91 protein-coding genes, 1 tRNA gene and 1 pseudogene (1 of these 93 cut by a window edge) are annotated in these 111,537 nt (G+C 42.5%); 46 read left to right on the top strand and 47 right to left on the bottom strand.

The annotated features are described in order from the left end of the window. Positions 1-73: 73 nt before the first annotated feature. The 3 genes from V7K41_RS25355 (at position 74) to V7K41_RS25345 (ending at position 3,488) form a co-directional block, all read left to right on the top strand. Positions 74-451 carry a hypothetical protein gene (locus tag V7K41_RS25355; protein WP_334852672.1) on the top strand — a complete coding sequence of 126 codons (378 nt, stop codon included), beginning with the start codon at positions 74-76 and terminating at the stop codon, positions 449-451. A gap of 269 nt (positions 452-720) precedes the next feature. Next, a complete protein-coding gene (locus V7K41_RS25350) occupies positions 721-2,340 on the top strand; it encodes a glycosyltransferase family 39 protein (RefSeq protein WP_334852670.1) in 1,620 nt (539 codons plus the stop codon). A gap of 428 nt (positions 2,341-2,768) precedes the next feature. Beyond that, positions 2,769-3,488 carry a DUF4079 domain-containing protein gene (locus V7K41_RS25345; protein WP_334852668.1) on the top strand — a complete coding sequence of 240 codons (720 nt, stop codon included), beginning with the start codon at positions 2,769-2,771 and terminating at the stop codon, positions 3,486-3,488. 171 nt (positions 3,489-3,659) lie between these two features. On the opposite strand, the pseudogene V7K41_RS25340 reads toward V7K41_RS25345, so the two are convergent. Together V7K41_RS25340 and V7K41_RS25335 are read right to left on the bottom strand one after the other, a co-directional pair. Then, a pseudogene (locus tag V7K41_RS25340) lies at positions 3,660-3,785 on the bottom strand (ATP-binding protein); the annotation flags it as partial. Between the two features lie 418 nt (positions 3,786-4,203). Beyond that, the gene (locus V7K41_RS25335; RefSeq protein ID WP_334852667.1) at positions 4,204-4,404 is read right to left on the bottom strand and encodes a hypothetical protein; all 201 of its coding nucleotides are present in this window, start codon (positions 4,402-4,404) and stop codon (positions 4,204-4,206) included. A 331-nt stretch (positions 4,405-4,735) separates the two neighbouring features. Between V7K41_RS25335 and V7K41_RS25330 the strand changes: the two genes are divergently transcribed. Then, positions 4,736-5,233 carry a GNAT family N-acetyltransferase gene (locus V7K41_RS25330; RefSeq protein ID WP_334852665.1) on the top strand — a complete coding sequence of 166 codons (498 nt, stop codon included), beginning with the start codon at positions 4,736-4,738 and terminating at the stop codon, positions 5,231-5,233. A 75-nt stretch (positions 5,234-5,308) separates the two neighbouring features. On the opposite strand, the gene V7K41_RS25325 is transcribed toward V7K41_RS25330, so the two are convergent. The 6 genes from V7K41_RS25325 to V7K41_RS25300 all read right to left on the bottom strand — a co-directional run bounded on the left by V7K41_RS25325 (position 5,309) and on the right by V7K41_RS25300 (position 12,049). Further along, entirely contained in the window at positions 5,309-5,926 is a 618-nt protein-coding gene (locus V7K41_RS25325) for a class I SAM-dependent methyltransferase (protein ID WP_334852663.1), read from the bottom strand. 344 nt (positions 5,927-6,270) lie between these two features. Beyond that, positions 6,271-8,742 (bottom strand): GGDEF domain-containing response regulator, encoded by a 2,472-nt coding sequence (locus V7K41_RS25320; protein WP_334852661.1) that lies wholly within the window; start codon positions 8,740-8,742, stop codon positions 6,271-6,273. Between the two features lie 21 nt (positions 8,743-8,763). After that, positions 8,764-9,801 (bottom strand): sensor histidine kinase, encoded by a 1,038-nt coding sequence (locus tag V7K41_RS25315; protein WP_334852659.1) that lies wholly within the window; start codon positions 9,799-9,801, stop codon positions 8,764-8,766. A gap of 77 nt (positions 9,802-9,878) precedes the next feature. Continuing rightward, positions 9,879-10,307, bottom strand: a complete 429-nt coding sequence (locus V7K41_RS25310) for a response regulator (protein ID WP_334852657.1) — start codon at positions 10,305-10,307, stop codon at positions 9,879-9,881. Positions 10,308-10,322: 15 nt separating this feature from the next. Beyond that, the gene (locus V7K41_RS25305) at positions 10,323-11,816 is read right to left on the bottom strand and encodes a sensor histidine kinase (protein WP_334852656.1); all 1,494 of its coding nucleotides are present in this window, start codon (positions 11,814-11,816) and stop codon (positions 10,323-10,325) included. Between the two features lie 44 nt (positions 11,817-11,860). Further along, positions 11,861-12,049, bottom strand: coding sequence for a hypothetical protein (locus tag V7K41_RS25300; protein ID WP_334852654.1), 189 nt, complete (start codon positions 12,047-12,049; stop codon positions 11,861-11,863). 966 nt (positions 12,050-13,015) lie between these two features. Between V7K41_RS25300 and V7K41_RS25295 the strand changes: the two genes are divergently transcribed. The 10 genes from V7K41_RS25295 (at position 13,016) to V7K41_RS25250 (ending at position 19,940) form a co-directional block, all read left to right on the top strand. After that, complete coding sequence (locus V7K41_RS25295) at positions 13,016-13,303, top strand: Mo-dependent nitrogenase C-terminal domain-containing protein (RefSeq protein WP_334852652.1); 288 nt, start codon at positions 13,016-13,018, stop codon at positions 13,301-13,303. A gap of 195 nt (positions 13,304-13,498) precedes the next feature. Beyond that, entirely contained in the window at positions 13,499-14,173 is a 675-nt protein-coding gene (locus V7K41_RS25290) for a response regulator transcription factor (RefSeq protein WP_334852651.1), read from the top strand. A gap of 374 nt (positions 14,174-14,547) precedes the next feature. Next, positions 14,548-15,516, top strand: a complete 969-nt coding sequence (gene arsM / locus V7K41_RS25285; protein WP_334852649.1) for an arsenosugar biosynthesis arsenite methyltransferase ArsM — start codon at positions 14,548-14,550, stop codon at positions 15,514-15,516. Between the two features lie 146 nt (positions 15,517-15,662). Further along, a complete protein-coding gene (locus tag V7K41_RS25280) occupies positions 15,663-16,628 on the top strand; it encodes an inorganic phosphate transporter (RefSeq protein WP_334852647.1) in 966 nt (321 codons plus the stop codon). A gap of 43 nt (positions 16,629-16,671) precedes the next feature. After that, on the top strand, positions 16,672-17,679 hold the full coding sequence (gene arsS, locus V7K41_RS25275; RefSeq protein WP_334852645.1) for an arsenosugar biosynthesis radical SAM (seleno)protein ArsS: 1,008 nt from the start codon (positions 16,672-16,674) through the stop codon (positions 17,677-17,679). A gap of 59 nt (positions 17,680-17,738) precedes the next feature. Then, entirely contained in the window at positions 17,739-17,945 is a 207-nt protein-coding gene (locus V7K41_RS25270; protein ID WP_334852644.1) for a hypothetical protein, read from the top strand. A gap of 6 nt (positions 17,946-17,951) precedes the next feature. Continuing rightward, positions 17,952-18,722 carry an SDR family NAD(P)-dependent oxidoreductase gene (locus V7K41_RS25265; RefSeq protein ID WP_334852643.1) on the top strand — a complete coding sequence of 257 codons (771 nt, stop codon included), beginning with the start codon at positions 17,952-17,954 and terminating at the stop codon, positions 18,720-18,722. A gap of 50 nt (positions 18,723-18,772) precedes the next feature. Beyond that, complete coding sequence (locus V7K41_RS25260) at positions 18,773-19,102, top strand: hypothetical protein (protein ID WP_334852641.1); 330 nt, start codon at positions 18,773-18,775, stop codon at positions 19,100-19,102. Positions 19,103-19,198: 96 nt separating this feature from the next. Further along, on the top strand, positions 19,199-19,561 hold the full coding sequence (locus V7K41_RS25255) for a ribbon-helix-helix domain-containing protein (RefSeq protein WP_334852639.1): 363 nt from the start codon (positions 19,199-19,201) through the stop codon (positions 19,559-19,561). Next, a complete protein-coding gene (locus tag V7K41_RS25250; protein WP_334852637.1) occupies positions 19,554-19,940 on the top strand; it encodes a DUF2441 domain-containing protein in 387 nt (128 codons plus the stop codon). The genes V7K41_RS25255 and V7K41_RS25250 overlap by 8 nt, the downstream gene beginning before the upstream one ends. Positions 19,941-20,021: 81 nt before the next feature. On the opposite strand, the gene V7K41_RS25245 is transcribed toward V7K41_RS25250, so the two are convergent. The 3 genes from V7K41_RS25245 to V7K41_RS25235 form a co-directional block, all read right to left on the bottom strand. Further along, entirely contained in the window at positions 20,022-20,942 is a 921-nt protein-coding gene (locus V7K41_RS25245; RefSeq protein ID WP_334852635.1) for an alpha/beta hydrolase, read from the bottom strand. Between the two features lie 188 nt (positions 20,943-21,130). After that, positions 21,131-21,427: a hypothetical protein gene (locus tag V7K41_RS25240; RefSeq protein WP_334852633.1), complete on the bottom strand. Its 297-nt coding sequence runs from the start codon at positions 21,425-21,427 to the stop codon at positions 21,131-21,133. Positions 21,428-21,696: 269 nt separating this feature from the next. Continuing rightward, positions 21,697-23,337, bottom strand: coding sequence for a hypothetical protein (locus tag V7K41_RS25235; RefSeq protein WP_334852632.1), 1,641 nt, complete (start codon positions 23,335-23,337; stop codon positions 21,697-21,699). An 87-nt stretch (positions 23,338-23,424) separates the two neighbouring features. Here V7K41_RS25235 and V7K41_RS25230 point away from each other — a divergent pair, with 87 nt between their 5' ends. Further along, positions 23,425-26,733 (top strand): alpha-mannosidase, encoded by a 3,309-nt coding sequence (locus tag V7K41_RS25230; protein ID WP_334852630.1) that lies wholly within the window; start codon positions 23,425-23,427, stop codon positions 26,731-26,733. 676 nt (positions 26,734-27,409) lie between these two features. Here the strand turns inward: V7K41_RS25230 and V7K41_RS25225 are convergent. From V7K41_RS25225 to V7K41_RS25215, 3 genes are all read right to left on the bottom strand, one after another. Continuing rightward, positions 27,410-27,784 carry a hypothetical protein gene (locus tag V7K41_RS25225; protein ID WP_334852627.1) on the bottom strand — a complete coding sequence of 125 codons (375 nt, stop codon included), beginning with the start codon at positions 27,782-27,784 and terminating at the stop codon, positions 27,410-27,412. A 482-nt stretch (positions 27,785-28,266) separates the two neighbouring features. After that, positions 28,267-28,818: a DUF2231 domain-containing protein gene (locus V7K41_RS25220; RefSeq protein WP_334852626.1), complete on the bottom strand. Its 552-nt coding sequence runs from the start codon at positions 28,816-28,818 to the stop codon at positions 28,267-28,269. A 33-nt stretch (positions 28,819-28,851) separates the two neighbouring features. Next, on the bottom strand, positions 28,852-29,592 hold the full coding sequence (locus V7K41_RS25215; RefSeq protein ID WP_334852624.1) for an LmeA family phospholipid-binding protein: 741 nt from the start codon (positions 29,590-29,592) through the stop codon (positions 28,852-28,854). A 244-nt stretch (positions 29,593-29,836) separates the two neighbouring features. Between V7K41_RS25215 and V7K41_RS25210 the strand changes: the two genes are divergently transcribed. The 4 genes from V7K41_RS25210 (at position 29,837) to V7K41_RS25195 (ending at position 33,002) form a co-directional block, all read left to right on the top strand. Next, complete coding sequence (locus V7K41_RS25210; RefSeq protein WP_334852622.1) at positions 29,837-30,403, top strand: HD domain-containing protein; 567 nt, start codon at positions 29,837-29,839, stop codon at positions 30,401-30,403. Between the two features lie 185 nt (positions 30,404-30,588). Further along, positions 30,589-31,125 carry a hypothetical protein gene (locus V7K41_RS25205; RefSeq protein WP_334852621.1) on the top strand — a complete coding sequence of 179 codons (537 nt, stop codon included), beginning with the start codon at positions 30,589-30,591 and terminating at the stop codon, positions 31,123-31,125. 31 nt (positions 31,126-31,156) lie between these two features. Beyond that, on the top strand, positions 31,157-31,993 hold the full coding sequence (locus V7K41_RS25200; protein WP_334852680.1) for a CheR family methyltransferase: 837 nt from the start codon (positions 31,157-31,159) through the stop codon (positions 31,991-31,993). Between the two features lie 229 nt (positions 31,994-32,222). After that, positions 32,223-33,002: a hypothetical protein gene (locus tag V7K41_RS25195; RefSeq protein ID WP_334852619.1), complete on the top strand. Its 780-nt coding sequence runs from the start codon at positions 32,223-32,225 to the stop codon at positions 33,000-33,002. 56 nt (positions 33,003-33,058) lie between these two features. On the opposite strand, the gene truB is transcribed toward V7K41_RS25195, so the two are convergent. Further along, the gene (gene truB, locus V7K41_RS25190; RefSeq protein WP_334852617.1) at positions 33,059-33,943 is read right to left on the bottom strand and encodes a tRNA pseudouridine(55) synthase TruB; all 885 of its coding nucleotides are present in this window, start codon (positions 33,941-33,943) and stop codon (positions 33,059-33,061) included. A gap of 673 nt (positions 33,944-34,616) precedes the next feature. Here truB and V7K41_RS25185 point away from each other — a divergent pair. After that, positions 34,617-39,110: an ATP-binding protein gene (locus tag V7K41_RS25185; protein ID WP_334852615.1), complete on the top strand. Its 4,494-nt coding sequence runs from the start codon at positions 34,617-34,619 to the stop codon at positions 39,108-39,110. 2 nt (positions 39,111-39,112) lie between these two features. Then, entirely contained in the window at positions 39,113-41,908 is a 2,796-nt protein-coding gene (locus tag V7K41_RS25180) for a response regulator (RefSeq protein ID WP_334852613.1), read from the top strand. Between the two features lie 243 nt (positions 41,909-42,151). On the opposite strand, the gene V7K41_RS25175 is transcribed toward V7K41_RS25180, so the two are convergent. The 6 genes from V7K41_RS25175 to V7K41_RS25150 form a co-directional block, all read right to left on the bottom strand. After that, a complete protein-coding gene (locus tag V7K41_RS25175; RefSeq protein WP_334852611.1) occupies positions 42,152-43,837 on the bottom strand; it encodes an ATP-binding protein in 1,686 nt (561 codons plus the stop codon). Positions 43,838-44,108: 271 nt separating this feature from the next. Further along, positions 44,109-44,582, bottom strand: coding sequence for a response regulator (locus V7K41_RS25170; RefSeq protein ID WP_334852610.1), 474 nt, complete (start codon positions 44,580-44,582; stop codon positions 44,109-44,111). 52 nt (positions 44,583-44,634) lie between these two features. Next, positions 44,635-46,968, bottom strand: a complete 2,334-nt coding sequence (locus V7K41_RS25165; protein ID WP_334852608.1) for an ATP-binding protein — start codon at positions 46,966-46,968, stop codon at positions 44,635-44,637. A gap of 331 nt (positions 46,969-47,299) precedes the next feature. After that, complete coding sequence (locus tag V7K41_RS25160) at positions 47,300-47,833, bottom strand: hypothetical protein (protein WP_334852607.1); 534 nt, start codon at positions 47,831-47,833, stop codon at positions 47,300-47,302. A 369-nt stretch (positions 47,834-48,202) separates the two neighbouring features. Further along, positions 48,203-49,912 (bottom strand): alpha/beta hydrolase, encoded by a 1,710-nt coding sequence (locus V7K41_RS25155; RefSeq protein WP_334852606.1) that lies wholly within the window; start codon positions 49,910-49,912, stop codon positions 48,203-48,205. 497 nt (positions 49,913-50,409) lie between these two features. Next, a complete protein-coding gene (locus V7K41_RS25150; protein WP_334852604.1) occupies positions 50,410-51,333 on the bottom strand; it encodes a DMT family transporter in 924 nt (307 codons plus the stop codon). A 277-nt stretch (positions 51,334-51,610) separates the two neighbouring features. Here V7K41_RS25150 and V7K41_RS25145 point away from each other — a divergent pair, with 277 nt between their 5' ends. Beyond that, positions 51,611-53,773, top strand: coding sequence for a cytochrome-c peroxidase (locus V7K41_RS25145; RefSeq protein ID WP_334852602.1), 2,163 nt, complete (start codon positions 51,611-51,613; stop codon positions 53,771-53,773). Between the two features lie 228 nt (positions 53,774-54,001). Here V7K41_RS25145 and V7K41_RS25140 read toward each other — a convergent pair whose 3' ends face one another. Together V7K41_RS25140 and V7K41_RS25135 are read right to left on the bottom strand one after the other, a co-directional pair. Further along, positions 54,002-55,324, bottom strand: coding sequence for a serine hydrolase (locus V7K41_RS25140; protein WP_334852600.1), 1,323 nt, complete (start codon positions 55,322-55,324; stop codon positions 54,002-54,004). Between the two features lie 681 nt (positions 55,325-56,005). Continuing rightward, positions 56,006-57,184, bottom strand: coding sequence for a GNAT family N-acetyltransferase (locus V7K41_RS25135; RefSeq protein ID WP_334852598.1), 1,179 nt, complete (start codon positions 57,182-57,184; stop codon positions 56,006-56,008). Between the two features lie 548 nt (positions 57,185-57,732). Between V7K41_RS25135 and V7K41_RS25130 the strand changes: the two genes are divergently transcribed. Beyond that, positions 57,733-58,053, top strand: coding sequence for a DMT family transporter (locus V7K41_RS25130; protein WP_334852596.1), 321 nt, complete (start codon positions 57,733-57,735; stop codon positions 58,051-58,053). Between the two features lie 189 nt (positions 58,054-58,242). Here the strand turns inward: V7K41_RS25130 and V7K41_RS25125 are convergent, their stop codons facing one another. The 3 genes from V7K41_RS25125 to V7K41_RS25115 all read right to left on the bottom strand — a co-directional run bounded on the left by V7K41_RS25125 (position 58,243) and on the right by V7K41_RS25115 (position 60,495). Next, on the bottom strand, positions 58,243-59,907 hold the full coding sequence (locus V7K41_RS25125; protein WP_334852594.1) for an FAD-dependent oxidoreductase: 1,665 nt from the start codon (positions 59,905-59,907) through the stop codon (positions 58,243-58,245). Between the two features lie 61 nt (positions 59,908-59,968). Beyond that, complete coding sequence (locus V7K41_RS25120) at positions 59,969-60,178, bottom strand: hypothetical protein (RefSeq protein WP_334852592.1); 210 nt, start codon at positions 60,176-60,178, stop codon at positions 59,969-59,971. Positions 60,179-60,366: 188 nt separating this feature from the next. Further along, positions 60,367-60,495, bottom strand: a complete 129-nt coding sequence (locus tag V7K41_RS25115; RefSeq protein ID WP_334852591.1) for a hypothetical protein — start codon at positions 60,493-60,495, stop codon at positions 60,367-60,369. A gap of 72 nt (positions 60,496-60,567) precedes the next feature. Here V7K41_RS25115 and V7K41_RS25110 point away from each other — a divergent pair, with 72 nt between their 5' ends. Both V7K41_RS25110 and V7K41_RS25105 read left to right on the top strand, forming a co-directional pair. Continuing rightward, positions 60,568-61,386 carry a class I SAM-dependent methyltransferase gene (locus V7K41_RS25110; RefSeq protein WP_334852589.1) on the top strand — a complete coding sequence of 273 codons (819 nt, stop codon included), beginning with the start codon at positions 60,568-60,570 and terminating at the stop codon, positions 61,384-61,386. A 171-nt stretch (positions 61,387-61,557) separates the two neighbouring features. After that, entirely contained in the window at positions 61,558-63,822 is a 2,265-nt protein-coding gene (locus tag V7K41_RS25105) for a cation:proton antiporter domain-containing protein (protein WP_334852588.1), read from the top strand. Between the two features lie 482 nt (positions 63,823-64,304). On the opposite strand, the gene V7K41_RS25100 is transcribed toward V7K41_RS25105, so the two are convergent. The 8 genes from V7K41_RS25100 to V7K41_RS25065 form a co-directional block, all read right to left on the bottom strand. Then, entirely contained in the window at positions 64,305-65,891 is a 1,587-nt protein-coding gene (locus tag V7K41_RS25100) for a GMC family oxidoreductase (RefSeq protein WP_334852586.1), read from the bottom strand. Positions 65,892-65,958: 67 nt separating this feature from the next. Beyond that, positions 65,959-66,246 carry a hypothetical protein gene (locus tag V7K41_RS25095; RefSeq protein ID WP_334852584.1) on the bottom strand — a complete coding sequence of 96 codons (288 nt, stop codon included), beginning with the start codon at positions 66,244-66,246 and terminating at the stop codon, positions 65,959-65,961. Between the two features lie 46 nt (positions 66,247-66,292). Further along, positions 66,293-67,720, bottom strand: coding sequence for a TolC family protein (locus tag V7K41_RS25090; protein WP_334852582.1), 1,428 nt, complete (start codon positions 67,718-67,720; stop codon positions 66,293-66,295). A 116-nt stretch (positions 67,721-67,836) separates the two neighbouring features. Beyond that, positions 67,837-68,508 (bottom strand): ABC transporter ATP-binding protein, encoded by a 672-nt coding sequence (locus V7K41_RS25085; RefSeq protein ID WP_104904902.1) that lies wholly within the window; start codon positions 68,506-68,508, stop codon positions 67,837-67,839. Positions 68,509-68,684: 176 nt separating this feature from the next. Further along, positions 68,685-69,356, bottom strand: a complete 672-nt coding sequence (locus V7K41_RS25080) for a VOC family protein (protein ID WP_334852579.1) — start codon at positions 69,354-69,356, stop codon at positions 68,685-68,687. Between the two features lie 57 nt (positions 69,357-69,413). Further along, positions 69,414-70,694 (bottom strand): ABC transporter permease, encoded by a 1,281-nt coding sequence (locus V7K41_RS25075; RefSeq protein ID WP_442943269.1) that lies wholly within the window; start codon positions 70,692-70,694, stop codon positions 69,414-69,416. A gap of 22 nt (positions 70,695-70,716) precedes the next feature. Then, positions 70,717-72,333: an efflux RND transporter periplasmic adaptor subunit gene (locus V7K41_RS25070; protein WP_334852578.1), complete on the bottom strand. Its 1,617-nt coding sequence runs from the start codon at positions 72,331-72,333 to the stop codon at positions 70,717-70,719. 100 nt (positions 72,334-72,433) lie between these two features. Continuing rightward, positions 72,434-72,964, bottom strand: coding sequence for a hypothetical protein (locus V7K41_RS25065; RefSeq protein WP_334852576.1), 531 nt, complete (start codon positions 72,962-72,964; stop codon positions 72,434-72,436). 378 nt (positions 72,965-73,342) lie between these two features. Between V7K41_RS25065 and V7K41_RS25060 the strand changes: the two genes are divergently transcribed. Next, a complete protein-coding gene (locus V7K41_RS25060; protein WP_334852574.1) occupies positions 73,343-74,236 on the top strand; it encodes a tetratricopeptide repeat protein in 894 nt (297 codons plus the stop codon). Between the two features lie 219 nt (positions 74,237-74,455). Here V7K41_RS25060 and V7K41_RS25055 read toward each other — a convergent pair whose 3' ends face one another. After that, a complete protein-coding gene (locus V7K41_RS25055; protein ID WP_069073372.1) occupies positions 74,456-74,854 on the bottom strand; it encodes a response regulator in 399 nt (132 codons plus the stop codon). A 284-nt stretch (positions 74,855-75,138) separates the two neighbouring features. Here V7K41_RS25055 and gyrA point away from each other — a divergent pair, with 284 nt between their 5' ends. From gyrA to V7K41_RS25035, 4 genes are all read left to right on the top strand, one after another. Continuing rightward, complete coding sequence (gene gyrA / locus V7K41_RS25050; protein ID WP_334852572.1) at positions 75,139-77,646, top strand: DNA gyrase subunit A; 2,508 nt, start codon at positions 75,139-75,141, stop codon at positions 77,644-77,646. Positions 77,647-77,655: 9 nt separating this feature from the next. Beyond that, positions 77,656-77,910, top strand: a complete 255-nt coding sequence (locus V7K41_RS25045; protein WP_334852570.1) for a hypothetical protein — start codon at positions 77,656-77,658, stop codon at positions 77,908-77,910. Next, on the top strand, positions 77,874-78,113 hold the full coding sequence (locus V7K41_RS25040) for a GNAT family N-acetyltransferase (protein WP_334852677.1): 240 nt from the start codon (positions 77,874-77,876) through the stop codon (positions 78,111-78,113). The genes V7K41_RS25045 and V7K41_RS25040 overlap by 37 nt, the downstream gene beginning before the upstream one ends. Positions 78,114-78,421: 308 nt before the next feature. Next, a complete protein-coding gene (locus tag V7K41_RS25035; protein WP_109009401.1) occupies positions 78,422-78,607 on the top strand; it encodes a chlorophyll a/b-binding protein in 186 nt (61 codons plus the stop codon). Between the two features lie 140 nt (positions 78,608-78,747). Here the strand turns inward: V7K41_RS25035 and rpoD are convergent, their stop codons facing one another. Continuing rightward, complete coding sequence (gene rpoD / locus V7K41_RS25030; protein WP_104904896.1) at positions 78,748-79,917, bottom strand: RNA polymerase sigma factor RpoD; 1,170 nt, start codon at positions 79,915-79,917, stop codon at positions 78,748-78,750. 924 nt (positions 79,918-80,841) lie between these two features. Between rpoD and V7K41_RS25025 the strand changes: the two genes are divergently transcribed. Beyond that, positions 80,842-81,012, top strand: a complete 171-nt coding sequence (locus tag V7K41_RS25025; RefSeq protein ID WP_334852569.1) for a hypothetical protein — start codon at positions 80,842-80,844, stop codon at positions 81,010-81,012. A gap of 438 nt (positions 81,013-81,450) precedes the next feature. Here the strand turns inward: V7K41_RS25025 and V7K41_RS25020 are convergent, their stop codons facing one another. Continuing rightward, positions 81,451-82,080 (bottom strand): fasciclin domain-containing protein, encoded by a 630-nt coding sequence (locus tag V7K41_RS25020; protein WP_334852567.1) that lies wholly within the window; start codon positions 82,078-82,080, stop codon positions 81,451-81,453. Between the two features lie 295 nt (positions 82,081-82,375). Continuing rightward, the gene (gene gyrB / locus V7K41_RS25015; protein WP_334852565.1) at positions 82,376-84,313 is read right to left on the bottom strand and encodes a DNA topoisomerase (ATP-hydrolyzing) subunit B; all 1,938 of its coding nucleotides are present in this window, start codon (positions 84,311-84,313) and stop codon (positions 82,376-82,378) included. A gap of 304 nt (positions 84,314-84,617) precedes the next feature. On the opposite strand from gyrB, the gene miaA reads away from it, so the two are divergent. Next, complete coding sequence (gene miaA, locus V7K41_RS25010) at positions 84,618-85,520, top strand: tRNA (adenosine(37)-N6)-dimethylallyltransferase MiaA (protein ID WP_334852563.1); 903 nt, start codon at positions 84,618-84,620, stop codon at positions 85,518-85,520. A 61-nt stretch (positions 85,521-85,581) separates the two neighbouring features. Here the strand turns inward: miaA and V7K41_RS25005 are convergent, their stop codons facing one another. Further along, entirely contained in the window at positions 85,582-86,289 is a 708-nt protein-coding gene (locus V7K41_RS25005) for a Uma2 family endonuclease (RefSeq protein ID WP_334852561.1), read from the bottom strand. Between the two features lie 133 nt (positions 86,290-86,422). Here V7K41_RS25005 and V7K41_RS25000 point away from each other — a divergent pair, with 133 nt between their 5' ends. From V7K41_RS25000 to V7K41_RS24945, 12 genes are all read left to right on the top strand, one after another. Then, positions 86,423-86,824, top strand: coding sequence for a serine/threonine protein kinase (locus tag V7K41_RS25000; RefSeq protein WP_334852559.1), 402 nt, complete (start codon positions 86,423-86,425; stop codon positions 86,822-86,824). Between the two features lie 226 nt (positions 86,825-87,050). Next, positions 87,051-88,523 (top strand): glycolate oxidase subunit GlcD, encoded by a 1,473-nt coding sequence (gene glcD / locus V7K41_RS24995; RefSeq protein ID WP_334852557.1) that lies wholly within the window; start codon positions 87,051-87,053, stop codon positions 88,521-88,523. A gap of 243 nt (positions 88,524-88,766) precedes the next feature. After that, on the top strand, positions 88,767-90,005 hold the full coding sequence (locus V7K41_RS24990; RefSeq protein WP_334852556.1) for a glycoside hydrolase family 10 protein: 1,239 nt from the start codon (positions 88,767-88,769) through the stop codon (positions 90,003-90,005). Continuing rightward, positions 90,005-90,568: a hypothetical protein gene (locus V7K41_RS24985; RefSeq protein WP_334852554.1), complete on the top strand. Its 564-nt coding sequence runs from the start codon at positions 90,005-90,007 to the stop codon at positions 90,566-90,568. Before V7K41_RS24990 ends, V7K41_RS24985 begins: the two co-directional genes overlap by 1 nt. 347 nt (positions 90,569-90,915) lie before the next feature. After that, positions 90,916-93,165 (top strand): sensor histidine kinase, encoded by a 2,250-nt coding sequence (locus tag V7K41_RS24980; protein WP_334852552.1) that lies wholly within the window; start codon positions 90,916-90,918, stop codon positions 93,163-93,165. 63 nt (positions 93,166-93,228) lie between these two features. Continuing rightward, a tRNA-Lys gene (locus V7K41_RS24975) sits at positions 93,229-93,300 on the top strand. A 143-nt stretch (positions 93,301-93,443) separates the two neighbouring features. Further along, entirely contained in the window at positions 93,444-93,950 is a 507-nt protein-coding gene (locus V7K41_RS24970; RefSeq protein ID WP_442943273.1) for a MerR family transcriptional regulator, read from the top strand. A gap of 44 nt (positions 93,951-93,994) precedes the next feature. Next, positions 93,995-95,635: a type I restriction-modification system subunit M gene (locus V7K41_RS24965; RefSeq protein ID WP_334852551.1), complete on the top strand. Its 1,641-nt coding sequence runs from the start codon at positions 93,995-93,997 to the stop codon at positions 95,633-95,635. 581 nt (positions 95,636-96,216) lie between these two features. Then, positions 96,217-96,543, top strand: coding sequence for a hypothetical protein (locus tag V7K41_RS24960; RefSeq protein ID WP_334852549.1), 327 nt, complete (start codon positions 96,217-96,219; stop codon positions 96,541-96,543). Further along, on the top strand, positions 96,543-96,776 hold the full coding sequence (locus tag V7K41_RS24955; RefSeq protein ID WP_334852547.1) for a PIN domain nuclease: 234 nt from the start codon (positions 96,543-96,545) through the stop codon (positions 96,774-96,776). The genes V7K41_RS24960 and V7K41_RS24955 overlap by 1 nt, the downstream gene beginning before the upstream one ends. After that, positions 96,727-99,909: a type I restriction endonuclease subunit R gene (locus tag V7K41_RS24950; RefSeq protein ID WP_334852545.1), complete on the top strand. Its 3,183-nt coding sequence runs from the start codon at positions 96,727-96,729 to the stop codon at positions 99,907-99,909. The genes V7K41_RS24955 and V7K41_RS24950 overlap by 50 nt, the downstream gene beginning before the upstream one ends. Then, complete coding sequence (locus V7K41_RS24945) at positions 99,906-100,253, top strand: M48 metallopeptidase family protein (RefSeq protein WP_334852543.1); 348 nt, start codon at positions 99,906-99,908, stop codon at positions 100,251-100,253. Before V7K41_RS24950 ends, V7K41_RS24945 begins: the two co-directional genes overlap by 4 nt. A 46-nt stretch (positions 100,254-100,299) precedes the next feature. Here the strand turns inward: V7K41_RS24945 and V7K41_RS24940 are convergent, their stop codons facing one another. Further along, complete coding sequence (locus tag V7K41_RS24940) at positions 100,300-101,586, bottom strand: homoserine dehydrogenase (RefSeq protein ID WP_334852542.1); 1,287 nt, start codon at positions 101,584-101,586, stop codon at positions 100,300-100,302. A gap of 212 nt (positions 101,587-101,798) precedes the next feature. Beyond that, on the bottom strand, positions 101,799-103,145 hold the full coding sequence (petH, locus tag V7K41_RS24935) for a ferredoxin--NADP reductase (RefSeq protein WP_334852674.1): 1,347 nt from the start codon (positions 103,143-103,145) through the stop codon (positions 101,799-101,801). Between the two features lie 1,435 nt (positions 103,146-104,580). Here petH and V7K41_RS24930 point away from each other — a divergent pair. Beyond that, on the top strand, positions 104,581-105,585 hold the full coding sequence (locus tag V7K41_RS24930) for a phosphoribulokinase (protein ID WP_292862757.1): 1,005 nt from the start codon (positions 104,581-104,583) through the stop codon (positions 105,583-105,585). A gap of 263 nt (positions 105,586-105,848) precedes the next feature. After that, positions 105,849-107,123 (top strand): methionine adenosyltransferase, encoded by a 1,275-nt coding sequence (metK, locus tag V7K41_RS24925; protein WP_334852540.1) that lies wholly within the window; start codon positions 105,849-105,851, stop codon positions 107,121-107,123. Positions 107,124-107,328: 205 nt separating this feature from the next. Here metK and V7K41_RS24920 read toward each other — a convergent pair whose 3' ends face one another. The 6 genes from V7K41_RS24920 to uvsE all read right to left on the bottom strand — a co-directional run. Further along, on the bottom strand, positions 107,329-108,513 hold the full coding sequence (locus V7K41_RS24920) for an anion transporter (RefSeq protein ID WP_334852538.1): 1,185 nt from the start codon (positions 108,511-108,513) through the stop codon (positions 107,329-107,331). Continuing rightward, positions 108,510-108,704 carry a hypothetical protein gene (locus V7K41_RS24915; RefSeq protein WP_334852536.1) on the bottom strand — a complete coding sequence of 65 codons (195 nt, stop codon included), beginning with the start codon at positions 108,702-108,704 and terminating at the stop codon, positions 108,510-108,512. The genes V7K41_RS24920 and V7K41_RS24915 overlap by 4 nt, the downstream gene beginning before the upstream one ends. Before the next feature lie 188 nt (positions 108,705-108,892). Beyond that, the gene (locus V7K41_RS24910; RefSeq protein WP_334852534.1) at positions 108,893-109,090 is read right to left on the bottom strand and encodes a hypothetical protein; all 198 of its coding nucleotides are present in this window, start codon (positions 109,088-109,090) and stop codon (positions 108,893-108,895) included. Positions 109,091-109,414: 324 nt separating this feature from the next. After that, a complete protein-coding gene (locus tag V7K41_RS24905) occupies positions 109,415-109,870 on the bottom strand; it encodes a pentapeptide repeat-containing protein (protein WP_334852532.1) in 456 nt (151 codons plus the stop codon). A 283-nt stretch (positions 109,871-110,153) separates the two neighbouring features. After that, entirely contained in the window at positions 110,154-111,017 is an 864-nt protein-coding gene (locus V7K41_RS24900) for an alpha/beta fold hydrolase (RefSeq protein WP_334852531.1), read from the bottom strand. 19 nt (positions 111,018-111,036) lie between these two features. Then, on the bottom strand, positions 111,037-111,537 hold the 3' portion of the coding sequence (uvsE, locus tag V7K41_RS24895; protein WP_334852529.1) for a UV DNA damage repair endonuclease UvsE. Its footprint extends 447 nt past the window's final position; 501 of the gene's 948 nt are visible here — the last part of the coding sequence; its start codon lies off the right edge, out of view; the stop codon is at positions 111,037-111,039.

The following is a 111,537-nucleotide window of genomic DNA, read 5'->3' as shown; positions in this document are numbered from 1 at the left end:
AGTATATGGTTTCTGTTTTGGCGGCGGCTCTCCCTAACTCAACTCTCTCATAGAATCCATTTGTCAATAGGGTTTGAGACGCGCTAACCCTGGTATGAATTCTAGCAATCCACAAGTTGCCCAAATCATTAATCAGAGTAATCGTCCACTTTTGATTAGTGATGCTTTGGGCAATAATTATGGTGATGTCTTTTCTTTAAGCTATCTTTTGGAACCAAAAGTGCGATTTTTGTTGGTGAACAATCAAAAAATTATTAAGATTCCTGATGGATTTACTGATGTATTTTTACTTAATCCTTCAGAGACTTGGAGCAAAATAATAGAAAAAAAGTATAAATTTAAGACAGATATTGTTTATAATGATAACTATTATTCAATCTGTAAATTGGCTAAAATTCGTAATTTGCGCCGACGTAATATACAAATTAGTCATCTTTTAAGAAATAATTAACGGGTACATCCCAATTTTTATTTGTTAATGAGAAAATAATTGTCATTTCAACAGCATAATAAAAGTTTCCTACAAAAACATCCTACTAAACCCACTTTTCCCACTTCACTAAACAGTTAATTTTGTAGCTAAATATACAATCTTATCTAGCAAATTGCTACCTCCGCTACTTGACTAACTCACTATCTACAATTGCAATAGTTTTGAGAGTCATAAACTTATTTCGTTAAAGTAGATAATTATTGTACAAGTTATTGTGAAATTTAGTTATGCGACATCTCCAACTTGCTCCAAATAGGTTGCGGTTTCTTATTGTCATGTTGTTAATGGTGGGTATATTTTTTCGTTTTTTTAACATTGACCGCAAAGTTTATTGGCACGATGAGACTTTCACTTCATTGCGGATTTCTGGTTATACAACAAATCAAGTCAAGCAGCAAATATTTAATGGTCGCATAATTAATAAGGAAAGTTTTGCCAAATTCCAAAGTCCCAATATTGAGAAAGGCTTAAATGACACAATTATATCTTTGGAAGTAGACGATCCACAGCATCCACCACTCTATTATATACTCGCTCGGTTTTGGGTGGGAATATTTGGCAATTCTGTGACAGTAATCAGAAGTTTATCAGCATGCATCAGCTTGTTGATTTTTCCCAGTATTTATTGGCTGTGTCGAGAATTATTTAAAGCATCGGCATGGGTATCGGAAGTTGCGATCGCACTTATGGCAATCTCCCCTATTCAGTTAGTATACGCCCAAGAAGCACGAGAATATATTCTCTGGATAGTGACTGTATTACTATGCAGCGCTTCATTACTACGAGCATTACGGTTAGAATCAAAAGAGCGAGTGCTACGCATATTAAATTGGGGAATGTATGCAGTCACTTTGGTGCTTAGTTTATATACATTTTTGTTCAGTGGATTTGTCGTAGTTGCTCATGGAATTTATGTAATTGCCATTGCAAAGTTTAGATTTACTAAAACAGTAAAAGCTTATCTCTTAGCATCTTTAGCAGGGTTTTTAGCTTTTACACCTTGGATAATGGTTTTAATAGTTAACTTATTGCAAGTAAAGAGTTCAACAGCATGGACAAAGAGACATTTACCCCTAGACATTTTAATTAAATCTTGGCTTTTACAGTTAAATCGGATTTTTCTTGATTTAGACTTTGGCTTTGAAAATCCGTTTAGTTATGTAATTACACCCATTTTTTTAGTTCTTATTGGATATTCTATTTATTTTATTTGTCGAACAACTAACTATAAAATTTGGTTGTTTATCGTCACGCTGATTATAATTCCTGCATTACCTTTAATGCTACCAGATTTACTTTTTGGGGGTATACGCTCACTTGCCGAACGTTATTTATTGATTTCTTATTTAGGAATTCAACTAGCTGTCACTTACTTACTAGCTACGCAGCTACACAATAAAAGTTTTGCACGCCGGAGAATCTGGCAAATAATTATGGGAATAGTGATTATTTGTGGGCTAGTTTCTTATGGAGTGAGTTCTCAGGCTGAAACTTGGTGGAGTAAGGTTATTAGCTCTGGTAATCCACAAGTTGCAAAAATTATCAATCAGGCTACTCATCCACTTTTGATTAGCAATGATTCTGGTATTAATTATGGTAATGTCTTTTCTCTCAGCTATCTTGTACAGCCAAAAGTGCAGTTTCAATTAGTAAAAGACCGTTCTATCCCCAATATTATTGATGGATTCACTGATATTTTTTTATTAAATCCTTCAGATACCTGGCGCAAGCAAATAGAAACAAATTATAATTATAAAACGTTTGTTGTGTATAGTGACAAAAATTACTTGCTCTGGAAAATAGAAAATCCACATAGCAATGTATTTTTTAAAAAAATTAGGACGTAGCCAAAACTACATATTGTACTATAAAAAATTCATGTAGACAAATTCGCGTCTCGTAGAAAAGAGTCTTTATTGCCTCTACCTGGAAATCATTCTTTTCGACTATCTATTTGTGGAACTTTATATTAAAAAATATTTCCATATATCTTTTGATATATGGAAATATTTCATAGACTCATCATCTTTTATAAGAGATTCAAATAGTTTTTGATTACAGCAGTTTTCATGTATTTGAACAACATCTGTCGTAAGGGCACAGCATTGCTGTGCCCCTACCGCGTGGTCTATTTACCTGAAAATAGCTGTAAAATCAGCTAAAAACAACAAAAATAAATATTAAACAAATTCTCATCTGAAATTAATTTAAGTAATGGTACGATGCTTTAAATTATCCTTTGTGATGAATTCAATGATTCATTGAAAGGTGTTGTATGCAAATAACAGATTTTCTTGGTCTTTTACATCCAGCGATCGCAATTATATTCGTGTTTCCACTCATCGGTACAGTAGTTAATTTTGCTTGGCAAACACGCCAACGTAGAATGCAAATTTTAGCGGGGAGTAAGAGTAAAATTCCTCCAGTGGTGGGTGCAGAACATAAGCAGTTAGGTGAAAGGCTCACAAGTGCAGTTGTTGGATTAACTTTAATCGGATTAAGCTACCCTATTGGCAAAAATATCATCAAAAATCAATTATGGAATAAAACACCTTTTCAAGTGATTTTTATACTGCTAATATTTGCTGCTACCATCGCCTCGTTAGTATTTCTTTATTGGGCAAAACAACGGGTGTGGCGGGCAGTTTTTGCAACTTTAACTGGTGCAGGTTTAGTAATTCTAGGCTGTCAAGATGGAGTCTATCGCCTCACCAATGAGTGGTATTGGTCACATTATTATATTGGAATTACCGCAGCACTGCTAATGATTTTTTCATTAGCAATTGTTCAAGACATTTATCAAGATAAGTCCAATCGCTGGCGTATCGTCCATACCATTTTAAACTGCATTGCTTTGTTGCTATTTATTGGACAAGGCATGACAGGAACGCGAGACTTGTTAGAAATTCCCCTGAGTTGGCAAGAACCCTATATTTATCAGTGTAATTTTGTTAATAAAACTTGTCCAACGCCAAATCCCCAAGCACCAAAATAAGCAGGGGAAAAGAACCCAATGCCCTTCAGGAGTGCTGAGTGCTGAGTGGGGAATCTCACTTCTTTACTCAGCACGGGCTAAACGCCCCGCTTCCGCTAACGGAACTCGAAACTCGGAACTGTTTTGCCCAATGCCCGATGCCCAATTATGATAATTTATTTACTTGCCTAATCATTGTAGTGGCAGAGTGACAATTACTGTTGTACCAACACCCTGCTCACTTTCTAATTGAATATGACCACCATGTAACTCTACACATTTTTTAACGATGGTAAGTCCTAGTCCTGTTCCTTGAATTACTACTACCAAGTCTTGAATCAACTGCTGCATCCACTTTGCCCCATCAATCATATATTCATCCCACTGTTTTGCAACGCTTTATGCTGCTGGATGCATCGGGATTTTTGACTGCGATACCTGCGGTAAGCAACGCTAACGCACGCATGTAAGTAAGTCGGTGCAATAAAACCAAACTGTGTGAAGAAAAGTAAATAAGGCTCAAACTCTTTCTCCCCCTGCTCCCTGCCCCCTGCCCCCTGCCTTATCCCAACAATAATTATTTACGCCGACCTACTTAGACATAATGTAGCTCATTACACAAAAAATAAGTGGATAATTGTAGCTGTTACACCACATATCCACTCGATACTTACTGTATTAGGGTGATTACAAAAAACCTGACAAGATAATTAAAACTTGGGAAAGTTCAAACCAATTAACGTGACTCAGTTCCCTGATTGGGACTACCTGCTACAGAATCATTTTCTGGTGCTTCTGGTGTAGCAGTGGATTTACCATCACTCTTTTCAGCATCGCCAGTTTGGCGGGTACTTTCGTCAACGGTGGTTTGGTAGCCGCCAGAAGCGGTAGGTGTAGCTTCTTGATTATTAGATTTTTCTTTTTGTTCTTCAGCCATGACTGCATTCCTAATCTTTTATTCTTGGGATTATCTTAAAAAAATTAGGCGTGTGAGTGTATCTATCCAGAATATAGTTATGGCTGATTCGTTCCTCTATCGTAAGTATTGTTTAGTACTACTCATATATGCTGATAAAAATCCACAAATATAGACTTTATTAACCTGAGAACCCTTGCTGTCGTTAAGGGAAAACTCGGAATGGGTTTATCTCCAAGACGCTTTTAAAATTGCTTTATTGATAGTTGACAGAAAATAGCAAACGATCTGACTGGATCTGAATGAATAGTATGGTGTGATGATGGTGATACAAACTATCAAAGTGTAATTAATGAACCAGAGCAATCTATCGTTACCATCTGGATATGTACTTCGCAAGGCAACCTCTGCGGATCAGTGGTCGATTCGATTGCTGGTATTTTCAGCCAAACTCGACCCAACCCAATTAAATTGGCAGCAATTTTGGGTAATTGAATACAATGAGAATCTGATAGCTTGTGGACAGCTGCGTAATTTCTTAGGGGCACAAGAACTTAGTAGCTTGGTCGTTGCATCAGCTTGGAGAGGTCGCGGTTTGGGTAGTTTGCTAACGCAACATTTGATTAATACAGCAACGCAATCACTTTATCTGGAATGCTTAGGTCAACGGCTGGTGCAGTTTTACAGTCGCTTTGACTTTGTGCCAATATCTTTTGAAGACTTGCCACAATTTCCTAAGACAATAGGCTTATCTACGCTCAAGGAAAAATTTAGATTCTCGCAGTTAGCTAAAAGGCTGCTCAAAGTTCCTGTGGTGTTTATGGAATATCAAGGTCAGACTAATTCGTAATTCGTAATTTAAGATATGCAGAACAAGGCTTGATACAAGATGTTTCCAGCCCTTTACTCTCCCCCATTTCCTATTTCAACTTGGAGGTTTAGCAAAAATCGTTAGTAAGACAGGCCCTAGTAAATAATGGTGATTCAAACACAATAGCCCAGCAGAGGAGCCAAGAAGTTGACGTTGATTAGGGCTGTAGAGTCTAATTCCACGAGGAGAGACTGGCAATAATTGAGGTTCTGTCTCTTTTTTGGAAGTAATGTCAACCAAATAAAAGCGTCCGCCAGGAGAAAGTACCCGTGCTATCTCACTAACCACCTGTTTAGGTTGCAAATAGTGCAAGAAGCTGATAGTACTGAAAACTGCATCAAATTGACCATCAGCAAAGGGAAGAGACTCAGCTTTGCCCTCAATATAAATTAAGCGTGGACGGTGGCGGTTGCTCTGTCTTGCTACCCGCAACATATTAGCAGATAAATCCAATCCGGTAGCTCGGAGATCGGGAAACTGAGTAGCAAGGCGTTCAAGCAAGCGTCCAGTACCACAGCCTATATCAAGTACATTTGCTGGCTCTGGTAAATCGACGTACTCCAGCAACCGTTGGTGAACGGCTCGATAAAACACTGAAGGAAAGAACCAATCGTAACTTGATGCCCATAGGTCAAAAAGTAGCTTTTTGTGATTGAAAAAGTCATCAGTCATTAGTTTTCGCAGCTTTCTTAAAGCTTGATGCTTTTTGCGGGTAACCCTCTTCTATCACTTTGGGGAAAGAAAAATAAATGTAGGTTGGGTTGAACAAAGTGAAACCCAACTTTTCTAAGGTCTTTGGGTGTTGGGTTTCGTTCCTCAACCCAACCTACGTCTAAATTGATAAAAGTCATGAGAAATAAGGGTTTTAGATTTTTCTCTACCGATAGTGATTAAAGAGGGGTAAGTTTAGCTGCGCCTCCAAGAATTTGGTTAACAACACAAATTAACTATAGCGGTTCTGAATTGGTTGTACTATCGGGCTTTTGTCGAGTTAGTTACACGAAGTTAAAAACTGGTTAATATCTAGGTTCAATCCCAGATAAAATTAATGTTTCTACCGATTTGCTATCAAGGGGTTGGGAGAAAAAATATCCCTGTGCATATTTGCATTTCATGGCTCTAAGTTGTGCCAGTTGCTCCACGGTTTCTACGCCCTCTGCTATTACATCTATGTTTAGATTCTGTGCTAGAGCGACGATCGCTTGAACAATCTCTAAGTTTTCTCCATTAGCACCAATCTTAGCAATAAAGGAACGATCGATCTTCAAAGCATTACTGGGAAAGCGGTGCAGGTAACTCAAGGATGAATAGCCGATGCCAAAATCATCTAAGTGTAATTGGATATTCATCTGTTGCAGTTGCAAGAGCATAAAAGTTGCTAATTGAATATTTTCCATAAGTACACTTTCGGTAATCTCCAGCTTTAAACTGCCAGTTTCTAAACCAGTCTCTTGGATAATTTGGTTAATTTGCTCAATCAGCCCAGGTTGTGAAAACTGTTTAGTGGAAAGATTTACACTGATTGTTAAGGGTGGGTCAGTAGGAAATTGTACTTGCCAAGCACGCATCTGACGACAAGCCTCGCTTAGTACCCAATAACCAATAGGGATAATCAGCCCAGTTTCTTCTGCCAGGGGAATAAAGTTGTCTGGAGAAACTAATCCGTGTTGCGGGTGCTGCCAGCGAACGAGAGCCTCGAAGCCAATAATTTTGTAAGTTTCTAATAAAACAATTGGCTGGTAGTAAACCTGAAACTCCTGGCGTTCAACTGCCCGTCGTAGATCCATCTCTAACTCTAATAGCTGCGTTACTTGGGTGTACATGGTTGAGTCAAATATCTCATGGCGTGCCTTACCCAATGCTTTAGCACGATACATTGCAATGTCAGCGTCGCGCAAGAGTTCCTCCGGTCGGTTGTAACTACCCTTGCTCAGGGCAACGCCAATGCTGACGGTGGTAAATACCTCGTACCCACTGAGTTGGAACGCAGATGTCAGAACTTCGTGTATCCGCTCCACTACGCTTGTTACGTCATTGGCATTTTGGAGATCGTCAAGCAAAATTGTAAACTCATCTCCCCCTAGACGAGCAACTGTGTCTCCAGCACGCAGGCAATTCTCCAATCTGCGAGCAAGGGCAGTTAGTAGTTGATCGCCAATTGTATGACCGAGACTGTCGTTGACAACTTTGAAGCGATCTAGGTCTAGAAAGAGAACAGCGAATTTATAGTCTGTGCGTCGTTTTATCAGCATGAGCGCCCGTTCTAGCCGTTCCATAAATAAGGCGCGGTTTGGCAGACCGGTTAGTACATCGTGAAAGGCATCATGAATTAATTGCGCTTCTGCAAGTTTGAGAGCAGTAATGTTGCGAGCAATACTTAAAACAAAATATACTTCGCCATCGCTAGCCAATTCAGGCACAAGACGGGTATGGTAATGTCTTGTTTGCTGGGCGATCGCTAAACTGCATTCAAACTCCGTTTCTTCTTTCGTTTGAAAAACTTGCTGGAGCTTGCGATCGCATATCCGGCAAAATTCTTCCGGCAGATTTAACTCTGCGTTTGTTTTGCCGATAAATGTTTCGGCTGATATTCCTGTAATGTTTTCAATAGCTGGATTAACGTAAACGTAGCGCAATTGAGGGTTAAATCTGGAAATAATATCGGGTGCATTTTCAATTAGTGCTTTGAATTCTTGCTGGCGACGCGCTAGTGCCTCTAAAATTTGGTTCCGCTCGGTGATATCTTGAAAGACTAAAACTGCACCTGTGATGTTACCGTTGTCATCTTTAATCGGTGCAATACTATCATCAATTGGTATTTCTGTACCGTTTTTAGCAATAAGTATCGTCTGTTCTGGTAGACCGACAGTAACGCCTGACTGAAGGACTTGCGTTATCGGACTTTCAATTATTATACGAGTTTGTTCATGAGCAATATTAAATACTTCTGTTGCTTCTTTACCAAATGCATCTGAATAGTTCCAACCCGTCAGTTCCTCCGCAATTGGATTCATAAAAGTCACAGTTCCAGATTCGTCACTAGTAATCACAGCATCTCCAATACTTTTAAGTACAGTAGTCAGCCATTGTTCATTCTGTTTTAATTTTTTTTCCGTCCGATGTTTTGAAAGGGTAATTTCAATTGTGAACTTTAATTCTTTTTCTTTGAAGGGCTTGAGAATGTAACCAAACGGCTCTGTTACCTTTGCTCGATTCAATGTTGATTCATCTGCATTAGCAGTCAGATATATGACTGGAATATTAAAAATATTATGAATTATCTGAGCGGCCTCCACACCGTCCATATTTCCTTTGAGGTGAATATCCATTAAAACTAAATCTAGAGAACCATCTGCTGCTTTCTTAATTGCTTCTTCTCCAGAATCGGCAAGCCCCAGAACAGTGTATCCAAATTTCCTTAGCCGATTTTGTATATCCATTGCCACGATGAATTCATCTTCAACAACTAATATATTTACTGGGTTCATGTTTTTATTGAAATTATAAATTTATAAATTTTTAATCGGAAATATAATTTTATACTTTACTCCGTTATTGCTGCTAAAATCGATATTGCCTTTTAGCTGATGTGTTAGACCTTTTACTAATCGCAGACCTAATGATTCTGTATTATGAAAGTCAAAATCTTGGGCAAAACCGACACCATTATCACTGATAGTGAGTGTATATAAGTTTACTTCATCGAAGCAAAAGTCAATAGAAATTTCTCCCCCTTCTGTCTGGGGAAAGGCATATTTTAGGGAATTTGAAATAAGTTCATTGATAATTAAGCCGCAAGGAATAGCTGCATCAATGACTAGAAAAACCTCCTCAACATTCATTTTCAAGGTAATAGCGCTGGAATTAACGTTGTATGAATAAAATAAATTAGTTACTAAATCTTGAATATAGTCGGCAAAATTGATTCTTGCCAAGTCTTGAGACTGATATAGTTTCTCGTGGATCAGAGCCATTGATTCAATCCGGTTCTGGCTATCTTTGAATACCTCAAGGGCTTGATTGTCCTTGAGATACTCTGCTTGCAGGTTGAGCAGACTAGAAATAATCTGCAAATTATTTTTTACCCGGTGATGAATTTCTTTCAATAGCACCTCTTTTTCTTGAAGCGATGCTTTAATCTGCTCTTCTGCTTGTTTACGCTCCCGTCTCACTAGTGCCTCACGCAACTCGCGGGCAACAGCAGGGGTAAGTCGTGCTAGATTGCCTTTGATAATGTAGTCATGGGCACCAGCTTTCATGGCGGCTACTGCCGTATCTTCACCAATAGTTCCTGAAACGATAATAAATGGCAGGTCAAGTCCACTTTCCTTAACCTGCTTCAATGCAGCTGGAGCGCTAAAGGTGGGCATAGAATAATCGCAGATAACGATATCCCATGTTTGCTCTGCGATCGCAGCTTTCATGGCTGTAGGTGTATCAATCCGTTCAAAGATTACTTCATAGTCACCACGTTGTAGTTCACGCAGCAGCAACAAAGCGTCGTCTTCTGAATCCTCAACAAGTAATACGCGCAGTGGTATACCCATGTAATTCGTAATTCGTAATTCGTAATTAAGAAAGTCAGCCTTGCGTCTATAACCTGATTTTGGAGGATTGGTATAAGCTATATCCTCGGCGGTGATTCGTTTAAGACAAACCAGTACAATCCTAGTTGTCGCACCGCTTCACTGAATTGGGAAAAATCTACTGGTTTCCGAACATAGCTATTAGCACCCAAGCTGTAACCATTGATTAAGTCTTGCTCCTCCTTGGACGAGGTGAGAATGACTACAGGAAGGATTTTTGTTCTGTCGTCGGTACGCAGGTGTCGTAAAACTTCCAGACCATCCATTTTGGGCAGTTTCAAATCCAAGAGGATGATATGGGGCATAACGTTCATGTCGCGATCGGCGTAAACACCTTTACCAAAGAGATAATCTAGAGCTTCCACCCCATCGTGTGCCACCACCACCTCGTTCATAATATTGTTTTTCTTCAGTGCGCGTAGGGTTAGCGCTTCATCGTCAGGATTGTCTTCTACAAGTAAAATCATGTTGTATTCCTATAGTTAAAGGGTGAAGTAAAATGTTGCGCCTTGCTCCACTACGCTCTCAGCCCAGACACGGCCACCATGACGGTGAACAATGCGCTGCACAGTAGCTAGTCCGATACCAGTACCTTCAAACTCAGTCATAGCGTGTAGGCGCTGAAAAGCACCGAAGAGTTTCTCAACATAGGCCATATCGAAGCCTGTGCCATCATCACGGACAAAATATACAGGGGTGTCATTTTGCTGTAAAAGCCCAAATTCTATTCGGGCTTTTGGATGTTTACCTGTAAACTTCCACGCATTACCCAGCAGGTTTTCTAGCACGATCCGTAACAGATGAGCATCACCATTAGCAACCAATCCCGGCGTAATGATAAACTCTACTTGGCGTTCTGGTTGGGTTTTGTGCAACTCTGTAGCGATCGCCTCCACTAATGCGCTCAGATCGACCTTTTCGTAACGCATCTCACTACGCGTCAATCGTGACAGATTTAGTAAATCGTCGATCAGTTGTGCCATTCGCTGGGTGGCTGCACGCACTCGTTGGAGGTAGTTTTGACCTAGCCCGTCTAGCTTGTCAGCATAATCTTCTAGTAGTGCTTGGCTAAAGCCGTCGATACTCCGCAAGGGGGCCCGCAGATCGTGAGACACAGAATAACTAAATGCTTCCATCTCTTTGTTAGTGGCTTCGAGTTGTGCTGTGCGTTCTGCAACTCGCTGCTCAAGCTGGACGTTCAGGCGCAGAATCTCTGACTCCGCCTTTTTGCGCTCATTAATTTCAGTTTGCAATTCTTCGTTAATGTTTCTAAGTTCGGCAGTCCGTTTGTTAACCTCTATCTCTAACTGATCGCGAGCCTTTTGCAGAGAATTTTCCATCCGTTTGCGTTTGATAAGTTCCTGATTGGTGATTATGGCTGCGAAACCGACGATAACAGAAGCGATAATGCTGCCAAAAATAGTCAGCAAAGTTGTTTGATGAGCGCTGGCGTTCGCCTTCATCGATCGCTGTTTCAACAACTCATTCTCTTCTTTCTCCATAGCTGTGGTCAGGATTCGGATGTCCTCCATGATCTGCTGACCCCGATCTGTCTGAACTATTTGCAGCGCAGATTCTAAATTTTTGCTCCTGGCGTTAATCGTCTGTTCAATCAAAACCAGTTTTTTCGCAATCAGGGGTTCAAGGCGATCGAGCCGCCGCTGTTGATTGGGGTTATCTATAGTTAATTGGCGTAGAGCCTTAAGTTTCTGAGCAATGTCGCCAGTTACAGTGCGATACGGTTCCAGATACCGTTCTTTGCCCGTGAGAAGATAGCCCCGTTGTCCAGTCTCTGCATCTTTGATCTCTGACATTACATCTTTTGTCTTTTCAAGCACCTCGCGTGTATGTGTTACCCATTGAGAGTTTTCTCTATACTGAAGCAAACTAAGATATGAGATTATGCCAACACCAGTCATAATTGCGACTGCTATTACAAAACTGCCTGTATTCTTTTTGTAAATAGCCCATTCCATTTTTTACCTTCCTAGTTGAAAAAGTAGCTGCTGGCTAAATTTGGTCAAAACGGTGAGCCAGCGCTGTAGAACGGTAACAGTCGCTCTCTAGTGGCTATTTTCTTTTCTCTACGAGAGGCTACGCCAATGAGACGCTTTGCGATCGCTGCCTTAGCGCCGCTAGGATCGTCACGCGTTCCCGTCTTTGAAAGAGAAGGGTGAGAAGGGTAGCTAGCAGCCCAACTACTCGTCATAGTTTTAGTAACTGATACCAAGTTTCTTAACTTTGAGAGCGAATTAGCTCTAATAAAGGATATCTATATTGGTTAATGATTGTGAGCGTATATTTTCTGAGACATAAGAAGGCAAATAATAAATTTTGTTAAATTATTCAGTATATTTCCGTAGCCATTTTCACGAGATTTTCGCTTGCAAAAATTACATTAATGTGCTAGATAATATCAGTAATTGTACTTAAAAACTTTTACTCATATTAACTTGATATTAAATTGATCGATAAATACGCAGACTAGATAGAAACATAAAGTACTGTCAGTGACCTGAAAAATTCTGCATCGTTAAGGGATTGAGCCGAAATGTTTGTCAAATATGGCGGTTTTCGTTTGAGTGCAGTACAGTTTTGACCTCACTTCCATTCCTCTCTCCTAAGAGCAGAAAGGCTTTGAATCTTACTCCCCTTCCTTGCTAGGGAAGGGGTTGGGGGTTAGGTCTGTATTGGACTCAACTGTAAACTGCTATAGTGCCAATTTGCTGAAAAGCGTTGTCCTGTCTACATTTTTGCCCTGAGAATCGAGCTTTCTTCGGCTTGTGTGTATACCGTAGCTCACCAAGGGAAAGGCTTTGGTTTTTCCCCCTCCCCTACGAGGGAAAAGTTAGGGGGTTAGGTTTTGGGTTGGTTTTTCAATATGAAGTGAAAAGTCAGGACAAATTATCAGAAACTGTAGTACTTGAATGTGTAGTTAACAATACTCCATCTACCTCTGTAGAGAACCAAAGAAAAAGTAATAAGTGCATAAAACTACAAAACCTAACTGTATTTATTTATAAAGGTTCAAATACAACAGGACTTACGCACAGGTCACGGAAAATCAAACCACAGAGAACGCAGAGAACACAGAGGAATAAGAGTTAGAGAGGTTTTTTGCATAAGTCCTATACAAAAAACTCAATCTAGTTTGAAATTATCAAGGTGAAAAATTATGACAAGCTTTATTCAAGTTCACTTACACAACGATCTACTACACCCAGTCCGCGAGTGGTTGGAAACAATAGAAATTCATAACTCCAAATTGGCTCATTTCCTATGCAAAGCTATTCCTGCTCAGTGTCCCTTTGAACAAGACATTACGCTGTTTGGTTGGAAGCTATTTCATCTCCCTCCGATGTGTAAATTAAATCCCCTATACGAGGAAGTGGTTGGTTTGCGTTTTAAAGCGCTCTGTTATCTTGCTGATGAATGTGGTGAAGATATCACAGCTTATTGCTGATAGCCAGTTGGATTGTTCTTTGATCGAGCAGCGATCGGTAATTGCAGATTTACGGTTGTACTTACTTACTCAGGTTTATACTAAGCTAACGTACACCTAATTAGATGTTTAGCTATTAAGTAGCTAACACCTCGCTAAAGTGTTTCCAGACCGTATTGTTGCTTACCGTATCCTGCTGAAATCATTAACATCATCATGACGCACATCTTACTGATTGAAGATGAGGTCAAACTGGCACGATTTGTCGAATTGGAATTGAATTATGAAGGCTATCAAGTCAGTATTGCCTACGATGGATTGACTGCACTCACCGCAGCGCGTGAGTTGCATCTGGATTTAGTAATTTTAGACTGGATGTTGCCTGGTTTGTCGGGGTTGGAAATTTGCAGCCGCCTGCGAAGTATAGCTGAGAAAGTGCCGATAATCTTATTAACCGTCAAAGATGAAGTGAGCGATCGCATTGTAGGTTTAGACGCTGGTGCTGATGATTACCTCGTTAAACCGTTCAGCGTTGATGAATTATTAGCCAGAGTCAGCGCTCACCTAAGAAGAAGCAACCAAGCAGAGTACGCAGATGTTTTAGAATTTGAAGACCTAAGTTTAAATCGTCGCACGCGCGAAGTGTACCGAGATCGGCGGTTAATTGAGTTAACTGCTAAGGAATTTGATTTACTAGAATATTTGCTGGCCCATCCGCGACAGATAATTAGCTGCGATCGCATTTTAGAGGAAGTTTGGGGTTACGACTTCATCAGCGATGCCAACATCATTGAACCTTATATTAACTACCTGCGCCTGAAACTTGAAGCCAATAACGAAAAATGTCTCATTCAAACTGTGATCGGTGTTGGCTACACATTGCATGATTGAATTTGGGCATTGGGCAAAACAGTTCCGAGTTTCGAGTTCCGTTAGCGGAAGCGGGGCGTTTAGCCCGTGCTGAGTAAAGAAGTGAGATTCCGCACTCAGCACTCAGCACTCAGCACTCCTGAAGGGCATGGGGCAAAACAGTTCCGAGTTTCGAGTTCCGTTAGCGGAAGCGGGGCGTTTAGCCCGTGCTGAGTAAAGAAGTGAGATTCCCCACAGTGTAAAATCATGCTAAAACCCCAAAATCTTCTTTAATAGAAAAATTTGGGGTTTTTGGCAATCTCAGCAAAAACTCATCCAATTCAGAGTTAATTATATTAGGTAGGATGCACAAAGCTGCGATCGTCTAAAATCCAAAGTTAAAAACCCAAAATGGCATGACCTATCTAGAAACAGCAGCGCAATTCTATCGTGAAGTTGCCCAAACCCCGCAAGTTGGACTTTGTTGTGTACAAAGTACGCCCCTGCAACTACCAGGATTGAAAATTCCTTTGCCAATGCAGGAAATGAATTATGGTTGTGGCACTACTGTTCACCCCATCGAACTAGGAAACCAACCTACTGTGCTGTATGTCGGCGTTGGTGGCGGCTTAGAAGCATTACAATTCGCTTATTTTTCCCGCTATGCAAGTGCTGTAATTGCTGTTGAACCGGTTGGGGCTATGCGGGAAGCAGCTACACGTAATCTGGAAATTGCTGCTCAAGAAAATCCCTGGTTTAACACCAGCTTTGTCGAAATCCGTGAAGGTGATGCTTTTAACTTACCTGTTGCTAATGCTAGTGTCGATATCGTGGCACAGAATTGCCTTTTCAACATCTTTGAACCAGAAGATTTAACTCGTGCTTTAAAAGAAGCACATCGCGTATTAAAACCAGGTGGACGCTTGCAGATGAGCGATCCAATTGCTACTCGTCCAATTCCAGCACATCTTCAAGAAGATGAGCGACTGAGAGCAATGTGTTTATCAGGCGCACTCACATATCAACAGTATACTGAAAGGATTATAAATGCTGGTTTTGGTCAAATTGAAATTCGTGCCCGTCGTCCTTATCGTCTACTAGATTGCCAGACTTATAATTTAGAAGACAACCTACTTTTAGAAAGTCTGGATTCTGTCTCATTTAAAGTTGTAATTCCAGAAGATGGTGCTTGCATTTTCACTGGAAAAACGGCAATTTATGCTGGTTCTGAACCCTTCTTTGACGATTTAGCAGGTCATATACTTCAGCTAGGTATTCCGGCTGCGGTGTGTGATAAAACTGCTGCTAAACTTGCTGCTACCAAGCCAACAGAAATAATTGTTACCGATTCAACCTGGCACTATAGCGGTGGTGGCTGCTGTTAATTGATCTAAGAAAGAATTCAGTGTCAGGAGTCAGAATTTAGAATGGTTCTGTGCGACTGGGTAATGAATGCACAATTTGAATCTTTCACTAATTACATTCGGAATTCTAATTTCTGAATTCTGACTTCTTTTTTATAAACTCCAAAATGTTGTTAATCAGTATTTTTTTAGCTACGCTTTTTTTAGCATATTCAAATGGAGCGAATGATAATTTTAAAGGTGTAGCAACGCTGTTTGGTAGCCGAACTAGCAGCTATCAAACAGCAATTTTATGGGCAACTTTTACAACTTTTGCTGGTGCAATAACTGCAACTTTTTTGGCAGGAGGATTAATTAAAAACTTCTCTGGAAAAGGATTATTACCTGATGCGATCGCTAATGCCCCAGAGTTTCATCTGGCAGTAGCGATCGCTACTGGATTAACTGTACTCATTGCCACTCTCATGGGGTTTCCTATTTCCACAACTCACAGTTTAACAGGTGCGTTGGTTGGCGCTGGATTAGTTGCGATCGGACTACAAGTTAATTTTGCAGCCTTGGGAAATTCCTTTATTTTGCCTTTATTACTCAGTCCAATTATTGCTATTCCCTTAGGAGCAGGAATTTACAGCTTATCTGGCTATATTAATTCAAAATGGCATCTACCAGTCAACCAAAAAATGATTGATGTTTGCCATTTTTCCAGTGCTGGAATTATCAGTTTTGCTAGAGGATTAAATGATACTCCTAAGATTATTTCACTCATCCTAATTATTGAGTATTTCTCGATTCAAGGAGGAACGATCGCGATAGCGATCGCAATGGCACTTGGCGGTTTACTTAACTCTCAAAAAGTTGCAATAACCATGAGTGAAAAGATTACCTCAATGAATCATACTCAAGGCTTATCAGCAAATATAGTAACTGGGGTTTTGGTCATTGCAGCTACTCGGTTTGGGCTTCCAGTTTCTACGACTTACATTTCAGTTGCTTCTATTTTTGGTGTAGGATTAATTAGCAAAAAATCTAAATCTAATACTCGTGTTTTTTATCAGATTTTACTATCGTGGATTTTAACTTTACCAACTGCTGCAATTATTAGTGCAATCACCTACAGATTATTGCAAGGTTAGGGAAAATGAATATTGTTGTGGAATTGTTTAGGAGTAGTAACTAATGCGAACTCAAACAAAAATTTTACTAGATACAGCAGTCACAGCCTTTAAAAACAAACTCAGTTCACCTTTGACAAAAAAAGGAATCACTGTTTTACAAATTAATCTAGGTAAGCGTTGTAATCTTGCCTGTACACACTGTCATGTCGAAGCTGGGCCAAAACGTACAGAAGAACTTTCTCCTGAAATTTGCGAACAATTGATTTTACTAATCCATAAATTTCCTGAAATTAAAATTGTGGATTTGACTGGTGGTGCACCCGAAATGAATTATGGATTTAAGCCACTGGTAGAAGCAGCAAAAGCAACTGATAAACAAGTGATTGTCCGGTCTAATTTGACCATTTATTTTGAAGATGGATTTGGTGATTTACCAGAATACTTTGCTAAACATCAAGTAAGAATTGTGGCTTCCCTACCCTGTTACTTAGCAGATAATGTTGATAAAATGCGTGGTATCGGTGTTTTTGATAGTTCAGTCAAAGCTTTGCAGTGGCTTAACCAACTCGGCTATGGTAAAGACCAAAATTTAATTTTGGACTTGGTTTTTAATCCCCAGTTGCCCATTAATGAAAAATTTTCTTTAGCTCCCGAACAGAGTAATCTAGAACAAGATTACAAAATGTTCTTACAAGAACATTTTAATATTGTGTTTAACAATCTGTTTACCTTTACCAACCTACCAGTTGGTAGAACTAAAATGCATTTAGAACGGAGAAAACTATACACCAGCTATTTGCAGTTTTTAGAGTCGCATTTTAATCCCAGCACAGTTGAACATTTAATGTGTCGTGATGAACTTTCAATTGACTATCTAGGCAATGTATATGATTGTGACTTTAACCAAATGATGAATTTGCCTGCAAAAACTCGCAATGGTGAAACTTTGACAGTTGGCAAATTGTTAGAAGCTGGCAATTTAGACCTGATTAGTGAGGTACAAACTGCTGCTTATTGCTATGGTTGTACTGCTGGGTGTGGTTCTAGTTGTGGTGGCGCTTTGCTCTAATAACTAGAGCATTTACTTTTCTGGCCCGACATCTCAGAGGAAGAGTCAGCATTTGTACATTGCTTCGCAGTTTGATACTGCTGGCTTGGGTTGTTGAACACGCACAAACACTTGGTAAACGTTATTTACGTCTAGATTGCGATGCTTTGTGTTTGCGCCTAAGAGCAGTATATGAAGGCTTTGGTTTCCGTTATCACAGCGACAGACAAGTTGGTGCTTATTTTGTCTCTCGCTATGAATATCAAATACCTCCACAAGTTACCTAAATTGATATGTCTTTTATCGATGAAATTAATCCTGTCAATGCCTTGATTGGGGGAGCCAGCCAAGGTATTGGTTTAGGTTTTGTGAAAAAATTGCTACAAGATGACAGAATAGCTAAAGTTTATGCAACTTCTCGTCAGCCGGAATCGGCCTCAGAGTTAATAGTTCTTGCAGACGAATATCCTGAGCGATTAATTTGTTTGGAGATAGATATTACTGACGAGTTGCAGATTATTGAAGCTGTTCAAAAAATATCTACTCAAGTTGACAAACTGCATTTGGTAGTCAACTGTGTAGGACTGTTACATGAAGATACTTTGCAACCTGAAAAAAGCTTAAGACAGATCAATTCAGAAAATTTGCTGCGCTACTTTCAGATAAATAGTATTGGTGCTGTCTTGCTGGTTAAACATCTATTGCCTCTATTGCGGCATGGAGAACGCAGCGTGTTCGCCACTATTTCTGCTAAATTGGGCAGTATTGGCGATAACCAACTTGGGGGATGGTACGGCTATCGGGCTTCTAAAGCAGCACTCAATATGTTGATGCGAACTGCGGCAATTGAGTATAAAAGAAGTTGTCCGAAAGCATTAATAGTAACATTACATCCTGGTACAACTGATACACGTCTTTCCCGTCCTTTCCAGAGAAATGTCCCTGCGGAAAAATTATTTTCAGTGGAACGTACTGTTACCCAATTATTGGCTGTCATCGAACAGCTTCAAGAAGGGGATAGTGGACACTTTTTCTCGTGGGATGGGAGCAGATTGCCTTGGTAACTGCGTTACGCTGGTGCTAATGAAACCTACGTTATTTGTAACCTCAGCCTATGAAGTTTTTTGTGCCAGCAGCCAAGGATGATATCAAAGCAGAGCAGGTGTATAGTGCTCTTGCTCAGTCTCTTAAAGCACCCATAACCGAAAAGCGTATTTGGAAGTTACAGTGGTGCGATCGCGAAATTGATATGGAATGCGAGGTAGGTAAACCTTTACCATCCTTTTACCAAACTGGGAAAGAGCTAGTTCTAGCAATCTTTGAGTGCGAAAACTTTTATAAGATTTGTACTCTCAGCCGTGGAGGAATAAAGGGAGAGCCTATCTTGACTGGAAAAAACTCTCAATCATCAGCAACGTATTTTTCAGATAATATAAATAACTGACTCTACATTTTAATAGGCGATCGCCTGTTTGATAGAAGTAGATGCGATCGCAGTGCTAACGTAATAGATAAAATCGCCCACCAGATATCTCAAGGTATGACTAACATTCAGATTTCCTTACCTGAGTCGATAAAAGTCTTTGTCGAAGAACAAGTAGCTAAAGGCGGTTATAGTTCAGCCAGTGAATATCTTCAAGAGCTAATCTTTCAAGATCAACAGTGCAAAAGTCAAGAAGTAAAATGCGCTCAGTTGATGGCGAAGCTTCAGACACAAGGTCAACTGAACGATGAAGAGTTTGAAGTAGTTGCAGATAAGTTAGCTGATGAATTTGCGCTATGTGTTGGGTCAAATTTACCAGTGCTGTCAGATTATGCTGTGACTTGTGAGAGTATTTATGAGGATCATCCTTTTACAAGCCATACACAGATTTTTGTTGATTCACATAAATCTTATGAATAATTTTTACTATGCCTGTTCTTATCCTTTAGAAGTAGGCAGTGTAATCAAACCAGGTAATTGGGCACGAATATTAAAGTTATATACACCATCTCAAGGAAATCCCTGGGTAATGTTACGTGAAAAAATATTTGAAGATATTCGATTAGCAGAATTTTCTACAAAGCCTAGCAGATGGGAATCATTATTTTTATGTGAATCTGAGGAGGGTATATGTGAGTTCGTTATAACAAATAACAGAGTAATGGATCTGTTGTATGAAGTTGAACTTGTTGACTTTCATGCACCCAGACACAAAGGTTGTCTGATAATTCAAGGCATACATCCAAACGATAATTACTTATCCATAGAGCAGAAAGCATATCAGTATTGGCGTAGTTAAAATATACATAAGTCGGAGTTAGTGACATCTAGTCCTATCAGAATTCTTAGGTTGTTATAGGCGTAAGAAGTAATGATGCAGCTAAGAACTAGGAAACTCTAACTCAGCGTTTTCCCGTCCTAACTGCGCCACTTCAAATGGTAGGTGTCGCTCCAACCAATCCTCCAAATCAGCCATTACCTCGCGGTAATTGAGGTCACTCTGAATCTCGTGATAGGCTCCCGGATACTCGATTCTCAGCTTATCTTTACAGTTTACCCGTTGGTAAAAGATGTCGCTTCCCGCAGGTAAAGCTACTTGATCTGCACCGCCGTGGAGAATCAGTAATGGTAATTGCCAATCACCTGCGTGAGCATTAATCCAATCAACTGTTGCAAAGAATTCTGTAGCCAGACGGGCAGTAGCAAGGGTATGTCGCATTGTATCCTGAGCGATCGCGGCTAAAACCTGTGGATCTCGTGAAGCAGTACTGATGTCAATGCCTGTATTCAGGGTGAAACGCGGCCAAACACGTGAGAGCATTTTACCTAAAAGTACCCGAATAGGTGAAACTCCGACTTTCCCCAAGGTTGGTGCAAGAGCGATCGCACCCTGCAATACTGATGCTTGTTGGGGATAGCGCAGTATATAATTTAAGACAATCACTCCACCTAAACTATGACCCAAGAGAAAAATTGGGCATCCTGGATTCTGAGTCTGAATTAACTGTAAAAAGGCTCCTAAATCTTCGCGAAACTCACTCCAAGCGTTGATATAGCCTTGCTGACCTGGTGAGCGTCCATGACCGCGCAAGTCTAAGGCGTAGACAGCGTATTGCTTGGGTATGAAATGCTCAATTATATTACTGTAGCGATCGCTGTGCCCTCCAAGTCCATGCACAATGGCTAATATTGCCCGGACTTTACCCTCTGGATGCCAGCTTTGGTAATACAGTTCAAGTCCTCCAACACCCTGGAATCTGCCTTCTTTACGAGAAGCTAGGCGATCGCTATGGTCAATCATCTGGTTAATTTTTTACGTATTCTCCCAACAAGCTACTAAAAAGTCAATATCTATCAACATCTGTAGACATCGCTTTGGAAAAATTGCAAAATGCGCTGCTGGCTCTTTTGCCAACTGATTACCCTGAACCAACAGAATTAAAGCTGTTACGTTATGTTATTTACTCAATCATATATTGTGGTGAGAGATTATTGTTCTAAAAAGTTTGTAACTTTGAAATTTGATGTTCCCTCCCAACAGTGGTTCAAAAATGCACTTACTTGAGCATCTGCTGCATCAATCGATTCCCTAGATGCGTTAAATTGCACTGCTGTCACAATGTACTCAAAGATAATTACAAACTGCTTTTGGGGTGAAATTCTTTCGACTACAATTGTTTCACCTATCTTTGGGATTTGAGATACATTTACTACAAACGTCTCAATTTTCGGTTTATCTAATGGATTTTTGAAATTAAAGTATTTACAGTAAACAATAATTTTCACTTAGACAACCACCAATAACAATTCAAAATTCAAAATTCAAGAATATGTAGGGTGGAATAACACTTACTAAATTGTTGGATTTAGATCCTGACTTCTTGAACAAGTCGGGTATCTGTGAACAACTTTTGCTTAAGTAAGTACCATTCGTCCTATAGTTTATTAAAAAATATCTCCTAGCTTATACAAATTATCCAAAATTAGGCTACAGATGTAAACCTGGAAACTCAGATGCAATCTGACAAGTCTTAATTACGAATTACGAATTAGTATTATTTCCCTTGCCATAGCTGCCGCAACGACTGAAAAATCTTTACAAATCTTTCTTCTAGCCAGACCATAATATAATCAAGCCATTCCAAAAGTTGCTCTAAGGGGTGCTTTTCATAGCCAGTTGAAGTTGCTGTGGTTTCTATCCAGTCTGGCTGTGCCTCAACTTGACTGCTTTGGTGAAATTGCTGTTGCAAAATTTCCCCTTTACGACTCTCGCTTTTAGTTTGGGAAATGCGGGTTTGAGTTTGTTTTACAGAGGCGACTTTTCCAGATGTTTTTTGACTTGAAGCGAGATTGCTACTTGGTTGTTTTCTTTGCACCAAGCCAGATCCAATTTTAGGTTGTTTTACACTCAAATTCTTTTGTGGAAAATGCCCTATTGATAAACTTGGGGCTAAAGCAGGATTTTTCCCCCCAGAAAGTGTAACTGGCTTGTCAGCAACGGTTTTGGTGTCACCAAATAAATCATTCCACGTTAGCCAAGGATCGTCTGTTAAATCCTGATTTTCTACCAGAGGGCTTTTGAACAAAGCTTTTCTCAGGCGTGATGGAAATAGTTTATCTGGCAATCTCTCATTGCTGGTTGTTGTGTCAAGTGTTTTTCTATTACCAACACCAAAAAAGTAATTAAGCGCTGCCTCAATCAAAGCCTGAAAATTCTGTGAATGAGTTTCTAAATCATCAGCGTTAGGGGCAATTTCTCCTTTGGCAGCTAATTGCTCTTTGCCATAAAGAAATATGTTTAACTGAGTTTGGGCAACTTGGACAATTTTCTGGCTACGTTCTTGCACTGGGACTAAAGCATTCGATTCCAACTTAGCAATGGCTATATCTAGAAATGCTAATAATCTATCTGTATTGAGTAAATCTTTTGGTATATTCTCCGCTAAAACTGGAATTTCAGCTGGATTTCCGTCAGTAAGTTTTGCTAATAATCGGTCAATTTGTGGTAATAGCTGCGCTTCTTTTTTAGCTACAATCAAACGCCAAAACTGCCAGTAATTAGCAACTTCATTAATAATTCGGTCTTCTAATTTTGCCTGTTGCTGGGGTGTTAAGATATCTAGAATTTCATTGTCAGCAGTAACAAGTACTAAATTTCGACTCATTAAATTTGTGGCAATTCCTCGCACTATTGGAAGACACTGTTGAAGGGCATTGTCTAATTGTGAAGGGTTGAGACTGACAGCTTGATTAGCTGTAATATTTGATGATTGAGTAAGATTAGAGTTTTTTTCCCCGAATTTCAGCCGAAAAACTCCCAATAAAGCCAAGGGATTGAAATGTTCAGATGCTTTCGTAGGAGTGGAGGCGGGTTCATCTGATGACAGGTAATTGACTGCCTCTAGTACATTTTGAATGGGACTATCAGCATTGGGTAGAGTTTCAGGCTGGAAATCGGTATCATTTGGTTGTAACTTTAATCTAGTTTGTGGTTCTTTAGTATGTAGCGTTTTCCCAGATGATTCAGATGACTGAAACAGTAGATACACGGGGTAAAGTAGTACCTCGACACCCCACTTAGTAGCAACTTGCAAATGCCGAAAGGTGTGTTCCCACTGTTGTGTCACCCGCCGAGATTGCTGGTGGACAAAGTTAAATAGTCTGCTTTGATAACGACCAGAGGAACCAGAAGACATAGTAGTAATTTTTTAGTTCAAGTCTTGTTAAGTTGTGAGACTCGCGCCAAACAATAAAAACAACCAACACTTCATCTTAGCGAATATATGACCCCGACTGTCTCTCAATCCCAGACCAAATTTATCTCACAAGCAATTGAGCAACTGCGCTCTTTTTGTCAAGTTAATCTTCAGTCTACGTGGCTATATCAGGAATCTAACTTAGTTATTACTGATGTTGTAGCTGCTGATTTGTCTCATTGGCAACTAGTCCAGTTGAATGCTAAAGAACATATTGCTTGGACGGGCGGGAAAAAAGTGCTATGGCTAGCGCAAAGATTGGTAGTTCCCCAAGATTTACACGGTTATCCCTTAGCTGGGTTATCTTTGCGGCTGGCGCTGGTTTGGTGGGCGGATTCTGCTGAGATTTATGTAAATGGCGAGTTAGTGCTGGAGGGTGATTTATTTGATTGTTCGCCTAGAGTACTTCTCAGTCAGGGGGTGACGCCAGGGGAAGAGTTTATTGTGGCTTTGCGGTTAGTGAGTCCGGGACATTGTGATGGTGCTTTAGTGCGATCGCTCCTAGTTTATGAGTCTTATGTTGATAATAATCCCGATCCGGGTTTTGTGGCTAATGAGTTAGCTGTGGTGCAACTTTATTTGGAAAAGTTTGCGCCGGAGAGGTTGGATGTTTTGGCGGCGATGGTGGGGGAGGTTACGAACCGCAGAGGCGCAGAGGACACGGAGGAAGAGAAGGGATTGGTACAGTCGTTTTTAGCTCTACGCCAAAATTTAATTCAATCCGATATCTTAGCCCCCTTTTTGAAGGCTACGGATATAAAATCTAAAATTTTTTTATTGGGTCATGCTCACTTAGATTTAGCATGGTTATGGCCTGTGAGTGAAACTTGGAATGCGGCGCAAAATACTTTTGAGTCGGTTCTGAAGTTGCAAGAAGATTTTCCTGAGTTAATTTTCTGTCATTCAAGTCCCGCACTTTATGCTTGGATTGAAGAACATCGCCCGGATTTGTTTAGGACGATTCAAGCACAGGTAGCTGCTGGACGTTGGGAAGTTGTCGGCGGAATGTGGGTGGAACCAGAACTCAACTTAATTGCTGGTGAATCAATAGTCCGTCAGCTACTATATGGTCAACGCTACATCCAGGAAAAATTTGGCAAGCTTTCAACTGTGGAATGGGTTCCAGATTCTTTTGGTTTCTGTGCAACTTTACCGCAGTTTTTCGCTAATGCTGGAATTGAGTATTTTGTGACGCAGAAGTTGCGGTGGAATGATACTACTAAATTTGATTATGAGGCTTTTTGGTGGCGATCGCCTGATGGAAGCGAAGTCTTTAGTTTGATGTCTGCACTCATCGGTGAAGCTATAGACCCGGTTAAAATGGCAACTTATGCTTTTGAATGGCAAACCCAAACTTGTTTACCAGAATCTCTCTGGCTTCCCGGTGTCGGCGACCACGGCGGCGGCCCCACCCGTGATATGTTAGAAACCGCCCAACGCTGGCAAAAGTCGCCTTTCTTCCCAGACTTAGAATTTACGACGGCTGAAAAGTATTTACAGCAAATCAGTAAAGGAGGCAGGAGGCAGGAGACAGAAGGCACTAGTTATGATTCTCCCCCATCCCCCCCTGCTTCCCCTGCTTCCCCTGCTCCCTCTTCCTTCCCCATTTGGAATGACGAACTCTACTTAGAGTTCCATCGCGGGTGCTACACTACCCACGCTGATCAAAAACGCTGGAATCGTCGTTGTGAAAATTTATTGTATCAAGCTGAACTATTTGCTACCTTGGCAACTGTAAGCTGTGGTGTGACATATCCCAAGGCAGAAATTGAAGCAGCTTGGAAATTGGTGTTATTTCAACAGTTTCACGATATTTTACCTGGTTCTTCAATTACCCAAGTTTACACAGATGCCTTGCCCCAATGGCAACAAGTGGAACAAGTGGGAACGAAAATATTACAGGAATCACTTTTAGCGATCGCATCTCACATTCCCTTATCAGAACCACCAAAACCCGATAGTCTGCCTATTTTTGTTTTCAATTCTCTTAATTGGCAACGTTCTGAGGTAGTCTCCGTAGCCTTACCCACACCACCAACAACTACCCAAAAATGGCAGATTTACGATGCTTCTGGCAAGCAGCTTGTCTCCCAATTATCTGAACCATCAACCCTACTATTTCTCGCCACCGAAATTCCACCCGTAGGCTACCGCATATTTTGGCTTTCCCCTTCACTCCCCAGTACAGACGAGATTAATCGTGTCTCTTTCTCATCTCCCCCACTCCTCCCAGACTGGATTTTAGAAAATGAATTCTTACGAGTTGTTATAGATCCTGACACCGGAGATTTATCAAGTGTTTTTGACAAAACTTATCAGCGAGAAGTTTTGAGTGGGGCGGGAAATCAACTGCAAGCTTTTAAAGACAGTGGTCAATATTGGGATGCTTGGAATATAGACCCCAATTATGCTCAACATCCCTTACCCTCAACAAATCTTCAATCTATTCAATGGTTAGAACAAGGCCCGGTGCAAAGTCGTGTGCGCGTGCTGCGTCAGTTGGGTGAATCGGAATTTTGCCAAGACTATATTCTGCAAGCTAGTTCACCTCTGCTGAACATCGCTACAACTGTCAATTGGCAAGAAAATCATGTATTAGTGAAAGCTGCTTTTCCTTTAAATATTGAAGCCGACTTTGCTACTTATGAAATTCCCTGTGGCGCGATTCGCCGCCCAACTAAACCGCAAACACCCGCAGAACAAGCAAAATGGGAAGTTCCTGCTTTGCGTTGGGCTGATTTAACAGCAGAGGACACACAGACAAATACCGCAATCCCAAATCGTTATGGTGTCAGTTTGCTCAATGATTGTAAATACGGTTATGACAGCAAACCAAATCAACTCCGCCTAACACTGCTACGCAGTTCTAATTGGCCAGACCCAGAGGCTGACCGAGGTTTTCACGAGTTCAAATATACCTTGTATCCTCATGCTGATAGTTGGGAATCAGCCCATACAGTACGGCGTGGCTATGAATTGAATATACCGTTGCAAGTGATATTGAATTGGCCACTGGCTCAACACTCTGCTACGGCTACCGGCACTATTGAAAGAGTAAGTTTCCTAGATTTATCAGCTGAAAATTTAATCTTGATGGCCTTGAAGCCATCTGAAGATGATCCACAGCAGTTAATTCTGCGATGTTATGAATCTCACGGAGAAACAGCCAAGTTATCTTTGCAAAGTGATTTAGGGTTGAATTTAGAAAATACAGTAGATTTATTAGAGCGTTCCGCCAGTACTGAATTTTCATCTCAGCAACAAATCTTGATGATACAACCTTGGAAAATCGCCAATTTCAAGGTAAGACCAGCGATTAATCCCAGTCTGGAGTGATATCATGTCCGGTGAAAGACTTATCATTAAGACCGCAGTTCTTGCTGGGGGCAGGGGGCAGGGGAAAAGAGGGTTTTCCAGTTTCTGCATAGATTACGGGAATTATAACTAATTAACCAGACATGATATGAGCCACTATAGTTAATGGTTAGTGGTTAATAGAACAACCACTAACCATTAGACATCTGGTGAAATTAAATATGTGTTATCCAAAACCCTTGTAGAGATGTAGCAGTGCTGCGTCTCTACATTCTTTTTCACCAGATTTCTATAGGACTTACGCAAAAACCCTCTCAAACTCTCATTTCTCCGTGACCTCTGCGTCCTCTGTGGTTTGTTTTCCGTTACCTGTGCGTAAGTCCTATTCTATTAACAATTGGCTTATATCATGTCCGATTAATTAGTTATGATTACCACATCTGTGCAAAAACCGGAAAACCCTCTTTCCCCCTGCTCCCAGCAAGAACTGCGGTCTTCATGATAAGTCTTTAAGCGGACATGATATTATTTGTATCACCAGTCTTCAATAGACATCTCTAGAAATTAATGATATGCGTTGTCCGAAATCCTTACTGGGCAAAATTCATGAATTTTGCCTACGTCATTTTCACTCATATCTCTAATAGCGTCGTCGGATAATATGGTATCGTCCGAAAGGCTGCCGTCGTTCGATAATCTACCGTCGTCGGAAATTTTGGTATCCTCCGAAATGCTCCCGTCGTCGGTTATTTTCGTATCGTTCAAAACGCTCCCGTCGTCGGAAATTTTGGTATCCTCCGAAACGCTCCCGTCGTCGGATATTTTGGTATCCTCCAAATGGCTGTCTGCGTCGGATTATTTGCCGTCGTCTAATAATTTGGTATCGTCCTGGCCGGCGTCGAGCAATTAGAAGCTCTCCGGTTTGATCTCCAACTAGTTTAGTCTCTGGTGCAGCGCTCTGTTCATTGCGAGAATTACTTAGAGAAATATCCTTCGCTTCAGCTAATGAGGGCGGATACACAAAGGCACATAGCAATAGCGCTATTGAGGATAACTTCCTGAAACCTTTCATGTTTTTGCTTCTACTAGACTTTTGGTAATAACTTTATTAAAACACTTTAAAGTCAGAAATTTACCGCTTGCGCACTTTTTTAAACTTAATTTAGTATAAAATTCTATATTGCGATTTCACCCTTTTGTATAATTGTAATTTTTATAAACTTGTGTAAATAAATAGTTAGTGTTTAACAGAATGTAATTTTTTTCACCACATAGATAAAGTATATAGTTATTAATTAAATACGCTAATTTCTCTCTTGTGAGATGGGTTCAAAAGCCTTACTGGGTAAGGGAAAGAGCTTCCCAAATTTTGATTTGGTAAAACCTTAGATCGGACTTATCTCCATCTCACAAGATGTATCAAAACTGTATCAAATACAAACGATAACTGCTAAATATTCTTAGCGGAAGCTGTAAATAATAATCTGTCACTGGGTTTCTAGCTTCGACCAACTATTTTGTTAAGTGCTGCGTTTTTCCTATCTTCTACCTGCTTCAAGGATATCTTCTGCTACCTCCACCCACTACACCAATTTTGTGGCGATAGGAGAGTTCCGCACCGAACCAACCAGAAGCACTAGTCAGTGTACCGACAACAAGCGAGATTAACAGTCCCCAAGGTACTATTCGGGACTCAGGGTCGCCCAAGCGTAGGAGGAAGTTGACGAGTGATAAAACTAGTATAGAAACATTAAGTATCAAATGCGTCCAACCGGCGGTGCGCTTGCGGACTCGTTCAATTTTCAAAAAGTCGCTCAGACCGATCGCAGATGCAAGGATGCCTCCACCTAATCCAAGTCCGATTAACCATAGCGAAGCCCTAGCCCAAAAGAAATCACTAGTTAACCAGTAACCGATATCACTTCCCAAGGCAGCAGCTAAAAATGCTATGGGAAAAATCACACTCAACGGGTGTAGGGGATGTCCGGCGATCGCAACTGTACTGGGTACACCAGTATCACGATATTCACTATCGTTACTTTCAATAACTGGTGGAATATTTGGGAAAGGTGTTGAACCTACTTGTGTTGTTTCTGTAGTTTCCATTATTAGTATCCTGAATTTATGAACGTTACATTTTTAAGCTGAAGGAATTTTTTCCACATAAGCTTCAGCCTGTAGGATTAGTTTGCCTACTTCTACTTTTAGTTGGTTGACTTGCAAACTTATGCCATCTAAATCAAAATTACTTAGATTCAAAATTTCGCTAGTTTCATCTATCAAAGCTTTTGTCAAATCTGGCGATATTTCCTCACTTTCGCCATACTCGATATTTTCCAAAGTAACAGTTTTTCCATTGCTGCTAATCCTGGGGACTGCGGAAAAAGCAACTTGCTGATTTTCACCAGTTTCTACTAATTTTATGCTGGCATTTAGTGCTACTTTACCATCACCCGGTAATCGAAAATCTACATTTTGAGGTTCAATAGTCCTCAACTGTCCGTTAATATGTATTTTTTGACTTTGCAGTTGCGATCGCACATATTCGGAGTTAAAAGCACGATTGATATCAGCTTCGGTTAACACAACCTGTGTATGAGCTTCAGTCGGTTTAGTGAGTTCAATTTTGCCAAAAGCCACACTTAGAGGATTAATGGCAACACTAGTCATTTGCATTTCAAATTCCTCCATACGGAGGTCTTTTTGCATAACTAAACCTTCACCTTGAATCGTGACTTCATCCACCTCTCCCTGAACCAGTTTCAGCGGGTCTGTCTTGATGTCTACATCTAAATTTTCTACTTCATCTAATTGAGTAGATAATCCTATTTCTGCCGCTTTATTGAGCGCTTGCTCTCCTAATCCAGGATTGTCTGGCATTATGTAAGTTAACTCCTAATTTTAAGCACATCCTTGAGTAAATTTAATAAACTAACAGCAGAGTTTTATCTATCTGGCGATGGAATATAGATTTAAATGTTGTCTATCTAATTTCAAATTGAAATTTTACCTCTGTACCCCTTTCATCCTTTATTACCTCTGCACTTGGAGCGATTTGTTATAAAATTGACACAAACCCAATATTTCGGTTGAGTTCTTCTGACTGCTGGAATTTTTTTATACAATGCTCTCAGAACGTTTTACCGCAGCCCTTACCTACACCACCCAACTACACGCCAACCAAGTTCGTAAAGGTTCAGGTGTCCCTTATGTTGCGCATTTATTAGGTGTCGCCAGTATTGCTTTAGAATACGGGGCAAATGAAGATGAAGCGATCGCAGCTCTCTTACACGATGCGATCGAAGACCAAGGTGGTGCTGCAACACGAGAAGAAATTCGTCGTCGCTTTGGTGACAATGTAACGGCAATTGTCGATGGTTGTACTGACGCTGATACAACTCCAAAACCCCCTTGGCGACAGCGTAAGGAGGCATATATTGCTCATATTCCTACAGCTTCTCCATCAGTTCTGCTTGTGTCATTAGCTGATAAACTTTACAATGCCCAATCTATTCTCAAAGATTATCGCATTTTGGGCGAATCACTTTGGGAACGTTTTCAGGGGCGTAAAGAAGGTACGCTTTGGTATTATCGGGCGCTTGTAGATGCTTTTAAAAAAACTGAAAGCACTGTAATAATTGAGGAATTAGAACGGGTAATTTCGCAAATTGAGGTATTAGCATCTAAATAAAAAATTTTATTTACCCAGAAGTAGATAAAAGATTTACAAAAACTACATAAATAGCTTTTTTACAGACACGATATAGTGATGTATCTCACGAATAAATTTTGGCTTTTAGGTTCTCTCTCTAGATAAAAAATCTTTCTCTCGGTAGATAGGTGTACTGAAATTATTATGGATGCTACTTTACCAATATGACAATAGTAAGAAAAAACACCCTAAATCCAACTGTAAATCCTTCTGTCAGTCCTCCAGGAAACTTGGCAGAAAAGTATATGGAAGCAGAGCGTATGCATGATGTTCTGCTTTTACTGCAAAACTTGATTAACAGTGAAGAAGCCACTGTAAAACTAATTCTGGATTGTCTTTATGATGTTGGTTCAGTCAATTTGATCAATCAAAAGCTTCGCCTGAAACCCTTAAATAGGGTAATGAAATTAATTGCCCGAATGTCCAAACCAGTTTTTAGAACTTTAGCTTTAAATTGGTTTAAAAAGAACTGTCCTCAACTGATTACTAATTGGCTACACACGCAAGTCTCTTTTGAAAAACCTCAAAAAGCACCCGAACAAGTAGCTATTGAAGTTGTAAAACTAGAACCATATTCTATACCACAGAAAGAAAGTCTGAGCCAAGAGATTAAAAATCTGCGCTATCAGGTGAGATGGCTAGCTGGAATTTCAGTAATTGCGATCGCTGTTTTAGTAGTAAGAGCCACTTGGTTAAACTGAAACCGATGAATGATGAATGATGAATATTATTATGCCTCTGCCTAAACCAATCTTGGAGGATATAGAAATACACTTGCTCTTGGAGGGTGTGTATCAATACTACGGTTATGACTTTCGCAATTATGCTCTTTCCTCACTCAAGCGCCGCATTCAGGGCTTTATGCAATTAGAAGGAGTAGCAAATATTTCTGCATTGCAAGAGCGGTTACTGCACAATCGCGCCTATTTAGAAAGATTTTTGCTTGCTCTGACGGTGAATGTAACATCAATGTTTCGCGATCCCAGCTTTTATAATACCTTCAGAAATCAGGTTATCCCCTTCTTACAAACCTATCCGTTTATTCGGATTTGGCACGCTGGATGTTCAACTGGTGAAGAAGTCTATTCAATGGCAATTTTACTGCAAGAAGAAGGACTTTATCACCGTTGCCGCATATATGCCACTGATACGAATGAGAAGGTATTACAAAATGCCAAAAGTGGGATTTTCTCGCTGAAAATGATGCAGGAATATACCCATCTTTATCTGAAAGCAGGCGGCAAGAAGTCTTTTTCCGAATATTATACAGCAGCTTATGATAATGCTATTTTCCGGTCGTCTCTAAGAGAAAATATTGTTTTTGCCCAACATAATTTAGCCACTGATAGTTCTTTTAATGAGTTTAATGTAATTTTTTGTCGTAATGTCCTCATATATTTTAATCAGGTACTTCAAAAACGGGTACACGAACTATTTTATAATAGCCTTTGCACCTTTGGTATTTTAGGTTTAGGAAGACAAGAATCTATCAGGTTCACCTCTTACGAGCAGTACTATGAAGAGTTAATCAAGGGTGAGAAAATATATAGGAAAATAGCTGGTGGGTGAAGAAAATGCTTTGAGTAGGTAATTTAATTATGAATTATGAAGTAGGAATTATCCTAAAATAACTAATGCCCAATGCCCCAAAAATTATAAATAAAATTGCGTAGGCGTAGCCCATTGTAGATATCGCTGTCAAAAGACAGTCTGTCAAACATTTTTTATTGTGTTCAGAAGATAGATTTAGACATCGCTTAAGGTAAATTACACATTAAAGCCTTAAAGGAGATTGTCGATGCAACTTCTCGAATGTCCTCCTGTTGCAGTCATTGCTGGAGAAAATGCGGTTCATGTTTCTCAACTACCTTCTATATGGCAAGACATTGCTAGAGGAACCACGAGTGTCGGACTTTCTCAACCCCAAAGCTATGTTGAGATGGCGCAGTTATTTTTGTATAAATTAGAACGTGGTGATGTTGACTTATTTAGCGATCGCCCCCAACTAGCTCACCTAATACCGTCATTTTCTCAGTTATTTGCACAACTGGCATGGGAAACCTTAGAGTTTTTTGGGCAAGACTTTCTCAAATATAGCTATCCGAACTTTGCAGAAATTCTTCGTGATCTGGAGTCAAAAGGAATCGATTACGCTGATGAAGTAAAAGTGGCTCGCATTGGCATAGATTTGTTCAATGAATTTGGTTATGAACTACCTGCTAGCTTTTATCACGTGCATTTAGCACCAATTTACCGCGATCATGTTTTTGAAGAACGTGCCTTGCGATTCGATCGGCGCGATATTGAGCATAAACGTGCTTGGGATGCCATACTCCATGCAGGTAAGGTGTTTGCTATCCAAATGAAGGTGCAAAGTATTGCTTCTAAATATGGTTTTACTTATCAGCATGGCTGCGGTTGCAATTCTCATTTATCTTCCATTGATGTATCTCGTGGCGCGTTTGAATATGAATTGAGTCTCGACAAGCGTCAGCGATGGATTCGCAGTTTCATCTGGACTGCTTGGTATGAGTATGCCTTCTTTGCGATCGTACCTAATACGAGTTATTTGGTTTAACAGAAAGAATTCAAAAGTCAGAAGTTAAAATTCAATTCTGACTTTTGAATTCTTCTTCAAGAAATTGGTTCAAAAACCATTTGCGGAATCAACACTTCATCTTGTAATTGTCCAACACCTAAAAAGTGAGTCTCTTCTTGATAAACTCGCACTATCCCAGTAATATCAGAATTTAGAGAAACTCGCTGACCTTGACACCATTTTTGAGCAGATGTTGCTGGTAAAGTCACAGATAACAAATGTTGTAAGGCTGCATCAGGGGTAAGAGGTTGAAATGTTCCGCCTTGCAGTTTAGTTTCTAAGTCGGTAAAAGTGAGACTATCTGTTAAATCGAAACCACTGCTTTGGGTACGGATCAAAGCCGCAAGTGTGCCACCAGTTTCTAAGATTGCACCTAAGTCACGAGCGATCGCTCTAATATATGTACCAGATCCACAGGCGATCGCCACATCCAATTCTGGAAAATCTCCTTCTCTCCAGTCCAAAATATCTATCTGAAAAACTTCCACTGTCCGCACTGGAACTTCCACCGTTTTCCCTTGGCGTGCTAAGTCATAGAGACGTTTACCATCCACTTGAATTGCACTGTAATTCGGTGGAATTTGCTCAATCTTGCCTTCAAATTGTGCCAGTGCAGTTTTTACTTCTGCCAAACTCAATCCAGCACAAGCGTGAGAAGTGATGATTTCACCTTCTAAATCATCGGTTGTAGTCCGCACACCCAAGCGAATGGTAGCTTTGTAAGCTTTGTTTTCTGGCAGATATTGCAATAATCTTGTGGCTTTACCAAGTGCGATCGGTAAGACCCCTGTTGCTGCTGGATCTAGGGTTCCCGCATGTCCTACACGCTTGAGGCGCAACAATTTTCGCACCCGCGCTACGCAGTCGTGGGAAGTCCAATCAAATGGTTTGTTTAAGTTGAGAAAACCTTGAAATAACACAAAATCATTAGTTAAGTAGGTTGGTGCAATTAAAGATAACTGGCGTTCGCGTAGCGTCTCCGACAGGAGAGGGCTGTCATTTGTCTTTAGTCATTTGTCATTGGTAAGGCTTTTAAGCCTATTTACGTTTTGTAAATCTGCAATTCCTCACACACTATAATTTATTGATTCGGTGTTGGCAGGAATTGTTGATATATCCTTTAAGAGGTTGTTTGAAAAGTAGTTGGCTGTAATTTTAATCACATTATTACCCCCCTTAATCCCCCCGATGCATTGGGGGGAAACAAGAAAAATCCGGTTCCCTCCCCAATACATCGGGGAGGGTTAGGGTGGGGTAAAAATATTTGATACATCAATCATGACTTTTCAAACAACCTCTAAGGGGGGCTGCTATTTGTTGTAGAACATGATAAACAGTTTATGATACTAAAATTTGGCATAAAATTAGCAAAATATATATAGATTGTAATTATTTCTGCTTAAGGCTTTCTTGCTGAACGGATCTGCAAGATTCTTTGGTCGGGCGTTGCCTGACTATTACCGTCAATGAGGTTAAGGTAGCGTGGCTAAAGAGCTTTTTGTGACCAATGAAAATATGAAGGCGCTGGCGCAAATTTGCTCGGCAAATGTCGAATAAACCGCCCGGTACTACCAAAACACCAGGAGGAAAATAATGTCAGCATTTCAGTTTCTCTTGCTCGAAGCCAATCTAACCGATGCACAAGTGGTGCAAGCCACGCTACTCGAGGGCAGTATTAACTGTGAACTACTGCGAGTAGAGACTCGTGCTGATTTTATCAGAATACTGGAAACCGACGAAATCGACTTGATTTTGGCAGACTATGCCTTGTCTGGTTTTGATGGGATTGCGGCACTAACGATCGCCCATAGCCTACGTCCTGAGATGCCGTTTATTTTCATCTCTGGCAGTTTGGGCGAAGAATTGGCGATTGAAGCTATCAAACAGGGCGCGACAGATTATGTACTCAAGCAACGCTTAGGGCGGTTAGTGCCATCGGTACAACGGGCATTGCAGGAAGCGCAGGAACGTAAAAGGGACTCTTTATTGGGGATTAGGGATTGGGGTAGTGGTAATCAAACGAAAAATTATGTCCGGGGCTTTAACCCCGAACATATTTTGTTACAATTTCCCAGTACCCAGCGATGCACTGAGCTTGCCGAAGTGTACCCAGTACCCAGTACCAAAGCGGCGTACCAAGAGCCACCAACCTCCGGTATTGTGGGGGACTCCGACGCTCGAATACTCGCTAACGCTGCGCTATCACCGCGACCAGTTGACAAAGATACCATCGATCGCAAACAAGCTTTATCAGCCGTCGAGTCAGACCTGAAAGATACGCAACTACTGCACGAACTGAGCGCGAGGCTTGTAACTGAAGGCGACATTCAGACGCTCTACCAAGAAATTATGGCTGCTGCGATCGCTCTGACGCGGGCGGATGCCGGAACAGTACAAATTCTCGACGAAGCGACACAAGAATTGGTACTGCTGGCGACGCAGGGCTTTGAGCGGAATCTGACTGAACATTTCTACCGTGTGAATGCGAGTTCCAACACGCCCTGCGGCATCGCACTTAAAAACGGCGATCGCACGTTTATTGATTTCGACGTGCCAAAGAGCGAAGACCCCGATGGCTCAATGCAAAGGCACGTTGACGCTGGGTATCTCTCGGCACAGTCAACCCCCCTGATTACCCGCTTGGGCAAACCGATCGGTATGGTTTCGACGCATTGGCGCGAACACTATCATCCGAGCGATGGCGAGTTGCGTTTCCTTGACCTACTCGCCCGCCAAGCCGCCGATTTAATTGAGCAACGGCAAGCCCAAGCAGCGTTGCGCGAATCAGAAGAGAAATATCGATCGCTGTTTACGACAATGGCTCAAGGCTTCTGCATTATCGAGAAGATCGAGACCGTTGGAGGGCAACCGAGCGACTTCCGATACCTGACGGCAAACCCAGCATTTGAGCATCATACTGGAATGCACGATGTCGTCGGCAAGACGATCCGCGAACTCGTGCCGGATGCTGAACAACCAATCATGGACATCTACGACGAAGTTGTGCGAACCGGACAGCCTCAGCAGTTCGAGGGCTATGTTGCGGCACTCGACCTATGGATGGAAGCGGAGGTCTTCCCCGCCCAGATGCCAGGACAGATCGCTGTCCTATTCAGCAATGTCTCGGAGCGCAAACAGGCAGAAGAACAATTGCGCCGCGCTGCCGAGATGGATGCGTTTCGGGTCAAGTTGTCGGATGCGCTGCGATCGCTGGCCGATCCGGTGCAAATTCAGACCCAAGCGTGCTGTCTGCTGGGCGAGCATTTGAGCGTTGACCGCACCTACTACGTCGAAGTCAACGATGCACAGAGTTCCGCGCGCGTCAATCAGGATTATTTGCGCGGCGACTCGCCTTCGCTCGTTGGCGTTTTTCGGTTAACGGATTACGGCTGGATTGTGCCGTTCCTTCAAAGGGGCGAAACCATCATCGTCGCGGATACGGAAAACTCGGACATCATTCCCGAAGCCGACCGCGAGGCGATGGCGGCTGTCAGGATTATCGCGCATATCTCCATACCGCTGATGAAAGCGGGCGCGTTGGTGGGCGCGCTCTGCATTACCGAATCCGCGCCGCGCGAGTGGTCGGCGACGGAAATCGAACTCGTGCGCGAAACCGCCGAACGCATCTGGGCTACCATCGAACGCGCCTGCGCCGAAGCAGCAATGCGCAAATCAGAAATTCAACGGATTCGAGAACAAGCTGCCCGCGAAGAAGAATGCCAACGTGCCGAATCTCTGGCAGAACTCGATCGCGCCAAAACTCTCTTCTTCAGCAACGTCAGCCACGAATTCCGCACCCCGTTAACGTTGATACTCGCTCCCCTGCAAGATGCCTTGAGCGATTCGGTAAATCCCCTAACTTCTTCACAACGGGAACAGCTAGAACTAGCCCACCGCAATAGCTTGCGTTTGCTGAAACTGGTCAATACCCTGCTCGACTTCTCTCGCATCGAAGCCGACGGCCTGAAGGCAAACTACGAACCCACCGACTTATCCACCTACACGGCTGAACTGGCAAGTGTGTTTCGCTCGGCGATTGAGAATGCCAATTTGCAGTTAGTTGTCGATTGTCCTCCCCTGCCCGATCCCATTTTCGTCGATCGCGAGATGTGGGAAAAGATTGTGTTGAATCTGCTCTCCAATGCCTTAAAATTTACCTTCGAGGGTATCATTTCTGTCTCGCTCAAATTCAAAGCAAACACAGTTGACCAAGAGGCAAGGGAGCAGGGAGCAGGGAGCAGGGAACAGGGAGCAGGGAGCAGGGAGCAGGGAGCAGGGAGCAGGGAGCAGGGAGCAGGGAGCAGGGAGCAGGGAGCAGGGAGCAGGGAGCAGGGAACAGGGAACAGGGAGCAGGGAGCAGGGAGCAGGGAGCAGGGAGCAAGGGAGAAGAATTTTCCCCTCTGCCCCCCGCACCCTGCCCCTCTGCCTCTTCTCCATGCCCCCTGCCTCTTCGTTGAATTAATGGTCAGCGACACGGGCGTAGGTATTTCCGCTTCAGAACTGCCTCACCTCTTTGAGAGGTTCTATCAAGTCAAAGGCGCGAAGGGGCGCAGCTATGAAGGCTCAGGCATTGGCTTGTCTCTGGTGCAGGAACTCGTCAAGCGGCACGGCGGCGCGATCGCGGTTACGAGCGCAGTAGACCAAGGCACAACCTTCACCGTCACCATTCCCACCGGAATCGCCCATCTACCCGCTGACCAAATTTGGGTTGCCTCTACACTGGCATCGACGGCTGTAACGGCGAATACTTTTGTTGATGAAGCCTTACGTTGGCTACCTGAAGAAAGCACAGAATTTCAACTTCAAAACTCGGAGGTTCACGCTCAGAGCTCGAAAGTTCACGCTCAGAGCTTGGAGGTTCACCCTCAAAGCTTGGAAGTTCAAGCTCAGAGCTTGGAAGTTCAAGCTCAAAGCTCCAAGAGGGCGCGTATTCTCCTAGTGGATGACAACGCCGATATACGCCGCTATCTCAGGCGGTTGTTAAACCAGTACTACGAGGTGGAAACTGTAAATGACGGGTTAGCGGCACTGACTGCGATCCGGCGTGGTGGAAGTGCCAAAGTCTACGACTTGGTGTTAGCAGATGTGATGATGCCCAGAATGGATGGATTTGAGTTATTGCGATCGCTACGAGCTTCACCAGATACCCAGACAATCCCGATTATTTTGCTCTCTGCCCGTGCTGGCGAAGAATCACGGGTGGAGGGGTTAGAAACTGGCGCAGATGACTACTTAATTAAACCCTTCTCGGCACGAGAACTGTTAGCGCGAGTCAATGCTAACCTACAACTGGCACAGCTGCGACGCGAAGCAGTCTACCGCGAACAGGTGATGCAGGCGGTAGAAACACTCAACGATCGCTTGGAGCAACAAGTGAAAGCGCGGACGGCTCAACTAGAAGCCATCAACCAAGAACTGGAGGCGTTTTCTTCCTTAGTATCCCATGACTTGCGAACGCCGCTACGCTACATCAGCAGCTTTGCCGAACGGTTGCAAGGCAAGCTCAATGCAACGCTCGTCGATGCATCCAGTTTGCAAACTCTCAACATTATCACGAAATCTGCTCTTGAGGCAGAAAAAATGGTAGACGACCTGCTGGAATTTTCCCGCCTGGGGAAGACAGAAATCCATTCCAAAACAGTTATTATCAGTCAATTGGTGCAGCAGGTGCGAGAACAATTGCAGCCAGAACTAATCGGGCGATCGCTCCACTGGGAAATCGAGCCATTGGCAACGGTAAAGGCTGACCCGGCACTGCTGCGGCTAGTACTGCAAAATTTGCTATCGAATGCCGTCAAGTACAGCCGTAATAACACGGAAGCAGCCATCAAAATTGGTAGCATTGAACAGGAGCAGGAAGTGATTTTCTTTGTCAAAGATAATGGTGCAGGGTTCGACATGAAATACTACGATGGACTATTCAGTATATTTCAACGGCTGCATCCGCAGGAGGAGTTTGCTGGCACTGGAGTCGGACTTGCGACTGTGCGGCGGATCATTGATCGACATGGCGGACGCATCTGGGCAGAAGGCGCGACGGGCCAGGGCGCAACGTTTTACTTTTCGCTCCCGAAACATGAGGCATAGTCATGACAGCATTGCGGTTTCTTTTGCTCGAAGACAATCCCCTTGACGCAGAGGTGATACATATCACCCTGACCGATGGCGGCGCTAATTTTGAACTGCTCCGGGTAGAAACTCGCGCTGAGTTTGTGAGGGCATTAGAAACCAATGCGTTTGACTTGATTTTGGCAGACTATACCTTGCCCAGTTTTGATGGCATTTCCGCCTTGAAAATTGCCCAAAACCTGTGTCCTGTCACGCCCTTTATTTTCGTCTCTGGCAGTATGGGCGAAGAATTGGTGATTGAAGCGCTGAAACTGGGAGCCACCGACTATGTGCTCAAGCGCAACTTAGGGCGGTTGGTGCCTTGTGTCCAACGAGCGCTGCGAGAAGCCCAAGAAAAGCGCGATCGCCAACTTGCCGAAGCAGCACTGCACCAAAGCGAAGCCCGCCTGCGTCAAGTTGCGGCCAAACTGCCTCATGGCGCTGTGTTCATTGTGGATCGAGATTTGCGCTACCAGCTTGCAGAAGGCGAAGCGCTGGAGTGGGTCGGTATGACTACTGAAAACTTTGTCGGCAAAACACTCTGGGAAGCCCTCGACCCAACGCTGGCAGCCAGCTACGAACCCTACATCCGTCAAGCTCTCAATGGTGAATCGTTTGCCTTAGAACACAACAGCCACGATCGCTACTATATCTCTCATGGCACACCCTTACGCAACGATCGCGGTGAAGTTGATGCTGTGCTGGCAATGTCCTACGACATTACCAATCGCAAACAAACCGAAACCGCCCTCAAACAAAGTGAAGCTCGCTTTCGGTTAATGGTGGCAAGTGCAAAAGAATATGCCATTCTAACGCTTGATTGCAACGCTGCGATCACCAGTTGGAGTGCTGGTGCCGAACACTTGTTCAAGTATTCAGAAGCAGAAATAATTGGCCGTGACAGTCGCAGTCTTTATTCCCTTGAAGAGAACCTAAAAGACCGCGTTGGCTGGGAATTGCAGACCGCCCAAACTCAAGGACAGGCAGAAAATGAGTGCTGGCATATCCGAAAAGACGGTAGCCGCTTTTGGGGTAGTGGCTTTGTGATGCCCTTACGCGATGAAGCGGACGACGTGCAAGGATTTATTAAAATCATGCGGGATGTAACCTCACAGCGGCAAGCCGATGAACGCTTGCGGTTGCTCTATGACATCACCAGCGATCTCCTGGCGGTCGAGCACCCGATGACGCTAATGCACAATTTATTCAGCAAACTCGCACCCCAGCTAGGGTTGGACTTTTACTACAACTACATCGTCGAGTCAAAAGACAACCGCCCCATCCTACATTTGAAAAACCATCAGGGCATTACTCAAGAGATCGTAGAGGCGATCGAGTGGCTTGAGTTCGGTGAAGACCTCTGTGGATTGGTGGCTCAAGAACGCCAGCAAATCGTTCTCAACCGCGCCCAAATTGCCACTCATCCTCGTGCCCAAGCCATCCGCGACCTGAGTGGCACCACTTATGTCGGTCAACCGTTAATTATCCAAGAACGGTTATTGGGAACCATCTGCTTTGGTAGCCGCACCCGCACTTGCTTTACCTCAGAAGAAATCGATTTGCTGCAATTGATGTCTGAGCAGATAGCGATCGCCCTCGACCGAGCCAACCTAATTGTCTCGATTCAGCAACACGCAGAACAGTTGCAACGAGCTAACCAAATTAAAGACGAGTTCTTAGCGGTGCTGTCTCATGAGTTGCGATCGCCCCTCAACCCCATCTTGGGCTGGGCACAACTGCTGCAAAAAGGCAAGCTCAACGCCGCCCGTCAACGCGAAGCACTGCTAACGATTGAGCGCAACGCCAAACTGCAATCACAATTAATTGAAGACTTACTCGATGTTTCGCGGATTATGCGGGGCAAGCTATCCTTAACAGTGGCTCCCCTTAATTTAATCTCTGTTATTTCTGCTGCCCTGGAAACGGTGCGTTTAGCAGCAGAAGCAAAGAATATTAACTTACGGATCGATCTCGATCCGACTGCACCTGTCTCTGGTGACGCAGCCCGCTTGCAGCAAGTGGTGTGGAACTTGCTTACCAATGCCGTCAAATTTACACCAGATGACGGACAAGTAATCATTGAATTAAGGCAAATTGCTCGACTGGCTCAGATCCGGGTGATCGATACAGGCATTGGCATTCAACCGGAATTTCTACCGCATGTGTTTGATTATTTCCGGCAAGAGGATAGCTCGACGACACGCAGATTTGGTGGCTTGGGTTTGGGGCTGGCGATCGTCCGCCAAATTGTGGAACTGCACGGTGGCACAGTCAAGGCAGAAAGCTTGGGTGAGAATCAGGGTGCAACCTTTATAGTTCAAATACCGATCTTGAATCAGTCAGCAAAAATTGTACTTGACTATGCCAACGCTGAAGCATCAAGCGCAGAAACTCCCTTAAGCAACCTGCAAATTTTGCTCGTAGATGATGATACTGATACTCGCGAGTTTCAAACATTTTTGCTAGAACAAAGTGGCGCAAAGGTGACAGCCGTAGCGTCTGGGCTAGATGCATTGCAAGTACTTGATAGTTTCATTCCCAATCTAATTGTGAGTGATGTCGGCATGGCTGATATGGATGGCTATATGCTGATCCAGCAGATTCGTTCGCGCCCACCCAATCAAGGAGGAACGATTCCGGCGATCGCGCTTACCGCTTATGCCGCAGATATTGACCAGCAAAAAGCACTAACTGCTGGGTTTCAAGCTCACATTAGCAAGCCATTAGAACCAGAGGAGTTAGTGAGGAAGATTGTAAACCTGCTAGAACACAACTAATAGGTATAAAAATTTCCGGTTATGAATTGTTCGGTCAAGTTGATGATGGAGATACTTGATATCAAGTCCGGTTAATCACTTATGATTACCGCATCTGTGCAAAAATCCCAAAAGCCTCTTTCCCCCTGCCTCGCCTCCTGCCCCCTGCCCCCTGCCCCCTGCTCCCTGCCCCCTGCCTCCTGCCCCCTGCCCCCTGCCTCCTGCCCCCTGCCCCCTGCCCCCTGCGGTCTAAATGATAAGTCTTTACCCGGACATGATATGACCCATTGGGAATGACTTCGGTAAGCTGACTGTAACTTTAGTTCCTTGTCCTACTTCACTGGACAAGGTAATATCGCCACCATGTAACTCGACACAAGCTTTAGCGATCGCAAGCCCTAAGCCTGTACCAGGAATTGTGTCAACGTTACTTGCACGACTGAAGGATTGAAACAAATTTTCTTGATCTGCCATCGGGATACCAATTCCCCGATCTTTGATGTAAAAAATTGCTTCTGATTCTTTGCCGATCAGGTGAAATTCTACACTACCTCCATCTGGAGAGTACTTAATTGCATTGGACATTAAGTTAATAAAAATTTGCTGCAAAAGTCCGCGATCGCCCCAAAATCCATGATGATTACCAGTAATTTTAAAAATCAATTCGTGGCGATCGCCTACTGTTTCTCGCTCTTGTTCTAAAAGGTCAGAAAAAAATTGCAGTAAATCGACTGAGATTGGTTGAAACTTGGGTTTTTCCAATTCAAGTTGGTTAACCAGAAGCATATTATCCACAAGTTTGGACATATACCTTGCTTTCTGTTCAATGATTCCCAAGAACCTCTCTTGTTTAGACTCATCCAGTTGCTGGCTATGTTTTACCAAAGTTGATGCAGCAGCCAGAATTGAAGTTAGCGGCGTTCGATACTCATGGGAAACCGTTGTAATTATTTGGGATTTAAATGCATTGAGTTGCTTTTCTTTGGCAAGAGCTGCTTGAGTTTGGGCTAACAATTCCGCCTGTTGAATCGCGATCGCTAATTGCACTGATACTTCATTGAGCATTTCTGCATCATCAGTTTGCCAGTGTCGTTCCCCAGAATTATGGTGAGCAATCAATAAACCCCAAACTTTGGGGGTTGGGTTCCCATTGTTGCTCAGATTAATCGGAACCACCAGATTTGCCTTAGTATTAAATTGCTCTTTTAGGTTGACACAATTACACAAGCCAAGCTCATAGATATAAGGGATTGGGGATTGGGAAAACTCTTCCCTAGTCATCAGTTCTCTATCTTCTTGTCTCCTCGTCCTTTTGTTTCCAGCCCCAATGCGATCGCACAATGCCACAGTCCGGTATGACTCAATTGATGAGGCAACTATTTTACCATCTGTATCTGGGGCAAACTGATACACCATCACGCGATCGCACTTCAGAAGTTGCTGTACCTCGGCTACAGCCGTATTCAAAATTTGCTCTAGGTTAAGAGACTGGCGAATTCGTAAAGCAGTCGTGGCAATTAAGCGCTGTCTCTCCTGAGTTTTGAGCAGTTGGGCTTGCAAGCACGATTGCTTAATGGCGTTGCGGACTGCTAGTTGCAGCACATCCTGTGTCAAATTTTGCTTGACTAAATAATCTAAAGCACCCCGTTTCATTACCTGCACAGCGATTTCTTCGTCGCCGCGCCCTGTCAACATAATCACGGGGACAGAAGTCTTAAATATCTCCTGCTGTATGCGATCGAAAAGTTCTAACCCACTCATATCAGGTAGGCAAAAATCCAGCAAAATGACATTGCAGCGTACTTTTTGGCACAAAGCAAGTCCTTCTTCTGCACAGTCTGCCTCCAAAATCTGGTAGGACTGGTGCGGATCTTTCAAAAGATATCGACGATAGATTTTCCGATCTGCGGCACAATCATCGATGATAAGTAGCGTCCATGTGTCCAACATAAGGTTATGAGGATCGGGGAGCTATATAGATCCCTTTTATCCAGATTCTGTTTTTATTGCATAATTCTAAAAATAATATAAAATTAAGTCTAAATAAAATCTAAATCCTTTAGTAATTCTAAAGCAATATAAAATAGTCGAGGAAAATGGGGGAAACGCATTTAAGAGAAACAAACACAGTGATTCAAAGAGGAAAATGTCACTGTGTCCCTGAGCCGTCTTCTTCATTATCCTATTGTCCCTACTGCCACATTAACAGAAAATAAATAAATTAATCCAACACGGGTGGCGTATTGGCTTCAAGCCAGTAGTTTACGAATGCCTGAACCGTTTTTTTTAGTTCCTGAGCATCCATCGGTTTTACCAGATATCCATTTGCGCCCTTTTCGTAGCACAATTCAATATCCTTGGGGTTAGATGATGTAGTAAAAACAACGATAGGAATTCCCTTGAAACTCTTGTCTTGCTTGAGCCGATCTAAAATGTCACGCCCATCAATACCTGGCAAATTCAGATCGAGCAAGATCACAGAGGGTCGTAATGCTACTTTAGAGTTGGGTAGGTTTTCGTCCTTACCGTAGGCATTGTTTCCCTGTTGATAAAGGAACTCTAAAACCTCATCTCCATTAGTACAACGGTGTATGGGGTTCTGGACGGACATACGCTGCATCAGACGTTGCAGCATCCGAAAATCTTCATTGCTGTCCTCAACAACGAGCAGCGGTTCATGAAGTTTTTTTGTCATTCGTGGTCTTAAAAGAGCTTAACAAAAATACATATTTAATCATTATCTTAAACTATTCCAGCGAAAAATAGAACATTGAGCCAACGCCTACAGTAGATTTCACGCAAATTTTACCGTTATGAAGCTCAACAATCTTCTTAACAATAGCTAGTCCTGCACCGGCTCCTCCACCGTATTTTTCCTGGGAATGGAGCCGCTTAAATAATCTAAAGATAGTTTCTAGGTGATGGTGTGGAATTCCAATACCGTTATCTCGGATATAAAAGATTGGGCATGGGGCATGGGGCATTGGGCATGGGGCATGGGTTATTCCCCTTATCTCCCCCTGCTCCCCCTGCTCCCCCTGCTCCCCCTGCTCCTCTGTCTCTTCTTGAGAAAGGTAGCCAATCTCAACCCATTGCTCCGCCTTATCGTTGTATTTGAACGCATTACCAATCAGATTACTGAAGACTTCATTAACGAGAACTCGGTCACACAAAACTGTTGGTAAAGGGCGAGGAATGCGAATATCCACAAACTGAGAGTCTTGACGACTAGCACGAAAGACTTCAATTACCTGGTTGAGCAATTCGTTGAGGTCAGTTGCTTGCACACGCAGTTGCGCTTGTCCTAACTGCGATAACCGCAATAGAGCATTAATCAGAGTTTCCATGCGTACAGACAAGGATACTACTGTTTGCAAACACTCAATTCCCTCATCATCTAATACTTGGGCATAGTCTTCTAGCAGCACTGTCGAGAAGTTATAAATGCCCCGCAAAGGTTCCTTAAGGTCATGGGAAGCGGCGTAGGCAAAGGATGCTAGTTCTTGGTTGCTGCGTTCTAACTCCAGGTTGATTTTAGCTAATTCATCCGCCTTCGAGAGTACAATACCAACGATCGCATTATTCAAAGCGATCGCACTGTCAAGTTCACAAGGTTTCCAGGGTAGAGAAGTTAATCTAACCGTTTCTTGCCATTGTTCAAAGGATTTTCGGGGAGATAGGCTAAAGCTACCATCTGCCTGTGCTTGCATGGATTCCTGTGGATTTCCTGCCCAGTGTACCGTTTGGATAACTTCAGGGCGAAACCAAAGGATGTAATAGCGCCGGACTTTAGAAATCCGCAGTAGCAACAAGCCACTAGCAGTATCTTTAAATATCAGCGCCTCTTGGTAAAGCTTCGGCAGAGAATCGGTAGAAAACAGGTTGTCACTAACTTGGGTATCCGCCCATTCAATGAGCGCCCGAACTTCATCAATATTCGGTGTTGTTCCTACAAGAGTAATTTCATTATCCAGACAAACCGCCGCTCCAGAGGCACTAACAAGATCGAGCAAGCGGATTTCCGGTTTAATTAAGGCATCGATAAAATTATCTGCTTGGGAAATAGATTCTAGAAACTCAGACTGTAGCGATTTGAGTTTTACTTTATAATCCCATTCCGAGTAACTGATTTTGTGCGCTAATTCTGAAGAGACAATCTGTCCCAAAAATTCGCACATCTTGCAGACTTCGTAAGAAATATACTTTGGTGTTTGATGGTGACAGGATATTAATCCCCAAAGCTTTTGCTCTTGAATGAGCGAAATCACCAAAAGAGCCTTCACTCCCATATTTTGATGATATTCAGCACAACACCAATCAAAACTCCGTAGCACAGAGTAACTTAAGTCAAGATGCGGATGTGTTGTTGGATTTTCCGGTGGAACTAGCTTGACAGGTTCGGCTATCAAATCGGGAAGAAATCGGAGAAAGCAGCGCGTGTATAACTCTCTAGCCTGCGCTGGAATATCTGTAGCGGGATAATGGAGTCCTAAATAAGGTGATAAATCTTCTCGTTTAACTTCTGCAACAACAGAACCTGCTCCCGACTCATCAAATTGATAGACCATCACCCGATCGAAACCGATGATTTTTTGGACTTCTTCAGCTACCAAATGCAAAAATTTTCCCAGATTGGATGTGCTTTGCATTTTAGCGATCGCTTCACTCGCCAAAGTATGAAAGTTTAAGAAACTCACCTCAAATTCCGAGTCAGTTGGTTCTAACTCCAGAATCACAGCTTCTTCTGTACGATGAGCAATAGCATCAAAGTATATTTTCCCATACAATGTATTTATTAATACTTTAAATACATTAGCGCTGCCAATCTTTTTTACTAAGCACTGCTTGACAATTTCCACGGACTGAGGGTCAAGTAAATAGCTCAAAGGTTGACCGAGCAAATCTTCTGGAGCTTTGCACAAATACACTTGGGTATTGTTGCTAACTTGCAGTATCTCTAGTTGAGTACTGAGTGCCAGGAGAACGCCATGAGGTTGAATAGAGCCAGGTATGTGAATAGGTTTGCGATCGTGGTTAGTCAGGGCAGTAGCTTGGGCTGTAGTATATTCAGGCTGGCTCATAATTGAACTTATGTAAAGCTGACTTTTACAATAGCGCAATTAAATGTCATAATTCTTTAAAGTATATGTCGAGAGGTATGAATGCGATCGGATATCATCTGTGCTTATTACGGTTTTTACAGTAACAAATGCTGTTAATCTTTCTTGCGCGGGAATGGCTTGAAGAAATTCCTATTACATAAAAAACCTGTTTTATTCACTTGAACAAAACAGGCGGATCAAATTTAGTATTGGTTAATGGCTTGACCTTAACTATTAACAGATATGGCAATAATTCACTATTTACTATATCTGAACATTTATTTAGATTTTCTGGCTTTTAAAACGTTCATCAAAGGGTTAGCCCTGGTAAAGATTTAACGATCTCAGGATTTTGAGTCAGACTAGAGCCTCCAATTGCCAAAACATCTCCGTTGGTCGCGTCAATTTCCATATTGATAAAAGAACGGCGACGATAACTATCAAATTCTGGTTCGTTAGGAACTCTGCTAAAGAAAAAGTTTCCAGTTATAGTTACTAAATAAACTTCACGCGAATCATCAACATTAAAAGACCTGGTAAAGACTTTGTTATCAATTAATGCACCATGAGTACTTAATTTAATGTCTTTAATAATGGAATTGGGGCTAGAATAACCTTTAGTTGCAGTTGTTAGAGCAATTTTTCTCACGCTGTCCAAGTTCAAAAAAGGGACTTTACTAGCACTTGGTAAATTAGTTGGAAGCTTACCTGATACTCCGCCTTCAGGCAAAGGAACTTTAAATCCAGGCACTGGACCTCCACGTAATGGATTTAAGGGATTTAAAGGTGTTGGACTCGGCTGGCTTCTAGAACTCATAATGCTGATGCCAATCACACCTAACACAATTAAAAATGGGATTAACAGTTGTCTTACTCTCATCTGATGTTTTCTTTAGCTATTGGCTCTGATAATTTTTGCCATATCGGTACGTCCTTGGATTTATCCATTGCCAAACATAAGGAGAGATTGCTGGTCTTGCTCCATTTCCTGTCCAACTAATAGAACCTCCCGCATCTTTCCTAAAGTACCAATATCCATTGGTAAAGTTGAAGAGGATCTAATTGAAAAAGTGCAAGCAAAATTGAGCCTCTAATTTTATAAATATCTAAATAAACTGCACAGACGTAATTAATTACGTCTGTTCAAATCAAATAAAAATCATTACATGCAGCAATGCAACACCAATATCCAACATCCAAAATCCGAAGCTGACTATGGTGTTGGGGAGTTTTTTTTTGCGGGTTTGTCTCCTTTCATATCCAGCAATTGTACTAATTCAGTTGTATTCAATGATTTGACGAGACTCAAACCAAGTGACTTACTAGAAATGCTTTGAGTGTAGCCGGCGTTAAGATAAGGGGTATATTGCGACCTTCCTGCAACATAAGTTTGGAAGAAAGGTAAACTTAAAACATTCATGTAACGACGCGCTTGGGAAGCATCACCAATCATATCGGCAGGTAATGCTACTTGTTTATTTGCAGGGTTTCCATTCCCAATGGTGGAAAAGTGAGTGCCACCAACAAGCATGACGAGATACTTTTGGGAATTTGCCAACCAGGAGAAAGGTAAAATTTGCTCGGATAAAGCTGGTGCAACTGTATCATCACTACTGCTGACAATCATTACTGGAGTTTTGATTTGACTTAAGCCAGCTTTGCCGAAAATCGAACTAGTAATGGGATTAACTGCGATCGCAGCTTTTACTCTCTCATCCCGCAGGTTATAATCTTTGCCAGACTTGCTAATGCTCAATTCTAAAGCACGACACTGGAGCAGTAAAGACATATTCCAGGTATTTTGTAGTGCTGCTGGTTGACAGTCTTGTTTTAACTGCTGAAAGTTGATTTTAGCGCCTGCTAGGGCCAAGGCTGTGTAGCCTCCCAAAGATTGACCAAATACTCCGACTTGTTGCAGATTTAGGCGACCTTTAAAGCGTGAATCAGATTGATTGCCTTTTTGCAATTGATTCAGTATATATGTTATATCCAAAGGTCGGTCTTGAAACTCGCTTGGTTCTGCTACTTCAATGGCGCGTCCTTTTAACAGAGAACGCAATTGTTTCGCATCACTACCAGGATGATTCGGAACCACGACAGCAAATCCGTAAGAAGCTAGATGAGTGGCTAAATATTGAAAGTTACTGCTGTCTAAACCCAAGCCGTGAGAAATTACAATTACCGATACAGGATTGTGGACATTAGGAATGTAAACATCAGTCAATAAAAGCCGATTGCGGGTTGAGTCGAAAAACTTTAGGGTGTATTTTTGCGACTTAAATTTTCCCGGAACCTTTAAATCGGGCAATTGCGAGAAATTTGGTTGGGAAATGCTATCAGCTTCTATTTTAGACTTTTGGGAAACAGCTGCGATCGCCTGATGGGTTTGGTTAACAAGTTTCTCCAATTCCGTAGCTATTTCTAAAGTCTCGGCGACATCAAGGCGAATGCTGCTGGTGGGATATTTACGCAACACATTTAAAAGTGTCAAGCCTCCTGATTCACCAGAAGCTAAAATTAGCGCCGAACGCAAAGTACCCAATCCTGGTTCTGGTTGACTGGTTTTAATTACTTGCGCCAATCGATGCAGTAAAAATTCTCCTTGCGGTGTGTAGAGAAGTTGCGAAACTACTACTGGACTAACTTTCACACGATTAAGCAAAATCTGCCGCAATTCTTGAAGCTGTTCTAGAGGCAGATATCGCTGATAGGCTGCTAAGTCTTCGTTAATTACACCTGTTTTGGCGTAGTTCTCTAAAGTCGTGACTGAAATGGAAAGTTCCAAAGCTGAATAAGATGCATAAATCCGCTCTGCTGCCAAGACGGAATTACTAATTCCAAATGTTGGCAGCACCATTGAAAGAACCAGCAATAAAGAATTTTTTCTGAGGGTGCTGGCCCAATTACCAAACAAACTATTCATCGCTCAACTCTTTCGGTGGTCTGGTTTTATCGGGTGTTGGCTTTGGTAGTTATTCGGGCACCCTGCTTGGTTTACTTAAAGTTATTAGCCTCAATTTTATCAAAACAGAATTTAGGAGTCAGGAGCTATAAATCAGGATGAATTATGTAGGAATCGCGAATGTAGCTTGCTTAAAATGATGGGTTTGAAATTCCTACTAAATCTTAGTTTGGGTAGTTTTAAAAAGTAGTTATTCCCAATTCCCTAGTAATGTATTCTGACTCCTGAATTCTAATTTTTGAATTCTTCTTCAAGGATATTTCGGCTATAAAGTCAACAATCAAATACTACAAAATCACGCAGATGGGTAAAGTATCCGGCTGACTTCAGTAGTTTGCCTTCACTATTAAATCATAACAAATAAAAAATAGTCTGCCTCAGTATTTATGTTGTAGCTTTGAATATTGCACAAAATCACTAGCTGAAAAAGCCAGTAAAAATCCTGAAACACATTGCAATTAATCAGCTTTTCCCAAGGCGATCGCTACTGAACCTGTGACTACTAAACCCGCTCCAAATATTGCTATGAGGGTGAAGTTTTCTCGTGGTATCCAAGAAGGTGCAATAACTGATACAACCACGACTGATATTAATGTCACAATGGGAGCTAAAGCTATTACTGCACTTACTCGTGATGCTTCCCAATGTTGTAATGATTCAGAAAAAGCACTGTAGGCGATTAAAGTATTCAAGGCACAAAAAATCAACATTCCTAAATGGAAAGTATCAAGTATAAAAAGTGATTTAAATTTAGCTAGAGGAGTGAATAATAAAGCACAGCCTCCATAAATAATCAACATAATGCTGGTGGAAGATAAAGATTGTAATAACTGCTTTTGTGCCAAAGCATAAATAGCCCAGGCTGTCGATCCTAGCGCAATTAAAACACTACCTAGTATATATGTGCCATGTGCTGTAATTAAATTCGTTAGTTGTTCGCCAAAAAATAAAAGATAACCGCAAATCATTACACTAACGCCAATCCATTGAGACAGCCGATAACGTTCTTTAAAAATTACTAACCCTCCTAAACCTAATAAAAGGGTAGATAATTGAATAAGAACTTCAGCGTTAGCAGGCGATGTTAATGCTAAACCTTGGGTAAACGAAAAGTAATTAATCCCTAAGAATATTGTCGCGATCGCTAATAATTTTCCAGAAGCAGAGCGTAATTGTTCTAATTTTGGTAATTTACCGCGTATCCCTAAATACACAGCAAGCAGTATAAATGATACCAAAAAGCGAAACCAAATAACGGTATAGACATCAAGTACTTGTAGAGTTACTGCTAGAGCAATAGGTAAAATTCCCCACAATAAGACCGTCAATAGCGATAAAGCTAGCCCTAAGCGCCACCGACCAGAACTTTGATGTAGTAACATTCAAATTTCCTACACAAAGTAGGACTGATAATAAGTTTTAGATATATCTAACTGATTTTATCAAACTATTGTTGAGAATAGATATTAGTAGCTTAGTTAATCCAAATTCAATATAAAATAATCAGCTTACCAAACTCAATTAATTATTCGTAGCCCCAAGAGGATATTTTTTGTTCACATAAAATTTTTAATTTGCGTGTTCATTTTACATGAATATTAAATTTCAAACTTCCTCGTAAATGTATACTTTATCTCGGTGTTACTTTAGAAAACAACTATGGGAATTATACCCATAATCAGCTTAGTAATCTTTATCACTGTATTATCAAGTTACTTATTGCTGACCTCAAGAGGTCGATTTTTGCTCAAATCTTTAGTGACAAAAATAAAGCGGCAAGAGTGGAAATTCAGATATAGCAAGCCTAACTACTTGAGATCGAGATTTTTAAGGACTATAACAATTGCTGCCATTATTCTGGTAGCAGTAATAGCCGGAAATACTGTATCAGCAGTTACAGGCCCGTCTCCAGTTTCGCTCAAAAGCGTATCGGTTCCAGAACCTGATAATCTTGGAGACTTCGTAGCAGATAAAACAGCTGCAATCAAGTTAGGAAAGACTCTTTTTTGGGATATGCAGGTTGGGAGCGATGGAAAGACCTCCTGTGCTAGTTGTCACTTCCATGCTGGAGCCGACAACAGATCCAAAAATCAGATTGCTCCTGGGCTTTTGCGGGTCAATGCCGATGGTACAGAGAATCCAGATTCAGTTTTTAATGTCGGCGGACTACCAAACTATCAGCTTAAACCAGAAGATTTTCCCTTCCACAAGCTGTCAAACCCAAACGATCCTAAGACTATTGTATCTGACCGTAACGATGTCAGTTCTTCTCAGGGGATTTTTAATACGAAGTTTGTGGATGTCACACCTGGAAATGCAGAAGACAAAGTTACAACCGAGCCAGATCCGGTGTTTAATGTCGGAGGTATCAATGTGCGTCGTGTCGAGCCGCGTAACACGCCAACCGTGATTAATGCTGCATTCAACTTCCGCAACTTTTGGGACGGAAGGGCACAAAATATCTTTAATGGGGTGAATCCCTTCGGTTTAAGAGATTCTAACGCCGCTGTTGTCAAGGCTATAAACCCAATTAGGGTAGAATTTGTGAAAGTCAGCCTCAAGAACTCGTCTTTGGCATCTCAAGCTGTCGGGCCGCCACTCAGTTCCTTTGAGTCATCCGCAGATGGTCGCAGTTTTCAAGAAATTGGTGATAAGTTCGGGAGTGATAAGTTGGGGCTAATTGACAGAATATCTTTCACCGCTGGTAAGGGTAAAAAGCTCCCCCGAAAACTTGCGAAAAAGTTATTACCTCTTAGACCGCTAGCTAAACAGATTGTGCATCCACAAGACAGCGTTTTAGGTAAAGATAGTAGATCGCCTCAACCTGGACTTAAAGATAAAACATACGAGCAGATGATTCAAGATGCCTTCAAGCCGGAGTGGTGGAATTCTACTCGCCTCATCCAAGTTGACTCTGACGGTAAACGGAATATTGTCAAAAGGCCCGATCGCTCCTTGCAGACTAATGAGTATACATTGCTAGAGTACAACTTCTCACTATTCTTTGGGCTGGCAATTCAGTTGTACGAGTCTACGCTCATTGCCAATGATACGCCCTACGATCGCTACTTGGAAGGAAACACCAACGCCTTAACCGCGCAGCAACAACGAGGGAAAGGACTGTTTGAGGGCAAAGGTCTGTGTATTGGTTGCCACACTGGAGTAGAATTAACAGCGGCTTCAGCGAGCAGCGTGGCTAAAGAAGGACGAATCAAACGTGCGCCGTTCCCTCCAAACTCCCCTGAAGACAATGGGTTCTTCAATATCGGTGTCAGACCGCCCACAGACGACCGTGGTTTGGGTGGTTATGACGGATTGCAAAATAACGGTCAACGTTATCCGCTTTCAGAGGCACGATTGGCTCAGTTGGGTAAATTTAAGGATCTCCTTGGCGAAAACCCCCCAACCCTTAGTCCACCATTGAATTCCAGTGAAACTGTGTTTGCAAACGGAGCTTTCAAAGCACCTGGACTTCGCAATGTGGAACTCACTGCTCCCTACTTCCACAATGGAGGTCAGGCGACTCTAGAGCAAGTGATTGATTTTTACAATCGTGGTGGTGATTTTGGAGTACTTCCGCCGCTAAATCTGTCATCACAAGAAAAACAGGAATTGGTCGCCTTTTTAAAAGGGCTGACTGATGACCGAGTTCGGTATGATAAAGCGCCCTTTGACCATCCACAATTGTTTATCCCTAATGGACATGTGGGTAACTCTAATTACGTTGTCAATGACGGCACTGGTAAAGCTAAAGATGACACAGTGGAAATTCCTGCTGTTGGTAGGAGTGGTAATAGTGGTACACCAAATTTCCTGAGTTAATCTCATTTCACGACAAAATACCTGAATACAGATAGATATGTAGGGATGTACAGCTGTACGTCCCTATTTTTGCGATTTAGTGCAATAGTAGTGGTAGTTTGTCCCACTAAATACGATCAGTTTGTAGTCAGCACAAAGCGTGCTTAAAAATCCAGGACTAAAGTCTTTACTACGAACTTATTCACCCGCCAAAGTTGATGTGGTGGACTAGTAGTTACGATCGCTTGACTAAGGAGTGCGTAGGCGTAGCCCGCCGGAGGCATCGCCAAGTATCGGTTGTATATTGCTAACTTTGGTATTGTCTAGGTAATTATAGACTCTTCTGGAAACTTCACGGACAAAATCTCCAGCTTTGGGATCGTAGTTTGGTCTTTGCACTAAAACACCTGCTAAATAGCTTTTGCCGTTGGGCATTTGAATAATACCCGCATCACCAATGACAAATCTCAATGTACCAGTTTTGTGTGCGATCGTAGCTCCTTGACCGATACCAGCTGGGAGTAAACTATTGGTTTTGACATGGCGCATAATGCCTAAAACTCGATCGCGGCTAGTTGGGGATAACAAACGATTATTAGAAACTAACGCCGCCAATCTGACCAAATCTTTAGAACTAGTTGTATTTGTGCCACCGATGTCTGGAAGTAGATTCCGAAGTGCTGTATTTTGCAATCCCCAGCTGCGAAAACGTTGGCTAACTTTTGCGGCACCACCCAAGCGATCGAGAACTAGATTTGTGGCGGTATTATCGCTGATTGTCATCATCAAGGTAGCAGTTTCCAGGACACTAAATTTAGTGCCGATGGGTTTGTATTGCATAATTCCAGATTCGCCAACCTTTAAATCGCGCCGCATCACTAATTTATCGGTGAGTTTAATTCTACCTGCATCTATTTCTTGGAAAAGAGCCACTAATAAAGGAAATTTGATTGTACTGGCAGCAGCAAATCTTTTTTCGCCATTAATATCTATATAATTACCTGTAGATAAATCTAAGAAAAAAATTCCCGGATTCAATGTTTTATAACTTGCTAACAAACTGCGAATCTGAGAAGTGATACCAACCATCTCTTGACCAAGATTCACAACTCCAGCAAATGTCGATGCATCTGTGGATTTGATGGCAATATCTTCTCTGTTTTCTCCCACAACGGGATTACTTTGGCGGTTAAATGAATTGAATTTGAAAATCCAATGAGAACGAGAATCTCCTTTAATTGATATATTTTGGGAAGTAACATCATAACCAGGAGCTAACTCGACGACAAAACGAGTGGTTTGAGAGTCTGGTTTGCCGAGACGAATTTCTTTCACCGCTTTCCCAAAACTTCGTTTGACAGTATCGGAATTAAAATTAGTTCCAGGTAAGTCAATCACCAATCGATTTGGATTATCTAATAAAAAGGCTTTTGGTTCTATTCCCGAAGTGGTAGTTAAGTCTAATTGATTTTGGCTAGAATCATAGTACCAAGACTGTAATTGTGACGCTTTAGCTTGTCCTGCAACTAGAACCAAACTGCTTAAAGCAATCGCCAGTAGATGTGATTTCATGTTGTGAATGTGGGTGTGCAAGTAAGGATCGACTAATCAGGTTTACTTAGATTGTTTTCTGATAACTGTGCTGAACTTCCGGAGAAAAAGTCATAAATCCCGTTGAGTTATTTTTACCAGATGATATTTGGGATTAGATAAGCACGATAAATCATCATTACTTATTAAAAGTAAATCGCTGACAGTTTTATTTGTGGTGTGAGTTGACAACAACAGAAATTGTTAATCTAGCGTCAGGACGAGCGAAGGATTAATTATGTTTCCAACTTAGGGATTACCAATAAATAAATTACTACTACTTGTTTATGGGTGTGTGGACATAGGTGTTGCCCTCATCCCCTAACCCCTTCTCCCATGTTGGGAGAAGGGGTTATATCAAGTCCGGTTAATCACTTATGATTACCGCATCTGTGCAAAAATCCCAAAAGCCTCTTTCCCCCTGCTCCCTGCGGTCTAAATGATAAGTCTTTACCCGGACATGATTATTAGGGGGTGAGGGCTTTTGATTCATGCAAGAAGTCTAGTTATTTCAGCTTAAGTTGACACCAATCACGTCTCGCCCGCCCATAAATAAGAGCGGACAAGATGTCCACCCTATAAGAAAAGTTGGATATTTTTTTTACTTGGAAGTCCCTTGTGTTTTTTACACAGAGAAAGTAAAGACTTTTAAAGCGTATCAGGTTAAAAGAAATCAGCCATCCAAGGAGAACTACCTGCAAATATTTGCGTAGCTGCTGAAATAGCGGTTTCTGTCCCATGCAGTTTTCCGGCTATTTGCAAATGGTAGGGAGAGAACAAACTTGTATATAGTGGTGCTAGTTCTCGGACATCTAGCTGCAACTCACCTTTTCCACCTTTTGTAACTTCACCGCGTCCATTGGCAACACAAAGAATGAATTTACCATTGTTTGCATCTAGCAAATTATCTTGAATATCTAAGTGCAGTTCAGCCTGAATTTCCGATGGATAACCCCGCATCTCCAGCGCCTTGACTACATCTACTACCCGCAGCAGCCAACGCATCGTATGCTTGAGTTTGGCAGTTTGCTCTGGTAACAGCAATGTCAAGGAATCAATTGCAGAACTCCTCCATCGCACCTGGTCAATTTGGGAGCGATGACTGGCAAGAAAAGACCAAAATGTTTGTGCAGCTGCAACTGTGAGAATTACCCAATCTTTGATTCGCAAAATTGGACCATCCTCTTTTGAATGTTGACTGAAGAGGATGTAGCCTTCGGGTTTCTCTTTTGTACCGATAAAATATGCGTAAAATGTTTCTTTCTCATCTGGCTGGATTAAGCGCTCCCAGATTGCTCGATGTCGGTCTAAATATCCATGCGTTAGTCTCGCCTGCTGCTGATATAGTTGATGAAAAACTTGATGATTGATACTCACTATTGGTTGCAAAGGTAGGGGTTGCTCTCGTACTTGGATACTCTTAGTAGAAACTTCCCAATTACACCAGCTACCCCCCTGCTCATACCCGACTTTTCGATACAAGCTTTGCACAGCTGGATAAAGAGCAGAGAGCGGTATACCTCTAGCATAAAGTTCCTTGAGCGTCTGCTGCATGAGAGCGATCGCTGCTCCCGAACCACGGTATTCTGGAGCAATACCCACAGCGGCAATTCCTGTCATTGGTACACGCACACCACCCCACCACTGACCCATATCCAGAGTTGCCAATCCACCAATTAATTGCCCAAATCCCCGAATAATACGGAAATTTTCTACGCCAATGAGATTGATATAAGCTTCCTCGCCACCACCTCCGGTGATGAAACACTGCTCAAGGATATATATTAGCTGCTGAATATCCTTTGGATCGGCAAGAGTACTGTATTCAAATTGAGCCGTCATCTCTTATACCATTAGTAGGACAAAAACACAATCATACTACAGCAGACGTTGCCCCAATGCTTAAGCAATTTCATCGCCATAAAGCCCCGGAATCAGCCTCAATTATACTACTGCACATTTGGTTTTAAATGTTGGAATACTTGTATCGCAATCAATAGACCTCTTGCACAAATGCAAAATTCGCCCTCATCCCCTAACTCTTTTCTCCCAATATTGGGAGAAGGGGAGTCATGAGGGCTTTTGATTTATGCAAGAAGTGTAATATGTTCAATTAAGGGTTATTGGTGTAGATAATTAGTCTTTCAAAACGCGATAAATCCGCGATAAATCGCGTCTCTACATTTGGGTTTTGTTGCTCATTCTGAACTGTATTTACTTAGATCGGTTCTTTGTGAGGCTGCATATATTTACCCTCGGCTACGCCTTGCTCCCAAAGCATCTTCATGGAGAATTGAGATTATACTTGTAAAAATTTTTCATGAGTTACTTCAAGACTGTTTATTCTATTTTTAGGGCGAGTTGCTCTTAACAAACCACTTACAAAAAATATGTCAACAAGTTGGATTTACCTTATATTAGCAATCCTTTTTGAGGTTTCAGGCACAACTTGCATGAAATTATCGCAGGGATTTACTAAAATAGTTCCTTCAATATTAATATTTGTCTTCTATGGACTTTGTTTTACTTTTTTGACCTTTGCCCTCAAGAGACTTGAAGTGAGTGTCGCCTATTCTGTCTGGGCTGGATTGGGAACTATTCTAATTGCTCTTATTGGTATTATTTGGTTTCAGGAATCTGCCACGTTAATCAAACTTGTGTCGATCGCCTTAATCATCATCGGGGTAATTGGCATCAACGCAAGTCAATGAAGGGGGCAGGGGGCAGGGGGCAGGGGGCAGGGGGCAGGGGGCAGGAGGCAGGAGGCAGGGGGCAGGGGGCAGGGGGCAGGGGGCAGGAGGCAGGAGGCAGGGGGCAGGGGGCAGGGGGCAGGGGGCAGGGAGCAGGGAGCAGGGGAGAGGGTTTGTAGATTTTACACAGCTTAGTATTCGCTGCTTTAGCTAAACATTACTTAGGTAGCGGTGAACAAATTGAATGGCGATCGAACCTTCTCCCACACCGGATGCCACCCGCTTAATTGAGCCATAGCGGACATCTCCGGCTGCGAAGATTCCGGGAATGTTGGTTTCTAATAAGAAAGGAGAGCGTTCCAAAGGCCAACCACGAGGAGATTTGCCATTATGCATCAAGTCTGGCCCTGTGATGATAAACCCCTGAGTATCGCGTTGAATAACGCCATCGAGCCAATCAGTTTTGGGGCTAGCACCAATGAAAATAAACAGCGATCGCGCTGACACGGTTTGGGTTTGTCCAGTGTTGGCATGGGCGATCGCAATTGCTTCTAAATATTCTTCTCCCTTGACTTCCACGACGCTGCAACTTGTGCAAACTTGGATATTTTCTGTAGCGGCAATTTGGTCAATCAAATATTGGGACATACTTGATGCTAGTGACTCTCCCCGCACCAACATAATCACTTTGCTGGCATACTTAGAAAAATGCATTGCTGCTTGTCCAGCAGAGTTTGCCCCGCCTACCAAGTAAACCTCTTCGTTGGTGCAGGCGATCGCCTCAGTCATGGCAGCACCGTAATAAATTCCTGCTCCTGTGAGCTTCTCTGCTCCTGGAACCTTTAACCAACGGTAGGAAACGCCTGTTGCAACTAAAAGTGCATGGCAACTAATCTCGCTACCATCTGCTAATTGCAGAATCCGATAAGGATCTTCTAGTCGAACCCCACTTACGACTTGAGGAGTGAGAATTTCTACCCCAAATCGCCGCGCTTGGGTGACTCCCCGCCTTGCCAAATCACTGCCACTCAAGCCAACAGGAAACCCCAAATAGTTCTCAATCCGCGAACTCGTACCGGCTTGTCCTCCTGGCGCTTCACGCTCAATTAAGACAGTACTCAATCCCTCAGAAGCACCATAGACGGCGGCTGCCAGTCCGGCAGGGCCAGCACCCACGATCGCCAAGTCATAGAAGGGGCGCTCTGCCTGAGTTTGCAGTCCAATTTTGGCGGCAATCTCTAAATTAGATGGTTGAATTAACCGGGAACCATCGGGAAACAGCACCAATGGCAATTGTTGTCTGCCATCAGCTTGTGAGTATTCCACTAATTTTGCGGCATCCGGCTCCAGTTCAATATCTAACCACTTGTATGGAATCTGGTTACGTGCTAGGAAGTCTTTCACCTGATGTGAAAAAGGCGACCAGCGATTACCAATGACTCGAATGCCTTCAAAGCGTGGGCGGAATCCAGCTAGCCAGTCATCTAGCAAATCATCTAAAACCGGATATAGTCTCTCTTCTGGTGGATTCCAAGGCTTGAGTAAGTAATAATCAAGTCTGGCACTATTAATCGATTTAATCGCAGCATCCGTATCTGCATAAGCCGTCAACAAGGCACGTTTCGCATCGGGAAAGATGCCTTTTGCTTGTTCTAGAAACTCTACGCCTCCCATTTGGGGCATACGTTGATCCACTAGAAATAAAGCAATTGCTTCATTCCGCAATTTTAGTTGCTGTACCACATCCAGAGCCGTGATACCTGAATCTGCCCGAACAATGCGGAAGCGATCGCCATACTGATGACGCAAGTCTCGTGACACCGCTTGCAACACTTCTGGATCGTCATCGACGGTTAAAATTGCTGGTTTTGCCATAACTACTGTTACTTAACAATTGCAGTGTCTAGCTGTTGTCTTCAAAAAGTCGTCAAAATATCTACTGTTTAACCAGTTGCTTTAAACGAAAGTATGCCTCTTCTGGTGTCAGAGGTTCCGATTGACTTTCATTGGGTATATAAAATACCCAAGTATCAGGAAAGTAATGTACCACAAAGCTGGGAATCAAACCCAACTTTACTGCTTGCTTTCCGAGTTTTTCAGTTTGTTCCTCTAAACTCAGTTGGTCATGAAATGCGTGTTCAACCATACTTTTGCATCTCCCTGTACTTTATTTGACTCTGGAAGAAGGTTCAAAACCAGTATTGCACAAATCAACTTTCGGTAATTCACCTTTCACCATGTTTCAGAATGAGCTTGAGAATATTTTGGTAGTAGACCTAAATAATTTCAAATATGCTTTCGTAGAGAATCATAAAACTATTTGGGTCATTCACGTTAATCTGAAATTGGATTGAAGAAGGCAGCAGGGCACTCCTTCCATTGAGGTATTGGGAAATCATCTGGACTGTGGATTATGCGTTGGTCGTAAACAGCAATCGCACTAGTCGCGGCTTGTGCTGTCATTGGATTCAGCAGCAAGCAACTCAATATTGCAACAAGAGTTATTATAAAGTGGAGAAAATTTAACATTTGGCTATGACCGATCTGGATATTTATAAGCAGCAACTAAAAGAATTTTATGGTAGTAGAACAACTTATGACCATGAGAAAGATACTCGCCATCCTCTAGAAGCCAAGCTTCTACTTGAATTTGTGACACTACATTCAGGACAGAAAATCCTTGATGTGGCGACTGGAACAGGTTTAGTTGCGATACCCGCAGCTGAAAAAGTTGGTTCAGAGGGCTACGTGATTGGAATTGACATGACCCCTGGAATGTTGCATCAAGCAAGACTTAAGATTGCAACAGCAAGATTACAAAATATCGAGTTGATTGAGGCGGATGCAGAGTATTTCAACTTTAGCGATCGTAGTTTTGATGTTGTTTTTTGCTGTGAGGCAATTGTACTTTTTCCTGATATAATCGCTATTTTAAAAAAGTGGTATTGCTTCTTAAAACCCGGAGGATTTGTGGCATTCACCTGTCCTCCCGAAACTGCTTTTATGGCATCTCTTCTGCAGAGGATCTGCACTAGGGTTTTGGGTGTATCGCTACCACATATCCTTGAACCACTGGGAACTCCAGAAAAATGTCGTAATTTGCTCAATCAGGCAGGTTTTAGAGATATCAAAATTAAGATTGAACCATCAGGACGTTATCGCCCTCTAAGGGATAACAGATTATCTGAGACAGCAATTAAGATAAATTTTAAAGGTAATCCCCTGTTGTCAACATTATCACCAGAACAATTAAATCAGTTGCAAGTTGAATACAAAGCAGAAATTGAGCAACTAGCAACCGATCGAGGTATTTGGGAAGATACTACAAAGTTGTTTGTTCGCGCTCGAAAATAAGTTGATGAGCTTTGCTCCTGAACTGACACATGAGGGCGATCGCACATGATAATCTTGCTGTTAATAATCACAATCACACTTTAATCTCCTAGACCGATGTAGAAGTAAATATTTTCAGATTTACTTGAAGCAGCCCCTTGAAAAATTGTAATCCAACCTGTGGACGCTTATATGCAAAACCTGTCCCTAATATTAGTGCCTGTACTCGCTGCACAGAAAGTAGCAGGTGACGGTGTAATTAAACCTCTCGGTCATCACGAGCTGCTGTTGGTGCTAGTACAACTGTCACTGTTGCTTTTGGTAGCGCGGGGATTAGGTGAGTTGATGCGCCGGATTAACCTACCGCCTGTTGTTGGAGAATTACTGGCGGGTGTGCTGCTTGGTCCTTCTCTATTTGGTTTGCTCCTTCCAGACTTACAGGCGCACATCTTTCCCAAAAGTCAAGAACAGTCTAATTTACTTTCGGTGATTTCTTGGTTAGGCGTGTTATTTTTGCTGATTGTGACGGGATTAGAGACGGATCTTAAGCTGATTCTTCGTAAAGGTAAAACGGCTCTGTTGATTTCATTGGGCGGAATTATTATCCCGTTTATCACCGGATTTGGACTGGGCTGGCTATTGCCAGATAGTTTTTTAGCCGACCCAGAAAAGCGGCTAGTATTCAGTCTGTTCATCGCCACAGCAATGAGTATTTCGGCAGTACCAGTAATTGCAAAGGTGCTGATGGACTTAAACCTGATTCGCCGTGACATTGGTCAAGTTACCTTAGCTGCTGGGATGACTGACGACACCATCGGCTGGATTTTACTTTCTGTGGTTTCAGGTTTAGCTAGTAGCGGCAAATTTGACCTGGGGACAATTTTCCATTCTGTGAGCGCGGCCATATTATTTCTCGCGATCGCCTTCACAATTGGGCGTACCATCGTAGACCAGATTTTGCGCTGGGTTGATGACTACGTTGGCGGAATCGCCGCTAGTATGTCGGTTGTGCTGATTCTTTCGCTCTCAGCAGCAGCACTTACCCACGCATTAGGTCTAGAAGCCGCATTAGGTGCTTTCGTGCTGGGGATTCTGGCAGGTCAATCCCGCCGCTTTAGCAATGAAGCTGGACACATGCTAGAAGTCTTCACAGCAAGCTTTCTAGCGCCAATTTTCTTTGCTTCTGCGGGCTTGAAAGTTAACTTACTAGCTCTGTTAGTCCCTCAAACGTTGCTATTTGGCTTGATTGTTCTCGTTGTTGCCTGTGTTGGTAAATTTACAGGTGCTTACCTTGGTTCTCGCGTCGGTGGCCTGAGTCATTGGGAAGGTTTGGCAATGGGTTCCGGGATGAATGCTCGCGGGGCAATGGAAATTGTCGTTGCCACGATTGGTTTATCTTTGGGAGTGCTGAATCCACAGATGTACTCGATTATTGTCATGGTAGCGATCGTCACTTCCCTAATAGCTCCACCCATGCTGCGCTGGACTTTATCAAAAGTGGTTATGGGTGAAGAGGAAGCTCGACGTTTGGAACAAGAAGAACAGGATAGCCGCAGCTTTATCAAGCAGATTCAGCGTGTCTTAATACCTACTAGTGGTGGCCCCAACATCCAACTGGCGGCGCAACTAGTCGGTTACATGGCTCACCAAAATTCGATAGAAGTTACATCTCTATATGCCCTGAGTGATAAGCAACCTCAAAGCAAAGCCCGCCGGATGACGGCAACCCAGGTTAAAGATACCGCCGCCGAGCAAGCTCTGGCTGCTGTTACTGAGGAAATGCAGTTACCTGCTGATACCACCCTGCAAACAAAAACGGAGTCAGGACGTAATAAAGCGGAGGTAATTCTGAATGAAGCGAACAAAGGCTATAACTTGATTGTACTGGGAGCTTCTGAACAGATCCGCCCCCAGAAAGCACTGTTCAATTTGCTTGTAGATCGGGTTGTCCAAGAAGCACCTTGTGCAACGATGGTGGTGAAGTCGCATCTACCCCAACCGAAAGGCGAGATATGCAAAATCCCTCAACAACAGTTGAACAAGATTTTGGTGCCAACGGTGGGGACAGAATATAGTAAAAATGCTTTAGAGATGGCAAGTACGATCGCAGCTCAAACCGGCGCATTAGTTATGATCGTTAACGTGATTAATTTGCCACAGGTTGAGTATATTCTTTACGAACAGCGATCGCTAGCTCCAGTGAAGGAAATTGCTCACGATATGCTCGAACAGCAAGCAGAAATGGGCCGCAATCTGGGTGCTGATGTCAAAACCTATATTCTTCAAGGAAGCAGCCCAGAAAGGGAAATCCTCAAATTTGCCCAAACCCAGGAAGTTGACTTAATTCTTCTAGGGAGTAGTATCCGAATGGTTACGGGTCGCGTTTTCTTCGGTCATAGAGTCGATGCAATTCTGAGTAAAGCTCATTGCCCAGTAGCGGTAATTACTACTCCATAGTCGTTCTAAGCTTAGATGCATTTAGGCAACTTTATCGGTTGTGCATAATGCTCGAAGACGAGGTAAAGCTTTGCTTTTAGCCCTGCTTGAGTGTTTTCAAAAGCTAGCTCCCTGGAATCTCGGTTGAGCGTTTCCTGAATCTCTGTTTTGTGAATCATCGTTATCTTTAGGGACTTCCAGAGAATAAATTACCCAATTTATTCAGATGATATTTTTCTTTTCCCCCTGCTCCCTGCTCCCTGCTCCCTGCTCCCTGCTCCCTGCTCCCTGCTCCCTGCTCCCTGCTCCCCTGCCTACACAGCGATTGATTATTTTTTTAATTGGAAGTCCCTTAGGCGATCGCGCCAGCGAGTTATATCAAGTCCGGTTAATCACTTATGATTATCGGCTCTGTGCAAAAATCGGAAAAGTCTCTTTCCCCCTGCTCCCTGCTCCCAGCAAGAACTGCGGTCTAAATGATAAGTCTTTGACCGGACATGATATTAGTTTGCCATTGCTTTGTGTACTTGCTGTGAAAAACTAAGAGCGGCTTTAATTAAATCGGCTCCTTTTTCGCCGATCATAATGGTGGGCGCGTTCGTATTTCCCCCGACTAGAGTTGGCATGATCGATGCATCAACAACCCGCAACCCCGTAACACCGCGTACCCGGAGTTCGGGATCGACAACCGCCATTGGGTCAGTTCCCATTTTGCAGGTGCCGACAGGATGATACCCCGTAACGCAAAATTCCCGGATGTAAACTTCGAGTGCTTCATCGCTAATCACGTCAGCACCAGGACTGATTTCCTCACCTCGAAACCGATCAAAGGCACTTGTATGAAACAATTTACGCATTATTTTAATCCCAGCAACTAGCTTTTGCACATCGGATTGACTTTGTAAAAAGTTCATCCGAATAATTGGTGGGTCTTTGGGGTCAGGCGATCGCAAACTGACACTCCCAATGTTTTGAGGATGAGTCAAACTGACTGTAACAGTGAATCCTAAACCAGAGAGGGTTTGGCCAGGAGATATCCACAGAATGGGACCGAAGAAAAACTGTAAATCTGGCGCGGCATCCAGATTACCTTCGGTATGCAAAAACAATCCGGCTTCAGCGTTACCATTACTCGTAATTGCCGGGTGTAACCCAGCAATTACCTGGGATGCCACAGGATTGGTGATTATCTGGTGTGCTACAGGAACAAGAGAGTGGTCTTGGAGGTTTTGACCGACACCAGGCAAATCAACGACGACAGGAATCCGCATTGCTTGCAGGTGTTCTGCATCGCCAATGCCAGAAAGCATCAGCAGCTTGGGCGAATCGAATGCACCAGCACTTAAAATCACTTCTTTGTTGACCCTGGTTTGGTGCAGCGTTCCCTCGTGCATATATTCCACCCCAACGGTACGGGTTCCCTCAAACAATAACCTCCTCACTAACGCTCCTGTCGTTATTGTTAAATTGGGACGCTTGAGAATTGGCAACAGGAATGCAGCAGCAGCACTGTGACGTTTACCATCCTTGACCGTCAACTGATAAAGTCCCGCACCTGATTGCTGTATCCCATTGAAATCAGGATTGTGGTTGTATCCGATTGCCACGGCTGCTTCTACAAATCGTTGGGATGCCACAGCACTTTCTTGAAGATTGGTGACGCTCAACTCGCCATCAACCCCGTGGTATGCGTCGGCACCGCGTTGCTGGTTCTCAGATTTCTTGAAATAGGGCAATACATCTTGGTAACTCCAACCAGGATTCCCCAATTCCTGCCAGTGGTCATAATCTTGATGATTGCCCCGGATATAAATCATGGAATTAATCGAACTGCTGCCACCCAAGACTTTGCCACGGGGACAAAAGATTTTGCGGTTATTCAGGTACGGTTCTGGTTCAGAGAAATATCCCCAGTCCAGCTCTGAGCCGGGTAGGTTTGGGGATGACAACGGAATTTGAATCTCTGGTTTAGTATCTGGGTTGCCAGCTTCGAGTAATAACACAGTTGTTTCACTATCTTGTGTCATCCGGTTGGCGACAACGCAGCCTGCCGAACCCGCACCAATCACAATATAGTCATATTGAGTCATCACATCCTCGCTTGTAAATTCAACTACTTCAAGAGCTGCAACTTAAAGATTGGTTAAAGCTTGAAATTTATTTCTGCTGAATCTCTGACGCTAATTTTTCTACTTCTTGTGCAAAATTTGGGTCAGATTTCATTATCTCTTGTAAGTAACCAACTACCCGATCTAAATTAGCCCTTGACCCTTTTTCTGCCTCTTGCTTACCTCGAAGCTTGTCCAAATCTTCACTTGCATCGCCTTGTTCCCTCCCTGGCAGGGTCGCTAGATTGTTTTTGCGAATGCAAGCCGATGCATTAACAATGCATCCCAATACATTAGCATTGCAGGTTTGTATTGCCTTTCTTTTATTCGCTACCAATTAATAAAATGCTGTACTAAGCAAACTTTTCTTTAATGATTTGACCTTAGCGCGAAGCCCTAGATGTTACCGATCTTTGCAAATTAGCTAGAGCGCGATTGTAATCCAAAATAGCTGCGACTCGATTACCTTCTGCTCTTGTCAGGTCATTTTCAGCATCAATCACCTCTGTTTGAGTGCCCACACCAGCTTGGAACCTCAACCTTGCTAAATTCAGAGCTTCCCTGGCTTGATTTAAAGCCACACTAGAAGTCTGCACATTATTTAAATTGGATTGCAATTGAGCATAGTACTGTTCTACATCAAAGCGAATTTGGTCGCGTTGGGTAGCAAATTGACTCTCTGCGATCGCAATATCAGCTCTCGACTGATCTGCACGCGCTTTTGCTACTCCCCCATCAAACAATGTTAGATTTCCTTGAATTCCTGCTGAATAGCCATCAGTAATGCTAACACCATCGTTATACCGATCTAGCAGATTGTAGTTGCCGACCAAACTAACTTGCGGCCCTAGCTGTGAAAGTGCCTGTCGTCGCTGTTGCTCGGAAATATTACGTTGTCCCAAATACTGTTGCAACTCTGGACGATTTTGAAACGCTTGGACAATACTTTGTTCTACCGTCTGCGGCCAAAGACCCGCTAACTGTACAGGGTCAGAGGCACTGATATCAACTGACTGCGATAAACTTAACAACGTGGCAAGCTGACGACGGGCAATTTGCTGCTGTGAGATTGCATTAGTCAGTTGTTGTTGGGCGTTTGCTAAATTCACCTGAGCTTGCAGCACATCGAACCGCGTACCTACTCCAGCCTGTTCTCTGGCTTGAGTATCCCGTAAACTAGCCTGGGCATTTATCACAGCAGACTGATTAATTCTGACTTGTTGATCTGCTTGTTGCAAATCGTAGTACTGAGTTGTGGCATTCAAGCTAATTGTCAAAGACTGACTTTCAACATTTAATTGATCTACCCGTAGCTGTTCCTCTGCGGCTCGGATAGTCGCTTGTCGGTTCCCAGAAGTATAGAGATTGTAATTCAGTTGGGCTGAACCATTAAAAGAGGTGTTGTTTTGAGATGAATTCGCTTGAGATGAATTGTTACTAAAACCATTACCACTATTAGTCACGCTACTGTTAAGACCAAGAGTAGGAAACAAGGCAGCTTGAGCCTCGCGAACCACCGAGCGACTGCGTTCTAGCTGTAATATAGCTACCTGTAAGTCTCGATTGTTGCGTTTTGCTAGTTCCAAAGCTTGTGCCAAACTGATTGGCACAGTTCCCTGAATTTTTACTTCTTCTGGTTTAGTCGGAAATTGGAGAGGATTGGGATTGGGATTGAGGCGATCGGGAATTTGTACAGAGCTTGAAGAATTCTGTGCTTTTGGGGGAGTTGCTGCACTTACTAAAGTTGGAAGAAAAATCGCGAACGCGACAGTAACCCAGGCAGAATGCACGAAAAATAAGCTGAAATTCATAATCTAGATATAGTCATTAATTAGGTTTTTTGAGGATATAATCAAAAGTTTTTATTCTGATTGACCTACAGAGATTTAAATCTTAAATTCCTCCTCAAAAGGTTAATCTTAACAAATTAGCCAACAATCAAACCATCCTGAACTCGAATAATCCTTTGGGTTTGAGCAGCGATATCTGGTTCATGAGTGACAATCACAATCGTGATCCCTTGGTCATTAAGTTCAGTCAGTAAACTCATCACCTCATGGGAGGTTTCAGTATCTAAAGCTCCTGTTGGCTCATCTGCCAAAACTAATGCAGGTCGGTTAACCAAAGCACGAGCGATCGCTACTCGTTGCTGTTGTCCGCCAGATAGTTGACTAGGACGGTTAGCTATACGTCCACCTAATCCTACCTTTTCTAAGGCTTCTAATGCTCTTTCGCGGCGTTTTGGCTTAGGCAAGTTAGCGTAAACCATTGGCAACATAACGTTTTCTAATGCTGTCGCCCGCGCCAATAGGTTAAATTGTTGGAACACAAAACCTATTCTTTGGTTGCGGATATACGCTAATTCATCATCATCAAAAGTCGTCAGGTTTCTGCCTTCAAAAATATAGTCTCCAGTTGTCGGACGATCCAGACATCCCAAAATATTCATCAGCGTAGATTTACCCGAACCTGACGCACCCATAATTGAGACATATTCCCCTTCCTCAATGGAGAGTTCAATTCCCTTGAGTATTGGAACACTAACTTCTCCCAAATGATAGGTTTTGGTAATAGATTCCATCCAAATCATTGTTGGCATATTGATTTTTACTTGATAAATTGTTAGTTATTGTTATTAATTTTTAGAGATTATATTGACTCTATAACCTGCGAATAATTAAAATTTAGTCTCCAGGCTATTTGCAAATAAGCTGCAATATTAGTATATAAAATTATCAATAAATAAAATATATTTACCGTAATCAAATACCATAATCACCATCTAATTACAATTGGTAGTTGCGAGCCAAAATATTGTGAATTACCTTCTTTGGCGTTATCAAACTCTATTTCTAGTTGGGAAAAATTCCCATGTGAAAATTGTACTAATTCAAGCTCAATTAGCGTTCTCACTTCAGCAGAAAAGTTTTGAACACCGGGTAAGGTGACTTGTAATGCTGTAATTTCTTTAAATCCAACTTGATGAACTAAAGGAGGTCGCCGTTCTAAGGGTAAATTTCTAGGTTTTTTAGTTGCGGGTGAAATGAAAATCAAGGGTTCTGATAAATTGTCACTATTGGTTGCGATCGGAATAGAAGCTCCTGGTGTCCGATATTTTGCATGGTAATCCCAAGTAGGAAATGGCATTTCTCGTAAATCTGACGCTGTTGACCGGAATGAAATGCCAAAAGGACAAGCCTGTGTTTCTTGCCAACGGCAGCGTGACCACAAACCTGTAGGGCGAACAAGAGGAGACTGGATTTCGTTAGCGTCAAAAAGCCAAAGTAACTCAAGATAAGCATTCTCAAAGAAAAAGCAAACATTTGCAGTCCCTTGGCCTCGATGAATTCTCCGAGTACCTTCTGTGAGTCCAAAAGCAGTTAGCATATCTGCTGGTGGTGCTTCTGGTTCAACACAGACAAAGATATGATCTAGTTCAAGTTGCATATATTCACCTGTTTTCAGAGAAGTGTTTAATTTTTAAATTTTCTTTTTTTGAATTATTTAGTCACTACGTAAAGCATTGATTGGATCTAATTTAGATGCGTTCCGTGCTGGAATTACTCCAGCGATTAAGCCAACAGTTAACGAGAGTGCAAAGCCAGCAACGATCGACAAGAAAGAAATTACAAACGGAAACTTGAAAACGTTTGCAGCCACAAATGCTAATAAAACCCCAGTGACCATCCCAATACCTCCGCCGACAATGGAAATCACGATCGCTTCAGCTAAAAATTGATTGAGAATAGCTGAATTAGTGGCTCCTACGGCTTTGCGAATCCCGATTTCTCGCGTCCGCTCAACCACAGAAACTAGCATAATGTTAGCAATACCAATGCCACCAACCACTAGAGAAATTCCAGCGATCGCTACCACCATGACTGTAAATAAACCCACAATACTAGTAAAGGTACTAACAATATCAGCTTGATTAGTCAGCCGAAAATCATCAGCTTGTGGCGGATAAATGTTATGAAGCAGCCGTAAGAGATTGGTGACTTGAAACTGAGCGGCTTCTAACTGCTCCTGATTCGCGCCTTTGACTAAAATTCCACTTACAGAAACGCCTACCAGGGCATTATTCCCAACTAGTCTCTTCGACATAGTAGTCAGAGGAATAAAAATCTGGTCATCTCGATCCATCGGCCCCTGAGCGCCTTTAGGTTCCATCACCCCAATTACTTCATAAGCCTCTCCCTGAATCCGAATTCTCTCACCGATCGGATTTACACCCTGTCCAAAGAGTGTTTTTTGAACTGTAGGGCCAATAATGGCAAGCTGTGCAGCAGTATCTAGTTCTTCTTGGGTAAAATATCTCCCTTGTTGGGGGTGAGTATTTCTGACTTCTGGGTAGTTCAAATCAGTGCCATAAATGGTTGTTGAGGTGTTCTGTCCTGCATAGACAACTTGGGCAGTCCGTTGGAGATAAGCAGAAACCATCTGTGCTGATGGCGCTTGTGTAGCGATCGCTTTCGCATCTTCCCAAGTCAAGGTACTGCTAGAACCTACTCCTTGACGGACATTCCCGCTTCTTGCCGCACCCGCCAAGATTTGGATCACATCTGTACCCAATGCTTGGATCTGTTGCTCAACTCCTTTTTGTACTCCCTGACCGACAGAAGTAATGGCAATAACTGAAGAAATCCCAATAATCACGCCCAACATAGTTAGACCTGTGCGTAATTTGTTACTCCACAGAGTCTCTGCCGCCATTGTCAAGATTTCCAGCAATGGTACTGTACGGGTATTCTTAGCTTTATAAAAGCCCTTAAATATCTTAAACATAATGTTTTATTTAAAACTAACTTTAAGGGGAACCACCGCCTTGAGAACGACCACCACCGCCAGAACTGCCGCCGGAACGACCTCCGCCGCCACCTGCTCCTCTTCCGCCTCCTCCTCCGGCTCCTCCACCTCCACCTAGACCAGGGAAAACTCCTCCTCTTGGTGTTGATTGCGGACGCGATCCTGGTGGGAAACTGAGCAACACCCTTTCGTCTCCTGTCAATCCAGACTTAACTTCGGTAAAGTTATTCGCGGTGACGCCAGTCTCGATGCGAGTAAACACAGGTCTGTTATTTTTTCCTTGCACAAACACGCCTGTAGCATTTTCTTGGCGTACCACCGAGGCTGTTGGCACTACTAAAACATTTTGAACTTGACCGACTTGAAAATCTACTTCTGCATTCATCCCAGACCGCAGTAGTCTTTCAGGGTCTGAGAGCGATACTCTCACTTCAAAACTGGTGACGTTTTGCTCTACTATTGCTTGGGCAGCAATTTGGCTGACTTTACCTTCAAAGGTTTTTCCTGGGTAGGCATCTGCTTTAATCGAGACTTTTTGGCCAAGGCTGATTTTGGAAATATTTGTTTCCGCTAAATTGGCGACAACTTCATTTGTGGAAGCTAGAGACAAGATTGAAGAAGAAGAAGAAGAAGCTACTTCACTACTGGCAGTCGTGGGTGTCACGAAAGCGCCTGGATCGGCATACTTCTTTGTCACTACACCATCAAAGGGTGCGCGAATAATCGTGTCATTGATTTCGGCTTGGATGTTTTGCAGCGAACCACGAGCCGATGTTACTTGGGCACGAGCGGCATTAATATCTTCTTGGCGCGTTCCGGCTTTCAGGAGTGCCAGAGCTTGCTGTCTCTGCTTCACCACAGCTCGTGCTTGCTCAACATCTTCTGGACGTGACCCGGCTTTTTGCAGAGCCAGTGCTTGCTGTGCTTCATTTACATTCGCTTGGGCGCTGTCGCGATTAGAACGGTTTTGGTTGAGAGTCTGAAGGGAAATACCGCCTGCATTGTAAAGTTGCTGATTGCGAACAAAATCATCTTCTGCTTGGCGAAGGGCGGCTTGAGCGCTTTGCAAGCGTGCCTGTGCTTGGGCAATATCTTGAGAGCGATTACCTGCGATCGCTTTTTGCAGATTCGCTTCGGCTTCGTCTAATGCTCCCTGTGATTGAGCAATATCTTGAGGACGATTACCTGCGATCGCTTTTTGCAAATTCGCCTCGGCTTGTGCCAATTGTCCTTGAGCGGAGGTAAGTTGCCCCCGGAGGTTGGAATCATCCATGTAAGCGACAATCTGTCCTTGTTTGACGATATCTCCTTCTTTCGCCAGCAGGCTTTTCAAGATGCCGGAATTTTTTGGGCTAAGGTTGATTGACCGCTCAGGTTTCACCGTTCCGTTCGCTGAAACTGTGATTGTTAAACTCTGCCTTTCTACAGGTCTTGTCAGTACTCTGCGTCTGGCTTGTTGCTGGGAAACAACGGCTACTTGGTAATAAATTGCATAGCCAATTCCACCCAAAAGGCAAAGAGCAATTAGCCAAGAGAGCCAATTACCTCTGCCTTTTTTTTTCTTTACCTCTGGAACTAAAACTGATGAATCTACGGCATTTGGTGTATCAATTTTCATATCCATTTTGTCTATAAGGAATGGCTACCGAGCTGTTATTCACGGCTAAAACTATAGCCTGGTAGCCTAATACTGACAATGATTTTGAGTTTTTAGTGTTTTAAAGGTTTATTTGCAGTACTAATCCACTAGGAAGTCTGAAGTAATCATCACGCACTCTCACTAACCTCCCAGCAGGAACAATTTCCTGATTGGGAAGAAGAATATCCCCGTTAGGAAGTCTGAAGTAACCTCGATCGCGCAGTCTAACTATGGATCTAGCAGGAATAATTTGCCCATTGGGATATCTGATATCACCATTACCAAGTCTGACTACTCTGCCATTAAATTGGTTGTCACGGTTCCAATTATCCCGATCTCTAGAGTTTCTGACTTCTCTAGAATTGGATCTGCCATCACGATTCCAATTATCCCTGTCTCTATTTCTGATTTCTCTAGAATTGGATCTGCCGTCACGGTTCCAATCATCCCTGTCTCTAGAATTGGATCTGCTGTCGCGATCCCAATCTCGATCGCGATCGCCAACAACATAGACTTTCGTCTGGGCACTTGCAGGCGCAGTCAAGAGAGTAGGAACAACGATCAGGGCAGCAGCAGCTAAGACTATCGATATACGGCTTGGTTTCAACATGGAATTGACTCCTTATTTGTATTAAAGTTCTATTTTGCTGAAGTTTGAATTCAGCAATCTTTAGACAGTTGTTTTTGTTTTGGCATTAAGGTGTTTAATATTTACCTCATCGTATAAATTCATACATAATAATTATTGATCAAAAAGTTGAAACCGATGTATGACGAAAGTCACTAGTAATTCCAGGCTGATGTGTGACCAAAGTCATCAGTTTTTTTAATGGGCATTGGGCATTAATCAATAATTCTTCTTCCCTTGCTCCCCCTGCCTCCTGCCTCCTACCTCCTGCCTTTCTTTGTAAGATTTTGCTACCGCCAACAGCGCAGATCGTTTAAGCTAGCTGAAAGATTCTTTGATTAGTGGCTTAAAGGCGGTAGTGTGCCTAAACATGTTCGTTTGATTTCTCTTTTAATGGTCTGTAGTTTGTGGAGTATGCCAAAAGCCGCTAACGCGCAGGCATTAATACCTCATACACTGCAATTAGATGCAACAAAGTTAGAAAAGCAAGGGTTGAGCTTGGCACAAGAGGCGGCTCAACTAGCTCAGTTTCAACAGGTTGACTTAGCTTTGCCACGAGCGCGGCTGGCTAGTCAACTGGCTCCTGGGAATGATAAAGTGTGGTTGCTGTTAGGTGGATTGCAGTTGCAATCCAAAGAGTTTGATGGGGCGATCGCTAGTCTGAAAAAAGCCCAATCTCTCAACCCTAAAAATGGTGATATTTTGTTTGCTTTGGGTTCAGCGAATTTTCAACAGAAAAATTACCAGGCTGCTGTTGTCAATTATCAAGATGGTTTGAAATTAAAACCCAACGATCCAGAGGGATTATTTGATTTGGGTAATGCTTACTATCTGATGGGTAAATTGCCAGATGCGATCGCACAGTACGATAAAGCCGTTTCCCAAGATAAAAAATTCTGGCCCGCGCTCAACAACATTGGCTTAATCAATTACGAACAGGGTAATATCCCGGAAGCAATTAAGCGATGGCAATCTGCTATAACCCTTGAGAAACAAGCCGCAGAACCTTTATTGGCCTTAGCCGTGGCACTGTATACTAAAGGCGATCGCCAACAAGGACTAACCTTGGGAGAAACTGCACTCCGTATCGATTCGCGCTATGCTAATTTGAATTTCCTCAAAGAAAATCTCTGGGGCGATCGTCTACTGTCTGATACGAAAAAATTCCTAGAATTACCACGTATTCAAGCAGCTATACAGCAACGAGAAAACTCATCATCAGCGCCTACGCCTAGAAAACAGCCTACTCAATAGGAGTGGGGAGCAAAGGAGCAGGGGAGCAGAGGAGCAGGGGAGCAGAGGAGCAGAGGGTAAAGAAGGTAATTTTTTATTCTCCCTATTCCCCATTCCCTATTCCCCACTTGCCTAACAGTACCTTTTCGTAGTACATCTATACTAGATAAATACAGGAATTAGTTGCCCAAAAACATTGGCGGGCAAGTATTCCTGAAATTAAGTCGTTAATTCTCAGTGTTAGTCTGTGGGTAGAAGTGCGATGATTTGGTCAACGAACTGTTGATGGTCAACAACTGGCTTAGAAATGTAGCCATCAGCACCGCTTTGCTTGAGAAAGTTCTCGCGATCGCCTTCCATAGCATGTGCTGTCACCAGAATCACAGGTAAGTTTGCTGTTTTTGGATCGGATTTTAACATTTGTGTAATCTTGATTCCATCAACAGACTTGCCTTGGTAAACACTTCTGGAGAGAGAAACATCCATCAAAATCAGGTCGGCTTCTCCTGATTGGGCAATTTTAATGACTTCTTCGACATTTTCAGTGTGTTTCACACCCAAGCCGCCACGCTTGGACAAAATTTTGGAAAAAACACGAGCATTAATTAGATCGTCTTCGACAATTAAAACAGTTTTCATGAGAATTTTAGTTATAGAGGTGAGGAAATTCAAGAATTCCAGAATACAAAATTAAGAAATGCAATCATGGTAAGTATGATGGCTACTAAGTTTATGTAGATTATACTCGTGTGCATCCTTTTTAATAGTCAATATGCATCTTCGTCATCAAGGATGATACTACTGCTTTTTCTTCTGTGACTATCAAAATTTTGTTATGAATCTCATTTCATCCGTTATGCTGTGGTTGCCGCAGTGTTGAGTTCCATCGGCTTTTTTGTAGTTAAATTTCAGGGAAAAAACTCATGGCAAAACAGTTAAACCTTCTCTCAACGGGACAGGTAATTACAACAGCCCTGCACACCGAGATGCAACGGTCTTATCTAGAATATGCCATGAGCGTGATTGTCGGGCGAGCGCTACCAGACGTGCGTGATGGCTTAAAACCAGTGCATCGGCGCATTTTGTATGCAATGCACGAACTTGGTTTAGTACCAGATAGACCTTATCGAAAATGTGCCCGTGTAGTGGGTGATGTGTTGGGTAAATACCATCCTCACGGCGACCAATCAGTTTACGATGCTTTAGTCAGGCTGGTGCAGGATTTTTCTAGCCGCTATCCCTTGCTGGCAGGACATGGTAACTTTGGCAGCGTCGATAATGACCCGCCAGCAGCGATGCGTTACACAGAAACGCGCCTCGCACCGATCAGCCATGAGGGAATGCTGACAGAAATTGGTGAAGAAACTGTGGAATTTGTCGGTAACTTTGATAATTCCCAGCAAGAACCAACAGTGTTACCTGCTCAGTTGCCATTTTTGTTACTTAATGGCTGTTCTGGGATTGCCGTGGGAATGGCGACAAATGTACCACCCCACAATTTGGGGGAAGTTATCGATGGGTTAATTGCTTTAATCGACAACCCAGATTTGGCAGATGAAAAATTATTTGAGCTAATTCCAGGGCCAGATTTTCCCACTGGTGGGGAAATAGTTGGTGAAGCGGGAATTCGGGAAGCATATACCACAGGTAAAGGTGGAATTCTGCTGCGGGGAGTTGCAACTCTAGAGGAAATTCCAGCCGCGAGAGGAAGCAAGCGACGGACGGCAATTATCATTACAGAATTGCCTTATCAAGTGAATAAAGCTGCCTGGATCGAGAAGGTAGCGGACTTAGTAAATCAAGGACGCTTGCAAGGAATTTCCGATCTTCGGGATGAGAGCGATCGCGAAGGGATGCGGGTGGTAATTGAACTCAAACGCGATACCAATCCCCAAGAAGTTCTCCAGAATTTATATCACCAAACTGCTTTACAAATGACCTTTGGGGCGATTCTCCTGGCAATAGTGGATGGACAACCCCGCCAGTTAAGTTTGCGTCAACTGTTGCAGGAGTTTTTGAGATTCCGAGAAGAGACGCTGAACCGTCGCTACAATTATGAGTTGGGTAAGTCCCAAAGTCGCGTGCATTTGGTAGAAGGTTTGCTGAAAGCGCTGTCTAATTTGGATGAAGTAATTCAAATTTTGCGCCAAGCTCCCGATGGAAGTACGGCAAAAATTAATCTTTGTAGCCAACTGGATTTGAGTGAGGTACAAGGAGATGCAATTCTAGCTATGCCGTTGCGTCGCCTCACTAGTTTAGAACAGCAAAATTTACAGCAGGAATTTGAGCAGTTAAGCGAACAAATTAGATTGTTGGAGCTATTACTAAGCGATCGCCGCGAATTATTGAAGGCGCTGAAAAAAGATTTGCGATCGCTCAAGCGCAAGTACAACGATCCCCGGCGAACGAAAATTGGAGAGGAGCAGAAGTCCAGAGCAGAAGTCCAGAGCAGAGGGGCAGAGGGGCAGAGGAGCAGAGGAGCAGAGGAGGAAGAACTTAAATCTTCTGAACCAGTAGAGGAAGCGATTTTAGAATTTACCCAACGCGGTTATGTCCGCCGCACCCAGCCATCTGGGAGAAAGTCAAAAGCTGAAAATGGTCTACACGATAATGACTTCATTATCCAAACTGTGTTGACTGACACAGGGAAAGACTTGCTAATACTAACTGGTGGCGGCAAAGTATATCCGGTGAATGTAGGAGAAATTCCCCCAACCACTGGACGTTCTCCACGGGGAAAACCTTTAATCACTATGCTCAGTAGTACTGCTCAAGGCACTCAAGAAGCTGTCGTCAGCCGCTTTTTGCTGCCGGAAAATCTCGAAACTAGGCAGATGATTCTCCTAACAAAGCAGGGAAGAATTAAGCGTCTGTCTCTGGGAGAATTCACTAACCTGACTCGGCGCGGCATCACGATTTTGAAGCTTAAAGACGATGATGAATTGTCATTTACCCAATTCACCACTCCAGGGGAGCATCTGATTTTAGCTAGTTCTGGTGGGCGAATGTTGCGCTTTGCAGTCAATGATGAACAATTACCGGTCATGGGACGCACAGCGATGGGTTTACAAGCATTTCGACTATTGAAAAATCAGCAAATGGTTGGCTGTGTCACTGTCGGTAAAGATGACCAATTACTGCTAGTTACTCAAGAGGGATATGCCAAGCGGATGGCTGCGAGTCAGTTAAGAGCGGCTAATCGCGGCGATTTAGGCACGCAAGCACTGAAATTTGCTAGCAAAACTGATAACTTAGCTGGTATGGTTATGGCGATCGCATCTGGCGAAGTAGCTTTAGTAACGAATAAGGAGCGGGTAGTGCGAATACCTGTGGAAACAGTGCCGCTCTTAGGTAGGGATGTCAAAGGTGAAAGCATCCTCCAACTCAGCCGCGATGAAAAAATCATTACTGTTGCCGAAGTGCGATCGTAAATTAGGGTAATGTTCAACTTGCGACAAGCCAACTTGCAGGACTTAGAGGCGCTAATCCAACTGCGTCTCGAACTTCTGCGGGAGGCTGGCGAGATTAAAGGTAATTCTGACATCGCAAATTTAGCAGAAGCGACTCGAAAATATCTTGGCGAAAAAATGCCGTCGGGTGAGTTTTTAGCTTGGGTAGCTGAAGTGGATAGTCAAATTGTTGCCACTAGCGGCTTGGTATTTTTTCAACGACCAACGGCAATCTCTCAGGCTTAGAAGCCTACATTCTGAACGTTTATACAATTCCGATGTGGCGAGGCCAGGGAATTGTAACAGCATTATTAAAGCAAATTATCAGCTTTGTGAGAGCAACTGAAGCAAAACGCCTGTGGCTTCACACTACTGAGGATGGTAAACGTATCTACGAGAAGCTTGGTTTTGTCTCGACTTCAAAAGAAATGGAAATGGTCTGGTACTAACTTAAATTATCAATAAACTTTTTATTTTAAAATGCGATATATATTTAAAATCAAGCAATTTAACTAAATTAGTTGATAATTAATATCAATAGCATAAAATTGTTTATAAAGCTAAAAATCTGGATAACATTTCTTCTACCTCAGTAAATCTCACTGAAGGTTGATGTTTTAGTGTGTACAAATAGCTATTGATATTTATGTCAAGCTCTGGAAACAAAAATATAAAAAATGTTGCTTTTATGAAAATATTTGTTATATTAGTTTACACAAGGCAATAAACCTTAAGAATTAAGTTCGGAGTCCTAACAATGACAAATGCAACCACAACAAAAGTCACTACTCCTGTAATTGAAGATCGTAACGCTTGGCGTTGGGGCTTTACCCCACAAGCAGAAATTTGGAATGGTCGCTTGGCAATGATTGGCTTTTTAGCAGCCGTTTTGGTTGAGCTTTTTTCTGGTCAAGGCTTTCTACATTTTTGGGGCATCCTATAAGTTTTAATATTTAAGATGACCTATAAATAAAAAAACCTGGAGTGCTAATTCACTACCAGGTTTTTTATTTGTTTTGTCAGTTGTCATTTGTCATTTGTTTATTCACTAATGACCAATGACTAATGACTATTGACTAATTACTACCGAATATATTCCTTGAGAACGCTGTTACGATTTGGGTGGCGTAACTTGCGGAGTGCCTTCGCCTCAATTTGACGAATTCGTTCGCGGGTAACGTTGAAAATCTGTCCGATTTCCTCAAGGGTCTTCATCCGACCATCATCCAAGCCGTAACGCAGTCTGAGAACATCCCGTTCGCGTGGGCTGAGACTATCGAGGACTTTTTCGAGGTCTTCGCGCAGAAGATTTTTGGAAACTTGGTCTTCTGGTGTTTCACCATCAGATTCAATAAAATCGCCCAACCGAGAATCTTCTTCTTTACCAATTGGCGTTTCTAATGAAATGGGTAACTGGGCGGATTTAGCAATGAACCGCAACTTCTCAATGGTCATTTCCATGCGAGTAGCGATTTCTTCTTCAGTGGGTTTGCGACCCATTTCTTGAGATAGTAACTTGGTAGTTTTCTTAATCCGAGAAATAGTTTCGTAAAGGTGAACTGGAAGACGAATTGTGCGGGATTGATCTGCGATCGCGCGGGTAATTGCTTGACGAATCCACCATGTAGCGTATGTAGAAAACTTATAACCTTTTTCGTGGTCAAACTTTTCAGCGGCACGAATCAAACCGAGACTGCCTTCTTGAATTAAGTCTTGGAACGACAAACCACGATTCATGTACTTCTTAGCAATTGAAACTACAAGACGGAGGTTAGATTGCACCATCTTGTCTTTCGCCCTGCGACCAACATGGAGGCGATAACGAAAGGCTGGTAGTGGCAGTTGTACTGCTTCTGCCCATTCACTATCTCGAGGATCGCGATCTAATTGCTCACAGAGTCTTTCGCGTACCCTCTCTAATTCCAGCAAATCGGCTATCTTCCGCGCCAATTCAATTTCTTCGTCTGCCCGCAATAGACGAATTCTACCAATTTCTTGCAAGTAAAGCCGAATTGAATCTTCGGTATAGTGCTTTTTCTTGCTTTGTGTCCGACGACGCGATTTAGCGGCTTTTCCAGACTTTGCGTCGTCCTCATCAGACTGAGGCTCTAAAAATTCCTCGTCACCTTCATCTACGATCAGCAAGTCCTCTTCATCGTCTATTAAGAGTTCTTCTAACTCGAGCTCAGGCTGATTCATTATTTCTAGGTCAGGCTGATATATGCTTTCGAGTACGTTGTTAGCCTGGTTCATGCCGCGTTCCTCATGCTCCTTGCAGAATCAATTACTCAAGATGTGTTTAGCGCTCTTTTAAACGAGCCAATTGCCAACCGAAAATAAGCTTTTTGGCAGATTTGCCAGAGATATTTTCGGACGTTTTACACCTCCGGTAGGAGGGTTTTTTACTTTAGTTTAAGCAACTACTAAAGGTGACTTGCTCACTTTAGTAAATGTTATATGTGTTGCTATCACATATTGCTTTCAACTAACTGGTCAAAATAAAGACTCGCCTTTATCAAAAAATTTGCCACTCTATACAAATGAGTTCATACTGTTGGCAGATTTTCGTATAAAGACTCTTCCGATTGTAGCCTGTTTCACAGAAATTGCACTCTTTTTGTGTATTAATCATGAATTCATTAAGCAACTTTTAGCTACTTTCACCAAAAAGACATTGAAAACGGGATTTATACCCTGAAATTTTTTCTCCACTTTTCGGAATTGCAGTGACGCTCTTATTACATTACGAAGTAAGTACGCTTGCTTCTGCCGAATTTCATGTATTTTACACAACATTAATTACTGAGGAAGAGTGCATTTTATCTTAACTCAGACTATTCGTCTTAACCTACTCATTTTTACATTTCCTTCATAAATTAAGCATCCCTTAGACTAAAACGGTTATTGTCCTTGGGTAAATACAACAACGGTGGTGGTGGTTGCCTGAATGCAGTTAACCTTCTGCGTACTAACTACCTTAACTGAGGAGTTGAGGCGGTGGCAGATCGATCCGATTGGAGATCGATTTAGGTTTACTAATTCGGTCTTATTCACACGTTAGCGCACTGTGGCGATTTCAGCCCTATGAAACTTGACAAACTTTTTTTATTGTATACAAGGATATTTTAATCAATTCAAAAACAATTTGTCCTGCGAACTTGCCAATATCGTCTTATCTTGGGCAAAAGTACATTAGATACATACGATACAATAGCGATCGCCACAGCACTACATGAAGATATTAACAAGTTTTCAGCCTTCTGGTGTGTAGTTCCAACAGCTATTACCTCGAACATAGAGAACCCAGCAAATTACCTGATGATTTGGTTACAAAACTTTTTTGCGTAAATTAATGGTAAATTTCAATACTTTTATTTCGGTAAGTTTCTGTCATCTTACGATCAGAAATCCTCAAAATACTTATTAATTGCTGTTTGATAGATGATATTCAGTTATGTTCTCAAAGCATAACAAATGTGTTTCTCGCTGGTAGTCCAAATTAATCAGCGAGTCAGAGCAAAGAGTATTATCTAGACTAACTTTCCAATAAAGTTAGTAGTTGTGTTAACAATCGAGCATTGATTGTTTGGAAAGTATTGACAATAAGCAAATTATATGGTTATTTTAGCGATAAACTTGGAGTATTTGTAGTTTTTGTAGTGCAAAAGGCTCGCTTGTGTGACAAGTGAATCTAAATTTTTAATTAATTGTTAGCAACTAGTTCAAAGTCATGGTGGCTTTCAAAACTACCCCTAATGAAAACTGGAGACTATGAACTTTGCTGAACTACCGTGGTGTTGGGGTGGTGTTTAGACTTGCAGGGAAATTAGGTGGGAGAAGTACCTGGTCAACTACATGAACAATGCCGTTGCTAGCTGGGATATCTGGCTGAGTCACCTTAGCATTGTTGACTGTGATTGAGTTACTGGCACGATCAACTGTGATTTTAACGGGACTACCCTCAACTGTTTTAACTTCTCCAGATGTCAATTGCTGGGAGGTAATTCCCCCAGGTATAACGTGGTAGGACAGAACCTTGATTAATTGTTGTTTGTTTGCTGGCTGTAAGAGTTGGTCTAGAGTAGCTTTGGGTAAAGCAGAGAAAGCGGCGTCAGTAGGTGCAAATATTGTGTAAGGGCCAGGTGCAGTCAGTTTTTCAGTTAAACCGGCAGCTTGCACTGCTTGAATGAGAGTTTTAAACTGTCCTTGACTAGCTGCTGACTTTGCCAATTCTGCTAAATTTTGGGTGGCAATAGTTGCAGTAGGAGTTGGCGTGACGAGCGGGACAGTTGTTGGAGAGACAGTTGCTGTAGGGGCTTCTGCGACAGGTTGAGCGCAGGCAGACAGAGCAACTAAGCTACCTATGCCAATAATATTGAACAATGCTTTTCCTACTTTGCCTTTGCTCGCTTTCATAGCTTTGTGTAAAATCCAGTTAAATAAGGAATTATTAACAATAGTTTATGAATTTATGGATATAGTCACTCATCTAACGACATAGTTTGTAGTAAAAAAATCTTAATCCAGAATTTTTAGAAAATACATAATTTTTCATCTACCAAAAAAAGTATTTTTTATGAAACTTTGGATATAAAGTCTTTACCAAAATCTGTTGCAGTAATGTCAAGCAATACTTGAAAGCTAAAGATCCCCGATTTCTCAAAGAAATCGGGGATCTTGTTTTTTACGAATGATTTAGGACTGCTGCTATTTAGATATCTAGATCGGTGAAGTTGAGTTTAGAGCCATAGGTTTCGATGAATTCTCGTCTAGGTGCGACGCGATCGCCCATTAAAATTGTGAAAATGCGATCGGCTTCTGCGGCATCCTCAATTTCGACTTGCTTCATTTTACGAGTTTCTGGGTTCATGGTGGTGTCCCAGAGTTGTTGTGGCATCATTTCACCCAAACCTTTGAAGCGTTGGATGGTGTAGTTGGCGTTAGCAGGAAATTTGGCGATTGTTTGATCTTTTTCGCGATCGCTATAGCAATACTCATGATTACGTCCCCGTTCGACTTTAAACAATGGGGGACAAGCAATATAAATAAAACCCTGTTCGATGAGCGATCGCTGATATCGATAGAAGAATGTTAACAACAAAGTACGGATGTGCGCCCCATCTACGTCAGCATCCGTCATGATCACTATGCGGTGATAACGCAGTTGGGTGGAATCGAATTCATCGCCTTTAACACCTAAACCAAGTGCTGTAATTAACGATTGAACTTCGTTATTTTTATAAATTTTAGCGTCGTCGGTTTTTTCAATGTTGAGAATTTTACCACGTAGAGGCAAGATAGCTTGAGTGCGGCGATCGCGTCCTTGTTTTGCACTCCCACCGGCTGAGTCCCCTTCCACGATGAAGATTTCCGATTCGCTGGGGTCACGAGAACTACAATCAGCCAATTTACCAGGTAATGGCGAAGATTCCAGCACCGATTTGCGCCGAACTAATTCCCGTGCATGACGGGCTGCTTCTGCGGCTTTGAAAGCTTGGATAGCTTTATCTAAAATTGAGTCTGCTATGGCAGGATGAAATTCTAGATACTCAGTGAGGACTTCTCCCACCAGAGAATCGACAATTCCGCGTACTTCGGTGTTACCGAGTTTGGTTTTGGTTTGTCCTTCAAATTCTGGATCGGGGACTTTAACGGAAATTACGGCTGTTAGACCTTCCCGGACGTGTTCGCCACTGAGGTTAGGTTCATTCTCTTTAATTTTATTGCGCTTGCGGGCGATCGCATTTAATGTCCGCGTCAGAACCGCTTTCAAGCCTTCTAAGTGCGTACCACCATCCACCGTGCGAATATTATTGGCAAAACCTAACACATTATCCGTGTAAGCATCAGTACACCACTGTAAAGAAACTTCCACTTGTACATTGTTCCGTTCTCCCTGCACATAGATAATTTCTTCATGCAACGGTTGTTTTTCACGGTTCATGTACGCAATGTACTCTTTGATCCCACCCTTGTACTCGTAGGTTTCTACCTTGGGTGTATCGCTTTTTAGTAGTTCTAAACGGTGGTCAGTAAAAGTAATTTTGACACCTGCATTCAGATACGCCAATTCCCGTAGGCGACCTGATAAAGTGATGTAATCAAACTCAATGCTAATAGTGAATATTTGGGTATCTGGCTTAAAAGTAACAGAAGTTCCAGTTCTAGCTTCTTTGTAAGGTTTGACTTGCAGATCGCTAACTGGGATACCGCGTTCGTAGCGCTGAAGATGAACCTTTTTATCTCGCCAAACCGTAACTTCTACAACCTCAGATAGGGCATTAACAACAGAAATACCAACCCCGTGCAGTCCTCCAGAAACTTTGTAGCCACCGCCGCCAAACTTACCACCAGCGTGCAGTACCGTCATTACGGTTTCCAAAGCCGATTTCCCGGTGCGCGAGTGAGTATCGACTGGAATACCGCGACCATCATCTGTTACAGTCACAGAACCATCTGCGTTGATATCCACCTCTATATGAGTGCAATGACCCGCCAAAGCCTCATCGATTGAATTGTCCACCACCTCGTAAACTAAATGGTGGAGTCCTCGCGGCCCAGTGGTACCGATGTACATTCCTGGTCTTTTGCGGACGGCTTCCAGACCTTCCAGAACTTGAATCTGATCGGCACTGTAACTGCTCGTCATGTAAACTCTCCTGATGCGTGGGGTTGAAATCGCCGAAAGGCAAATAAAAGTAAAAACACTCCAAAATTGTAACACAAAAGCCTTGCTGGCGTCTGTAGGGCATTTTCAAGAGAAGTTTATACTGGGGTTGCAGTACCGTGCAAGAGGGGCAGAGGAGTGGAGGGGCACGGGAAGAAGCAGGGGAGCAGGGAGCAGGGAGCAAGGGAGAAGAATTTTCCTCTGTGCTCCCTGCCCCCCGCCCATCGCCTTTTTTCAATGCCCCATGCCCAATGCCCAATGCCCCATAACAAATGACAAATGACAAATGACTAAATTAATTGTGATTTGTGGGGCGACGGCAACGGGTAAATCGGGTTTGGCTTTGGCTTTGGCAAGGCGGTTGGGTTCTGTAATTCTTAGTGCTGATTCTCGTCAAGTTTACCGTGGGTTTGATATTGGGACGGCGAAACCAACTGTAGCTGAACAAAAATTGGTGCGGCACTATTTAATAGATATCTGCGAGCCAACAGAGATGATGACAGTAGCAGACTATCAGGAGCAAACACAAGCCTTAATTGCTTCTGTTGGTGTTACACCACTGTTTTTAGTTGGTGGCACTGGTTTATACATCCGTTCTATTGTTAGAGGGATGAAAATTCCGAGAGTTTCACCACACAAGGAATTGCGATCGCAACTTGAATCTCTTGGTCAATCACAACTCTACGCAATGTTACAACAAGTCGATCCAGTTGCGGCACAAAAGATTCATGGCAACGATTCAGTGCGGACTTTACGAGCATTAGAGGTATTTTACGTCACTGGATATCCAATTTCAGAACAGCAAGGGGAGAATCCACCGAATTATCCGATTTTGCAAATTGGTTTAGATTGCGATGTTGAAAAGTTGCTTGCTCGTATTCAACAGCGTACTGGGCAAATGATAGCAAATGATTTGGTCGCTGAAGTGGAGTATCTTTGTCAAAAATATGGCGCTGATTTGTCTTTGTTGAATACTTTGGGTTATCAAGAAATTAAGCAATATTTGGTTGGGGATATTTCCCTGGATGAAGCGAAAGAATTAACAATTTTGCATACGCGACAATTTGCCAAGCGACAACGCACTTGGTTTCGAGCATATCCACAAATTGAATGGTTTGATTCAGACGATCCTGATTTATTAGAGAAGGTTTGGCATCGTATAAATGAATTTATAAGTCGCACAAGTTAGTGAGAATTTTTTTGCTCATGCAAAGACGCAAAAAAACTTTGCGTCTTTGCAGTTGAGTGTTCTAAAGAGTGTCAGGATCTACACCCATAGCCCGTAGCCTATCTGCTAGCAATTGGGTGCGTTGTTCTGCTTGTTCGGCACGTTGTCGTTCCTGTTCGGCACGTTCATCTCCAGTCGATAAAACATTACCATCTTGGTAGCACCAGCGTAACCAAGTATCTTGTCTATCTTCAAATTTACCTTCCCATAAAGTCACGCCTAAACCAACCTGTTCTAACCAATTTTCTAAAGTTTCAAAATAGCGCCTTCCTCTAAGCTCATAAACGCGCAGGACTTTTTCTCCTAATTGCTGGTTTGGGTCATATACGATGTAGTAACTAGCCCGCATGTGTTCATAAATTTCCAGCTTTTTGCCCAGTTCATCACCTTCTTTATTAGAGACAATTTCAATCACGACTTCTGGAGGTTTGCCAAAACGCCAAACCATATAACAGCGATTTTGTTTTTCCCACCAATTTTGAGGTACTTGAACATCCAAGCTGAGAAAGATATCGGGTACAATTGCAGGTTGACCGTCTGTATGGTAAATACCGACATTAGCTGCTGCTAAAAAAGTTTGCTGCTGTAGAGTACTGTAAAGAGAGCCAACCAAGAGACGTTGTTGTTTTTCAGATGCAAAATTGTCCACAGGTGTATCATCTTCAGTGACTAGCTGGTTGGCATCTGGCACATAGTAATCATCATCATTGATTAGAACTTGCTGAACCATGACTTTATCCAGTATTTGATAGCGTTATTTCTAGGTTAGTTGATTGGGGATAAGAGAGTACTTAGCAACAAGGATGCTGTTATCAGGTAATTTGTGCCAAAATCTACACAAAGCGGTCTTTAGCATCTGCATCATGATTGGATATATACTGCGACAGCGTTACAAGATTGTAAATAAATTGGGAGCAGGTGGGTTTGGAGAAACCTATTTGGCTGAATACCCACAGGATTTACCTGTCAGCCCCAAGTATAAATGTGTCATTAAACGGCTGATCAGACCCCCGACACCAGGCCTAGATACAGAGCAAAGGTTTAAGAAGGAAGCAGCAATTCTGTTCAAATTGGGTAAGGAACATCCACAAATTCCTGAACTGTATGACTTTTTTGAGGAAAATAGAGAATTTTATCTTGTCCAAGAATTTATTGAAGGGCATGACCTGAGTAACGAAATTATTTCAGGAAAACCGTGGAGTGAAGCTGATGTAATTCAACTCTTACAACCCTTTTCAAACATCCTCTTAAGCTTTAAGCACTAATTTGCAATTTATCTAATTATCATTTATTGATATCGCTTAAATGCATATCCTCCATTAATAAATACAAGTTATGCCATCGCCTCCTCTCCACCCATCCAAATTATTGCTGAAGATGAGTGCGATCGCTTTTACTCACTTTTGACTGCTATTCTTGCAACAATAGTAATTAATGCGTCCCAAAAAAGCCTGCAATCCTCTATACATCTACCTTGAACTTTAAAAAACTATGCTTACCCAAGATAAAAAACAACACAACTGGAAACCCATTATCAAAGCATTCGAGGCTGTCCTTGGCAAAAATGGTGTGGTGCAACGCCGCGAAGAACTCATTACCTATGAATGCGATGGTTTAACTGGCTATCGCCAACGTCCGGCTATAGTAGTGTTACCCAGAACTACAGAACAAGTTGCAGAAGTTGTGAAAATATGCAACCAATACTCTATCCCCTTCATAGCACGCGGTTCTGGCACTGGTCTATCTGGCGGCGCTTTACCAGTGGAAAATTCTGTTTTAATTGTTACTTCTTTAATGCGGCAAATCCTCAGCATTGATTTAGAAAATCAACGGACAGTTGTACAACCAGGGGTGATTAATAGTTGGGTAACACAAGCTGTTAGTGGTGCTGGATTTTACTACGCTCCTGACCCTTCCAGTCAAATTATTTGCTCTATTGGGGGTAATATTGCTGAAAATTCTGGTGGGGTGCATTGTCTCAAATATGGTGTTACGACTAACCACGTTTTGGGATTAAAAATTGTTACGCCAGAGGGGGAAATTATCGATTTAGGCGGACAAATTCCAGAAATGCCTGGTTATGATTTAACAGGTATTTTTGTTGGTTCCGAAGGCACTTTAGGAATTGCCACAGAAATTACGTTGCGAATTCTTAAAAGTGCAGAATCAATTTGTGTGCTATTGGCAGATTTTACTAGCATTGAAGCTGCCGGAGCAACTGTTTCTGACATCATCAGCGCCGGAATTATTCCTGGTGGTATGGAAATGATGGATAATTTCAGCATCAATGCAGTTGAAGATGTTGTCGCAACGAATTGTTATCCCCGCGATGCTACTGCTATTTTGCTAATAGAAATTGACGGTTTAGAAGTGGAAGTTGTAGGCAATAAGCAGCGAGTTACCGAAATTTGTAAAAAGAATGGTGCACGGAATGTCACTTCTGCTACTGACCCAGAAACCCGATTAAAATTATGGAAAGGACGCAAAGCCGCTTTTGCTGCGGCTGGACATTTAAGCCCAGATTATTATGTGCAAGATGGTGTAATTCCTCGGACTCAGTTACCTTATGTTTTACATGAAATTGAGGCATTAAGTAAACAATACGGTTATCGCGTTGCTAATGTGTTTCATGCTGGCGATGGCAATCTTCATCCGCTAATTCTTTATGATAATTCTGTGTCTGGAGCATTAGAGCAAGTAGAAGAAATGGGTGGAAAAATTCTCAAGCTTTGTGTCCAAGTTGGTGGCAGTATTTCTGGTGAACATGGTATTGGTGAAGAGAAAAAGTGCTATATGCCACAGATGTTTAGCCAAGTTGATTTAGAAACTATGCAATGGGTGCGGCAAGTTTTTAATCCTAAAGGATTAGCCAATCCTGAAAAGATATTCCCCACACCACGAACTTGTGGTGAAGCAGCAAATGCATCAGCTATCAAGCAATTTGAAGGTGTGGAAAGATTTTAATAACAAAGAATTCAGGAGTCAGAAGTTAAGAATTAGGAGTTAGCAGTTAGAAGTTTGGAGTCATAATTTATTAGGTTTTGGTATCGTTAAGTCTATTCATCACCAAAACTTGCTCCGTATTATTTCAACTATTCTGACTCCTAACTTCTGAATTCTGAATCATCATTTCTTTACATCATCCGGAGGATTACAACTTTATTTTGTAGTTATATATATTCCGATCGCACTAGGTCACGCTTACAAATGAATCGGGTTATTCGCCGTTGTGTTTCTTGCTTGCTGTGTTTGGGATTAGTAGTCACTTTAACAGTTTTTTTACCCTCTTCACTGCCAGTTTATTCCCAAAAAACAAGTCCTTTAACTACAGAAATACGCGGCGTTTGGCTTACTAATGTTGCTAGTGGTGTACTATTTGTCCCTTGGGGTATTAACCGTGCTATAAATCAATTATCGACTCTCAACTTTAATACAATTTATCCTGTAGTTTGGAACCGAGGACATACTTTTTACAAGAGTGCTGTAGCCAAAATTACTACAGGATCAGAAACCCAACCTTTGCTTAACTTCATGCACGGTGGACAAGATGTTTTAGCAAAGATAGTGACACTTGCCAAAAATAAAGATTTGAGAGTCATTCCCTGGTTTGAATATGGATTCATGACGCCCCATTATTCACAATTAGCAAGGCGTTATCCTGATTGGTTGACAATTGGACAAGAAGGTATAAACTCTATTCAAGATGCCCCGCCGGAAGAAATCGACAATGTTTTAATAACTAAACAAGCTTGGTTGAATCCCTTACATCCACAAGTACAAGAGTTTATCCAAGGGTTAATTTTAGAAGTAGTCAGAGATTACGATGTGGATGGTATTCAACTTGACGACCATTTTGGAATGCCTGTACAGTTCGGCTACGATCGCTTCACTATAGAACTCTACCAGCAAGAACATCAAGGCAAAAGTCCCCCTAATGACCCTTTTAACTCAGAATGGATGCGGTGGCGGGCAGATAAAATTACTGATTTTATGGCAGAAATCTACCAAGCTGTGAAGGCAGTTAAGCCCAAACTCAAAATATCTCTGTCTCCCAACTATCAAGCTTTTGCTTATAAATACTATTTGCAAGATTGGGAAAGTTGGGTCAAAAAAGGTTTAGTTAATGAGTTGATTTTGCAGGTATATCGAAATGACAAAAAGTCTTTTATCGCTCAACTAGAACTTCCATCTATAAAATTGGCTCAAAGTCTAATTCCTGTAGGTATTGGTATATCAACAGGAACAGTAGGTAATCCAGTGAAAATGGCACAAGTTAGAGAACAGGTTCAGGTAGTGCGCGATCGCAATTTTGATGGTATCTCCTTTTTCTACTGGGAGAGTCTATGGGGTTACATCGTACCAGAATCACCCCAACAGCGACGCAAAGGTTTTTTTGAGATGTTTAATGCAAAAACTGTCAGACTATTAAAAACAAAGAAACTTTGATGCCATTCGCGCCTAAAAATACTAGATTTGGCTTTACATTGCTGTGGACTTTAGCTACTTTTAGCGGATTTTTATTAAGTTTACTCTTAATTGAAGTCGGCGAAAAGCCAGATGTTGGGGTGGTAGAGGCGGCTATTGGCGGATTTGCGATCGCACTTCCTCAAGGTTGTCTTCTCAAAGAACCTATATTTTGTATCAGGTGGATTTTGTCAAGTCTTTTGGGTTGGAGTCTCATCACTGCGATCGGTATTGGTGCGGTGGGTTGGATAGTACCTAGCACTCAGATTCTTCCCCTGAGACTTTTGTCGGGGGCGGTTTATGGTGCCCTTGGCGGCTTGGGAATTGGATTAGCACAATGGTTAGCAATTCCCCAGCCTGTAGCGTGGCGATGGATATTTGTCTCTGCGGTAAGTTGGGCTGTTGCTGTCCCCGTGGGTTCTGCTGTGGGGACGATCTGGCGCTACTTAAGCCAGTTATTTTTAGGTGAAGTCATCGGATTAGGCATCACTTGGCTACTAGTTGGTATCCTCACAGGAATCAATGCTCACAAATTGCGATTGTAAGTTGCCACAGACGCAATTAATCGCATCTTTCTTAAGAATTATAAATTTAATTGATATATACTTAGGTTTGCATTTAGATATATGCAACAATCTTAAAAAACTGTTAAAAATAAATTACAGAAAGTTTGCCCTCACCTGCAAATGTATTTTCACCTTCAAAAAGCAGGATTTTGTTAAGCTGACTCCTATTAGCTTTCCTAGATTTCTGACAAGAAGTAGAGAAAGATCAAAATTCCGATGAGCAACGGCTGACAATACTTTGCTATAGGCGCTAAAGTGCATCTACTACAAGCTTAACGACAAGAGAGCGCCTAGAAGAGTCAGTAATACAAGAGTGGGACTCTCGCATGAATATAAATCCAGTGGAATCAACTATGGAGTTGACAAAATTATCACCACCTCAAATTCTTTTTGGCACAGAAGTAGATGAAAAAAGTAGTAGCGATCAGTTTCTACTAAGTATGTACGATTCTGTACAGGCATCAATATTTATAGTTGATGTTTTGGAGGATGGAGATTTTCGATATGTGGCCCTTAATCCCATTCATGAACGGTGGATAGGGATTCGCTCAGACGATCTCCGGGGCAAAAAACCAGAGGATATTCTTTCTCCTATTGATGCTGCAAAGGTGCGTCAACATTATGCTGACTGCGTGCGATTCGGCACAACTATTTCTTACGAACAATGTTTGCAATTCCAGAAAGTTCCCACTTGGTGGAGTACGACTCTCACCCCATTAAAGGATGCTAACTCCAAGGTTTATCGATTGATTGGTACTAGTAGCAATATTACCCCTGTGAAGCAAGCAGAACAAGCAGTTGGACTCCAGGTTGAACGAGAGCAACTGCTAGAAGCGATCGCTGGACAAATTCACCAATCTGTAGAATTAGAGACAATTCTGCATCAGACTACAATTGAACTGCGACAATTTTTGAATTGCGATCGCGTGTTGATTTATCGTTTCGAGGCTGATGGTAGTGGAGTAATCATTGCCGAATCAACTGTAGCTGTCAGCGATCCCCTATTGGGAAAAAACATCACCGATCCCTGCTTGAGTGGCAAACATCCAGAACACTACGGACGAGGTTGCATTCAAGTTGTCGAAGATATTTATGCAGCCGACTTGCATCCTTGCCATATAGATTTCCTGACATCTTTGCAGATCAGAGCCAATCTCGTCGTGCCGATTTTCCAAGAGCAAGATATGTGGGGGCTATTGATTGCCCAGCATTGCTCTGAATCGCGTCAATGGCAGCAAATGGAAACTGACTTACTCAAGCAGTTGGCAACTCAAATCGGCATTGCAGTCCAACAGGCAGAACTTCATCAGCAACTCCAGGATCTCAAAGCCAAGATGGAGTTACAGAAGCAGAAGCACATCAGTCAGTTGCAGCAGGTGCGAAACTTTGAAGCCTTGGTGCGACGTATGACAGAACAAATCCGCGACAGTCTGGATCAAACTCAGGTGTTGCAGATACTTACCCAGGAATTAGTAAAGTTACTAAACCTTGAGCGTTGCCAAATTGAACTCTATAGTACCTGCCAAACTCTAGTTACGATTACTTACGAATACAGCATTAACTTACCCCAGTGTCAAGGATTAACTAAACAGATTGCAGACCATCTTGAAGTTTATCAGCCGCTGTTGCAAAAACAACCATTGCAATTTTTGGAAATTGTACCAGGATGGGAACCAAAGTTGCTAGTTATGTCCCAGATGGCTTGTCCAATTTTTGATACTCAAGGGATTTTGGGAAATATTTGGTTGACAAGGCCATCACAAGAGGCTTTTGACGAATTTGAAATTGAGCTAATGCAGCAGGTAGCAAATGAATGTGCGATCGCCATTCGTCAAGCCCAGCTTTACAAACAAAACCAGGCACAGGTAAAAGAACTAGAAAAATGCGATCGGCTCAAAAATCAATTTCTCAGAACCCTATCCCAAGAACTGCGGACACCAATAACTAGCATTAGCCTTGCAGTCCAAACTCTCGAAAGTGTCCTCACACCAGCAGAAATATCAGAAATAGAAATAGTGCCGCAACTCTTGCAGATTCTGCATAACGAGTGTGGGCGAGAAAACAAGTTAATTAACGACCTCCTCACACTCACATATCTCGAAGCCGAACCCGATCCCCCAACCTTGATTGCCATTGACTTTCAAAGCTGGCTTCACCCGATTATCGAGTCTTTTCGACACCTCACCATTTGCCAGCGACAGCAGTTAAACCTGACTGTCGATCGTGCGCTGCCACCTTTGGAGACAGATATTACTGATTTGGAGCGGATTGTCACCGAACTGCTCAACCATGCCTGCAAATACACCCCAGCCGGGGAATCGATCGCAGTCTCTGCTCACTCGATCGGGGATACAGTCGAGCTTAATATTACCAATTCGGGAATAGAGCTTACCAGCAATGAACTCTCACGGATTTTTGAACCTTTTTATCACCTTTCCAAACACGATCCTTGGAAACATAGCGGCACAGGGCTGGAATTGGCATTAGTGCAGAAAATGGTCAGACATTTAGGCGGCTCAATTTATGTAGAGAGTGCAGCAGGTCAAACCACCTTCACCGTCAAATTCCCCTTTTAATTAGTTTTTTGGGTGTGGCACTAGCTAAATTGCCAGAAGTTATGCTATGATTGTGATTCGTGTGGGTGACTAGCTCAACGGTAGAGCAGTAGACTCTTAATCTATTGGTTGCGGGTTCAAATCCCTCGTCACCCACTTTTTAAGTATTTTGTTGTTGGCGAACAAATTTATTGGCTACTAAACGACACAGAATAGTAATTTCGCTCATCAGCTTAAAACAATATTATCTAATACTAACATATTTGTATTAAATTTGTATTAAACAAGTCTTCTGTAAAATAAATTGTACGCAGGAGACATTTTTTACAAGCAAGGAAGCTGCTGAAATCACAGGCTGCACCCTTCGTCAACTACAGTATTGGCGAGAGAGGGGGGTGATTGTTCCTGTAATCAGTGATACTAGGACAGAAGGTAGTATTTATTACTCAAAATCCAATTTGCTGGAACTGGCTGCAATGTCATATTGGCTATCTGTGGGGTTAAGTTTTGACATAGCCAGCACCAGGCTGAAAAAGCTGAAAGACCAAGAGCCGGAGTTATTTATTTCAGGTAAAGGTAAGCGGTTTATGTTATTGTCCCAAGTGCAGCAGCGTTCGCCGTTAGGCGTGCCGTTGGCGGAGCCTCTCGTTCGCGCAGCGTCTCCGACAGGAGAAGAGAAGGTATTGCTTGAGCTTGTGGAGTTTGACAGAACAAAAGCGATCGCATCCCTAGAACAAGGTCAACCTGTGATTCCTGTGTGGTTAGATATCATTTATCAACAATTAGCCGAGAAACTAGGAAAATAGAAATTCTCTTTCATAAGATAGAAGCATCGCAGGAGTTAAGTATAGTGCCGCGTGGAATCAGGAAAAACAGTAAAAAGCCAGCAGAGAATAACGGTTCTGGAGATTTACCACTTCTACAGTTAGCGCAAGCTGACGATCGCTTGGATATTCCCGCAATGGAACAATGGCTGTGGGATGCTGCTTGTAAGATACGAGGCGCGACAGATGCACCAAAGTTCAAAGATTTTATTTTGCCGCTAATTTTCTACAAACGGCTGTCTGATGTGTTTGATGATGAGTATGAAAAGTGCGCCGAGAAGTTTGGGGCTGGAGACTTAGCCCGTGCTTTCATTGAAGCGGATCATCAAGATGCAATTAAAAACAATCGTCAGCCGATTGTGCGTTACTATGTCCCGCACCAATACCGTTGGGAGGCGATTCGCTTTCATCCTAAAGATGGCTTAGGAGAGTTTGTGACAACGGCAATGCGGGAAGTGGCAAAGCGCAATCCTGGGTTATCGGGAACGCTAACGCTCAAAGATTATAACGAGAAGCAAAGCAATCAGCGTGTTTTGGATGATGACCATTTAAAGGACTTGATTGAAGTCATCAGTCGGCATCGGTTGGGGTTAAAGAATACCAATGCGGATGTCTTGGGGGAAGCCTATGAGTATCTGCTGCGGAAATTTGCCGAAGGACAGGGGCAAAGTGCGGGGGAGTTTCTCACACCATCAGAGGTGGGTTGGTTGATTGCGGAAATTATTGACCCCGAACCCTACACGAAGATTTATGACCCGACTTGTGGATCGGGTAGGTTGTTGACTAAGCCGCGTCTGGTATTCAACCGCAAGCATCCAGGGGAGGAGAGTAAAGCACCTCGGTTATTTGGGCAAGAGTTGAACTGGACAACTTTCGCGATCGCTAAAATGAATATGTTTTTGCAGGATTTTACTGATACACAAATTGAGATTGGCGATACATTTAGACAACCTAAATTTACGGTTGACAAAAAGGTGATGCGCTTTGATTATGTGGTTGCTAATCCGATGTGGAATCAGGACAACTACGGCGCAGATGCTTACGAAGAAGATTCTTTTGAACGGTTTAAAGACGGAATTGCCTCAAAATCTTCCGCAGATTGGGGATGGGTACAGCATATTTGGGCATCGCTGAAAGATAACGGACGGGCGGCGGTTGTTTTGGATACAGGTGCGGTGTCTCGCGGTTCCGGGAGTCAGAACAAAAATCAAGAAAGAGACATCCGCAAGGAATTTGTGGAAAAAGACAGAGTTGAAGGGGTGATTTTGCTACCTGAAAATTTGTTTTATAACACGACTGCGCCAGGGGTGGTAATTTTGTTAAATCGCCTGAAACCTCTCAATCGTAAGGGCGAGTTTTTGCTGATTAATGCTGCTGATTATTTTGTCAAGGGCGATCCGAAGAATATTTTGACGAAGGAAGGGATTAAGGCGGTTGGTGAGGTTTATCGCAATTGGGAAACGCGGGAGAAGCTGAGTAAGGTTGTTAAGTTAGAGGAGTTGAGGAAGGCGGATTATAATCTTAGTCCGTCACAGTTTGTGGATGTTAGCGATAAGTTTGTTCATCGGGCGATCGCGGATATTTTGACAGATTTAGCAGTAGCAAGACAAGACAGGGAATGGGCTGATAAAGATTTAGCTGAGGTGTTAGCAAAGTTGAATTTATAGCGTTTTTCATATAAGGCGATGCCTACGGCTGGCTACGCCTACACATTTGTTATTTCGGCGTACTCATTTGTTATTTCGGCGTACTCATTTGTTATTTCGGCGTGTCCATAACGCACCCTACAAAACTACTAGAATTGAAACCTATGCTGGTCACAATACGGTTCGGTTAAGATCCCCCCGCCTACGGCGACCCCCTTAAAAAGGGGGTAAAAGAGGGTTTTAAGCCCCCCTTTTTAAGGGGGGTTGGGGGGATCTTCGAGGAATAAACACGTTAACCGAACCGTATTGATGCTGATCATACTTGTGTGTACACCCTAGCCTACAAGGAGAGAGGCTTTAAGGCTTACTTCCCAAGGCTAGTGGGGAAGGGGTTGGGGGTTAGGTCTGGTAGAATTGTTATTTACTTTGGTAGTAATGGAGAATATCAGGGTACAAAGGCTTATTTGCGGATCTTAGCCTATTTACGCTTGCTGATTCTTCAGTATTTAAGTTTGTCTGCAATGAGTAGTAGAGTGTAAGTTGCTAAAATTTAAATCAGTTATAAGTGTTTTCTTATTTTTATTTTTATCCAGGATACAGCAATGACTCAAGCAATTGATAAGGAACAAGTAGTGATTAATGAATTTAGAAAGTTATCTTCTGAGAAGCAGGAGGAGGTAATTGATTTTATTCAGTTTTTGCAGTATAAGGAGAAGCAAAAGCAGGATGTAGAACATAAAGAAGAGAAAGAACCTATTTCTGCCTATGAAGCAGCCAAAGAGTTTGCTGGCTGCGTTGGTGGAGACTCTGGCGATCGCGAAAAACAAGTTTCATTTTTAGAAGCTGCTAAGAAGTTTATTGGCTGTGTTAATGGAGGCCCCGGAGATTTGGCGACGAATAAAAAGTATCTAGAAGGGTTCGGTAGGTAGTGAAGCAAAATATTATTATTGATACTGGCCCCCTCGTTGCCTTAATTAATAATCGGGAACAATATCATCGTTGGGCTACTAAAGAAGTCGCTAATCTAGCTTACCCTTTCTTTACTTGTGAAGCAGTAATTACTGAAGCGTGTTTTATATTGCGAGATTTTCATGGTGACAGGATACTTACGTATGAGCGAAACCTCCGCCGTTCAAAGACCGATGCTGAAATATGCTTATGATGTTGGCTGGGAATACCTAACTCGAAAAGAAGCATTACAACGGCGGGAAGGCAAGGGAGAGGAAAAGCTCAAAGAACGCTACTTTGCCGATGTTCTTCGCAGTCAACTAATTAAACTAAATCCTGGCGTTGTCACCTCTAACAATATAGATGAAATTCTGCGCCGCCTGCGAAACATTGACAACACCATCGAAGGCAACCGCGAAGCTTTAAACTGGTTGCAAGGCAAACAATCTATTTTTGTCACTGAAGAAAACCGCGACAGAAACATTACCCTCATCGACTTTAACAACCCAGAAAATAACATCTTCCAAGTCACAGATGAATGGTCGCAAAAAGGCGTAAAATTTCCCAACCGCGCCGATATTATTTTTCTCATTAACGGTATTCCCGTTGCCATTGCGGAAACCAAAGGAGAAAAGAAAACTGATGGTTTAGCACTAGGCATTGACCAAATTCGCCGCTACCACAACCAAACCCCCGAATTGCTTGCTTTTCCCCAAATCTTTGAAGTCACAGAACTGTGGAATTTCTGGTATGGCTTAACCTGGAATACCAACCGCAAAAACTTGTTTGAATGGAAACTGACCTCTCCCCTAACCCCTCCCCTGCAAGGGGAGGGGAACAAGATTACTCCCCCTTCCCTACGAGGGAAGGGGGTTGGGGGGTTAGGTTCCAAAATCATCGAAGAAGGCGACTATGAAGAGAAAATCAAAACCTTCTTCGACCATCAACGCTTTTTAGAGATTTTTAGATATTACATTGTTTTCCTAGAACGCGATGACGGCTTAACCAAAGTAATTTTACGCCAACACCAGACCCGTGCAGTCAAAAAAGTCCTGCAACGCATCCAAGACCCGGATAAAAAACGCGGACTAGTTTGGCATACCCAAGGCAGTGGTAAAACCCTCACCATGATTACAGTTGCCGCCCAACTCCGCAATATTAGCGGCGATAATACTGTAATCATGATTGTTGACCGCAACGAACTAGAAAACCAACTAGACAAAAACCTCAAAGCTTATGGCATCAAAAGCTATGAGGTCGCAAACACTAAAGCTGACTTAGAAAAACTCATCCAAGATGATTATCGCGGGTTAATCGTCGCCATGATTCACAAATTCGACAAGATGAAAGTAGAAAATAAGCGTTCTACGATTACTGTCTTAGTCGATGAGGCACACCGCAGCACAGGCGGTAATTTCGGCATATATTTGATGGCTGCCCTCCCCAACGCCACATTTATCGGTTTCACAGGTACACCTGTCACTAAAGTAGCTAAAGGACAAAACACTTTCCAAACCTTCGGCGAACCTAGTGACCCCAAATACAGCCTAGATTCTTATTCAACCGCCGACTCGGTACGAGATGGTACAACCCTGAAGCTAAATTATGCCCTTGCGAAATCAGAGTTTCGCGTTCCCCAAGAAATTTTAGAAAAAGAATTTCTCCAACTCAAAGCCGCAGAAGGCATCAACGACATAGAAGAACTTGATGGCATTCTCGATCGCGCAGTTAAATTAAAAGAGTTTCTCAAAAGTGAAGATAGAGTAAATAAAGTCGCTAAATTTGTCGCCGAACACTTCCGCGACTACGTTGAACCAATGGGCTTTAAAGCTTTTATGGTTGGTGTAGATCGGGAAGCTTGTAGACTTTACAAACAAGCCTTAGATAAATATCTCCCTAGCGAATACTCAACCGTCGTTTATTCCCGGACTACAGCCGCAGGACTGCGGGAGTACAACCTAACTGATGCCCAAGAGAAAGAAGTCCGCAAAGCCTTTATTAAAAAATCCGTCGTTTCTGCCAGAATATCCTTACCGGATGCAGTAATCGACTTTATCGAATCTCGCCCGAAAGATTTTAACTACGACACCAGCAAAACCCTAACTTTTACAGGTTATTGTTCTGCTGAAGATGCCCAAACTTTAGAAACCCTTTGCGGTGGCGATGCTGATGCTGTGACAAAAATTCGCCAACTTTACGAAGACTACCGCAAAGCCTTGCCGAAAATTCTCATCGTCACCGAGAAACTACTGACGGGGTTTGATGCGCCGATACTTTACTGTATGTATCTCGACAAACCGATGCGCGACCACGTTCTCTTGCAGGGAATCGCCCGTGTAAATCGCCCTTATGAAGATGCACAAGGATTAGTCAAACCCTACGGCTTTGTTCTAGATTTTATCGGTATCTTTGGCGACAAACTAGAGCAAGCCCTGGCCTTTGAGTCAGGAGAAGTTAACGACATCATCCAAAATATTGATGCGATCAAAAACGAACTGCAAACGATGATGGGAAATACTGCACCTGAGTATTTACCGCTAGCTAAGGGATGGGACGACAAAGCAAAAGAACGGGCGGCGGCTCATTTTGCAGATAAAGATTTGCGCGAGAAGTTCTTTAAATTTGTCCGCCAACTACAATTAATTTACGAAATTTTGTCTCCTGACCCTGACCTGCGTCCCTTCATGGAAAATTATCAAGCAGTGATTAGGCTTTACGGAACGATACGCGCTGCTTACAATACCAGTCCCTACATTGATATTGAACTCACCGCCAAAACCAAAGAACTGGTACGCCGCAACGTTACAATCGGCGAGTTGGAAATGCCAGGGACAATCCACGAACTCAATGCCCAACAATTAGAACAATTCCGCCAAAATAGTACAACGGATACAGTAAAAGTTCTAAACTTGAGTAAGGTATTGTTGAAAGCAGTACAAGAGCAAAGTCAGCGATCGCCTTTCTTGCTAAACATTGGCGAACGTGCAGAAATTGTCCGCGCCAGCTTTGAAAAGCGCCAAATAGAGGCACAACAAGCTTTAGCCCAACTAGATGAAATTGCCAATGAATGCGTAGAAGCAGAAGCAGAACGGCAACGGCTCAAGGTTGATGAAAACACCTTTGCCATTTACACTATCATCAAGCAAGCAGGCGATCGCCTTGATATCAACCAAGCCGAAGCCATCAACGCCATTTATAGCAACTTCCCTGATTACTGGTGGGATGCGCGTCAGGAAATTGATTTAAGAACCGAACTTTACGCTACTATTTATCCTATTACAAGCTCAGTCGAGCAAACCATTGAAGTCACCAACAACCTGCTGAAACTCGAACGAGTCGAATCATGAACACGACTCCTTTACCAGAAAAACTCGAAGCCGCAACGCAATGGAAAGACGCGCAAGCACTTAAGGACGCTGTGGGAGAATGGAGCGATCGCATTAAAGTCCAAGTCAAACAAATCCAACTGCGTCCAATGAAGCGCAAGTGGGCATCTATTTCTACTACAGGACGCTTAACGCTGAATACTGAACTGCTAGATTTACCAAAAGAATTGGGTGAGTTTGTCATTGTTCACGAACTTGTGCATCTCCTCGTTCCCAATCACGGTAAGGTCTTTAAGTGCTTTATGTTTGCTTATTTGCCTGATTGGAAAGAGAGGGAGAAGCGATTGCAGGGCTTTGTGGGATGATGAGGAAAACTGCCTTTAAAGGTCTTATATCGTTATGGTTCTAATCTCAAAGTACACGCAGTAAGCTAGGAATGCTTTCGATCGCAGAGAAATTCTGAATTTCTGCCAAAGCTTGCCGAAAGTTGCCTTCTAGCACATCATGGGTAACAACCACAATCTCTGCTAGTTCTCCTTGAAAGCCTGTTTGGACAATTGACTCTAAGCTAACGCCATAATTGCCAAAGCAAGTCCCTAATTTGCCGATAACTCCGGGTTGGTCATTGGTGAGGAAACGGGCGTAAAACCGAGTTATCAAGTCTGCCATCGGCGCAATTTGGCAGTATTCCTGATGCCCACAAGTTAATAATGGATTTGTAACTGCTGTATTAGTTTTGAGGACAGCAACTAAATTCAAAATATCTGACGTGACAGCACTGGCGGTTGCACCAGCACCAGCACCGGGGCCAAAAAACATTACCTGGCCGATTGGTTCTCCTTCGACAAGAATGGCATTGTAAACGCCGTTGATGCTAGCCAAAGGGTGGGCTTGAGGCACTAAAGTAGGATGAACTCTGACGGAAAGGGGGGATGAGGGAGTATCACGTTTAGCGATCGCTAACAATTTAATCACAAATCCCAATTTTTCGGCGTAGGCAATATCTGTTTTGCTCACTTGCCGAATCCCTTCAGTATAAACATCTTGTAGGTTGATGCGTCCCCCGAAACCTAATGATGCAAGGATGGCAATTTTATCAGCTGCGTCTAAGCCATCAACATCAGCTGTCGGGTCAGCCTCAGCATAACCTAATCGCTGGGCATCAGCTAAGACATCATTGAAGTTGCTGCCTTCTGTTTGCATCCGTGTCAGGATGTAGTTTGTTGTACCGTTAATGATGCCTGTTACAGTGTGAATTCGGTTAACACTTAAAGATTGCTTTAGGGGTTGAATCACTGGAATACCACCACCTACAGCGGCTTCTAACATCACGTATACGCCAGCTTGATTGGCAGTGGTGAAAATTTCTGCTCCAAAGCGGGCGATCGCTGCTTTATTGGCTGTGACTATATGCTTACCATTACTTAAAGCTTTGAGAATGAGCGATCGCGCCGGCTCCAGTCCACCCATCACCTCAACAACTATATCTACCGCCGGATCGTTGACAATAGATTCTAAATCTGTGGTTAAGACTTTCGTAGACAATTCTACTGCACGAGGTTTATCTAGCGATCGGACTCCCACCCGATAAATTTCTATTTCTTGCAACAATGGGTGACGCCCAGCGCTATCTTGCAACAACTGCACTGTTCCCGTTCCCACAGTGCCTAATCCCAGTATTCCTAGTTTCACACCCATTTTGCACCCAATTCATTTTTAAGTGCTGAGTGCTGAGTGCTGAGTGCTGAGTAGTAACAAGTAACTTTACCCCCCAGAACTGAGAACTCTTTCCTCAGCCATCTATATAAAACAATTGTAGGGTAGGCACTGCCCACCCTACTCATTCATAACTTAGAACTCAGAACTCAGCACGGGCTAAACTTTAGCTATCCGCTAACGGTACTCAGCACTTAGTAGGTTTCTACGTGCCAGCGACCAGCTTTTTTGAGTTGCTTCTGGTAATCACTCCAGGTTACGTCTTCCTTAGCAGCAGCAGTAGTCAAGGCTGCATCAATACCTTCTTCCATACCTCGCAAACCGCAGATGTAGGTGTGGGTTTTTTCATTTTTAATCAACTGCCACAATTCATCAGCATGTTCAGCTACGCGGTCTTGGATGTACATTCTACCACCTTGAGGATTTTTTTGTTCTCGGCTGATGGCAGGAGTGAGGCGGAAGTTATCAGGATATTTTTGTTCAATTTCTTCCAGTTCTTCCTTATATAAAAGGTTTGGAGTTGTCGGCACACCAAATATTAGCCAAGAGAATCCTTTAAATTCGTATTCTGTGTTAGCTGCTTTTTCTGCATCTTTAAACTGACGCCAGAGATAAGCTCGCATCGGGGCAATACCTGTTCCGGTTGCCATCATGATCACATTAGCATCAGGGTCATCGGGTAACAACATTTCTTTACCCACAGGCCCTGTAATTTTTACATCTGCCCCTGGTTCTAAGAAACACAGGTGTGTTGAGCAAACACCGTAGACTGTTTCGCTAGTTTCTGGGTGCTTGTATTCCAACTGGCGGACGCATAATGATACTGTCTTATCATCCACATCATCGCCATGACGAGTTGAGGCGATGGAATAGAGTCTAAGTTTTTCTGGCTTGCCGTTCTTGTCTAATCCTGGTGGAATAATCCCAATACTTTGACCTTCTATATACTTCAAATCCCCAGCGGAAATGTCAAATTTAAGGTGTTGAACAATACCAATACCACCTTCTTTGACTAGCGGTTCATTAGATATTACCTTGCCAATAAACGGAGCATTGGGACGGTAAGTGTTAACAGGAACGTCACCGTGGTCTTTTTTGGCTTTCGCTTGAGTCATGGTGTTGCCTTTCTTGTCCTTGTTCTTGAGCTGTTCTTGTGCTGGTGGTTTAGCGAAATCTTTGGTTTCACTATCAGCATTTACAGGTGTGGCTTTACCATTCCCTTCACTGTTAGCAGTTTCCCCAGATGTAGCTAACTCGCTGACAACGCTTGTAGCACTTCCAAATGAGGCTTTACCATTAACTGACTCTAAAGCAGTTACAGGCTGGATGCTAACAATTGTGCCGCCTAGACGAGTGATACGTCGCATTTCTTGATTCATCCGGTTGTAAGGCACTCTGATGAACACACTGCCACTTTTCCGAATTGGGTAGTTAGCTTGATCGGTTTCTTCACTCTGACGCAAACCCACTACTTCATAAAGGAAGATGCGGCTACCTAATTCTGTGTTGGCAGCACCCTCAACAGCACCTTGATTGTACATTCGTTCTACCACTCCGATAATTTACTTAACCGTTTTTCAAAAAAAACTATTCCCCTACCTTGCCAGCTTTAGTTTACCGGATTTTCGTTTCACAAAACTGGAGAAAGAAGGAAAAACGGCATCATTAAATTAATGCCTTGCTAAGTACACTCACCAAAGACATGCAGGCATAGCAAAAAACACACCTGTTCACCTTCTAAGGTAAAGGATAAGTCTTGTGGAGAATGTTAATAATGAATCAATTTAATCTTTTTTTCGTTAACTACCACCCCCATCAGGGAGATAGCTTTTTACCTTAGCACCCAATGAGCAACTCACAATAGGAGATATTCTCGGAGAACTGCTTTGATCGGTAGAAGCTATCACTCACTTTACCTCCAAAATCTGTCCTTGTGCTTGCTTACTCTAAGGGTTTAAATCGGAGAATGCCAAGAGAGGAAGGTTTTCTTCACGATTGGTTTTACTTCTCCAAATCTACTACTCTTCTGGAATGTTGTTAGCTATCTTCATTACCTATCTATAGATAATTACATAACCAGGACAACTCCAGCTACAAACATAACAAGATAGAGAATCGTAATTCAAGTAACTGTAATTAGTTTCACTTGATGCGAAAAATCTGTCAACCTTGTATCAGTACTTTGCCATAACGTCAACGCTTCTATATGAGCATATCCATAAATTTACAGCCAATAATTTGAGTAATGCAAGTTGTTTCCTCATTCGTTGGATAGATTTTTGCTTTGAATATATTAAGTATTGTCGAGCAGGAATTACAATTTAGGAACATTAGAAAATTTGCGGCAATAATAAATTATACCTTATAGTTTTGATTCTATAGAGTCACAAGTAGCAGAGTGATAAAGGTACAACGCTGATGGGCGGTGCTGATCCCCATTTTTAAATTAACAACTAAATTAACAAAAAAATGATTGATGAACCATGTTAATTCTTCTTGACAGCAATCTTGTATGGGATACCCCCTTCTGTTAAAATCAAATATATCACTAGGATTAAATACTTACCGGCACCAAAACTCAGGCTAGTCCGACGAGTAGCAACTTAAAAGAGAAGGCAGGAGGCAAAGGGCAGATCGCGCAGCGTGTCGTAGACAAGACAGGAGGAAAGAAGTATGAATGAATTTTTTTTATTTCTGGGTCAAAAGCCCAGTTTAAAAATAAGAATTGTATTGAGCGAAAAGTGCCGCGAGATTCGAGGCATCTACAGCTTAAGTCCCACGCTTTTAAACGTGGGTTACTCCTGTTTCCTACCTCCTGCCTCCTGCCTCCTGATTACTTTGTTGCCTACCCGCTTGGTGTCTTATAGATGTGCTAGGTAGCAAGAACGCAGGATAAACCAAAGGGGTAAACTCCTGGCTTCAGAATCTGCTGTGTGAAAAATTATTGACACAACTTTAGTATTTTAGAGGAGATTTATGACAAGAAAGCCAGAACGCGTGGTACTGATTGGAGTAGCCGGAGACTCTGGGTGCGGTAAATCTACGTTTTTGCGTCGTTTGATAGATTTGTTTGGTGAAGATTTAATGACAGTCATCTGCTTGGATGACTATCACTCCTTGGATCGCAAACAGCGCAAAGAAACGGGGATAACGGCACTAGACCCCAGGGCAAACAATTTTGATCTGATGTATGAGCAAATTAAAGCGCTCAAAAGTGGTGAAGCGATTGATAAGCCGATTTACAACCACGAAACCGGCTTGCTCGATCCGCCAGAGCGGATCGAGTCGAATCACATTATAGTTATTGAGGGGCTGCATCCTTTATATGATGAGCGGGTGCGATCGCTAATCGACTTCAGTGTTTATTTTGATATTAGCGATGAGGTCAAAATTGCCTGGAAAATCCAGCGAGATATGGCTGAACGCGGTCATCGCTACGAAGATGTGTTAGCGCAAATCAATTCCCGCAAACCTGACTTTGATAAATTTATCGAACCACAAAGAGAATTTGCGGATGTGGTTCTCCAGGTATTGCCCACAAACTTGATCAAAAACGACACCGAACGTAGAGTCTTACGGGTACGTATGCTCCAACGGGAAGGTAAGGAAGGCTTCGATCCAACCTACCTATTTGATGAAGGGTCAACAATCAATTGGACTCCTTGTGGACGCAAGCTGACCTGTTCTTACCCTGGTATGCAACTGTACTACGGTTCAGATGTTTACTACGGCCGCTATGTCTCAGTACTAGAGGTGGATGGTCAATTTGACAACTTGGAAGAAGTCATTTACATCGAAACCCATCTCAGCAATACATCCACTAAATATCAGGGTGAATTGACTCATTTGTTACTCCAGCACCGTGAGTATCCAGGTTCCAATAATGGAACTGGTTTCTTCCAAGTGCTTACAGGTTTGAAAATGCGTGCTGCTTATGAGCGGTTGACAGCTACGGAAGCAAAGTTAGCAGTTCAGGTTTAAAGCAGCGGTGTTTGTGTCAAAGCTTGTGGGGGCGCTTCCGGGTGTTCCCCTTTTTTTTGTGTTATTAAATACATTTTAACTAAAAAATAATTAGCATACATTTATCTTACTTACGGATATTTACCTTATAGTTAGTGGTTTTTATCAATATCAAGAAGATACTAACGACTGAAGTATAAATATTGTTATGATTTCATAAATTAGTAGTTGAACTAAATGCTTACATTTAGTCAGCGAAAAAACTCTCGATGGAGGAATTTCCTTTGTCTCGTCGATATCTATTTACCTCTGAGTCAGTCACCGAAGGTCATCCAGATAAAATCTGCGATCAGATTTCTGATACTATTCTGGATGCCCTATTGACACAAGACCCTAGCAGTCGTGTCGCCGCTGAAGTCGTAGTTAATACTGGTTTGGTGCTAATCACTGGTGAAATAACCACCAAAGCCAATGTGAATTTCGTCAATCTTGCCCGGAAAAAAATTGCCGAAATTGGTTATACCAATGCTGACAATGGCTTTTCCGCTAACAGTACCAGCGTTCTGCTGGCTTTAGACGAACAATCACCCGATATCGCCCAAGGCGTTAACACCGCCCAAGAAACCCGCGAACAAGATAGTGACGAACAATTCGACAAAATTGGCGCGGGCGATCAAGGTATAATGTTTGGCTTTGCCAGCAACGAAACACCAGAACTGATGCCTTTACCCATCAGTCTCGCCCACCGCATTGCTCGCCGATTGGCAGCAGTCCGTAAAACAGGTGAATTGTCATACCTGCGTCCTGACGGTAAAACCCAAGTAACTGTGGTCTACGAAGATGGGCGCCCAGTAGGTATTGATACGATTCTAATTTCCACCCAGCATACAGCCAATATTGGGGAAATTACAGATGAGGCGGCGGTACAAGCCAAAATTAAACAAGACCTCTGGTCAGCAGTGGTCGAACCTGTTTTTGGCGACATTGACGTTAAACCTAATCAGGAAACACGTTTTTTAGTCAACCCCACTGGCAAATTTGTCGTTGGTGGTCCTCAAGGAGACTCTGGTCTGACAGGACGGAAAATAATCGTTGATACCTATGGTGGCTATTCACGACATGGTGGCGGCGCTTTTTCTGGCAAAGACCCCACGAAGGTAGACCGTTCTGCTGCTTATGCGGCTCGTTATGTCGCAAAAAATATTGTCGCTGCCGGGTTAGCAGAAAAAGTTGAAATCCAGCTATCTTATGCTATTGGTGTAGCGCGACCAACAAGTATCCTAGTGGATACCTTTGGCACCGGTAAAGTGGATGAAGAAACCTTACTCGAATTAATCAACCAACACTTTGAACTGCGTCCAGCAGGGATTATCCATACATTCAACTTACGGAACTTACCAAGTGAACGAGGCGGACGTTTTTATCAGGACGTCGCGGCTTACGGTCATTTTGGGCGGGCTGATTTAGACTTGCCTTGGGAACAGACCGATAAAGCCGAGTTGTTGAAGCAAGCAGCGAATGAGTCATTTTCGGCAGTAGTTGCTCAGGCACTGACTTAGACTTATACGCTACTGTAAAAACTTAGTTTATCTACGTGAGGGTATTGGCAACTTGACAAGTTACCAATACCCTTATTTTTTAGTAACCACCTGAATATCGAAAAAGAAAACAGGATTCAGGAGTCAGAATTCCGAATTCAGAATACTCTACCCATGTTTGTTCAGCGTACCGTAGACTTGTTGACTAATGACTAATGACTAATGACTAAATCCAAAAATAAGCCAGGATGAGAGTCAGGATAGTTAGTGGTAGACCAAAACGTAAATGTTCCCAAAATGATAACTGATAACCAAGTTTTGCAACACCCTCAGCAACAATTAAGTTAGCAACTGAACCTAACAAAGTTAGATTACCTGCTAAGGTAGATCCTGCTGCTAATAGTAACCAGATTTTTGTGTCTGGATGGGGAAGTAAATGTTGTAATAACAATACTGCGGGAACATTAGAAACTAAATTTGAAAGCAGAACAGTAATTCCTAATATGCTCAAACGATTATAAACTAAACTGCTAAATAAATTCAATATTCCTAATTTTTCTACTCCAGTGGTAACAATAAATAGTCCAGAAAACATCACTAGTAAATCCCAATCTACTTTATTTAAAATTCGTTGCGGTTTGATTCGCCTAGTAATAAACAGTAAACTGGCAGCTACGAGTGTTGCTTGGGCTGGGGGTATTCCAATTAAGAATGCAATTAATAGCCCTCCTGTTATTAATAGGCTTTTAGTAAGTAACGGTTGAAATATGTGGTAACGCACGGAGGTTACACTCGGATAAGACTTAGTAGAACGGACATCAGGATAAAGCCACCACAATAAAGCAATTTGGATCGACAAACTTACTAATGCTATGGGAGTCAATGCTTTTGCAAAATCGAGATAGCTAATACCAGAGAACGAACCAATTAGAATATTTTGCGGATTACCACTTAAGGTAGCTACTGAACCTAAATTAGTTGCTCCTGCCAAAGCAAGTAAGTAAGGAATAGGATTGAGGTTCAAAGTTTGGGTTAAACCAAGAACTAAAGGAATCAAAATTAGAGCAATGGTATCATTCAGAAAAAAAGCAGAGAGAATCCCACTGCCAAAAGTTAAAACAATTAGCAAACCCAGAGGGCTGCGAGTAAAGTGTGTAACTGTATCAAGGGTTAATTGGAAAAAACCAGCGTAAGCTAAGTTTGTGCTGATTATCATCATGCTAAACAGGAAAATCAGCGTTTTATAGTCTATGGCAAGCCATGCTTCTTTGAGGTCTAATACCCCGAATGCCATCAGCAAAGATGCACCAACTAAAGCAATACTGGCTCGGTTCATCCGCAAACCAGGTAGATATCCTAAACCCAAACCTATATAAGTCAGCCCAATGATAATGTATCTGAAAACAATCATGATTTTGCTAGATTCTTGTGACGTGATGCCTTTCTATTAACTCCTGTTTTTGTCTCAGGTACACAGAACCAAAAAACTGTCAAAGCTACAACTGCGTAGGCATAGCCCGCCGCAGGCATCGCTGCTAGAATCAAAAAACCAACATTGTAACCAGCACTTTTAACCGCAAACCAAGCTTTCACATGGCTCAAACCTGTACCAATGTCAATGGTAGTGTTGAGAATCCCTTGGGTAACATTAAGTAGGTGGGCGTAAATAATTATCGTTAGGATAAGGCAGGGGGCAGGGGGAAAAAGGGTTTGAGCTTTATTTACTTTTCTTCACACAGTTCGGTTTTATTCTGCCCACTTACTTAAAGCGTACAGTGCCCTTAGTTAAATCAGCTACCATCAACACTGAAAGCACACCAAAAATTCTGTGACATTGCCATTCCAATCTGAACAGGATTCCAATTTTCTGAAGCTTTCAGATAAATGCTCAAATATGGCCCAACACCATCGCGCACATCCGCAAGAAACACATTCAAGGAATTAAGCGATCGCAAACTCTTCTCACTCGGTCTTCGCTGTTTTTGCATAAGTCTTTAGTGACATTTTGTAAGCTATGGAGAGCTAACAATACTCTTATACAAAAATCGTGCCAAAGATACTGATAACCGCTATATTTTCACAACTAATGTAGAGACGTTGCAGTGCAAAGTCTCTACAGAACGGTATTGCCATAAGAAACCCCCTCTGCTTTTACCATAGTAAAGTGATTACAAAGCAGAGGGGTTTCATTTTTCTTAATATTTTTGTAGAGGCAGGTTTTAAGGATAATTTTGGTAAAAAACTAGTTTATTTGATTTAAAACCCGCCAAAACCTATGTTGTATTGATTCTTAGCTGTGTACTCAGTTAGGCTTATTTCCAATCGGGAATTTCAGCGTCTTCTCCACCAATCCCGATTCCAGTGTTAAATATTTCCGCATCAGTAAGATTTAGATCGTTCATTGATGCTTGATACACATTAGAATCATGAATCGTAGCACGAGTAAAATTTACTCCGTTGAGATTAACTTGCTTCAAATTCACATTAGTTACATAAGCAGATGTTAGGTTAGCACCTGCCAAGTTTGCACCAGTTAAGTCAGCACCTTCGAGGTTAGCTCCTACAAGTTTAGCTCCTTGGAGCTTCGAGCCTCTCAAGTCAGCACCAATTAAATGAGCACCACTAAGGTTAGCTCCTGATAGATCGCACTTAACACATTCCCCAGTTGAAAGCAGCTTTTGTAAATCCTGTGGATTCTCGGCTCTAACCGAGCTAGCGAAAAATAGGGGTGTTGCTAAGGCCATGGCCGCTAATAGCTGGAGTTTCATAATTTTCCCCCTTAATAATCGAGTTGCGTCCGTTCTGTCCCTCACAGCTCTATTATCTCACTAAACTTTGTGAGGTCAATGTATCTTGTGACAATCTATCTCCTGACAAGTTAATTGCGATCTTAAACACAAATAAAAGTGATGTCACAAATGCCATTAATTACGAAATTTTGGCGATTTTTACCGAATAATTACTCCAAAAGTGTCACTCTTAAATCACTATTAAATCTTTTTAAAAGTAAACTTTGATAAGTATTTATACTTTATCAATTGATGGTTTAGCTTAAGTCCTCAGAAATTCTCGTATATACTGATTAACCAATTCCGGCTGTTCTTGCTGCACCCAATGGCCACAATTAGGAATGTACTTGATTTGAAAATCCCTGACATAAACTGCGGTATCGTAGGTTAGTTCTTTGCCAAGTGCAGTGTCGTTTTCTCCCCATATCATTAGTGTTCGCACTTCCAGAACGCCCCAATTTGGATTTAACATTCTCTGCTGAAAAACATTGCGGTAATAGTTCAACATTGCTGTAAGCGCACCGCGTTTTGCAGCAGCATCTTTATATGCGTCAATATCCGCTTTAGTGAAAGCACTCTTGTTAACTGCTGTACCTTTAAAAATTGTTTCAATTGCTTGGTAGTCTGAAGATTGTAAGAATAATTCTGGTATCCAAGCTAATTGAAAGAGGAAGATATAGTAACTTCGCTGTAACTGTTGGGGAGTGCGTAAGCCTTGGGCAAATTTGCCAAGATGAGGCATATTAAGGATAATTAATTGCTCTACCATTTCGGGATAAGCATAAGCAAAAGCCCAAGCGATCGCACCACCCCAATCATGTCCAACTAATACACATTTTTGGTATCCTAAGGCCTTAATTACTCCCTCAACATCTTTGATAAACTCCTTCATTACATAAGCTAATTGCTCATTTGGTTTATCACTATCGTTGTAACCACGCAAGTCAAGGGCGACAACTTTAAAATTTTGGGCAAATTCTGGTATTTGATGCCGCCACGAGTACCAAAACTCAGGAAACCCATGCAACATCAACATTAAAGGGCCTTCGCCTTGGGTTACGTAGTGTAGTTTCACCCCATTAGTAGTTATATAATCGTGTTTCCAAAAACTTTCTATTAGAGACATAATTGATCAAATATCAACATTATGTTTTCATCAGCCACCAAGAGCGCAAATATGCGATCGCTTTTTCTTTTTGTTTGGCTTCGACTTCGATCCACGGTGCTTGGTGGTAGACGTTGGGCATATCGGTAATCAAGTCGCTGTGTTTTCTGTCATTGAAAGCTTGTTCACCATTGGAAATATGGACTAATTGCCAATCTGGATTTGTCCAAGTTTCTCGCGCTGCATAAAACATGGATGCTACACTCGGACGATCGTAGCTATCTAAATTTTCGTAGCAAATATGGTGATGAGCATCAAATACCATTGGCACGCCAGTTTGCTGACATACTGCTAAAATTTCATTGGCACTATAGGCGTATTCATCGTTTTCTAAAGTTAAGCGGCTTTTGATATTTTCTGGTAGTTCGGAAATTACTTTTATTAGTTGTTCAGGACGTTGAGATTTGCCACCATGAATATTCATCAATGACCAAGGCGATCGCGGTAAGCCCAGTAAATCAAGTGTACGGGAATGTGCTGC

This window comes from Nostoc sp. (assembly GCF_036917415.1).
Classification (GTDB): Bacteria; Cyanobacteriota; Cyanobacteriia; order Cyanobacteriales; family Nostocaceae; genus Nostoc.
The sequence above is the reverse complement of the archived record's forward strand: the minus strand, read 5'-3'. Positions and strand labels throughout refer to the sequence as shown.

Coding starts and splice junctions, on each gene's coding strand:
- V7K41_RS25350 (WP_334852670.1), top strand. CDS start 721: ATGCGACATCTCCAACTTGCTCCAAATAGGTTGCGGTTTCTTATTGTC.
- V7K41_RS25345 (WP_334852668.1), top strand. CDS start 2,769: ATGCAAATAACAGATTTTCTTGGTCTTTTACATCCAGCGATCGCAATT.
- V7K41_RS25335 (WP_334852667.1), bottom strand. CDS start 4,404: ATGGCTGAAGAACAAAAAGAAAAATCTAATAATCAAGAAGCTACACCT.
- V7K41_RS25330 (WP_334852665.1), top strand. CDS start 4,736: ATGAACCAGAGCAATCTATCGTTACCATCTGGATATGTACTTCGCAAG.
- V7K41_RS25325 (WP_334852663.1), bottom strand. CDS start 5,926: ATGACTGATGACTTTTTCAATCACAAAAAGCTACTTTTTGACCTATGG.
- V7K41_RS25320 (WP_334852661.1), bottom strand. CDS start 8,742: ATGAACCCAGTAAATATATTAGTTGTTGAAGATGAATTCATCGTGGCA.
- V7K41_RS25315 (WP_334852659.1), bottom strand. CDS start 9,801: ATGGGTATACCACTGCGCGTATTACTTGTTGAGGATTCAGAAGACGAC.
- V7K41_RS25310 (WP_334852657.1), bottom strand. CDS start 10,307: ATGATTTTACTTGTAGAAGACAATCCTGACGATGAAGCGCTAACCCTA.
- V7K41_RS25305 (WP_334852656.1), bottom strand. CDS start 11,816: ATGGAATGGGCTATTTACAAAAAGAATACAGGCAGTTTTGTAATAGCA.
- V7K41_RS25300 (WP_334852654.1), bottom strand. CDS start 12,049: ATGACGAGTAGTTGGGCTGCTAGCTACCCTTCTCACCCTTCTCTTTCA.
- V7K41_RS25295 (WP_334852652.1), top strand. CDS start 13,016: ATGACAAGCTTTATTCAAGTTCACTTACACAACGATCTACTACACCCA.
- V7K41_RS25290 (WP_334852651.1), top strand. CDS start 13,499: ATGACGCACATCTTACTGATTGAAGATGAGGTCAAACTGGCACGATTT.
- arsM (WP_334852649.1), top strand. CDS start 14,548: ATGACCTATCTAGAAACAGCAGCGCAATTCTATCGTGAAGTTGCCCAA.
- V7K41_RS25280 (WP_334852647.1), top strand. CDS start 15,663: ATGTTGTTAATCAGTATTTTTTTAGCTACGCTTTTTTTAGCATATTCA.
- arsS (WP_334852645.1), top strand. CDS start 16,672: ATGCGAACTCAAACAAAAATTTTACTAGATACAGCAGTCACAGCCTTT.
- V7K41_RS25265 (WP_334852643.1), top strand. CDS start 17,952: ATGTCTTTTATCGATGAAATTAATCCTGTCAATGCCTTGATTGGGGGA.
- V7K41_RS25260 (WP_334852641.1), top strand. CDS start 18,773: ATGAAGTTTTTTGTGCCAGCAGCCAAGGATGATATCAAAGCAGAGCAG.
- V7K41_RS25255 (WP_334852639.1), top strand. CDS start 19,199: ATGACTAACATTCAGATTTCCTTACCTGAGTCGATAAAAGTCTTTGTC.
- V7K41_RS25250 (WP_334852637.1), top strand. CDS start 19,554: ATGAATAATTTTTACTATGCCTGTTCTTATCCTTTAGAAGTAGGCAGT.
- V7K41_RS25245 (WP_334852635.1), bottom strand. CDS start 20,942: ATGATTGACCATAGCGATCGCCTAGCTTCTCGTAAAGAAGGCAGATTC.
- V7K41_RS25235 (WP_334852632.1), bottom strand. CDS start 23,337: ATGTCTTCTGGTTCCTCTGGTCGTTATCAAAGCAGACTATTTAACTTT.
- V7K41_RS25230 (WP_334852630.1), top strand. CDS start 23,425: ATGACCCCGACTGTCTCTCAATCCCAGACCAAATTTATCTCACAAGCA.
- V7K41_RS25225 (WP_334852627.1), bottom strand. CDS start 27,784: ATGAAAGGTTTCAGGAAGTTATCCTCAATAGCGCTATTGCTATGTGCC.
- V7K41_RS25220 (WP_334852626.1), bottom strand. CDS start 28,818: ATGGAAACTACAGAAACAACACAAGTAGGTTCAACACCTTTCCCAAAT.
- V7K41_RS25215 (WP_334852624.1), bottom strand. CDS start 29,592: ATGCCAGACAATCCTGGATTAGGAGAGCAAGCGCTCAATAAAGCGGCA.
- V7K41_RS25210 (WP_334852622.1), top strand. CDS start 29,837: ATGCTCTCAGAACGTTTTACCGCAGCCCTTACCTACACCACCCAACTA.
- V7K41_RS25205 (WP_334852621.1), top strand. CDS start 30,589: ATGACAATAGTAAGAAAAAACACCCTAAATCCAACTGTAAATCCTTCT.
- V7K41_RS25200 (WP_334852680.1), top strand. CDS start 31,157: ATGCCTCTGCCTAAACCAATCTTGGAGGATATAGAAATACACTTGCTC.
- V7K41_RS25195 (WP_334852619.1), top strand. CDS start 32,223: ATGCAACTTCTCGAATGTCCTCCTGTTGCAGTCATTGCTGGAGAAAAT.
- V7K41_RS25185 (WP_334852615.1), top strand. CDS start 34,617: ATGTCAGCATTTCAGTTTCTCTTGCTCGAAGCCAATCTAACCGATGCA.
- V7K41_RS25180 (WP_334852613.1), top strand. CDS start 39,113: ATGACAGCATTGCGGTTTCTTTTGCTCGAAGACAATCCCCTTGACGCA.
- V7K41_RS25175 (WP_334852611.1), bottom strand. CDS start 43,837: ATGTTGGACACATGGACGCTACTTATCATCGATGATTGTGCCGCAGAT.
- V7K41_RS25170 (WP_334852610.1), bottom strand. CDS start 44,582: ATGACAAAAAAACTTCATGAACCGCTGCTCGTTGTTGAGGACAGCAAT.
- V7K41_RS25165 (WP_334852608.1), bottom strand. CDS start 46,968: ATGAGCCAGCCTGAATATACTACAGCCCAAGCTACTGCCCTGACTAAC.
- V7K41_RS25155 (WP_334852606.1), bottom strand. CDS start 49,912: ATGAATAGTTTGTTTGGTAATTGGGCCAGCACCCTCAGAAAAAATTCT.
- V7K41_RS25150 (WP_334852604.1), bottom strand. CDS start 51,333: ATGTTACTACATCAAAGTTCTGGTCGGTGGCGCTTAGGGCTAGCTTTA.
- V7K41_RS25145 (WP_334852602.1), top strand. CDS start 51,611: ATGGGAATTATACCCATAATCAGCTTAGTAATCTTTATCACTGTATTA.
- V7K41_RS25140 (WP_334852600.1), bottom strand. CDS start 55,324: ATGAAATCACATCTACTGGCGATTGCTTTAAGCAGTTTGGTTCTAGTT.
- V7K41_RS25135 (WP_334852598.1), bottom strand. CDS start 57,184: ATGACGGCTCAATTTGAATACAGTACTCTTGCCGATCCAAAGGATATT.
- V7K41_RS25130 (WP_334852596.1), top strand. CDS start 57,733: ATGTCAACAAGTTGGATTTACCTTATATTAGCAATCCTTTTTGAGGTT.
- V7K41_RS25125 (WP_334852594.1), bottom strand. CDS start 59,907: ATGGCAAAACCAGCAATTTTAACCGTCGATGACGATCCAGAAGTGTTG.
- V7K41_RS25120 (WP_334852592.1), bottom strand. CDS start 60,178: ATGGTTGAACACGCATTTCATGACCAACTGAGTTTAGAGGAACAAACT.
- V7K41_RS25115 (WP_334852591.1), bottom strand. CDS start 60,495: ATGACAGCACAAGCCGCGACTAGTGCGATTGCTGTTTACGACCAACGC.
- V7K41_RS25110 (WP_334852589.1), top strand. CDS start 60,568: ATGACCGATCTGGATATTTATAAGCAGCAACTAAAAGAATTTTATGGT.
- V7K41_RS25105 (WP_334852588.1), top strand. CDS start 61,558: ATGCAAAACCTGTCCCTAATATTAGTGCCTGTACTCGCTGCACAGAAA.
- V7K41_RS25100 (WP_334852586.1), bottom strand. CDS start 65,891: ATGACTCAATATGACTATATTGTGATTGGTGCGGGTTCGGCAGGCTGC.
- V7K41_RS25090 (WP_334852582.1), bottom strand. CDS start 67,720: ATGAATTTCAGCTTATTTTTCGTGCATTCTGCCTGGGTTACTGTCGCG.
- V7K41_RS25085 (WP_104904902.1), bottom strand. CDS start 68,508: ATGCCAACAATGATTTGGATGGAATCTATTACCAAAACCTATCATTTG.
- V7K41_RS25080 (WP_334852579.1), bottom strand. CDS start 69,356: ATGCAACTTGAACTAGATCATATCTTTGTCTGTGTTGAACCAGAAGCA.
- V7K41_RS25075 (WP_442943269.1), bottom strand. CDS start 70,694: ATGTTTAAGATATTTAAGGGCTTTTATAAAGCTAAGAATACCCGTACA.
- V7K41_RS25070 (WP_334852578.1), bottom strand. CDS start 72,333: ATGAAAATTGATACACCAAATGCCGTAGATTCATCAGTTTTAGTTCCA.
- V7K41_RS25065 (WP_334852576.1), bottom strand. CDS start 72,964: ATGTTGAAACCAAGCCGTATATCGATAGTCTTAGCTGCTGCTGCCCTG.
- V7K41_RS25055 (WP_069073372.1), bottom strand. CDS start 74,854: ATGAAAACTGTTTTAATTGTCGAAGACGATCTAATTAATGCTCGTGTT.
- gyrA (WP_334852572.1), top strand. CDS start 75,139: ATGGCAAAACAGTTAAACCTTCTCTCAACGGGACAGGTAATTACAACA.
- V7K41_RS25045 (WP_334852570.1), top strand. CDS start 77,656: ATGTTCAACTTGCGACAAGCCAACTTGCAGGACTTAGAGGCGCTAATC.
- V7K41_RS25035 (WP_109009401.1), top strand. CDS start 78,422: ATGACAAATGCAACCACAACAAAAGTCACTACTCCTGTAATTGAAGAT.
- rpoD (WP_104904896.1), bottom strand. CDS start 79,917: ATGAACCAGGCTAACAACGTACTCGAAAGCATATATCAGCCTGACCTA.
- V7K41_RS25020 (WP_334852567.1), bottom strand. CDS start 82,080: ATGAAAGCGAGCAAAGGCAAAGTAGGAAAAGCATTGTTCAATATTATT.
- gyrB (WP_334852565.1), bottom strand. CDS start 84,313: ATGACGAGCAGTTACAGTGCCGATCAGATTCAAGTTCTGGAAGGTCTG.
- miaA (WP_334852563.1), top strand. CDS start 84,618: ATGACTAAATTAATTGTGATTTGTGGGGCGACGGCAACGGGTAAATCG.
- V7K41_RS25005 (WP_334852561.1), bottom strand. CDS start 86,289: ATGGTTCAGCAAGTTCTAATCAATGATGATGATTACTATGTGCCAGAT.
- V7K41_RS25000 (WP_334852559.1), top strand. CDS start 86,423: ATGATTGGATATATACTGCGACAGCGTTACAAGATTGTAAATAAATTG.
- glcD (WP_334852557.1), top strand. CDS start 87,051: ATGCTTACCCAAGATAAAAAACAACACAACTGGAAACCCATTATCAAA.
- V7K41_RS24990 (WP_334852556.1), top strand. CDS start 88,767: ATGAATCGGGTTATTCGCCGTTGTGTTTCTTGCTTGCTGTGTTTGGGA.
- V7K41_RS24985 (WP_334852554.1), top strand. CDS start 90,005: ATGCCATTCGCGCCTAAAAATACTAGATTTGGCTTTACATTGCTGTGG.
- V7K41_RS24980 (WP_334852552.1), top strand. CDS start 90,916: ATGAATATAAATCCAGTGGAATCAACTATGGAGTTGACAAAATTATCA.
- V7K41_RS24960 (WP_334852549.1), top strand. CDS start 96,217: ATGACTCAAGCAATTGATAAGGAACAAGTAGTGATTAATGAATTTAGA.
- V7K41_RS24950 (WP_334852545.1), top strand. CDS start 96,727: ATGAGCGAAACCTCCGCCGTTCAAAGACCGATGCTGAAATATGCTTAT.
- V7K41_RS24945 (WP_334852543.1), top strand. CDS start 99,906: ATGAACACGACTCCTTTACCAGAAAAACTCGAAGCCGCAACGCAATGG.
- V7K41_RS24940 (WP_334852542.1), bottom strand. CDS start 101,586: ATGGGTGTGAAACTAGGAATACTGGGATTAGGCACTGTGGGAACGGGA.
- petH (WP_334852674.1), bottom strand. CDS start 103,145: ATGTACAATCAAGGTGCTGTTGAGGGTGCTGCCAACACAGAATTAGGT.
- V7K41_RS24930 (WP_292862757.1), top strand. CDS start 104,581: ATGACAAGAAAGCCAGAACGCGTGGTACTGATTGGAGTAGCCGGAGAC.
- V7K41_RS24920 (WP_334852538.1), bottom strand. CDS start 108,513: ATGATTGTTTTCAGATACATTATCATTGGGCTGACTTATATAGGTTTG.
- V7K41_RS24910 (WP_334852534.1), bottom strand. CDS start 109,090: ATGCAAAAACAGCGAAGACCGAGTGAGAAGAGTTTGCGATCGCTTAAT.
- V7K41_RS24905 (WP_334852532.1), bottom strand. CDS start 109,870: ATGAAACTCCAGCTATTAGCGGCCATGGCCTTAGCAACACCCCTATTT.
- V7K41_RS24900 (WP_334852531.1), bottom strand. CDS start 111,017: ATGTCTCTAATAGAAAGTTTTTGGAAACACGATTATATAACTACTAAT.